The sequence below is a fragment of the Martinezella lusitana genome (genome assembly GCF_900094565.1).
In the GTDB taxonomy this organism is placed as follows: Bacteria; Pseudomonadota; Alphaproteobacteria; order Rhizobiales; family Rhizobiaceae; genus Rhizobium; species Rhizobium lusitanum.
This window is the reverse complement of record NZ_FMAF01000006.1, coordinates 1-112,386: the sequence shown is the minus strand read 5'-3', so window position 1 is coordinate 112,386 and position 112,386 is coordinate 1. Positions and strand designations below refer to the sequence as shown.

The window sequence follows — 112,386 nt, the reverse complement described above, 5'->3', positions numbered from 1 at the left end:
CTTGTTCGGTTGATGGAGATCGCAGCATGACCGAACCCTCCGAAATGATTGCTTGGCTTGATCGCCGCATAGCCAGCGCCATGACATGGCTAGACAACTTCGGTCGAGGTTCCAAGCGTCCTCGTCCTGAAACTGAAATCTCCTCCAAGGAATATGACGTTCGAATGTTTGAGGAGATCAGGGATGCATATGTGAAGGCGCTCGATCGGAAAGGACAAGCGGCATGACCGTCGTCGCTTCGAAATATGCCCGCAAAGAGAACGACCTATACCAGACAGAGCCATGGGCAACTGAGGCGGCTCTTCGCCATTTCGATCTATCCGGCCTTCGTGGTTGGGAACCTGCCGCCGGCAATCATCTGGTAGCTGATGTTATTCGCGAACATGGCGCTGAAGTCTACACCTCCGATATCGTCACCTATGATCGCCGCCATGACTTGATCTGCGATTTTCTAAAGCCGCACGACAGCGTCGAGCAGTTCGATTTCATCTTCACCAATCCACCTTACGGCCCACAGAACCGCGATGCTGCGCGCTTCGCTCGCCTAGCGCTTCAGCGCTGCGATGGTTGGGTATTCATCCTCTGCACCATGAAGTTCGATTCCGGGAAAACCCGGACGGATCTGTTCCGCGATAACCCGCGCTTCCACGCGAAGATCGTTCTTATCGATCGTATCAGTTGGGAGATGAACGGGAAATCCGGAACAGAAGACCACGCTTGGTACATTTGGCAGCCGACCGATGCGGCGGATCTCGGTTCAGCCCCGGCGCGGATCTTCTGGGAAGGGCGCGGGGCATGACCTTCTCCAGCGCCTTCACCCTTTTCGGTCCCGACACCATCGCCATCAGCGAAGCTCTAAACATTCCAGAGCATGAAGCAGATCACCTCATCAATACAGAAATGAACCGCCTATACGCAGAGAAGGCTGAAGAAGCTCGAGCCTATCAGCGGGAATACAATCTCCGCACCAGAGCTAGGCTTCGCGAGATCCGCGCCGGGAGGCAAGCATGACAGACACAGCAATATCTTCCCAACAAGACGCCAAGCCGGCGGCAAAGATCACATCGTCAGAAGTCAAGGCAGCGATCGGCAAGCTTTTCGAAGCGCCGGCATATCAGACGTTCTTCGAGGTATCGAACGCGACTGGCTACGGCATCAAGAGCTATGCCGATGCAGTTGCCATGGGCGTCTGGCCTTCGACCGGCCATGAGATCATTGGCTTTGAGGTAAAGGTCAGTCGATCGGATTTTCTGAACGAAATGAAGAATCCTGAGAAGGCCATGCCGATCATGCAGTATTGCCATCGGTGGTCGCTCGTTTGTCCGGCCAACATGGTAAAACCAGATGAGGTCCCTGCCACATGGGGAATTTACTGGTTTAAGGATGGCGCCATCCGCAAGGCCCGTCAAGCGCCGTTGCTTGAAGCGAAGCCCCTGACTGCAAGTTTCGTCGCTGCTCTCGTCCGTCGCGCTGGTCAGATCGACAAAGCTGAGATTGCGAAAGCCGTTAACGAAGCGCGTACCCAATGGGAGCGCTATAGGACGCAGGACATCGAGGCAGAGGTCTCCCGCCGCTCTGGCAGCCGAGATGCTGCTGTGAAGCTCTTACACGCGATGGAAGCCGCTTACGGTCACAATCTCGATACCTGGGATATCGAGGCCCTTTGCAAGGCTGTGGCGATCACTGCCAAGCTCGGCCTTCACGAGAGCTGGTCAAGCCCAATTTCAATGTTGGCGATGATCGAGGATTCCGGCAACAGAATTCGGAAAGTGCTTTCAGAAGCTGGCGTCGATCTTCCGAAGAGGAAGAGCGCATGATGCGCTTCCATCTTCCATATCCGCCCAGCGTTTGGGATCTCTATACTGGCTGGGGCAAAACCCGCCATCGCTCGAAATCCTACGAGAAGTGGCTTAGCGATGCCGGCTGGTTTATCAAGCCGATCCCGTCAAAGCCGATTGACGTTCCGTTCTCGCTTTCGATAGCGCTGCGCCGGCAGAACATCCGCCAGGACATCGACAATCGCGCCAAGGCCTGCTTGGACGCTCTCCAGCATTACGGCGTCATTAAGAACGACAGCCTTTGTGAGCGCCTTTCCATGCAGTGGGCGCAAGACCTGCCTGCGGAATGCGTCATCATCGTTCAGGCGGCAGAAGAGGCGATGGCAGCATGAGCCGGTGGGTCCGCGTCCAAGCCTCAATATTTGATCACGAGCTATTTGCTGCTGAACCTTTCAGCGAGCGTGAGGCATGGATCTGGATCATTACAAAGGCGGCTTGGAAAGAGACGTCACACCGCGTCGGCGCGTCCGTCCACAAGGTTCCTGTAGGAAGTATGTTCGTCACGGTTCGTGAGATGCAGGCGGCTTGGAGATGGACATCCACCCGTCGTGTTGCGCAGTTCCTCCAACTTCTCACATCTCAGAACATGATTGAAACATGCTCTGAAACAGGAAAGACGCTTCTAACTATATGTAATTACGCAAAATTCCAGAATGTTGAAACGCGTTCTGAAACGCCAGATCATATAGAAACGAAACAAAAACGAAACACTAAAGACACCAATATACCAAGCACAGATATATCATCCTCACTTCGTTCGGATGCTGGCCCGGAGCCGGAAAAATCCGCTCCGGCCTCGCAAACGGCAGTCGAGCTTCCGGCGACGAAAGACGAAATTGTCGCCATTTCCGAAGCCGATGTTGCCGAATGGTCGGAAGCTTATCCCGGCGTAGACATTCTCCAGCAGCTCAGATCGATGCGGCAATGGCTCCTCGCCAATTCCCGGAACCGCAAGACATCCTCTGGCATGCGCCGCTTCGTCGTGTCCTGGCTGGCTAGGGAGCAGGATCGTGGCGGCAATCGTTCGATGCAACAGCAAGCGCCACCGCGCCAAACAGCCTTCCAAGAACGCCACAACGCAGCAATCGCAGCCTTTGACAGGAAACTAGGGAAACCCAGCGATGACGAATTTACCGGCAGTACTCTCGACCTTGGATCGACAGATTGGCGAGCTAACGGACAAACTCGCTCCGGTCACTGAAGACCATGTTTCGAAAGCTATTCGATCATTGCTGGCGGCAGGCCTTGCACTTCCTAGCGGAATGGATCCGGAAAAGGCCCCTGATGTCTACGGGTTCGCGCTTTCAGGCGTCTCTGTCTGCGGTGTCCAGAAGGCTACAGCCAAGATTATCCGCGGCGAATATGAGATCAATCGAGCGTTTGTTCCGACGCCGCCAGAATTCGCTGCTCTTGCTCGGAAAGAGTCTTTGGTGGTCCGCAGTGATCTGAACCGGCTCCAATTATCGAAGGAATCCTTGATCGACGCCAAACCGCGCGAAAAGACGGATGAACAGCAAATGGCGAAGATCCGCGAGTTGACGCGCCGGTTCAAGCAGCAGAATCCATCCGCAGAACGACGGTATCTAGCGCCTATATCGGAGCCAATGACGCCGGAACAAGAAGAATATTGGGCGAAGATCGCGTCGCTTCCTCCAGCAGGCCAATCTTCGAATTAATCACGCACAAGGAGTGTGAGATGAACATCCACGTTGAAATCAACCGCTATCGGTCAGAAGCAGAAATTCATCTGGAAGCGAAAGCTCGACGGAAACGGTTTGAGATAGCTGGACGCCGAGCGCTGGTGATGAAGGCTGCAGCTCTACCAGCACCGGTTACCGAGAAGCCGTTTATCGCTCAGAAAGCCCCGATGTGGGAACTGCGTCCCGTTGAATTCGACGCCCACGTCAGGGAATGGAACTGGAGAGCGGCTAACCCGGCTCACGCCTATCTCAAGGACCGGTGCATCGAAATCGGCATGGCGTATTCGAAGGTTGTCGGCGGTCGAGTATTACACGAAATCGTCGCGGTTCGCCATCAACTCATCTGGGAGATTTACGACAAATTTCCGCTCAGTCTTCCGCAGATCGGCCGCATGTTCGGCGGTCGCGACCATACATCAATTTTATATGCCGTCCGCAAGGTCGAGGCAAAAATGAAGATCGAGGAAGAGGCAGTTGTCAAGATGGTGGCGGAGGCGCTCCGATGAATCGGCCTTACCCGCTTAAAACCGAAGACGATGAGTTCTGGAAAGCTATCAGGCGTCTTCCGCAGCCGGTCACCTGCTTCTCCAACGGAGCTTGCTGCCCGTGGTGCGGTGGGCTGAACAAGACCGTCACGTTCGGAATGAACAACTGCGAAGAATGCGGGAAGGCCTACGCCTTCGGATACCCAGACTGGCACGAAGGAAAAGACCCGGTGAGCTGGGTACCGTTTCCGTTTGCCGAGTTTACGGCATGTGGCAGCCGTGCGGATCTTATCCCAGAGTTTCATCCGAATAAACGGCTGCAGGAAATCTATTTCCAAAAATCTGAAGAGAATCTCGGCACCTACGCCGATATGTCCAAAGCAAACTGACGATTCCGATAATCCCGAGCGGCGGCTCGTACACGAGGGCAATGAAATGGCATCAAAGGCGGCAAGGCTTAAAGCGAAACGCAGTATCCGCGCAACATCAAGGGCAGGGCGCCCGCCAAAAGAGAATGTCGATCGCTATCCGAGCGGCAAGATCAAGCCAAGCGAAACAGAACGTGAGGTGAAGAGCGTTGTCATCGAGGCGCGCCGCCGGCTGCTAGGAGCAAACATGAACGTCGAAAGCCCATATGCTGGATATACCCTCGGCCGGATATTCCTTGACGGCGCGATCAGGGAAGAGCATCGGCAAGCGGGCGATGAGTATGCCGAAAGCATGGCTCGTTATTATCGCCTCGTCGGCGTGCCGTTCCCGAGCGCCCGGGCACAATCGCTCTTCAGCATCGGGGGGCATGCCGGAGAAACCACTATCGAGTTTGCAGCTCGTGCCCGCGCCGCTTCGAACAAGATGATGGAGCTTGAGCGAATCTTGCTTTGCTGCGTCGATGGCCCCCAGGTGAAACAAACTGTCTTCAACGTCTGCATCATGGACTACGATCACCTTCGCGGCATGCCTAAACAACAAATGTTGTGGCTTCGCAGGGGATTAATCGCCCTTATGGAACATAAGGGATTGCGCGATTCCAGCAAATCAGTTACTACCGAAATTGCATGATGGGTAATGCCCATTGAACTTGGCCCGAAGTGTGAAAACGCGTCGGGCTATTTTGATTCGAGATTTCTACACGCGGGTGTAGAACTTCCCCTTAACCGGGGTGCCAATAAACCAAGGATAGACGGTGTCGCCGCGGCCCTTGGAGCTAATTCGCCGAAAGGCAACGAGATCGAGGTGCCTTAGTCCTTGCTGGACCGCGACAGGTTAAACGTCATGAGACGGCCTCAAAAAGTTCGAGAATGCGGGGCTAAGTGCACGCGGCAAAGCATCATCCTTAACGTGCAATTGGATGGTGGCCCGGACCTGTAATCTCTTCAGGCCATTCTCGATACCCATTCGGAAAAGGTGGCTTGATAGCAAGTAGCCGAACATTCGAAAGCTATAGCGGCCGCATCCGAGCCGTGAGGGCCTAGAATGGCCAATTGAGGGTTCCAGCCCCGTAGGCGAATATGCAGGACTACCGAGGAAGAATTCTCAGTGCGCACGGGTTTTCTTCCTCTCCGATACCCATTCCTCCCAAGAGGGACATGACGGCGGCGCAAGCCGGGGCAAGACATTCCGCCCGAGACAAAGGGAATGCGGTGCCGGAAATTCCAATCGCCGGATAAGCCTTAGACGAATCCCGTCATGAATTATACCGACCCCGGAGAAATCCGCATATCGCAGCCCGACCAGCAGTTATGCCGATCGGGCTTTTCATTTGGAGAGTGAGTTGAAGTTCAGGACTTTCGGTATCGCAGTCGCCGCCGCTCTCTCGCTCTTCGGTACAACGCATGCGGCCGATCCTGGGTTTGCATACGATAGATTTTCTTCAGTCGTCATCCACGGCTTCGATAGCGACGTGCAGATGGAAGTTTCGCTTGGCGTTTCAGACGGCGGCAAGGAAACAGCCCTTACCATCACGTCGAGGAGCAGGCCCGTTGCCACGATAGACATGGACGGCACTATTCACAGTGACGGCGCTGATCCTAAGCTTCTGATGAAGGCGATCTATATGCTTTCTCGGAATATTCAGGGGTTCGGGCCGATTGATCTAGATCAGCACCTTTCGCAGAAAATGCCCGATCTGGACGACCTGAGATGAATCACACAGTCATCATAGACGAATCCCACCGCCGTCTAGAGATCGAGAACGCCGTCAACCGCTGCCACAGGCGATGCAGGATCGTGAATGTGCGGCGGAAGGCAGCCGAGCCGTTCGGATGGCCGTCTCTGTTCAATCTGTGGCCTGCTGGTGAGAGAAAATGCAGTTGTGCGCCTGGTATAGCTTGTGGAAACGTCGCGTGCCCGTATGCGCTTATAGCTACTTGTTGAGAAAATCCATATCGCGAAATGCTCAGGGCCTACCGGCTGACAGGAATAATATTCCATGACCGAGCGTGAGAAGCAAACAGAACTCTCCAACCTCATAGCCGTTCTAAAGCAAGAGGGCATGCCATACCCGATGACATTCGGGATTGACGTCGGTCCTCAGCTTAACGCGGTCCTCGGCGATTGCCGGCGGCTCGTCACTGTGGCTAGAAAGTCTAACGGATAACCGATGCCAGTCCTGAAGAATGCTCGGCATGAGAAGTTTGCACAAGGTCTCGCTGGTGGCAAGACAGCAGATGAAGCATATGAGCTTGCGGGTTTCAAACCCAACCGAGGTAATGCTTCTCGACTGAAATCAAATGAAAACATTTTGAAGCGAATTGAAGAAATCAAAGCCGCCGTCACTGAAAGAGCCATCGAGAAGCTAGCCGTCACCAAAGAGCGCATTGTTGAAGAGCTTGCCAAGATCGGCTTTTCCAACATGCTCGACTATATGCGGGCCGGTCCTGACGGCGATCCTTATCTGGATTTCTCTGGTTTGACGCGCGACCAGGCTGCGGCTCTCTCGGAGGTTACGGTCGAAGATTTCAAGGACGGCCGCGGTGAAGATGCCCGCGATGTCCGCCGGGTGAAGTTCAAGCTGCACGACAAGAAGGGCGCATTGGTCGATTTGGCCAAGCTGCTCGGGTATGTCGTCGATAAGCATGAAGTGACCGGCAAAAACGGTGGCGCGGTCCAAATCAAACATTCCGGCGCATTGGCAGATATGACGGCTGAAGAGCGGGCTTTCTTGCGCCAGATGGTCGAACGAAGAGCCACCGGTAATAATTCAGACGACGAATGAGCACGCTCGAAGAGGCAATCCAATTCTCGCTCGCCAATCCTCATTGGGCGCTGGACGAACTGGACAAAGCCGACGCAGAAGAAAGCCTATTGGCCTTCACGCGCCGGCATTGGAGCGTTCTGGAACCCAATACGGAGTTCGTCGAGGGATGGGCTCTTGAAGCCGTCTGCGAACATCTCGAAGCGGTGACATACGGAGATATCAATCGTCTCCTTATAAATGTGCCCCCTGGCTTCATGAAGTCGCTGCTGACCAACGTATTTTGGCCGGCATGGGAATGGGGACCGAAACGCCGCGCTGGTTTGCGGTATGTGACGTTCTCGTACGCCGCGTCTCTGACGAACAGAGATAACCGCCGGTTCAGAGATCTTCTCATCAGCGCTGACTATCAGCGGCTTTGGGGTGATCGATACGGGCTGCGCAAGATCGGCGAAGAGCTTGTTACCAACGATAAGACCGGCTGGAAGCTTGCTTCATCGGTCGGAGGTGTTGGAACGGGCGAAAGAGGCGATCGGGTTATCCTCGACGATCCTCATAACGTCAAGGAATCGGAATCCGACAGGGTTCGTCAGGAAACAGTTCGGTGGTTCCGCGAAGGCATGTCGAACCGCCTGAACGACATGGAGAAGTCAGCCATCGTCGTCATCATGCAGCGCGTGCATGAAAGCGACGTATCTGGAACCATTATCGAAAGCTCGCAAGATTACGATCATTTGATGATCCCGATGGAATGGGATGGCCGGCGTTATTCAACATCGATCGGCTGGACTGATCCACGAGATGAATTCGGCGAGCTAGCTTGGGAAGAGCGGTTCTCGCCAAAGGTCACGGCAGCGCTCAAAGACTTGCTAGGCCCTTATGGCTATGCAGGACAGTATCAGCAAGCTCCTACACCTCGCGGCGGCGGTATCTTCCAACGGGAATGGTGGCAGTTGTGGGGAAACCCAGACGATCCGGATGATCCGCAGTTCAAGAAGTTCCCGGCTTGCGATTACATCGTCGCATCGCTCGACACAGCCTATACCGAAAAGACCGAAAACGATTATTCGGCACTGACGATCTGGGGCTGTTTCAACGACCGATATGGAATGCCGAAGGCAATCATGATGAATGCCTGGCGTGATCGCCTCGCTCTTCATCAGCTTGTCGAGCGCACATCACTAACCTGTAGGCGCTTCAAGGTCGATCGCATTCTGATCGAAAACAAGGCGAGCGGTCCTTCGGTAGCACAAGAACTGAATAGGCTGCACGCCGCAGAAGGTTATGGTGTCCAGTTGCTCAATCCGAAGGGCGGCGACAAGGTTGCCAGAGCCTACGGCATTCAGCATTTGTTCTCGGCTGAAATGATCTATGCGCCTGATCGTGATTGGGCCGACATGGTCATGACGGAAATGGCTTCATTTCCTCGCGCTCCTCACGATGACCTTTGCCTAGCTGGCAATACCCTTATTGACACGAAGCGCGGGCCAATTCCGATCAGATCTATCCACGTCGGCGATGAAGTTCTGACGCCAGATGGCTGGAGAAGCGTTCTTTGGTCGGGCCAAACTGGCGTATCAGCCACCGTCAATCGATTTGGGATCAACGGTACATCAAACCACCCTGTATTCACTACGGATCTCGGTTACCAGCCTCTCGCAGATGCTCGTTGCCAGAAACGTCTCGTAAGGAATGACCTTTGCGGTTTTCTGAAGATAGCGCTCCTGAAGTCATTGAATTCGATGGCATCTCATACCGAAGGATGGGCGGAAAGCGTAGATACTATCTATCTCAATCAACTACCAATGAAGGCCGTAAATCCCCTAAGGGATTGCATATCGCTATTTGGGAACATCATTCGGGACAGACAATTCCTGCGGGCTTTGAAGTTCATCATCGTGACGGTGACACATTTAACTTCGAGCGCGAAAATCTGGAGTGCTTACCGGCTGCGACGCATCGAAGCCTTCCTAAGAACATCGATAGGGAGAAGGTCCGCGCCAATCTCGCCAACATTCGGCCAAAGGCAAATGCATGGCATTCTTCAGCGGCTGGCCGTGAATGGCATCGCAGCCACGTTTATGAAAGCATCCACAAACCTGGCGCCTTGCCATATATCCGGAATGTCATCGGAAGCGGGAAATGCCGGTGGTGTGGGGATGAATTCCAGAAGAAGAGCAAAAGACGCGTTTTCTGCGGGCCTAAATGTCAAGTGCAGGAATCTGGTTTCCGCAGAGGGAAATACACGTTCGTCCACCCAAATTATGCCTGTGTTCAATCTTGAGGTTGAAGGCGCGCACTGCTTCTTTGCGAATGGAATTCTAGTCCATAATTGCGACAGCGTCACACAGGCTCTGAAGCATCTTCGTGACGCCGGCTTGCTCATCCACGGCTCGGAAATGGCTGCTGAGATGGAGAGCGATCTGATGGGGCCGGTGAACAGCAAACCGCTATACCCAGTTTAATGCTGTGGTATATTGCGGCTCATGGAATGCGGCGGGGAATTTGCCCCCGTGTACGGAGCAGCCCGGCAGTGTGTGCATGGTGACGGGACAGCCGAAAGGCCGATAGTAGCCATAGAGGGGGTAGCGACCCTCCATTCCAAATCAACAAGCCAGTGAAATCCCGACACGGCGGGTAATCCGTGGTTATGGGGGCTTCTCTCAATTTGGTGGGAGGTTGAAGTGTAGCGGCCGATAATCCGCAGGCAGGTCCCAGCCCTTTCCGATACGGCGATTCCGCCGCCACCGATGCCTCCTCAGTTTGTTTTCCCGTTCAGTTCAGCCAAGGAATCTCCGATGACCATCTCCGAAAGCATCATCAAGGCAGCTCACGAGGGCATCGAAGCTCAGCCGTCTGTCTCAGATATCGAGAAGGCTGCTCGGGCTATCGCTGATCGGCTTGGGTTTAATCCTGACGTAATGGTGTGCGCTCGAGAGCCACAGCGCGTCAATCACTTGCTCTGGGTCGCTCCGAAGGCCGAGCATACTTTCCCGCTCTGGACCTATTTCACCCGCGAAGCCGAAGCGGCTTTGAGTGCAGTCACGAAATAATGCTCGTCCCTTTCGTCCGCCGCTTCACCTACCGCGAGATAGAACCTGGCAAGTGGGGCGCATTCGTCGGCTTCCAGCTCGTTGCTACAGCCGGCACGGAAGACGCCGTTCGCGCGCTCGTTTCAGAGAGACATCGATAATCCATGGCAACACGAAAGAAAGGGCGTTCTCCTTCACTTGAGGAGATGCCGGCTACTTCTATGCCCATGGGTTTGCTGGCACCGTCCGCCATGCGTGCGCCCGAGCCGGAAGTTCCGTCTCTGCTTGGTGACATTGATGTCGATTTATCGACTGACGGTCCTGTCGATGGCGTCACGATCGATCCCGCGACCGGTGCCGCTATCATCGAAATGGATGATGGCGGCGTTACGATCGATTTCTCTCCTGAAACTCCGGGAAGAGATAAGTCGGGCGCAAAGAAGCATGACGCCAATCTCGCGGATTATATCGATAGCAGCGAGCTAAACCATATCGCCGAGGATTTGCTGCTCGGCATTCAGCAGGACGATCAGTCGCGCACGGATTGGCTAGAGACAAGAGCGCAGGGTATCCGACTGCTCGGCCTCAAGATGGAAAATCCGAAGAGCGGCGTTGATGCATCCGTTGCCCTCGAAGGCATGTCCACGGTTCGCCATCCACTGTTGCTCGAGGCGGTTCTTCGCTTCCAAGCCAATGCCCGCGGTGAACTGCTTCCGTCTTCCGGCCCGATCAAGGTTGCCGACAAGATCAAGGCGAACGGCATCAATGATGATCTTGCTGAAGCGCTTGAAGGCGATCTCAATTATTATCTGACCACGACGGCCACGGAATATTACCCAGACACGGACAGGCTGCTGTTCTATGTAGGCTTCGGTGGCTGCGGCTTTAAGAAGGTTTACAACTGCCCGATCCGCAGGCGTCCGGTTTCTGAATCGGTCGATGCCAAGGATCTGATTGTTTCCGATGCTTCGACGGATCTGCGCAATTCGCGCCGTGTAACGCACCAGATCACGATGAAGCCGTCTACATTGAAGCGCATGCAGTTGGCCGGCGCCTATCGGGATATCTCGCTCGGGTTTGCCAATCCGTCGCTGCCCAATGCGGTTGATCAGGAGATTGCCAACACACAAGGCATTGATCCGCAGATCGCCATGCAAGAAGTGGATCGGGATCATACCATCTACGAATGCTATTGCGAGCTCGACATCAAAGGCTTTGAGGACAAGGACGGCAAAGGCCCGACAGGTCTTGCTCTTCCATATCGCGTCGTCATCGATCGCGACAGCCGGCAGGTTCTTGAAGTCCGCCGCAACTGGCGCGAGGACGACGAGACCAAGCTCGCCAAGATTATCTTCGTCAAATATTCCTTCGTGCCCGGGCTCGGCTTCTATGACATCGGCCTCGTGCATATCCTAGGGAATACGACGAATGCATTGACGGCAGCTTGGCGTGAAATGCTTGATGCCGGCATGTTTGCCAACTTCCCAGGCTTTATCTATGCGAAGCTGGCTGGACGGCAGAATACCAACGAGTTTCGTATTCCACCTGGCGGCGGCGTTGGGCTTGATACAAATGGAATGGCTATAAAAGATGCCATCATGCCGCTGCCTTACAAGGATATCAGCACGGCTTTCGCGCAGTTCACGCAGAATATCGCGGAAACCGGTCAGCGCGTCGGCGGCACCGCAGAACTGAGCATAGGCGAGGGCAAGCAGGACGCTCCGGTCGGCACGACGCTTGCTCTGCTGGAACAGGCCACCAAGATCGAAAGTGCTGTTCACAAGCGCCTTCATGCAGCCCAAGCCGAAGAGTTTCAACTCCTCAAGGAATGCTTCCGCGAGAACCCGGAATCCTTCGTGCGCTCTGTTAAGGGAACGCTGGACTGGAACGCGGACAAATTCATTGCCGCGCTTGAAGACGCATCGATCGTCCCGATGGCCGACCCTAATACGCCGTCTCACATGCACCGGCTCATGAAAGCACAAGCCCTCGTCCAGATCGACAAGGCTTATGAGGGCATGCTCAATAGCAAGGAAGTCGTGAACCGCGTCATTACAATGCTTGGCTATGACGACGCCGATGCATTGTTTGCCGCTCCACAGGCGCAGCCACCAAATCCGCTGGCATTGGCGAAGATGGCCGAACTTAAGCTGAAGCAGGGCGATCAGCAGATCAAGGCCGCCGGCCAGCAACAGGAATTGGCGCTCAAGGCCAAGATCGCAGATCAGGACGCCGCCAAGGACCAAGCGGAAATTCAGTCCAAGCAGGAATTGGTGCAGCAGCAATCAGCAGCAAGCGCCCAAGAGCTACAGGCCAAACAGCGCATTGCTGGTCTGAACTTCCTCGGCGATCTCGCCAAGCATGAGAGTGCCTTGAACGAAGTGAAGGACGCATCGAAATCCATGGGCGTTCTCGGCCCGCAATAATCAGGAGAATATCTATGGCCCATCAGATGCGAGGCGAGGCAGACAAGAGCCGCGCCGACAAGATGCGCAGCATGAAAATTACGACGGCAGACCTCGGCACGGATGAAGGCGTTGGTCACGTCCTTCCCGGTCCTGACGGTACGCAGGGTGAAGCATCCGGCGAATATGCCAAGGGCTACAAGCGCGGCGGTCGTGTCGATGGTTCGAAGGTCGACGGCAAGAGCGCCAAGGCGCGCATGGATCGGCCTGGTAAGTTCGCCAACGGCGGGAATGTCGGCAAAGCCAAGAAGGGCAGCGCGACGACGGTCAACGTCATCGTCGCCTCTCCCAAGCCTCAGGGGGGGCCAATGATGCCTCCGATGGGTGGTGGCGCACCAGTCCCGCCACCGATGCCTGCACAAGCCTCTCCTGGCGCTCCTATGCCTCCTTCGCCCGGCATGCCGATGCGCAAAGATGGTGGCCGAGTTCCGAAGATGACGGCCGGCGCCGGCAGTGGCGAAGGCCGGCTGGAGAAGATCAAGGAATACGGCAAGAACGCCAAAGCGAAATAATCCGCATATACGATGAGGGTTTTTCCAACTGGCCCAACTCGCGACTGGAACAAGCGCTTGCTCGTCCGTGAAGAACGGCGCCGTCCCATCGTGTGGCATTCTGCGGCGTAAGCAGCGAAGCGAGAATTCATGAGCGCGAGTGTTGCAGATATCCGCTTGCTCAATAAGGCTCGGGAAGAACTGTCCGAGATCATCGAATCCAAGATCGAAGCGATTGCAGGCAATATCGCAGCGGATTTTCCTGATTACAAATATCGGTGCGGAGAAGTGGCGGGGATCAGAACCGCCCTCGATGTGCTGTCCGAAATAGTTCGGAAGATGGGCGATCAACGCCTTTAACCAGAGGAAAACATGGCAGCCAACAAACCGCAAAGCACGAAAGAAGAAATCCTATCATCCATCGGTGACATCGATGGGCTGGAGATCATGCACAATCAGATCCTCGTCGGCATTTACATGCGCGGTGCGAAGATCGGCAACATCTTCATTCCGGAAAAGACCCAGGATGAGGACAAATGGCAGGGTAAGGTGGGACTGGTTCTGAAAAAGGGACCCCTTGCTTTCCGGAACGACAACTCGAACGATTTCGGGGGCCAAAGCGTCGAGGTCGGCGATTGGGTCATGTACCGCGTCTCGGATGGTTATTCCATCGATATCAGCGAGACCCACTGCCGGTTGCTCGAAGACGTTCACATCAAGGGTCGGATCTCCGATCCCTCCATGATCTACTGAGGAAAACCGTGATGGTTATTGATGAAGGCACAAAGCCGGATGACGATCTGGAAATCGTCGTTGAGAATGACCCGCTGGAAATTACCGATATCGAAGTCGATGCCGGGAAAAATGCTGAAGGCGTCGAGGACTGGAAAGTCCAGTTGGCGGCCGCTCAGAAGGAAGCCACCGATGCCAAGGCTAAAGCGGTCGAGGCAGAACGCCTAGCGCAGGAACGCGGCAGCGAGATCGAACGCTTCCAGCGCGAGAATGCCCAGGCTCGCAATACCGCAGTCAGCGCCGAAATGATGGCGCTCGACAACGCGATTGCCAATGTCGAGCACGAGCGCAGCGATGCCAAGCAGAAATATCGCATTGCGATGGAGCAGGGTGATTTCGAAGCCGCTGCCGAAGCGCAATCGGCTATGTCCGAGGTCGCCGTCAAAGCGCAGCGGATGAAGGAAGGCAAGGCAGCCCTTGAGCGCCGTGCCGAGGATGTCAAGCACGCCGTCGACCCGGTCGAACAGTTCGCCGCTTCGCTCTCCCCACAGTCTGGAAACTGGGTTCGCAGCCATCCGGATGCCATCCAAAACCGCTCTAAGCTGGAGAAGGCTCATTACGGCGCGCTCTTCCACGATATCAAGGTGGATAGTCCGGAGTATTTCAAGTTCCTCGATCAGGAGCTTGGATACACACAGCGACCCGCTGAGACTGTTGACACCGGCGTTGAGATCAGACGCGTCGCAGCAGCACCGGCCGCTCCGGTGAGCCGAGGCGGAGCCGCTGACGCTCCTCAGGCGCGCGGAACCAATACCGTTCGTCTGACAGCTGCCCAGCGTGAGATTGCCGCTCTGTCCGGTCTCACCGACGCCGAATATGCCAAGCAACTCCTCGCCATCCAGCGCGAGAATGGGACGACTCACTAAGGATCACTGACATGGAAGCCGATATTGAGAAGCGTGGCCCTGGTCGGCCGCGCAAGGAAGACGAAGTGCGCTCTGCGATCAGAACCGCTCCCATTCGGGAACGCAAGCGCAAAGGCGGCCAGATCGCCGACAAATATTATATCGACCCTAGGGCAATTCCCGAAGGCACGAGCTACGAATGGAAACGTCACACTGTTTATGGTGCGTCGGATCCTTCCTATGAAATCTTCATGCGCGAACAGGGTTGGGAGCCGGTCAGTTCCGAACGCCATCCCGATCTCGTCGCAGAGGGCCACAAGGGTCCGATCATCCGTGACGGTCTCATGCTGATGGAACGGCCGATCGAACTCACCCGCGAAGCACAGGCTGAAGATCGTGCTTCGGCTGAAGAAGTCGTTCGTGTCAAGAAGCAACAGCTTGGTGAAGCACCCGCCGGCACGCTGCCGCGCGAAGCTCCCAACCTGCAGAATTACAATCGCACCTCTTACGAAGCCATGGATATCGATCCGTAAGGCTTCCGTACCTCTATTGCCGCGGCGGGCCGCTTCGGCATCATCCGAGACATAACTACCGGGCCGGTGGGAATGCTCTTCCTTCCTGAATGGAGATCGCAATGGCTAACACCTTTGCTCCTTTCGGGTTCGCTCAGTCTAGCGGCCTTGGTTCTGCGCCAACCTACGAGATGAAAACTCGTCTGATCGCGCTCACCGCTTCCGCTATTTATCTGAACGATCCCGTCACCAGTCAGTCGGACGGCACTATCGCTCAGTCCGCTCCTGGCACGACACAGATCGCCGGCATCTTTGCAGGCTGCAGCTATATTTCGGCTGCCACCGGTCAGAGAACCTGGGCTAAAAACTGGCCTGGTTCTGGCTCTGCACTGGCAAACACCACCGTCAGTGGTCTGATCATCGATGATCCGAATGCACAGTTCATCGTTCAATCCGGTAATGCCGGTACGGCGGTCACTGAGGCCGATGTCGGTGCGAATATCAATTTCGCGATCGGCACTGGCAACACGCTGACTGGTCTTTCCGGTGCCTACGCGAACCAAGCAACAATTGCGGTCACTGCAACGTTGCCGTTCCGCATTAGAGGCCTTGTCACCAATCCCCCCGGCGCCAATGGCACCGATTCCGCTTCGAACGGCAACTGGATCGTCGTTGGCTTCAACAACGTCGACACCAAGTCGCTCACCGGCATCGTCTAAGAGGAGATTAGGATATGGCTATCAATCTCGCACAAATCCGCGATCTCCTCCTTCCCGGTCTCCGTGGCGTTACCGGCAAGTACGATCAGATCCCCGCCCGTTGGCCGAACGTGTTCACCAAGGGCAATTCCAAGATGGCGCTGGAACGCACTGCGTCCATGCGTTACCTCGGTCTCGCAAAGCTCAAGACCGAAGGCGGCCAGACTGCCTTCGACAACCAGGCCGGCGAACGCTATATCTACAATCAGGAGCACAACGAAATCGCTCTCGGTTACGCGATCACGCGTAAGGCCATCGACGACAACCTCTACAAGGCACAATTCCAGCCTTCCAACCTCGGCCTGATGCAGTCCTTTGCCCAGACCAAGGAAATCTACGGCTGGAACGTCTTCAACACGGCGAACGTCTACAATCCGGCAATCGGCGGTGACGGTGTTTCCCTCATCGCAAGCAACCATCCGATCGATGGCGGCACGATCGCCAACACGCCGGCTGTTCAGGTGGATTTGAACGAATCCGCTCTTCTGAACGCGATGACGACGATCCCGGTCACCTTCCTTGACAATGCCGGCCTCAAGACATTCTCACGCGCCCGCAAGCTCGTGGTTCCGAATGCTCTCGAGCCTGTCGCAATCCGCCTCACCAAGACGGAACTGCGCCCGGGCACCGCCGACAACGATGTCAACGCCATCCTGTCCACCTCTGGTGGTCTGCCGGACGGCTATACGGTATCGGAGTTCCTGACCAGCAACTTCGCATGGTTCCTCCTCACCAATATCGAAGGGCTTCTCTATCTCGATCGTATCTCGTTCGAGACGGATATGCAGGTCGATTTCACGACAGACAACCTTCTGGTGAAGGGCTACGCTCGTTACTCGTTTGGGTATTATGACTGGCGTGCAATTTGGGGTTCTTTGCCGACCGCTTAACCGCGGCCGGTCGAGAACTTTCCTCAAGGAAAGGATATCCCAATGACCACCACAGCCTTTACCGGCCCTCTCTCGACGTTCACGCAGAAGCTTGACGGCACTAGCTCTGGTTATTCCGACCAGGGCTATGCCCTCATGTCTCAGCGCGTTTCGTTGACGCAGAACAGCACGACCGCAGTGACCGGCCGTGTCGATCTCCCGCAGGGCAGTCAGATCACCGGTTTCAATATCGATGTGACGACTGCCTATGATTCTGCGACCTCGGCCACTCTCACGATCGGTACCGCTGCCGCTGGTACTCAATATGTCGGCGCAGTCGATGCCAAGACGGCAGGCCGCGCCGCTCCAACCCTTTCTGCAGCCCAGTTGACTGCGATGCAGAATATCACGACCAACCACGGCGTCTTCGTCACGGTAACGCCCGTTGGAGCAACGACAGCAGGCGCGGTCACAGTGACCGTGTTCTATGTTCAACAGCCCCAGGCAGGAGACACGCCATGAAGGGTAAGATGAAAAGTTGCCGGAAGGACGGCGGTGTCGTTCCGAAGGATGATTCTCCGAAGGATGTCTATGCCGGCGCTGAATCGAACGTCCGCAAGGAAGCCGACGAACGCAAGGACGGCGGCCGTGTGAAGAAGAAGGCAAAGGAAATGGGCGCTGTCGACGGCAAGAAGTCGAAGATGCGCCTTGATCGTCCGGGCCGCAAGGCCGGTGGCCGCGTAGGTGCCGATTCCAGCCCGCTTTCTTCGGCCGCCAAGACGACTGGTGCCTCCGACAAGGAGGGTGACTGATTACGCCTCGGGCGGATCGGTCAAGGAAAAGTGGATTGCCGGGGCGGTGAAACATCCCGGCGCTCTTCACAAAGAACTCGGCGTGAAACAGGACGAGAAAATCCCCGAAAAGAAGCTTGAGAAAGCTGCTCGTTCGGACAACCCCAAACTCGCCAAGCGAGCGCGTCTCGCCGAGACACTGAAATCCTTCCATCACTGATGGCAGGGGCTCCGGCCTCTGCCTTTTCCTTTTTTGTTGAGGATAGGCTAATGCCATCTCCGCTTTCCAGATTCGTTAGCATATCCGCTACAGGCACGTCTGTTGCCTTCAATCTCGATCCGTCGATTGCCCCGTTCAATGTCGCCATTCAGGTTTATGTCGCCGGTGGTGTCACCACGACATACAGTGTGGAATACACGCTCGACGAGCTGATGCTGCAGGACAACACGGCCAACCCGAATGTTCGCTGGACGACTGATCCGCAGTTCCCTGTCGGGTCGAGCGCGACCATCACGGGGAATTACCTGTTCCCGATCTCCGCTGTTCGCCTGAATGTCGCAACGCTGTCTGGCGGCAGCCTTGAGCTGAAGACACGTCAATCCTTCTCGATCAACTGAGGTCCACCCCATGACCGGCGTTATCTCAGCAAACGGTCTTTCCGGACCGGGTGGTATTTCTTTTGTGCCCGGTGCGACAATCCCCGCAAATGGTGCGGTGGTGACCGATGGCCAGTCTAAGGCGCTGACAGGACCAGATGGCACCGTCCAATTCGGGACGGTCACCTTGGGCGTGAGTGGCGGCAGTTTGCAATCAGCGAAGCTCCCGACAGGCAGCACCGTCATCACCAACCAGGCTGGCGCCGTTTCCGTTCAGGACGCTGACGGAACATCCGTTAGCTGCACGGCCACGATCGTTGGTGCAACAGGGCAACTTTCCTACGTAGGAGTGCCAGGAACAGCGGCGCTCGTCACCAATGGCATGTCGGTCAAAGTGGCCAATAACGGCGGCGGCGGTGCTCTCAATGGCAATGCTGCGATCGCAGGCGGCTTTATCAACTGGATCGCTCTTGCGGCCCAGACCGACACTCTGATTTCCAATGGCTTCACGACAAGTCTCGGTACTGTTTCAGTCAGTGCGTCTACCGACTTCGCGACGGTCAATGTCTCGTCCGGTGGCCTTCAAAGCGTAGGGGTGTCTTTGGCACCGACGAAAGCAGTCGTCACCAACAGCCAACAGCTTACCGTTCCCGTCACAGGCACCTACACGTCAAAGGCCACGCTCACGGTCTCCGGCGGCGCAGTTACAGCCATAGTTTTGAGCTGAACAGATGACCAGCAGCGGTTCTTCCTCCTTCAACCCTGCGATAGGAGAGTTTGTTCTCTATTGCTACGGATTGTGTGGCATTCGTCGCGCTGCGATCGCGCAAGAGCATTTGGTCGATGCCCGCATGGCGATGAACCTCATGCTTGCCGAGTGGAACAACGATACTCCAAATTTGTGGAAAGTCGATCTGGTCGAGGTACCGCTTGTCCAAGGACAGGCAGTCTATCCCGTCGATCCTTCCACGATCATGGTTCTCGATATCTATTGGCGTGTGAATGACGGCAATGGCAATCCAATCGATACGATCATCTGGCCATTGTCCCGCACCGAATACGCCTCAATGCCGAATAAGGACATGCAGGGACGCGTTACCAGTTTCTGGTTCGATAGGTTGCTCTCGCCGTCGATCACGCTCTGGCAAGTCCCTGACGGCAATGGGCCCTATCTGCTGCGCTACTATCGAGTGACGCAGATCTTCGACGCCAATCTACAGGGCGGCGAAACGCTTGACCTTCCGAACAGATGGTTCGGAGCCTTTGCATGGGGCCTCGCATCCCGTCTCGCCCACAGCTACGCACCAGAGCAAGTCATGCGGCTCGAAGCCAAGGCACAGCAGGCGCTTCAGAACGCCCAGGAAGAGGACACGGAGGATGTACCTCTTTTTCTGTCGCCCTCAATTAATTCCTATTATTCGAGGTAATATCCAGTGGCGTGGAGATTCCATAGTAGAGCGCGAGTTAGCTCGCGAAACCCTCAGGCATTTGCCGTCTGTGACGATTGCGGCCGCTGGTACAACCACGTCGATCTGCGCTGGCAGATGCAATGGAGTGGCAACCGACTTCAGAACCTTCGTCTTCTTGTCTGTGAGAGTTGTTGGGATGAACCGCAGCAACAGTTGCGAACCCGCATTCTCTCAGCCGACCCGCTTCCGATCCGCAACCCCCGGCCGGAATATTTCTTTATCGATGACAATACCTTCCTCATTACGAATGATGGCATCGACATCGTTACGAATGACGGTCTCAATCTGGTGACGAACTGATGGTCGATTACACCACCTACGTTGCCGATCTGGACAATATGATCGCAATGGACGCCACCGATACGACGTTCCAAGAAATCATTCCGGCGATCATAAATTATGCGGAAATGCGGATATATCGAGAATTGGATCTTATCTCGACAATATTCCGCGACACGAGCGTATCTTTGACGACGGCCAATCCAAACGCCACGTTGCCAAGTACCTTCGTCACCGTGCAAGGGATCAATGTTTTGACCCCCATCGCAACTGATCCCCGTACTGCGGTCAGAAATCCTCTAGTCCCGACTTCGAAAGAGGTGATTTACGCACTGTGGGGGAACCCTAATTCGACGGGACTTCCCACCATGTACGCGATGGTCGATCAATGGAAACTGATCCTTGGACCCTCCCCAGACAATTTTTACACTCTGGAGGCTTACGGGACGCAAAGGCCGGCGCCATTGTCGGCATCGAATACGACAACCTTCCTTACGACCTATCTCTATGACCTGTTTATCGCAGCGTCGATGGTATTCGTGTCGGGCTATATGAGAAATTTCTCCTCATCCGGCAGTGACCCGCAAATGCCGATCAATTGGGAACAGCAATACCAAGCCCTCAAGGGCTCCGCAGCTATCGAAGAGCTACGAAAGAAATCGTGGTCAGATTCGTGGACTGCATTTTCTCCTACGCCCTTAGCCCAACCTCCAAGAGGGTAAATTAGTGTTTGTTGAAGATCGCACTGATCTCGATGCTGAAAGGCTCCGAGAGCTGGTAAACTATGACCCATCGCCGGGTATTTTTACGAGAAAATCTGCCCCCAACAAGTACGCGCGTTATAAAGTCGGAGACGTGGCAGGTAGCCTTTCCGCGAAAGGGTACATCAGAATATGCGTCGATGGGAATGTATATCCAGCCCATCGTTTGGCATGGCTTTATATGATGGGCGAATGGCCTAGCGATCAGATCGACCATAAAGATCTGAATAAGTCGAACAACGCCTGGGATAACCTTCGGCTCGCGACGAATGGGCAGAACAAGGCAAATTCTCCCGTCTACAAAACGACAAAGAGCGGCCTAAAGGGCGCCTATTGGGAAGGCAACCGGAAGGGCACGAAAAATTGGTCCGCGAGAATTCGTCACGATGGGAGGCTTCGGCACATCGGATACTTCTACACCGCCGAAGAAGCCCATAAAGCCTATGGGGTGGCCGCTAAGGCGCTTCACGGCGAATTCTCGCGGGTCTAATCCATGCCCTTACAGACGATTACATTGGCGCCCGGTGTCAATACCGAGGCTACGCCGACGCAGAATATGGGTGTGATCCAGACATCACAGCTTATCCGCTTCAAGGCAGCCGGGAATATGGTCCTGGCTGAAAAGATGGGCGGATGGCAGAAGTTCTACCCGCAATCCGTTGGCTCGCCGATCCGCGCTCTTCATGCATGGGAGGGCATCAACGCAGATTCCCATCTTGGAATAGGAGCGGAAGAATCCCTTAGCGTCCTGAGCGGAAACTATTATCAGAATGTCACGCCTCACATCGCCGTCAGTAACATAGCGCCTGATTTCTCGACGGTCTCCGGTAGCGCTGTCGTAACGATTATCGATACCAATATCGTCCCTTCGAGCTTGGATTCGATCTATATCGAAACGCCAATTGCAATTGGCGGCCTTATCCTGCAGGGGCCATATGCGATCAACAGCGTTCCTTCGACAAATACGTATCTGATCACCGCGGCGTCCAACGCAACCAGCACCGTTTCCCACGCTGGCGCCCTCCCGACCTTTACTACTCTCATCGGTACACCGGGCATTACGATTTCGCTGGACAATCATGGATTCGTTGTCGGCTCGAGTTTCGCAATTTCGACACCAACGGTCGTGGGAGGCTTAACGTTAAGCGGCTCGTACATTGTTCAGTCTGTCCCCACCGCAGATACGTTCACGATCAACGCTTCAAATGCCGCAACATCGAGCGCGACAGTCCCGATGAATGGCGGCAATGCACAGATCATCTATTATATCGGCATTGCCTTTGCACCGCCCCCGGGTGGATATGGCGTCAATACGTACGGAACCGGAACATACGGAACGGGTGAAGCACCTTCGCCAAGTGAAGGTTCGCCGATCACGACAACTAATTGGACGTTGGACAATTGGGGTGAAATTCTGATCGCATGTCCTTCCAACGGGCCGATTTATACGTGGTCGCCAGATAGCGGTTATTCTGTTGCCACGAAGGTTATTCAGGCCCCTCTCATCAATGGGGGAATATTTGTTTCAGAGCCGTCACAAATACTCGTGGCATGGGCATCGTCAGTGAATGGTGTTCAAGATCCGCTGCTTATCAATTGGTCGGATTCAAGCGATTACACGAATTGGTCGGTAACGGCCCTCACACAGGCAGGTGGCTATCGCATTCCGACAGGTTCCAAAATCGTCGGCGGTCTGCAAGGGCCGCAGTTCGGGTTCATCTGGACCGACATCGATGTCTGGGCCATGCAATATATCCAGCCGCCCTTTGTCTTCGGGTTCAATAAGCTGGCCGAAGAATGCGGTCTTATCGCTAGACATGCAGCATGCGTCGTGAATTCTACCGTCTACTGGATGGGGAACAATCAATTTTACCTCTATGCCGGCGCTGGTGTTCAACCGATCGTGTGCTCTGTCTGGGATACTGTTTTCCAAGATCTCGATCTTCAGAACATCGACAAGATAACCGCCGCTTCCAATAATGGCTTTGGAGAGGTTGCCTGGCATTACCCCTCGATCTCGAACGGTACCGGAGAAGTTGACTCCTATGTGAAATACAATTTCATCCTCAACTGCTGGGATTATGGCAAGCTTGCCAGAACGGCTTGGATCGATCAGTCCGTCCTTGGGCAGCCGATTGGTGGCTCCCCGGATGGTTATGTCTACCAGCACGAGACTACGAATGATGCTGATGGCTCTCCGATGGGGGAGTATTTCGAAACGGGATATGTGCAGATCTCCCAAGGCGAGGAATTAATGTTCCTAGACTGGATGATCCCTGATTTCCGATATGGGAAATACAACTCCGCTCCGAACGCTACCCTCAATATCACCCTAAAATATACGGATTATCCCAGCGGTCAGGTAAAGACCAAGGGACCATATCAAGTCAACAGCGCCACCAGTTACAAAAATCCTCGGCTCAGAGGACGACAGGTTTCCATGCGCATAGAAGGCGCTGGATTGGGATCTTGGTGGCGCATGGGGGGCTTGCGATATAGAGCGGCCCCGGATGGAAAGCGATGAACATGGCGACAGGATCGGATAGCATCTGGAATATTCTGAACCAAGGCGTCCAGGCCATTAATAGTCTGCGCCAGGTTCTCTTGTCAGTATTCCCGCAAACGGGCGGAACGGCAACAACAGCAACAGGGGGCTCTGCCACATTGCCGGCAAATCCTGTTGGATTTATCGTCGTCACGCTCCCAGACGGAACGAGTGCCAAGGTTCCATACTATGTCTAAGCCCGCAGCACCCGGAAGCGGCGCAGACGATGTGGGAGCTGCTATGAGGCTCGCTGCGACACCATACACGCGTCCAGCGCCTACCATAGGCGCGCTGAAATCCCATGTCGCTGGTCGTACCGATCATCTCCCGATCGATGTCCCGGCCGAAAGCTTCGTGATCCCGGCCGATGTCGTCTCTGGTCTCGGGGAGGGGAATTCAGAGAATGGTCACAAGATCCTCGATCATCTTTTCAATCTCCCAGGCGGGGCGGCTCCCGCGGCGATCCATCGCAAGGATGGGGGCGCCGTGCCTATCATGGCAGCGGGCGGAGAATATGTGGTCCCTCCTGAAGTCATCGCAAAGCTTGGCGGCGGCGATTTGAAGAGAGGGCATAAAATCCTCGAGCATTTCGTTCTGCATACCCGCAAGCAGACGATCAAAACCCTGAAAAAACTCCCAACTCCCCACAAATAGAAAGCCGAATATGTCTGATGACGTTCGCCTCGCGGTTCCGGCCGACGAGGATAAAATCGTTGCCATGATCAGCCTTTTGCACGACGAGAATGGATTATTCCCGCTCTCTCCAGACCGCGTCAGGGCATATATGCAGCGGTATTTCCGAAGACAAGGTGCCTTGATTGGCGTTGTCGGCGAAATTGGCGATCCGGTCGGTAGCATCTATCTCGGCATTGAACAGCCCTATTATTCCGAGGCTTGGTATCTCAACGAAGCATGGAATTTCGTCCATCCTGATCACAGACGCTCCGACTATGCCAAGAAACTCCTCGGATGGGCCAAGGAAAAATCAGAAGAGATGAAAATACCGCTGATGGTGGGAATCGTCAGCAATCATCGAACCGAGGCAAAGGTTCGCCTTTACGAAAAGCAGTTGGAAAAGGCTGGCGCGTTCTTCGTCTGGAACCGCCATTTTGCAGGCCCATGCGCGTGGGACAAGTAAGGAACGATAATGGGCGGTAAAAGTTCAACTTCGACTACCAAGACCGAGCTGCCTCCGGAGATTATGAAGGCCTATCAGGGTCTCATTAATCAGGCAACGCCGATCTCCCAGACACCGTATCAGCCCTATACGGGTGGCGTAAACGGATCTGGTTTCGAACAGAACCAAGTCACCGGCTTCAATAACATCGCCAATCTTGCCGGTTCTTCGAACGGTGCGTTTAATTCCGCCTCGAATGCACTGGCCTCGACTGCTACACCGACTTCGGCCAGCGTCGGCCAGTATATGAGCCCATATTTGAACAGCGTCGTTCAGTCGACAATGGCAAATATGAACGAGCAGAATGCCGAACAGCAGCAGGGCGTTCTCGGCAATGCTGCGGCGCAAGGCGCACTCGGCGGCAACCGTGTTGGTGTTGCCCAATCCGAACTCGCTCGCCAGCAGAACCTTGCCAACCAACAGACTATTTCCGGCCTTTATAATCAGGGCTACAATACCGCCCTTGGTGCGGCGCAGTCAGATAAGAATGCCGCTCTGCAGGCAGGCTCGGAATATGCCAATCTTGGTCAGACCGCGATGCAGACCAACCTTGCCCAGGCGGCCGCCCAAGTCGGAGCTGGCACCCAGCAGCAGCAGTGGAATTACCAGCAGTATCAGAACGCAAAATCCTATCCGTTCGAGACGACATCCTGGCTTGCCAATATCGTCGAGGGGCTGGGGTCTGGAAGCGGCGGCACGACCACGTCCACTCAACCATCCGGCAATACCGGTAGCGCGGTTCTTGGTGGTGTTCTTGGCCTCGCATCCCTGTTCAATAAGGGTGGCGTCGTCGGTGAAGAGAACAGACCGCATCGTGCCCAGGGCGGCATTATCCCATATACCGGATCGTCTGGCATTGCTGCGAACAACAATAATCCTGCCGGCGCTAATGATAATTTCGGCACGAGCTATGTCCCTCAGGTTGCCACTGCTGGCATAACTCCGGGCCACTCCACTCTACCGCAGGCACCCCAAGGTGGGCAGCAGCAGGATCAGGGCCAGCAGATGCTTCAGCAGGGCATCAAGGCTGCTGAGACCAATCTGAAGCAGAAATATCCAAATGGGATCGTTGCGGGTCTGTCGCAGCCGGCCACGACTGGCCTCGGCACGTCAACCTCTGCACCGATAACTACCACGCCCGTGCCATCGAACCCAGGTGTTCTCTCCTCTCTCGGCAGCTTCTTTGGCTTTGCCGATGGCGGCGTGGCACGTCGCGGTTATGATGACGGTGGCTATGTCGACCCGCGTGTAGTGGCGGTTCCTGTTGTCCCGGATGCATCGACGGTCGATCCCGCGACGATTTCTCCGTCCCAGATGAAAGCCGTTCTAGATGCCGCCGGCCAGCAGGCTCCGGCTCCAGCGGCCCCTCAAAATGCTGGCGTCGTTCCTCAGCAGCAGAACGCACAGCCTGCAGCACCTCCATTGGCTCCTCCTACGACTGTTCGGGATATGCCAGTCGCTGGGGTTGTTCCACAGCACGATACGCCTTCGCAGGCCTCTTCTCCTCACCAGTATAATATCGGCAATGCTCCGCAGATGACGCCTAATTTCGACAAGATCAATAATAGCTATGGCTTGCCGGCGGGGTATCTTAACAGGACGGCCTATATCGAGAGTTCCTTCAATCCGAATGCCAATAATGGCATTTCGAAAGGAGAATTTCAGTTCACCAATGCGACGGCAGGTCAATATGGGCTTAAAAATCCATTCGACCCTATGGCATCGGCAGATGCAGCGGCGCGTCTTGCGGTCGATAACCAGAAATTTCTTGCCCACGGTCTTGGCCGTGAACCGACTGCGGGCGAACTCTATCTTGCTCACCAGCAGGGTGCGGCCGGTGCATTGAATCTTCTCAGCCATCCGGACGCGCCTGCAACCGACATTGTCGGTCGTCAGGCTGTTGTCGGAAATGGCGGGAGTGCCAACATGACCGCTCAGCAGTTTGCCAATCTTTGGACGAACAAGTTCAACGGCATGCCGGCAACGTCGGCTGGGTATCAGCCTACCGATTCAGGCGATACATCTTCTTCGTCCGGCGTAATGCCGTCTTTGCAAGGAGCTTCATCGGCCCCCGCTAGCAATAAGGGTGTTTCGTTTTCCAATGAAGCATCTTCACCTGGCTTCCTCAGTCGCTTGTTTGGTGGCCATGGACTTGGCCTGAGTGACGATCAGCGCATGGCGCTCCTTTCGGCAGGCCTCGGCATGATGGCAGGCACGAGCCCGAACTTTGCCACCAATGTCGGTACCGGCGGCATGAAGGGCGTTGACACCTACATGGCGAAGCAGCAGTTGAACCGTGAGAATGCGCTTGCTCAGTCTGAAATTTCCACGCGCTCCGGGCAGCTCGGATTGGAAGGAAAGCGCGTCGACATAGCAGGCCAACAACTCGCACTCGAGGCGAAGAAAGCCGCGTCTGAAATCGGGCTGCAAACCGCTCAAACCGGCAAGACCAATCTGGAAACACAGACGGGTCGTTGGCAGCAGACTGTGACGCCAGCTGGCATCATCGTTCGCGATATGACTGATCCGAATGCGCCTCCGAAGCTGACGACGTGGGATGACATTCAAAAGAATGGACCTCCGTCCACGGTCACCGGCAGCAATGAAGCTATTGGGGCATCTCTTGGATCAGGAACGCCTCAGGGGACTCCGGCAAGCGCACCCCAGCAGCCGAATAACGCACCGGTCAAAGCTGCTCCTACGACCCCTATCGGCGCGCCCGCTCAGGCTCAGCCATCACAGGCGCAAGGACAGCCTTCCCAAGCGCAATCGCAGCCCGTGTTCCGAACTGCGCCGCCACCCAATATCAAGATGGACCCTCGCGTCTTCTCGCCGACTGGTCAACAGATCGTTGCAGACGAAACGAAGGACGCATTAAAGGAAGCCCGTACCGAATATCAGGGTTCCGTCAACGCACAGACCCAACTCGGGGAAATGAAACACGATCTGGCGACTATTACCAATTCGGCATGGACCGCTCCGGGGACTGGCTTCCAAAGCCGTGTTCAATGGGCAAAGGCGGTCAATACTGCTTTTCAAGGGATGGGAGTGGAAGCTCCGATCGACGAAACTGCAGTCGCAGCCGGCGAGGATCTGAACAAGCTGACCACGCGTCTCGGATTTGATCTTGGCAAGACGCTCGGTTCTCGTGAAGCAGCGTCCATCATCGACCAGTCGGTATCCGCTGTTCCTGGCGGGGCAAATTCTCCCGAAGGTGCCCGCCGTATCATCTCCGGCATCGAGGCAGCTAATCAGAGGAAGATCGACTATTACAACTTCCTCCAGCAGTGGTCGGCAAAGGGATATGGCAGCATTCTCGGCGCCGATCAGGCGTTTAATCAGATGAACCCGCCAGAACTCTATGCCCTGGCGAGCTATGTCCCGGCAGGCGCTATCTCGGCTCTTCGCCAGAATCCGCAGTTGGCTCCTGACTTCGATGCAAAATACGGCATGGGACGCAGTGTCTCGCAGTATGTTCTTGGGGGCCAGTAAGTGGCAAACGCCTTTGATCAATTCGATAGCGCTGCACCGGCTATAGGTGGATCTCCGTCGACTGTAAACGCTGCTTCCCCGCCTGCCGGCGCAAATCCGTTCGATCAGTTCGATGATGCCCCAACAGCTTTTGGTGGGAAGGGCGCGTCGGCTGGCCCAGATCAAAGCAGCGCACCGTCGTCGCCGACTGTCGGCGATGTTGCCAAATCTGCCGGATGGGGATTGGTAACAGGTATCCCGCACGCCATCGCATCAACCGCTGATCTGATGGAGCAGGGGACTGCCAATGCGTTGACGTTCTCAGATCCGAACACGGGCGAGAACCAATTTCATCAGTTGGCGCGGAATCTCGGGATTATCAGCGGCGGAGAACCGACAACGTCGAATGCCTATGAGCCGACGACCGGAACCGATCTTAGGAATGTGGGGGCAGCCGTCCTTGATAAGACTGGTATCACCATTCCGGAACCTAAAAATGCTCCGGAACGGATTGCCCGAACTGCCGGTGAATTCGGATCGATGATGGTTGCGCCGGAACTGATGGGCGGCAAGATCGGATCCGCGGCAAAGGCTCTTGGTGTCGGTACCGTATCAGGTGCAGCATCGCAGACGGCTGCAGAGGCTGTTCCGGAGAAATATAAGCCGTTGGCCTCTCTGCTCGGCGGGGTCGGCGGCGGCATGGCTGGCGAAGCCGTTGCCTCGATTCCGAAGATTGTAGGGTCTGGCGCGCGCGCCGCTGTTGATTATGCTTCTCCGCTCACTGAAGGCGGTCAGCAACGCATGGCTGGAACCGCATTGCGTGAAGCAGCGTCCAATCCGGATGAGGCAATCAACGCGATCGATACCGCGCCGCGCAATATCGTTCCCGGCTCCAACCCGACCACGTTCCAGTTGACTGGTGATCCCGGTCTGGGAACGATGGAGCGTGCCGTTGCTACCAAGAATCCAGAACAGTTTCAGGGCCTGCGTGGTGAACAGAATGCCGCTCGCCTTGATGCGCTCTCGAATATTCAGTCTGAAGGCCATCCCGAGGCAGTTTCAGGGTTCTTTCGTGATCAGCTCCAGCAGATCGACAATGAAACGCAGCTCACGCACGACTTTGCCCAGAATTGGGCGCGGAATGAATTGGACGCCACGGGCGGCGGTCGTTCGCCTGAGGCATACGGCGAGGATATCAAGGGTCTCGTCAACCCGCAGATCGAATCTGCAACAAATACTGCTCGTACGGCGACCGAAGGGCTAGGAGGTGGTCGTCCAGAAGTTTTGGGGGAACAGGCGCGCACAGCTATCCAGAATCAGCTTGATGCCACGAAAGCACGCGAACGGCAACTTTGGAGCGCCGTGGATCCCGATGGAAAACTGATCACGGTCACTTCGCCGCTGAAGCAGGCCGCACAGCGCATCTATGGCGATATGGGTCCAGAAGCAGGCATTGGGATGGCTCCCGTGGAATCTGAGCTTTCGAAGGTCATCTCCAATTACGGCCAAACTCTGCCTTTCCAGCGCCTCGTCAATCTCCGTAGTGCCATTTCCCAAGCCATGCGCGATGCAAATTCACCATTATCGCCAAATCAGCCGGCTTATGGACGGCTCACACAGTTGCGAGGAGCCGTCGAGAACGCTATATCAGACAGCATTGCTCAGAAAGCCGCTCAGGAACAGCAGGCGGTTTCTACAGGAGCAATGAGTCCGCAGGAAACGACCATCCAGCGATGGGCTCGTGAAGTCCAAGGGAAAATGGATGCAAAACGCTCCGCTACAGCCAGATCTTCAGAATTTGCTCCAGATTTTGGAGAATCTTCCACTGGACGAGCAGAAGTACTTCCTGGCGAAATGGGAGCAGGAAGCCAAGCGGGAAGCCAAGCTGGCAGACCTTCGGGATCTACACCAAGTCAGGGATCTCTTGTCGATGAGGAATCAGCAGCGCGTCTGAAAAAGGCGACGGCTGCTACAACCGATCGCAAACAGACCTTCGGCGCCAAGCCTGTTTCTCAAATCCTCCAGCGCCCAGGCTCGACACAGCCATATATGATGCCGTCTGCAGGCGTGACATCATCGATCTGGAAGCCCGGTAACGCTGGTGCTGACACGGTTCGCTCTGCTCTCACTGCTGCAAAAGGCAGTCCTGAAGCCGTGGATGCAGTCAGAAACATGGCCGCAGCCTCTCTTCGTGAGCGTGCTCCGCAAGGCGTCATTACATCGAAAATCTTCAATCAGTGGCGCGCACAACATGCGCCGGCTCTTCAGGCCTTGGAACAGGCAGCGCCAGGGACGATCGCTCGGTTTGAAGGTGCGAGCCGCGCGGCCGAAGGTCTGCAGCGCTTCGAGAATTTCAATCCAGAAACCGCATCCGGCGTTCTTCCCGATCGCTATTTCTCGACCGGTGAAAAGGGTTTTGGCGCGGTCAACGACTTGCGCGAACTGGTCGGCAAAGACAAGGCCGATAAGCTTCTCTCAGATTATGCCGCAGATAGCCTCAGGAAGAGCGCGGCTCGTCCTGATGGTACGTTGGACCCCGCTAAGTTCGAGGCGTGGCAGAAGACGCACTCTGGCGCCCTGCGGGCAATTCCGGATCTACAGGCCAAGTTCATGACTGCTTCCAAGGCGGCAGATAATTTGGCTTCTGTAGCAGCGCAGCGCAAGGACGTTCTCGACGCCTACCAGAAGGGAGCTGTCGGCAAGCTTCTGAAGGTTGATGATCCGGCGGACGTGGTGCGCACGGTCGGTTCTATCTTCGGGCGCAATGACAGTGTCCAGCAGATGCGAGTGCTTGCTCAGGAAGCACAAAAGAATCCCGATGCTATCGCTGGTCTGCGAAAGTCGATTGTCGAGTATATGGAGAGCAAGCTCGTCTCCAATACAGAGGCAGCGACATCGGGGCGAAATCTCATAAAATCAGATGCTTTTCAGTCCTTCCTTGGAAAAAACTTCACGACGCTTCGTCAGGTTTTCAATGATGATGAGTTGAATACGATGCGTGCCGTGGCGCAGGATTTGAAGCGCGCCAATCGCTCTATCGCTTCATCGAAACTGCCAGGCGGCTCGAATACGGCTCAAGACTTAGCAGCTATAAATGCCCACGACATGAAAAGCTCATTGCTTGGAAAATTCGTGACGCATGCCGTTGGCAGTGGTGCTGGGTTTCTCAGTGGCGGTCCTCTTGGAACCGTAGCTGGTTTCATCGGTGGCCACGTTCTTGGCAGCATGCGTGAAGCGGGGATTAGAAACGTCAACGATCTCATCCGAGATGCGATGCTTAATCCTGATCTCGCCAAGACGCTGATGATGAAGGCCCCAAAACGGCTCGATACAGGATCGGAACTAACCCTGGCATCGAAACTGAAGCGCTTGGCAATGTTTTCGGGGATTAATAACGCCGACAACCAGAAAACTCACTGAATTATCTAATTATCTGTTATCGTTATACAAAAAGACGGCCGCGCAAGGTGCTACCAACACCAAGCGCGACCTAACCGAAACCGAACGCATGAGGTTCGATATGGCTAATTTACGTGTATGTTCGATACATGGTTGTGGCAATCGTTATTATGGCCGCAAGCTTTGCAACAAACATTGGCAACGGTTAAGAAAGCATGGAGATCCACTCGTTAGTGGCACAACGCCAAGGAATCCAATAAGATATATCCATGAAATTGTTCTCTCTTATGATGGTGACGAATGTCTCCTCTGGCCATTCGGCCGGATGTCTAATGGATATGGATTAGTAAGGGTCGACGGAAATTCGTGCTTAGCCAGTCGCGTGGTTTGCGAGCACGTTCACGGTGCTCCACCGACGCCAACTCATGAAGCAGCGCACTCATGCGGGAAAGGCCATCTCGGCTGCGTTACCAAACGTCATCTCTCTTGGAAGACGTCGACCGAGAATAAGGCAGATATGCTTATTCATGGGACTCGCCTTCGAGGCTCGGCGCATGGAGGCTCTAAGATAACCGAGAAAATCGCCCTTGAGATACGCTCGCTGAGAGGAAAAGTTCCTCAAGCCAATCTAGTGGCGAGATTTGGAATAAGCCAGACAACTATAAGCCGTATCCAGAATGGCGAGAGATGGGCATGGCTCGAATAAGCATCGTTATCTAGTTCTAGACATTCCAAGGCGCCTTTCAAGGCGCTTTTTCTTTGGGAGAATAGCCGTGCCATCAACGTTTACTCCGAATCTTCATCTTGAGCTTCAAGCAACAGGAGAAGACACCAATGTTTGGGGTCAGAATCTCAACAACAATGTCTTTTCGATTATCGATAACGCTCTCGGTGGAACGTTGTTGCTTCCCCTTACAAATATCAATGTGACGCTGACCACGACGCAAGCGCAGAACTCCATCATCGTTCTGTCCGGAACGCTTACTGCGAACGTCAGTATCATTTTCCCGAATATTGGCAGGACATATTTAATCGCGAATGTAACCAGCGGCGCATTTTCCGTCACCCTGTCAAACGGCGGTGCGGCTTCGATCGTAGTCCAGCAGGGAACTGGTGCCTATTATACCTGCAATACGACTGGCTTCTTCGGGACCCCCGATGTTCATGGTCCTGATGGGGCGCCAAATGGAAATCTTCCGATGTTCTCCGGGACGTCTGGAAAGGTTCTGGTTGATAGCGGGACTACCCCTCCTATCATAGCAACGCAGTCAGAAGCGGAGGCGGGGACAGACAATACAGTCTACAATACACCACTTCGGACAACTCAACAGACAACAGCACGCATCGCTTCTCAGCCCCAAGCGCAGGCTGGAACAGATAATAGCGCCATCATGACCCCGCTCCGGACATCGCAGGCCATCAATACGATCGGCACGGCTGCGCCCTCTCAATCTCAAGATGTCAACACGACAACTTTCCCCATTGGAACCGTTGTTATGGCGCAGGGGGCCGCAAATAGATGTGCTCTTGTTCCGGTGTTTTTGAGTGCCGTCGATAATCGGCGCTATACGCTGGCAGGAGGCGGGTCACAATTGGCGGGGAATTGGTTGGCTCGAGGCGAACTCGACGGATCTACGACCTTTACCATGGTTCAGAGGGCATCCTGATCATGGCAACGATCACAATCAATAATCTGCCGCCGGCCGTATCTCTCGATGGCACGGAATGGGTTCCTATCGCGAAAGACACGGGTTCTGGGTACGTTACGGAGAAGATATCTTCGACAGATCTGTCTAATTTCAATGCAACGTCTCCCTTCGTAGTGGCAGTGCCCACAACGCTACCGAATGCCCGTCTCTTGGAATCCGTCACCTCAGATGTAACGATCACGGATAACGGCGCCGGCGCCTCATTGGTCCTATCATTGCCGAACACTGCGGTTACGGCTGCGACCTATGGCGACAGCACTCATTTCCTTACGATAACGGTCGATGCCAAGGGAAGAATTACCAGCGCGACCAATCTGAGCGCCGTTGCATTCCTGACCTCCATCATCGCCAATCTTCCGACCGCTCCCATTGTCACGCCGACACTTTGGTTGAACGGCGGGATTCTTACCTACAGCTAATCCCTTAAAAGCTAGGACAACACATGAGATTTCTTCGCTATGCGATAGGGATTGCGCTTTCGCTCGCGCTCTCGTCTTCGGTTTTTGCACAGACGTATCCCAGCCCGAAGCTTGGATCTGCCATTTTCGTCGGCCCCACATCGGGTCAGACAGTTTTGCAGTCGAATTCGGTTGCCTCTGGAACGCTCACGCTTCCGTCTGCAACTGATACCTTGGTCGGCAAGAACACCACTGACACCCTCACAAATAAAACATTAACATCGCCGGCTATATCGGGGCCGACGTTTACCGGGATATTTACGGTTGGAGGCGTTGCGCAGACATTTCCCGGTTCCGGGATCATCGCTGGCACGACTGATATCCAAACGCTTACGAATAAAACTCTTACCGCTCCGACCATTTCCGGGCCTACAGTTACGGGGACCGGCACATATTCCGGTACGTCAAATTTCACCGGCCCATTCCAGATAAATGGCACAATTGAAACCTTTCCGGGGTCTGGCCTTCTAGTCGGCACAACCGATACCCAGACGCTGACAAACAAGACGCTTACAAGCCCAACTATTACCGGAGCAACCCTTGGGAATCCTTCTCTCACAAATCCGGTAGTAATTGGCAACGCAACATTCAATGGGTCCACTTCCGGAGCGACAACCCTCCAGGCTACGTCTGTAGCCTCGGGAGCGCTTACTCTGCCTGCTGCCACGGATACGCTCGTTGGAAAAGCAACGACTGACGCCTTTACCAATAAGACGTTTAATACGGCCGCCACGGGAAATATCCTCCAGATCAACGGAATCGGCATCACTGCGGTAACGGGATCTGGAAGCGTGGCTTTGGCCACATCCCCTGTGTTGGTTACGCCGAATCTTGGCACGCCTTCCGCTGCCACTTTGACGAATGCAACAGGACTACCTATCGCCTCGGGCGTAAGCGGGTTGGGGACGGGCGTTGCAACGTTTCTGGGGACGCCGAACAGCGCTAATCTTGCCGCCGCTATCACGGATGAAACGGGAACAGGATCTGCCGTTTTTGCGACATCGCCCACGTTTGTCACCCCGGTTCTTGGGGCCGCGTCTGGCACATCCCTCAATCTCTCAGGCCTGACCGCTTCGAGTGCAGTCGCAACAGATGCCAGCAAAAATCTGGTGAGTGTGACCAACACGGGGACGGGGAACAACGTTCTCGCCGTCTCTCCGGCTCTTACCGGCTCTCCGACCGCGCCGACACAGACGCAGGCCGATAATTCCACCAAGATTGCAACGACTGCATATGTCGATACTGGACTTGCAACGAAGCCGACGCTTGTCGGCGGTGTCATCCCTATCTCTCAAGGGGGGACGAACGCGGCGACTGCTTCCGCTGCTCGGACAAACTTAGGACTCGGCACTGCGGCAACTCAGAATACAGGTACGAGTGGAGCAAATCTGCCGTTCCTAAACGGCATAAATACATGGTCTGGAACCCAGACATTCTCTGGTAACAATGCTGTAATTGGAACTGATGCAGGACCAAATTTTGCTACTCTCAATACCGTTTATGACTCATGGCGCAACGCTGTTGGGACGACATGCCCTAACACGCTGGAATTCGGCGCAAATACGCTAGGTGTCGTAAATGCGATATCTGGTTGCGTCAATATACCTGCATCGACCACAACGAACACGAATTCCATAGGTGCGGGCGTTGCTGGTCATGCCATTACAGCGTCGACTACATTCAACGCTGTCGGCGCGTTCGGCCAGGCATTGACCAACAACTCGACTGGAACCGCTAATGCGTGGGGCGGCAACTTTGTTGGCAATAATTGTCCGCTGATGACATGCGCTACAAACACAGGCACGCACGCAAATGTACGCGGTATCGAAGTCGATGTGAACTATGCAGCAACTTCTGGGGGCGGGTCAGTTAACGGACTCATCAACGGGGCTCTCATTACCGGCGCGTTATGGGGAACTCCGAATACTGGCTACACTTCCCACGCACTGGAAATCGACGCCGCTGTTGGCAAGTGGCAATATGGGTTATGGATTAATACCGGCACGATTTCTGGGAATGCTATTCAGGTGAACGCAGTTGCGGCCGGCGCTAGTCAAGACAGCATGTCCATGCAATTTCAAGGCACGAATAGTGGCGGCGGTGGCGCAGGCGCAACGATCAACTGGGATCACACGTCCACCGCACTGAAAGTATCAAGTGATCTCGGCACCAGCGGTCACTTTGCTGGAAATCTAGGAACAATCCCAACTCTAAGCGGCTGCGGGAGCGCGACTATATCGGGAAGCGACAACGCCGGTACTGTTGTGCTATCAGCAACCGGAACATGTTCTGTTGTTTTTGCAAAAAGTTGGGCAACTTCTCCTCATTGTGTTTTGACTGCTCAAGGCACCACGACCCCAGGCAATCTGACGGTCACCGCGATTTCAACCACTTCGGTACAAATTAATTCGTCCTCAATCAATCAGGTCAATTATATCTGTATGCAGTAGAAATTATGGCGGAAGAATTCACGAATGGCTTCTTCCGCCTCATCTAAAATATAATCTTGCCGGGTATTTTAGATTTTCATATGTTCTCGTGCATTTAACGGGGGCAGCATGAAAACCATAGGGAAAATTCACTCATCCCAGATAGATCGATACGTCAAAGACGTTGACGATAGATTCGGAGGGGTGCACAAGCCGGGTTGGCTGGAATTTGTAAGTGATTTTGAACTCACCTACGAAACTGTTGTCGATATCACATTGGATCCATTTTCTGAGGAGTTTTTGCGTCAGCAACTTAACTTGCACATGGAGTTGACTGGGCGCGGTATAGACCAGCTAGAAAATGAGATTGTGCCGGTGGTGGTCCAGGATAATGCCGCCGGGGTCAATCCGTACAATTCAACCGATATAAGATCAGTAAGCCGCCATGCTGCAACATTGGCGATAGCGCTGCGTCTTGCGTCTCCTCCAGATGCAGCAAGAATCTTGGATCTTGGCGTTGGCGCGGGAATGTCTTCGGAATTGCTGGCATATTGCGGCGCTACCGTAACCTCCGTCGATATCACTCCCAGTTTTGTGGAGTTGATAAATTTAAGGGCAGCTCGGTTCGGCTACCCCATAAAGGCAGTGCAATCCAATTTTGATGATTATCAAGATGAATCCGGTTCCTATGATATGGCGATGTTTTTCGCATCTCTACATCACGGCATCAAACCATGGGAAATTCTTGAGAAAATATCGAAGCTTCTGAAATCTGATGGGAAAATAGCTTTGGCCGCTGAGCCCGTCCAAAAGCTTTGGTGGCCCTATTGGGGAATGAGGCTAGACCCAGAATCTGTGTATGTGGCCCGCAAATATGGGTGGTTCGAAAGCGGGTGGAGCGAAATATTCCTACGGAAGATGTTCCATAGGATTGGCTTTAAACTGGATATCACAACCGTTGATCCCAATCTCATCGAGGGTCAGGTAATTGCCATCGGGTCACGTTCACACGAACCATTGCCAGAAATGTCGATCGGCACTCCTCAAATAGAACGCCGGAAAAAGATATCCTTCGGCCCCGCAAGCGACGGGTTGCAGTATCTGACGCACGGATGGTCGTCTTCGTCTGATCCTTGGGGAATTTGGTCTAGCGGATCAAGATCTGGATTTCTCCTACATCTGCCGCCCGGCGATGAATGGACCGTTTCTGTTGAAGCTCATCCTATGGTGAGTGAGCAACATCGAACTCAAGTCATCAATATTGACGTGAACGGCGTTGAGTTGAAAACGTCACGCCTTGAAGCAAATAGAGACACGCTTACGATGCGGCGACCAGCCGTTTTCGATTTTACCTTTTCAAGAAAGAAAATAGGCTTATCGCTAGGCTCAAACCTCGTCGAGGTCGTATTCAACTATCCTGCGGCTACGAAAGCGCAAGACATCGGTAGGGGTAACGATCCCAGAACATTAGCGATTGGTCTTGTTTCTCTGGCAATAAGATAGCCAAGTAATTAATAGACATATCATCAAACAAGGGTCGCTTCGGCGGCCCTTTTCTATTGGAGCAAACAATGGACCGATCGAAATTTTTCGACGCGGTGCGATCCCCCGTATTCGGTGGAAAGATCTCGCAGACACAGGTCAATGGCATAGAAGCGATCCTCGACGCGGTGGATGCCAATGACGTCACGGATCTGCGCCAAGTCGCCTACATCCTCGCAACCCCGATGATCGAGACGGGAGGGAGCTTTGTTCCGATTGTCGAGAACCTGAACTACAGCGCCGATGGCCTGCGGGCGACCTTTCCCAAATACTTCACAGCCAGCCAGGCGGCGGCCTACGCGCGCCAGCCGCAGCGGATCGCCAACCATGCCTATGCAAACCGTATGGGCAATGGCAACGAGGCTAGCGGCGACGGGTGGCGCAATCGCGGACGTGGCTTTGTCCAGATTACAGGCCACGACAACTATGCCAAGTTCTCGAAAATCCTCGGCATCGACCTCGTCGGCAATCCCGATCTCGCTCTGAGCGATGACATCGCCGCCAAGATCATCGTGATCGGCATGCGTGATGGCATCTTCACCGGTCACAAGCTCTCCAACTATTTCGAACCGGGATCGGCCGATTGGGTCGGAGCTCGGTACATCGTCAATGGGCAAGACAAGGCCCAGCAGATCGCGAACTTCGGCCGCCAGTTCTATACGGGCCTGAAGTCCGCAGCATAAGCCCCCTCAACATCAAAGGACATCCCAATGCGTATCAAAAGCTTGGTGGCAGTAGCCGCCATGACGATCTTGCTTGGCTCGTGTGCGGCCCTGCAGACGCTCTCCAGCACCCAAGTCCCTATGTCGGCCATCATTGTGGCAGGCAACAGCGTGAACGCCGCTGAGACGGCCGCTACGGCCTACTTGCGCTATTGCACGCCGAACCCGTCGCCGGCCGGCTGCAATGACGATGCGATCAAGAACAAGATCGTTCCCGCCGTGAAATCGCTCCGGATCGCTCGCGATGCTGCTGAACAGTTCGCTGCGGATAATCCCAATGCCACGCTCGGCCCCTCAACGCTGATCGACGCTATCACCACTTCGGTTGCAGCGCTGCAGGCGATCCTCGTCCAGTACAACATCCCCACCAAGTCCTAAGAGGCTAGATCCCCATGAATCTCTCTATTCTCCTGACCGCGCTGAATGCCTTCCTGGCAGTCATCCCCAGCATCTCCAGCTCGACGGCGCTCAACAAGGTTGTCGCGGCGATCCTTTCTTTCGAGCCGATCATCACGCAGTTCTATGCCGAGGTCAAACCGGTGATCGAAAACATCATCGCCGCGGTATCGGCCAATCCCTCATCGACGGCGACGCAGCTCGCTGCCCTGAAGGCCCTCGATCTCACGACCGACAAAGCCTTCGATGACGCCTTCACGGCTTATGCGACCAATCATCCGACCGCCCCTTTGCCAGCAGCCGGTTAACGACCGGCGATCTATCCTCGAAAGGAGCCACAAAGATGGCTGATGTTCAACTTCAGATCAAAGCACAGATGGCCGAGGCAGTGACTTCGGTGGTCAAGCAGGATACCGTTCAGGCTGAACTTTCCGCAGTACCGGCGATCATCGACGCTTTGACGCCGGTCATCGATGCCATTCTTCATTCGACCAACAATGAGCCGTGGTATCAGTCTCGCGTCATCTGGGGCCAGATCATCACGGCTGGCGGTCTCGCGGCTGCTGGGTTCGGCGTCACGCTGAACGCATCGACACAAGAGCTTCTCGTTGCCCTGGCTGTCCCCGTCGCGGGCATTGTCGTGACGCTCTATGGGCGCCTGAAGGCAAAAAAGCCGATCGGCCAGTAATGCCATCCCGCATAGCGCTCGCGCTCTTCTTTCTCTGTGCCGGCACCTTTGTTTGCGCAATTGGTGCCGGCCTTCTCTCCATTCAGCATTGAAAGAATACCAATGACGCCAGCCGAAAACGATGTGCGCCTTCATCAGCAAATGGGTGAAGTTCTTGCCGAAATCCGAAATATTCGGGATACGCTGCGGCAATTTGAAATAAAAACAGATGCCAACCGCACAACTATGCATCAGCGCACTGATCAACTTGTCGACCGGCTAGGGAAGGTAGAGGGTAGCCTCGCCGTCGTCCAAGAGGACGTCAAAGAGATGAAGCCGACCATAGATGATGTAAAGGCATGGAGGCAGAGAGGTATTGGCGGCTTATTCATCGTCGGGATCGGAGCGTCGGCCCTGTCATTCCTCGTGACCACGTATTTTAGCAATATTATTGGCTGGATGACGAAGGCTGGGCCGTAACCTGCTAATCCGAAGCCCGCGACCAGCTCGCCTCTAGGCTTCGTCAACTAGATGCCCAAATAGCAATCTAGCCCTCTTCTCCCCACACTCGCATTTAAGCCGTTCCTCGATCTCTGTAATCAGAGAATGATGGAATCGTCCCGGTATCGCATCCCGGTCGAAATCCTTCTCTATGCCGCAAGCCTCGCACCTCACTCGGATATCGACGTGGCGCGGGCAGACATTGAGATAGCCCGTGGTAGAATTTCATTGTCGTGGCCTCCGTAGGTTTCCCCGGTGAAAGCCGCCCTGACGTTCTGATTATGTTCTACGAAGCCGATGAGTCAAGAACCTTGATCATCACCGCCAAAATCTCGCCGCAGCGATCCTTATAGTCTTTCGTCATAGCGACGCCGTGCTCATCTTCGCCAAGAGAATATGGATCGGCGCTCATGTCCGCAAACAATTGCGTTACGGCCACGCGAAGGGCCATGGCCTGGGCGTTGGAGAGTTCTACATCATTGATGAAGACTTTGGCTTCAGATCTCATCTCCGCACTTCCATCGCCCGCGCCAGCTTCTCAATCATCGACATTGATGCTATCCTTGGTTTGGAATCGTCCGCTAAGTTATTGATTCAGAGCGCGCGAAAACGTTCATGGTTTGGAGCTAAGTAGTGCTGATTTCATAGATTAAGCACAAGACTCTTAATCAGCGGGTCGTAGGTTCGAGCCCTACATCACCCACCATTATCTCCTTGAAAGCGCTGATTTATTCGCGGACGGAAGCCGGCATCGGTTTCCGATGCTTTGAATTCAGGTTCCCTTCCTTTTCATAGAAGCGGCGGCCGCGATCTCAACCTGGCGTTCCTCCAGCGGCTTCGTCGTGTGCTTACTATCGACGATGAGGCGCTGCACGTCTCGATGGCTACGCCGGCCTCGTCTGCGGCTGCGATGAAGGCATCGCGTGCGTCAGCCGGCTGTCCTATGCCGTGTTCGACATCCATGCAGATCTTGAGGGCAGAAAGAAACTTGTGGCCGTCTGCAACAGGCCACATATCGAGAAGCATCTTCCAAGCCTCCCGGGTCGTGCCGACCTTCAGAGTTTGATTGGTACGTGTGCAAATTACACACACAGGGAAAAGCCACGGTCTATCACTCATCGTCATTGTCCGGAGTTATGCGATGGGCATTTTAGAATCCCGGGACCACAGGCCCGCAATAAAGAATGACAAGTGTCGCGGCGATTTGTGGCGTGCAATTAACGATTTTCGTCCTTGCCGCGGGGATCGGGTGGGTGGAACGGTTCGATGCGCCTCTTCATGGCCCGATGAGCTGCAAGTCGATGACGCGTGAGAACGGCGCGGGGTTCCGCCGATATCGATCCTCATGCCGATGGTCGAGTTGAAGTCGAACCCGGCTATGCTCTCACAGGATATGATCGGAGTTGAGACTTCGAATGCGGCACCGCGCGGCGGTTATGGCGCAAAACAGTGCATGTCCTCAAACGAACTGAATGCCCATGCTGTTGATTTTTCGCCACCGCACCTGGCACGCCCACAGCCTGTTGTCCGAGAGCTGCAAATGGAAGGAGTTCGGTGCGGAAAGCGGGTTCTCGATTTGGATCATCGCACCGGTATCGGACAGGTTTCTGACAGTACAATCGAAGACCGAACGCCCGTCATTGAATATGATCTTGGCACCAAAAAACGTCCGCTTTCGCGTCGATGCTCTGCCTTCAGGTGAATCAGGCGAGACTGTCGTCATAGCATTGGCTCCCGTGCACCATGCTTCACTAATTTGGCATATTCTAGTGTCGGAAGCGTTAACGAAATTCTTGGAAACAAGCAGCTTACGCGAATCTCAATGGTCCATGGAAAGCTCAAGAGCAATACTGCGGGATTGAACTCCGCCTGCATTTATGTGGCGTTTCGGCCGCCTTTCTGCAGGTGGTGGCGTCAGCGGAAATGTAGCAGGAATATGGTTGGCGCGCTCAGAGACATCGTAAGGAGGAAAAAGGAAATTGCGTATTTCAGCTTCCGCATCCTGCGTGTTTTTATGCCGTCCCAATCGTATCCCATAAGTATATCCCCCGCTGATTCAAAAAAATCCGATGCAGGTGGAGTATCGCAGGAGTCGTTTGCGTGAAGCTTGCCGAAAACATCATGTCGGCTGGCGCCAAAACCGATCTTTGATGGGGGAAATTCTATTTTTTACAGCGTAATAATTTCAAGCGTAAGTAGAGCGACGCGCTGCTATTCAAGGCTGCATTGGAGAGAAGTGTTGAAATGAAACCGGGCGCTTGGCCGGTTTCAATGGCGGGAAATCGGGGAGTAATTGCGTCTAACAGGAAACCGGTGTCGGGCAGCACCCGAATTTGACAGCGGAACTGGAGTTCTTCCACTCGATGAATTTCATCATTCGGTCATATCGAACACGATCACCCGGATGCGCTTGCCGCGGGGCAAATCTCGCCGCCTTAATGGCGTGCGCTCAATGCTTTTTATGTCCACCTTCCATCAAGCTGAATACAAAGATGACGGCCAGGAGCAGCATCAACGTATAGTCGAAGGGGGTGAGCAGACGAAGTAGTTCCATGATATTTCTCCTCCCACAGAGAATACGAACCAGAACAACTATTAGTATGTTCTTTTATTTGGTGCATGCCAAGTTTTTTACATCTTGCGGTGCAAAAACAATGTTGTGCGAGGCACAAATAAGCGCTTGTTTGCAAAGGCTTATCTGCACCAATTCCACTGTCCGGGTTGCAAGGGGGAGCGTGCGCTCGTCTCGGGATCCTATTGTCAATAAAATTTATAGAGTATATTTTCACTCGTAACGGTAATTGCGATTGATCGGCAGGCGGCGAGTTCGCGCAGCGATCGATCCGGAAGGAGATGGCTATGACCATTAGCTCTGATCATCAGGCGCGTGATCTGCCAGTCGTCGCGATCATCGGCGGCGGGGTTTCCGGAACGGCAGTTGCCTTCCATCTGCTGCAACGCCGGTTGTTGCGGCCCGGCCAGCTTTTCATTTTCGAGCCACGTGACCGTCTGGGGGCGGGGCTTGCTTATGATACGCGCGATCCCGCTCACCGCATCAATGTGCCGGCGGCCAAGATGAGCCTCCTGCCTGACGACCTCGAGCATTTTCAACGCTGGCTGCAGGAGCAGGACGCGCTGGCAGGTGATGAGGCGGCGGTCGCGGCGAATGGCAGCCTGTTTCCTCGTCGTGCCGTTTTCGGAAACTATATTTCCAGCATGATACGTCCCTTCGTAGAGGAGGGGCGTCTCACCCATATCGCTCAAGGGGTCGAACGGATCTCACGGTCGGGTCGCCGCTGGGTGATTACAGGCGAGGCAGGACGGCGCGTGGATGCGGATATTCTCGTCATCGCCACCAGTCATCCCTCGCCCCTGCCGCCGCAATTGCTGCAGGATGCGCTTGCCGATCATCCGCGCTTTGTTCCCGATCCGACGCGGCCGGATGCGCTCGCGGCTGTCCGGGCTGATGATCGCGTGCTGGTGGTTGGCAATGGCCTGACCTCGGCCGATGTCATCGCCTCTCTCCATCTGCGCGGTCACAAGGGCCCCATTACCGCCATGTCCCGTCGCGGATTGCGTTCACGCGGCCATGCGCGGGTGAAACAGGACCTGTTCGGCGATTTCGTCAGTCACCCGTCGCGGACGGCGCTGGATCTCCTACGGCATGTGCGCGCGGCCATCCGGGAAGCGGAAGGCGAGGGGCGCAGCTGGCACGCGGTCATCGATCAGGTGCGGGCGCAGGGGCGGCATTTGTGGCGGGAGCTATCCGTCGAGGAGCGAAGGCGTGTCGTCAGGCATTTGCGGCCCTTCTGGGACGTGCATCGTTTTCGCGTCGCGCCGCAGGTGGAGGCTGTCAGCGAACAGGCGATTGATGCCGGCCGGCTTGAAGTGCTCGCGGCTTCGGTTGCTTCCATCGAGGTCGCAGACGGCGGCATCGATTGCAGGCTCCGCCTCAGCCGCTCCGACCGAGGTGTCGAAAGGCAATTCGATGCCGTCGTTGTTACCACCGGTCCCGGCCATCGCGGGATCCTGCAGTCGCAAGGCTGGATCGAGGGTCTTGCGACGGCCGGATATCTAGCGATGGACCCCACGGGGCTCGGACTTGCTTGCGACACCCAATCGCGGGCGCTTGACGCTAGCGAGGCGATCGTGCCGGCGTTGTTCATCTCGGGTCCATTGGCGCGCGGAACCTTCGGTGAGCTCATGGGTTTGCCTGAAGTGGTGGAGCATGCTGTCCTCGTTGCCGAGCAGGTGGCTTTGGCAATTGCCGAGCACGAACATGGGCATGGCGGAGCACATTTGGATAGTAGCGCCGCCTAAATCCAAGAAAAGCCGCAAAATCGTTGCTTCGGCGATACATTTGCCTAAATTTACTCATATAAACTATACAATTTGTGAGTTATTGTCTTGTTTGTCCGGGGTGGCGGGGTTACTTCCGCAATCTCTAATGACAAGATCGGCCGGCTGAGTCCCATCGAACCGAGCCGGGTTCCCAACAATCGACTTTGCAGTAAAGCGGATAGCGATGCTTACGAAAAAAGGAAAATATGGATTGAAGGCGCTGGTGGATCTGGCTCGTCTTGGGCCAGGCGAAACAGCGTTCATCAACGATATCGCGTTACGCAACAACATTCCGAAGAAGTTTCTCGATACCATCCTGCTCGAATTGCGCAATGCCGGTGTGCTTCGCTCGAAGAAGGGCCCCGGCGGCGGTTATTCGCTGTCGCGCTCGGCTTCGGAAATCCGCATCGGTCATGTCATTCGCACATTGGACGGTCCGCTTGCCCCGATCCGCTGCGCCAGCCGCACGGCCTATGAGGCTTGTGACGACTGTTCGGATCCGGAGCGCTGTCAGGTGCGTCGCTCGATGACGGAGGTCCGCGACGCGATTGCTGAGATTCTCGATAACATGACGTTGGAACAGTTCGTCGCTGGCGGCTCGCAAATCGAGATCCCGGAACGGGAAGACTACCGCGCTTCGAATATCGGCTGAACCCTTCGGCCGTTTCCTTTTTATTGGACCCAGCGCAGCCGACGTTCAGGGCGATGAGCTCTTTGGCGGCTTTATGCCGTTCAGATGATAGTTGCCGACGGCATTGTATGTCCGTCGTGCCGGATCATGGAGCGTATGAATGCGGGCATTGCGCCAGTGGCGGTCAAGATTGAGGCCGATGCGTGCCGAGGACGCGCCCGCGAGATCAAACAGCGTGTTGGACGCCTCCATGGCGATCTCCGCCGTCACGGTCTGTGCCGCCGCCACGGAGAGTGCGGCATCGATCACATGATCCTCGGTGAGATTGATCTGGGCGGCATCGATCTTGCTGCCGGCGCGCTCCACCATCGCCGTTGCTGCTTCAATGCGAACGGCAATCTCTCCCACTCTGGTGATAATAAGCGGATCATCCGCAGCATGCTTCAGGCTATTGTCCGTCGAGGGATGAGCGCGCATGAGCTCGATGGTCGTCGCAAGCGCCGATCGGGCTATGCCGAGATTGATGCCGGCATGGGTGAGCTGGCCGATGGAATCGATGACGGAAGGCTGCCCAAGCTTTTCATGATGCGAAAGTACCGCGTCGACGTTGAGATAGATGTTGTGCAGGATGGTTGTTCCGTTTCCGGAGGTCCGCTGGCCGAAACCATCCCAGTCGTCGATGATCTGGACGCCTTCGGTATTCCTCGGCACGACGGCCACGGCATCGGCGATGAACATGACGATCCAGTCGGAGAAGAGAACGCTGGCGGAATGGAAGCTCCGGCCGTTCAGGCGGTAGCCTAGCCCGTCATGTGTCAGTTGCAGATTACTTTGACCGGCTCCGCCTGTGCCGGCATCGGAAGAAACACTGCCGAAACGGTCACCGGCCATGACCCTGGCAAAAAGGGACGACTTCTGCTCCTCACTGCCGCAGGTACGCACCGCTTCCAGCACGTGGAAATGAGTCTGCAAAATCTGCGCGATGGAGGGATCGGCTCCTGCCAGGATGGCGATGATTTCGGCAAGGACGGAGTTGGAAATATCGATGCCACCATGTTCTGACGGCACGGAGATCCCGAACAGGCCTGACTGGGAGAGGGTCTCGATTTCGTCATAGGGCAGGACACGGTTGATATCGCGATCGCTGGCCTGCAGCGCGAAGCCGACGGCCAGCGATCGCGCGATTTCGAGCGCTTCCTCTTCACTTTGAATACGATGCGCGGGTGGCCTGACGCGTTCGTGCAACTGCAAAACAGTCCCCATCCATCACTCCATCAGCCAGCGCCAGATCGGTTCTTCAGGCAGGGCAAATCCGTAAGATCTTAATTTCTATGGATCTAGTATACAATGGATTTTCTTTGCTTATTCGGATCCTGCCTTTCGGCATAATAGGCGGCAAATGGAGAAATTGTAAGCACGCGGCCGGAAGACGTGGCCGCCTGCATCCAGGAGATCCCCCATGAGCGCCATCTTGATCCTTCCCGGCCTGAACGGTTCCGCCGAGGGCCATTGGCAACGTCATTGGACGCGTGATCATGCCTCCGCGACCATCGTGCGACAGGCTTCGTGGTCGAGGCCGGTATTGTCTCAGTGGCTGCAGGCACTCGAAAACGAGCTGGAGCGAGCGGGGCAGGCATGGCTCGTCACACACAGTCTCGGCTGCCTGCTTGCCGCCGATCTGGCCGATCGGCCGGCTGCCAGGCGAGTGAAGGGCGCCTTTCTGGTGGCGCCCTGTGATCTTGAGAGGACCGAGAGGCTTCATCCCGGCGCTATCGAATTCGGCGCGATGCCGACCAGGCCCTTGCCGTTCAGAAGTCTCGTTGTCGGCAGCCGTGACGATCGTTACATGGATTTCGCAACACTCCGGCGGTATGCTGCCTGCTGGGGAAGCGAGATTCACGATCTCGGAGACGCCGGTCATATCAATATCGAAAGCGGCTTCGGCCGTTGGCGGGAAGGTTATAAGCTATTCTCTTCCTTTGCCGAAACCGTAGAAGGTAGATCGCAAAAAGGCCTGCGATCGCAGGCCGCCACCCGCGTCATGGTATCATCGCTCTGATCCGTTCCCGGGCTCGGTAGGCAAGAAAGCGCTTGCTAACGGCGCATTTTCACGCTTTCATATACGACTAAATGAGTAGACAATGGGAACAATTCCGTTGCCTGACTATTTTGACGGGCAGCCGTGTGCGTAGCCAGTTGCAGGTGTCCGGTTCTTGAATCCGGGTTTGAGCCTGCGTGTCGCATCTTGCTTCGTGAGGGGAAGGTATTCCCGGCTGAAGGCGATGCGCTGAATTTTGAGAACCGATGCGGCTTTCATGCGTTTTATGAGCCGCAGCGCTGTGGCCGCCAAACATTATAATCAGAGTTTGTGTTTCGCAGGCCGTAAAGTGAGCAAGCCCGAGAAAGGCATGATCGACCACCTCTCGCCCCAGGAGTTGATATGACGGTTCAGGGATTTTTTTCCGCCAAGGCAAATGCGGCGGCCCAGGCTTACGCGATGCCCCGTATCGCCGTTATCGGCCGCGGCTTCTCGGGCATGATGATCGCGATCGCCCTGATGAAGACGGTGCGCAACCCGTTCCACCTGCAGCTTTTCGATCCGAATTCCAGCGTCAGCGGGGGGCAGGCCCTGGCGTCCGGCCACAGCAGCGAAATCCTCAACAGCCGCGTTCGCGACCTTTCCGTTTCAGCCGGAGATCCTGACGACTTCAATGAATGGCTGTGCGGCAATGCTCCCTTCCGCAGCGCCGTCCCGGCGGCCATACCGGGCTTTCAGCAGATCTTCGTTCCGAAGAGCATTTTCAGCGATTATGTCTATCAGCGCTTTTCCGAAGCCTTTGCATCTCGGCGAGACGTGACGGTTCAGGTCAGCGGCGAGATGGTCACAGGCCTTCGTCGCCTGCGCGGCAGCTGCTTTCTGGTGGAAAGCGAGGGTGCCGCCAACGCACCGTTCGATATGGTCGTACTGGCGACCGGCTATGGCATTGCCGACCAGGAATCGCAAAGCGGTGAATCGGTGAATATCCCAACGGCAGTCCGTGCTCGCCGCCTGGTGTCGCGGCCGCATACGGTGCTGCTCGGCAGCGGCTTGCGCGTCGTCGACACGTTGCTGCAGATGCGCGACGGCGGCTATGCGGGTCAGATCACCATTGTTTCCAGACGTGGATTCCTGCCGCAGAGCCATACGCGCAACAATGCCGAGCCCGTCTTTCCCGCCGACAGGATGCCCAATCAGCTGAGCGAAATCATCCGCTTCATCCGCAGGGCCTGCGAAGATGCAGAAGCGAACGGCCAGAGCTGGCAATCCGTCATGAACGGCCTGCGCAAGCACGCGCGCTCGCTCTGGCGAGCGTTGCCTGCCGGTCAGAAGCAGCGGTTCAACCGCCATCTGCGGGCACTCTATGACAGCCACCGCAACCGACTGCCCGAGGCATTACATGTTCGCCTGAAACAGGAACTGGCTGAGGGCAATACGTTGCTGCGGCGAGGTCACTTTATCCGGCGGACGCCGACCGGATTGACGCTGAGGCCCGCCGGACAGCAGGAAATCGAACAGCTCTATGCGGATGAGGTGATCGACTGTCGGTGCCAGGCGCCCGATCTCGATGCGCCGCTGCTGCGCAAACTGATCGATGCCGGCCTTGCCGTGCCGGACGAACTTGGCCTCGGCCTTGCCGTCGAAGCAACGGGCGCGCTTGCTGTCGATGGACGAACGACCGACGGAATTTTTGCGATAGGTCCGCTAGGGCTCGGCAGTCTTCCTGACATCGACCTCGTGCCTGAAATCGTCACACAGGCTTATGCGGCCGCGGAGACTATGGCGGAGCGCTTCCATCCGCAGTGCAAGGCGGTCTAGCCGACTTTTCAGATTTTTCACGAACAGATCGGCCGCTTCATCCTCCGGGAATAAACGTCGCTGTCGCAGGACACGCCGATCGGCACGGTTGCGGCTGTAGTCGGGACGCAGCCTTCATCCTTATTCCCGCGAAATGGTACGAGCAGGGCCGTCCCCATTGCCGGCTGCATTCTTCGGCCTATCTCCGGGCCTGTCTTTGGGTGTAGCCTTCGGAAAGTCAGAACGGCGATCTTCGGCCTTGGGTATGTCCGGCCCGATAAGGTGTGGAACGCCTTTGTGTCGCCTTTCTTTGTCTTACAAGGCGTACGCGTAGAGACTATGAAATCTGCAATCACAGTAGAGGACGAATCTGTCCTTCATGTCCATGGCGATTCTGGTTCAGTTTCCCATGACTTTATTTGCGACGAGGAGCTTTGCTTGCGCCCGCTGAAATTCCGTCTGCGTCTTCTGCCGCTTTTGCTGCTGGGATTGGGCCTTGCCACGGCCGCCGTGCCACTAGTGGGCAGGGATGCCTTTGCGCAGGATCAGCAGCCGTCGCAACCGCCCCAGCAAGCCGAGCAGCCGCCCCAGCTTGCCAACGGCTTACTGGATGCCGCCGTTGCCGATCTTAACAAGGCGAAGAAGGAATACGGCTCCATCCAAGACAGTGCCAAGCAGGCCGGAGCGGACGACGAAGCACTGGTGGCGCTTTCCGGCCAGGTAGACGTTCTCAACCGCTCTGTTGCGGCAATTTCGACAAGGTTGAAACCCCGTTCCGCCGAGATCGATGCGCGCCTGACCCAGCTCGGCGCCGCGCCTAAGGAGGGGCAGCCGCCGGAGGCTGTCATCGTCACGCAGGAGCGAGACCGCCTCAATGCCGAGCGCAAGCAGATCAGCGCCGTAAGTCTCGACGCCGACAATCTGACCGCGGAGACCAATCGACTTTCGATGCAGCTCATGGAGACGCGGCGCAGGCTGTTTACCGAGACATTGCTAAAGCGCACGGAGGTTTCCGCAGGGACATTCCAGGATGCCGCATCGGCGCTCGTCGACGAGGGCGTCGAATTCCGTGACGCGGTGACGAGCTGGATCGGCTTCGTCCTGAAGGCCAAGTTTGCCTCATTCCTGGCCGCCGTCTGCCTGTCGATCGGCGCGGCCTTGATTTTCCTCTTCGGCGGCTACCGGCTGTTCCGCCGCTATTATGTGCAGGACGAGGCTATCGAGAACCCGCCCTATATCAGCCGCCTTTCGGTTGCCTTCTGGTCGACTTTGATCCGAACGCTGTCATTGGTTGCGTTTCTTGTCACGTCCTTCTTCTTCCTCTCGAACTTCAATGTGCTGCGGCCGGATATCGCCCCGATACTGGGTGCATTCTTCGGCTTTATCGGCCTCGTCTATTTCGTCGGGCGGCTGACCAATGCCGTTTTTGCGCCGTTCAGGCCGCATTGGCGTCTCGTCAAATTGTCGAACAAGGGCGCGCGCTCATTGAGCTGGTGCCTGCAGGCCATGGCCGTGGTCAACGGTCTGGATTATGTCTTCGACCGCATCAGCGAGTCCATGGGATCGCCCGTCGTCGTAACTGTGGTGAAAAGTTTCTTTGCCGCGCTGCTGATCGGCCTCATCCTGATTGCAGCGTCCTTCGGCTCGCCGATGCTGGCCAAGAACGGCGATCCCGATGCGCCGGGCCGACGCTGGCCGCACGGCATGGCGATCATCCTTCGCGTTCTCGGCGCATTGGTGATCTTCATATCGTTCATCGGCTATGTCGGCCTCGCTCGCTTCATGGCAACGCAGATGATCGTGACAAGCGCCGTCATCGCGACCATGTATCTCGGCTTCCAGCTCGGCAAGGCGGTATCAAAGCAGGGTGTCTTTGCCGAGACGATCATCGGGCGCCTTCTGGAAAACCGTCTCAAGCTTGGCGATGTCGCGCTCGATCAGGGCGGCCTCATCGCCGGGCTTGCGACCTATGCCGTGGCACTCTTGACCGGCATCCCTTTGATCCTGCTCTCCTGGGGTTTCCATATCCAGGATCTTGAACTGATTGCCTACCGGCTGTTCACCGAGATCCGCATCGGCAACATATCGATATCGCTGCTTGGCATTTGCGCTGGCATCCTCTTGTTTGCCGGCGGCTATCTGATTACGCGCTGGTTCCAGCGGTGGCTCGACAGCAATGTCATGGCGCGCGGTCAGGTGGATCTGGGTGTCCGCAACTCCGTGAGGACCGGTATTGGCTATCTTGGCGTCGCCGTGGCTGCGATCATAGCCATTTCTGCCGCGGGCATCGACCTGTCCAGCCTGGCGCTCGTTGCCAGCGCGCTCTCGGTCGGCATCGGTTTCGGCCTGCAGAACATCGTGTCGAATTTCGTCTCCGGCCTGATCCTCCTGGTCGAGCGGCCCTTCAAGGTTGGCGACTGGATCGTGTCGGGCACATCCGAAGGCATCGTCAAGCGCATCTCGGTGCGTGCGACCGAGATCGAAACCTTCCGCAAACAGTCGATCATCGTGCCGAATTCGGAGCTCATCAATGCCTCGGTCGGCAACTGGACGCACCGCAACCGGTTGGCGCGCTCGGAAATTCCAGTATCCGTCAGCTTCGAGTCCGATCCGCAGAAGGTGATGGAAATCCTGCTGGATTTGGTGCGCGGCGTCCCGAAGGTGTTGAGAAATCCGGAGCCGCATGTGGAGTTCCTGCGCTTCGGCCCGTCCTCGCTTGATTTCGAGATGCGGTTCTATCTTTCGGATCTTTCCGACGGCATGGATATCCGCAACAGTCTACGCATCCAGATCCTGAAGCGTTTTCGCGAGGAGGGAATCTCCATTCCCTATCCGCATCAGGAATTGCACATCGTTCGCGATGGCAAGCGAAGCCGGCAGATGGATGCCGCCGGCAGTAAATTGACGGATTCCGCGGACGGGCCTGAAGAGGAACGCGAGGATATTGCAGAGCCTGTCGTTTCTCAGCGCGAGGAGCAGGTACAGGAGGCAAAGAGCGCCGCCCGCCGTCGCGGCCGGACGGCGGCCGAGTAAGGGGACGGGCCGGGCCGGCGGGTTCGCCTTGCCGGAGGCCATGCGAAGCGGCCCAGCTCGCCTGCGCCTCGTTCAGCGCAGTAGGGACCTGCCCCGGTCGAAGGCTTCAAAGCGTATTATTCTGCAATTCCAGTTTTTGAAAGCTGGGGTATCGCCTATCCGACCGGCGAAATGCTCGTCGATATCTGGCCGTTTCCTTCATTTCTGGGAAACCAGTCGACTTAACAAATATTCAAAAGCTTTGTTCTAGAAACAATAACAGAGGGGCCAATTTCAAAAGCAGGTTTTTATTATGCCATTTCTGGGTGTTTCGGGGATGCAATATTCCGGCGCGTCGCTTGCTGGATCGCGTATTCTTCTTGTTGAGGATTCCAATCTCTTTACTTCGATGATCCGGGCCAGGCTGAGAGAGCTTCTGGACATCGATGTCGAAATCTGCCGCAATTTCGAGGAGTTGCAGCTTGCTTATGACAAGTCGTCGGAGCCGATCCAGCTGGCGATTTCAAACATGAACCTGCCGGGAGCCGAGAAGGGCGAAGCGCTGGCTTATCTGCTTGATCTCTCCATTCCGACGATCGCTTTCACGGGCACCTTTCTGGAAGGCACGCGCGACGAGCTGATCGCCAAGAATGTCGTCGACTACATCCTCAAGGACAATATTTTTGCCGTGGATTTGCTGGCGGAATCGATCTGCCGCTTTCTCACCAACCAGCGCCATCATGTTCTGATCGTCGATGACAGTCCAACGGCGCGGGCCCTGTTGTCCAGCCGGCTGAAACGCTACAATTTTCGCGTCAGTATCGCGGAAGGCGGCGTCAAGGCGTTGGAGATTCTGAAGGCCAATCGCGACATCGGCCTGATGGTCACGGATTACAACATGCCCGACATGGATGGCTTCGAGCTGACGCGGCGTATTCGCGCAGCGACCGGTTCGCACCAGTTGCGCATCATCGGCGTCTCATCATCAACCAATCGGCTTCTTTCGGCACGCTTCCTCAAGGCTGGCGGCAATGATTTCATTCTGCGGCCGTTCATCGACGAGGAGTTTTACTGCCGCGTAAACCAGAATCTCGACACGTTACTTCAGATTCAATCAGCGCGGCGTGTCAGCGAAATAGCATGAAATACCACAAGGCCGGCGTAGCGGCGTCGACCTAATGTGAGGAAAATTCATTTTTATGCAAATGTCTGCAATCTGCGGTTCCAATTTTTCACGAATCCTGTTCAGGATAGGTGTATCGGCGGTTTTAGCAGATGCGAGACTGACTGAGTATTTCGTGTGCCGGATGGCACGGGAGGAATTGAAGGGAAATGGTGCTGCATGTGGGAGCCCTCAGCGATGGCAGCAGCTATCGCACTGGCAGCCAGAAGATACTTCTGGTCGAGGATTCGCGCATGTTTTCCGCCGTATTGTCGCATCGATTTGAAACCGAACTCGGTCTTGCCGTCACGCATTGTGCCTCGTTGAAAATGTTGAACGAAGCGCTGGCGGACGGTGGCCGCGGCTTTACCATGGCGGTGATCGATCTAAACCTGCCCGACGCTGCCTACGGCGAGGCGCTGGACGTCGCCGTCAAGCATCAGATACCAAGCATCGTCTTTACGGCGTCTTTCGATACGGCGACGCGCAATCGCATCATGGAGCGCAGTGTCGTTGACTATGTCTTGAAGGACAGCGAGTTCGCTCTCGACAATCTCGTCGCGGCCGTTCGGCGCGCCATCACCAATCGGACGACACGCGTACTGGTTGTCGATGATTTGCCATCGGCCAGGCAGATGCTCATAGACCTCCTGCAGGCACAACAATTCAGGGTTACCGAGGCCAGCACAGGCGTCGAGGCTCTGGCGGCGTTCGAAGAGTTTGACGATATCGAAATTGTCATCACCGATTACAACATGCCCGACATGAACGGCCATGAACTGACGCGCCGCATCCGCCATCGCTATGGATCGGATAGGATGCGGATCATCGGCATCTCTTCTTCAAACGACCGTTTGTTGTCGGCAAGCTTCCTCAAGGCCGGCGCCAGCGACTTCATCTACCGCCCTTTCGTTCCGGAAGAGCTGCAATGTCGCATTGCTTTGAATGTCGAGACGCTGACGCAGCTCAAGCAATTGCGGGCGGCGGCGGCGAGCGACTATCTGACGGGTCTTTACAACAGGCGGTATTTTTACGATCACGCCCCGCGGCTGGTGAATGAATGCCTGCGCCGACAGTGCCCCAGTTCCGTTGCCATTCTCGATATCGACCATTTCAAGAAGCTAAACGACACTTACGGTCACGAAATTGGCGATCTCGTGCTGAAGGCTGTCGCTCGTCGGCTCCATGCGCTGTTCGAAGGCACCACGAGCCTTTTGTCCCGCCTTGGCGGCGAAGAATTCGCCATTCTGTTCAATGAAATGGATTCGCGCGCGGCAACCATGCTTTGCGACGAGGTGCGTATCGATCTCGCCGGTTTGAAGGTCAGCGCGGATGATGAGGAATTATCCGTTACCGTATCGATCGGCGTCGCCGAGATCGCCGGCTACGAATCCTTCGACAACTATCTCAATGCGGCCGACCAGTTTCTCTACATGGCCAAGCATAACGGCCGCAATCAGGTCTATTCCGACTTCAGGATGACCGAAGAAGCGGCCGAATAGGCCGCTTGCATCGATAATCGCTGCTGATTGATGCTGTTTTCAGACGACGATGCCGGTGCGGTTCGTCGACATGGTCAGCTTGCGCTCGGCGCGCTCCTGCTGCGGCGAGCGGTTGTAGAGTTCGCGATAACACTTGGAAAAATGCGAGGCGGACACGAAGCCGCAGGCGACGGCCACTTCGACAACCGGCATGGAGGATTGCACGAGCAGGTGCCGGGCGCGATCCAGCCGGATTTCGAGATAGTAGCGGGCCGGCGAGCGACCCATCTCCTGCCGGAACAGGCGTTCGATCTGGCGGCGCGACAGGCCGGCATCATCGGCAATTTCCAGCAGCGACAACGGCTCGGCGAGGTTGCTTTCCATCAGCTCGATGATCGACAGTACCTTGGCATTCTGCACGCCCAGGCGCGCACGCAACGGCAGGCGCTGGCGGTCATGCGGGCTGCGGACGCGATCGGTCAATTGCTGCTCGCAGACGCGATTGACGAGGTTCTCGCCGAAGTCCTGGCCGATCAGGTTCAGCATCATGTCGAGCGAAGCTGTGCCGCCGGCACAGGTATAGATGTTGCTGTCGACCTCGTAGAGATCGGCATAGACTTCGGCCTGTGGGAAGGTCTCGGAGAAGCCGGGGAGGTTTTCCCAGTGGATGGCGCAGCGCTTGCCATTCAGCAGGCCCGCCTGGGCAAGCACATGTGCGCCCGTACAGAGACTGCCGACAGCCACGCCGCGATTATAGGTCTCGCGCAGCCAGGCGTTGACCGACTTGTTGTTGAACTCCTCGACATAGATGCCGGAACAGACCAGCACCATATTCGGGCGGTTTTCGCCGCCGAGATAGCGGCGTTCGTCGGCGAGCGCTGAGTTGACCTCGAGGCCGATGCCGCTGGAGGAATAGACCTTCTGGCCGTCGGTGGAGGCGAGACGCCATGTGTAGGCGGGGTAGCCCAGCATGCGGTTGGCGATGCGCAATGTCTCTACCGCGGCGGAAAACGGCAGCATGGTGAAATGCGGAACGAGGAAGAAAACCAGGGAACGCGTCTTAATCGGAGTCTTGCTCATATCGTGAAAATCCATGCTCCAGGACCATTGCGTATTCCTTGCGTCAAATACGTCGGCTCGATGGTCTATTAGCGACATTGGCATGGATAATCGCGGCCGCAAAGGAATATTTGCGTTTGCTACAAAAAATGCCGCGGTGAAGAAAGCAGATGAAGGAGTGCAAGCAATCTACTGAAACAACCAAATATATATGGGGCTGATTATCAAGATTAAGTGGGAATGCGCGTCCAGATGCACAAATGTTCGAAAGGCGACACTCGTTGGGGTTGAGTGTCGCCTTCAGATTTTACGATCATTCGCAATCATCGCATAGCCTTGGGAGTGTTGGTTTCGTTCGCGGCGGGCCAGCCCATGTCCTTGCGTACATCATCGGACAGTGACTCAAGCTCGCGTAGCGAACGCCATTGCTGCCAGCGATCCGCGATCTTGGAGAAAAAAGGCATGTGGCTGCCACCCGATGGAAACGGGCTCTGCACCCTGTCTGTATGTCTATAGGTGATCGTTGTCATTTCCAGGTTCCTTTCGGCTTTAGATGCTCAAAAGATCGCAATCCTCAAGCAACAATATGGATCCGACCTATTCATCAATCAAACGAATAGATCTTATATCTGTCATTAGTATTCTTGAACGATTGCGTCTTGCCGGGCTTTCGTTCGAGGGCGGACAGCGTCCGATCCGGGGGGAGGCCGCGCGCATTGACGTCGTCGATCAGGTGAGCGGGGAAGCGCGCTGCAATCTCGTCGAGCGTATGCTGCGCCATCCGTTGAATTTTTCGGATATGCAAAAGGGTGAAGATGCGAGAGGCTTCGCCGAGTGCCGTGCCAGCCATGGTGTTTGCTCCTTTGCAGCTGCCTGTATCAGTTTCATTAGGGCTAATATGCTGCTTCGTTGACAATCAGACAAATGAAATGATATGGTGCTTAGGATCAGAAAAATTGAAGGTTGCCGATATGACTGTACCGTTTCGCCGGCCCATACCGTTGCTTGACAATGAAGTTCTGCGCACCTTTGTAGCCATTGCCGAGACCGGCAATTTCTCCACCGCCGCCGATGCGGTCTTCCGCACGCCGTCCGCTGTTTCGATGCAAATCAAGAAGCTGGAAGAGCAGCTCGGCGTGACGCTGTTCCTGCGCGACGCGCGCTCTGTCAGCCTGACGCAGCATGGCGAGATGCTGCTCTCCTACGCGCGCAATATCCTGGCCTTGTCGAACGAAGCCGTATCGCGTTTCATCATGCCCGAGCTCAGCGGCGTGGTGCGGCTTGGCGCACCCGATGATATCGGCGAGCGCCTGCTGCCGACCATTCTGAAGAGCTTTTCGGAGAGCTATCCCGGCATCATGGTGGATGTCGTCGTGGATATGAGCCTCCAGCTGAAGAAGCGCATCGAGGAGCAGCGACTGGATCTGGCGCTGATCAATTGCGCGACGCGGCCTTTCCCGACGGAAGGCGAAGTGATCTATACGGAGCGTCTCGTCTGGGCGGGTGCCAAGTGCGGCACGGCCTATCGGCGCGACCCGCTGCCGATCTCCATCTGGGAAGACGGTTGCATCTGGCGGTCGGAAGCGTTGGCGCAACTGGAACGGCAGAAGCGGCCTTACCGCGTTTCCTATCTCAGCGCCCACACGATGGCGCAGCGCGCCGCTATTGTCTCCGACCTTGCGGTCGCGCCGTTCCCACGGTCCTACATTGGTGAGGATATGGAGATCCTCGGCCCGAACGAGGGGCTGCCGGAACTCACCTCCTTCGACATTCGCCTGCTGACGGCATCGCAGATGACGGGGCCGATGAAGGCCGTTGCCGATAGCATCCGGCAGGCATTCATAGAGATCGGGCGAAAAATGGCCGCGTGAGCCGCCGCCGGTTAAGCGTTACTCGCGGCTGCGCCGCCGTCTGCGGCCGCCGCCTTCGCCGCCGGCATCGTCGCCAAGCTGTTTGCGCTCCGGCAGTGTCACCACCTTCGCCAGTTCCGGAAAGGCATCGACCTTGTTCGGCAGCGCCATGGCGTAGACGAAATGCTCCTGAAACTTTGATTCAAGCGCCGTCTCTATCTTCTCGATTTTGCTGACAGTTTCCTCGATCTCGCGGCGATGGCCGCGATTGAGCAATGCCATGCGCGCGCCGGTGCCGGCCGCGTTGCCGACTGCCTTCACCTTGTCGAGGGTGCAATCCGGGATGAGACCGAGCACCATCGCGTATTTGGGGTCGATGAAGGTGCCGAAGGCGCCTGCAAGGCCGATGCGATCGACATGCTCGACACCTTGCTTGTCCATCAACAGCTTGACGCCGGCATAAAGGGCGGCCTTGGCAAGCTGGATGGCGCGGACGTCGTTCTGTGTCACGGTAATGCGTTGTTCGCCGTCGCGCAGCAGGTAGGAATAGGTGCGGCCGTTCTGCAGGATACGCGGAGAACGCGCAATCATGCCGCCGTCGACCACGCCGTCCTCGGAAATGATACCAGTCAGGAACATCTCGGCGACCACCTCGATGATTGCCGAGCCACAGATGCCTGTGACGCCAACGGTGGCGGCGGCTTCGTCAAAGCCGGGCTCGTCCGACCAGGGCTCGATGCCAATGACGCGATAGCGCGGTTCCAATGTGACGGGGTCGATGCGGACACGTTCGATGGCGCCTGGTGCTGCGCGCTGGCCGCTGGAAATCTCGGCGCCTTCGAAGGCAGGGCCCGTCGGCGAGGAGGCGGCGACGACGCGCTGACGATTGCCCAGCACGATTTCGGCATTCGTGCCGATATCAACCAGCAGCATCATCTCATCCTGGCGGTGCGGCCCTTCAGCGAGGGCGGCGGCGGCGGCGTCGGCTCCGACATGGCCGGCGATGCACGGCAGCATGTAGACGCGCGTGCCGGCATTCATCGGCAGGCCGATCTCGGCCGACCTCAGGTGTACCGCACCCGAGACGGCGAGCGCGAAGGGTGCGCCGCCAAGCTCGGTGGGGTCGATGCCGAGGAACAGGTGATGCATGATGGGGTTGCCGACGAAGACCGCATCGAGGATGTCCTGGCGCGACACGCCGCCGTCGGCGCAGACCTTGTCGATCAGCCCGTTCAGCGCTTCGCGCACGGCATTGGTCATCGCGACCCGGCCGTCCGGGTTCATCATGACGTAGGAGACGCGGCTCATCAGATCCTCGCCGAAGCGGATCTGCGGGTTGGAGGTGCCGGCAGATGCCACCGTCCGGCCCGACAGCAGCGAGGAGAGATGCATGGCGATGGTGGTCGAGCCGATATCGCAGGCGATGCCATAGGCCTCGTTCTTGAGGCCGGGGTAAAGCGCGATCAGGCGGGGATGGTCGTCGGCGTGGTCCTGATGGATCGCGGCGGTGACTTTCCATTCTCCCTTGCGCAGGATCGACTGCACTTGCGGGATGATGTGAAAATCCACGTCGAGATTGTCGTATTTCCAATCGGCAGCCAACGCGGCTTTCAACCGGTCGAGATCGCCCGAAGGCTTGTGCATGTCCGGCTCCTCGACCTCGACGTAGCACATATGCACGGCCGTATCGCGGATGATGACGCGCTCGTCGACGGCTTTGCGCACTACCTGCGCATTGATCACCGTGTCCTGCGGCACGTCGATGACGAGATCGCCCTGGATCAGGGCAGAACAGGAGAGGCGGCGTCCATCAGGCAGATCGCGCACCTCGGCGTAGCGTCTTTCCTTGGGGCCGATGGGCGAGAGATGGTCGTTGGCCGAGACGATCTTGTGCTTGGCGAAATTGCCCTCCTGCACCGAGACCTGGCAGCGCCCACAGGTGGCACGGCCGCCGCAGACGCTCTCCACATAGACGCCGAGCTGCCGCGCAGCCTCCAGCACCGGCGTTCCCACCGGAAAATGGCCGCGCTTACCGGAGGGCATGAAGAGGACGAGGGGATTCGCGCTGTCGCTGGCTTGGGCCACGGATCAGTCTTTCTGTTTGCTAAGGCGGCGTACGTTCGAGCGAACGCGCTTGCTATACGGCTTGACCATGGCCTGGGCGACGGCATCGACGGCGCGATGCGATAAGGCGTTGCCCCCCTTTGTCATTGCCGCAATATTCTGCTGGGTCATGGCGATATTGGTGGCAACGGCACTTTCGGCCGCGGCCATCATCTTTTCCGAGACCATCTGGTTGAATTCCGTCATGTTGACGCCGCCGCCGGTCATCGCTGTCATCCACATTTGCGACAGGCGCATTCCAATCACCATGGGCGCCTGGATCCACAATGTGGCGAGATCATCGGAAAGCTTCCGGCTCGGATACTTCATCTCTATTCCCTCGCCGCGCCGGCACCGGCTCGTGCCGCGCGCCCACCACGCCGGCCGCCGCTGCCAGCCGAGGGGGCCGCAGAAGCCGGAGCGCTCGCTCCGCCTTCGGCCGGCTTGTAGTCGCGGTAGGTCATGATCCAGTTGGTGCAATTGGCGTCGGTGCCGTTCAGCACGTTGGCGGCGCGCACCGCCTCCATTTCCTGCGGGCGGCAAGGGTTCATGATGGCCGAGGTCATGCCGGCGCCGATCACCATCGGGATGAAGCCGGCATTGATGCCGTGGCGGTGCGGCAGGCCGAAGGATATGTTGGAAAGGCCGCAGGTGGTATTCACCTTCAGCTCGTTGCGCAGGCGGTGCAGCAGCGCGAAGACCTGGCGACCGGCATCGCCGAGCGCGCCGATCGGCATGACGAGCGGATCGACCACGATGTCATGGGGCTTGATGCCGTAGTCCATGGCGCGCTCTACGATCTTCTTTGCGACGGCGAAACGCACGTCCGGATCCATGGAAATGCCGGTTTCGTCGTTGGAGATGGCAACGACCGGCACGTCGTATTTCTTGATGAGCGGCAGGATGGCTTCGAGCTTTTCCTCTTCGCCGGTCACGGAATTGACCAGCGGCCGGCCCTTGGCAACCTTCAGCGCAGCCTCGATGGCGGCCGTCACCGAGCTGTCGATCGAGAGCGGCACGTCGACCAGGCCCTGGACGATTTCCAGCGTCTGCACCAGCAGGCCAGGTTCCGTCTCGTTCGGGTTGACCGAGGTGACGCCAGCGTTGACGTCGAGCATGGTTGCGCCCGCGGCCACCTGTTCCAGCGCGTCCTTGATAACCGTATCGAAATTGCCCTCGATCATCTCAGCGGCCAGCTTCTTGCGCCCCGTTGGGTTGATGCGTTCGCCGATCACGCAAAAGGGCTGGTCGAAACCGATGATGATTTCGCGAGTGGCGGATGCAACGATGGTGCGCGTCATGTCTGATCCTCTGGTCAGTTGGCCCGATAGATCTGGTCTATCGTGCCGGGATGGGGGTTACAAGCCGTCCGGGCTCCTCCGCCCGCTGCTCGATTTCAGTGCGTCTTGTGTGGCGGATGATGAGCGGCGGCTTCGGCCATTTCCTGCTGGTTCTCTTCCTTGCCCCCACGGATGTGTTCCAGGCGCTCTGCGATGAGCGCGTCGGTTTGGTTGGCCTCGTGCTTCCATGGCTGGCGGCCCTTCAGCACGCCGGATTCATGCACCATCTCGGCGACATATTCTTCCTGGCGGTAGGCCATGACATGAACACCGGAAACGCCCTCGATCTCCTTCACCTCGTTGATGATGTCGATGCAGAGCTGCTTGCCTTCCTTCTTCTGGTCCTGTGCGCCTTCGATGCGTTTGATAACGGCATCGGGAATGTGCACGCCCGGCACGTTGGAGCGCATCCAGCGAGCGGTTTTCGCTGAGGCGAGGGGGCCGACGCCGACGAGAATGAAGCATTTCTCGTTCAGGCCGAGGTCGCGCACCTTCTTCATGTATTCCCGGAACATCGGCACGTCATAGCAATATTGGCTCTGCACGAATTGCGCACCGGCCTCGATCTTCTTCGCCAGCCGATAGGGCCGGAAGTCGTGGGGCGGCGCGAAGGGATTGATGGCCGCGCCGAGAAAGACCTTCGGTGGCGATGTCAGCTTGCGCCCCGACAGGAATTTCGCGTTGTCGCGCATGATGCGCACGGTTTCGAGCAGCGACATGCAATCGAGATCGAAGACCGGCTTGGCGCCCGGCTGGTCGCCGGCCTGCACGCCGTCGCCGGTCAGGCACATGATGTTGCACACGCCCATGGCAGCAGCACCCAGCACGTCGCCCTGAATGGCGATGCGGTTCTTGTCGCGGCAGGCGATCTGCATGATGGGCGCATAGCCCATGCGCGTCAGCAGCGCGCAGATGCCGACCGAGGACATGTGGCAATTGGCGCCCGAGGCATCGACCGCGTTGATGCCATCAACCCAGCCGGAGAAAATCGCGGCGCGCTCATAGACTTCTTCGGGGTTGGCGCTATCGGGTGGGTTCAATTCGGCGGTGACCGCGAATTCGCCGCGGCGCAGCACGCGCTCCAGCCGCCCGAGTGATGAATGGCCGGGTAGAGGATCGAGCGGCAGGTGGACGCCGAGCGGATTTTCGTCGATATGCGCCATCGATCACGCTTCCTTTTTCGCTGCTTCACGGGCAGCGGCGGCTTCCGCAGTGACGCGCAGCCAGGAGGAAGTTTCACGCAGCGATTGGTTCACCGGTTTCTGGACCTTCAGGATCGCATCGCCTTGGATCATGTTTCGCGAACCGTTCCAGGCCTGCACCCAGACACAGGGCATGTCCGGCTCGACCTCGCAATTGCCATTGGCGCGTACCCCGCCGCAAGGGCCGTTGCGCAGCTGCTTCGGACAGTTCATCGGGCAGGACATGCCGGTCGACGAGAGCGCGCACTGGCCGCACATGCGACAGTCGAACAGAAAGCCCTTCACATTGCGCTCGACGAAAGTGATCGGCCGTTCGACGCGGTCGTAGCCGATTTTCTTCCAGAGCGGATGAAGGAGGAGGAAAGCATCGGCGAAGCGATGATAGAACCATTCGAGGAAGCGCGAATGGCGCACGGCCCAGAGACGGACGGTGTATTTGCGGCGGGCGCGGCGGTTGGGCGAGACGCCGGCGGGCGTATAGGCGCCGCTTGCGGCCTTCGCTCCGGGCGCCGCGTTGCCCGGCTTCTGGATGGCGTCAGCCATTGTCGCGGCCTCCGGCCTTCACCAGAGCAATCAGACGCTCCCGGTCAAAGGCTGCTTCGAGTTCGCTTGCGGCCTTATCCGCCTCGGCTTCCAGATCGTCGGAGACAGGCACGGGATCGGCCTTGCGCCATTCGGCCAAGTAGTCGTCGGTCTCGGCCGCGCCGGTGCGCATCGCGCACATGTCGATCGCCTCGGTGAAGCGCAGCGAGAGCTCGCGCTTTGCCGTCTGCCGCCCCTTCTTGATGATCACTTGGGCCGGAATGTCCCGCCAATAGACGACAATGCGATCCGCCATGCAAAATTCTCCTCTTTAATCAAGAATGCACGTCCATCGACCCGGAGACTGCGCTCGCCACGACGCGGCCCATGCCAAAAAACGACGCGGCGCGGAAAGCACCTCCCGCAACCAGCGGCAAACTTCACCGTCATGCCGAACGCTCGAGTTTTCCACCGCGATTCAACGCCTTCGACGCGTTGCAACATGGCGGAGCCCGACGTTGGCAGCAAGCAATGATATGGGGTGGAATGTCGTAATCAGACGGTCAGCAATTCATGGGCAAGATCGCCATACGCGGTGAAGCGGTATTCGTAATCCAAACCGAGATAGGCAGCCGCTGCTTTTGCCTTTTCCTGCAGAGCCGGATCCTCCTCTTGCGAGAGATAGACGACCTTGCGGTAATTGCCAAAATACATGTCCCGCAGTTCCGGATGCCGGTCGAGGCCGAGCGGCACGACGACGAAGGACTCGAACTGCCGGGCGAGAAAGTCGGTGAGGAAAAACGAGGTGATGTCATCCTCGCGCGCTGCAAAGGCTTCGTTGCCGCTGAAGAAGGAATAGCAGTGCGGCCCCGAAAGGCGCTCGATGCCCTCACGCTCACAGATCTTGTCGATCATGCCGCCGGTTCCGCAATCGGCATAGCCGATGAAGATCCTCTCGAAACCCCGCGCGCGCGCATTCGCAATGGCTTCCTCCAATGCGGGCGCGATCTTCTGAGGGTAGGAGTGATAGATCGCGGGAAGACAGTGCAGATCGATGTGGTCGAGCTGATTTATTCTGGTGACCGCCAGTATCTCGCGCGCGATTGCGCCGCACGCGATCACATGAACTTTTCGCGTTGTCATGCGTTTATCACGCGGAGGATTTGTCTCCGCTTTTTGTTGATCGATATCCACTCAGAGAGGGTTCCAAATCATGACTGCACCGACATTCAGCAAAATCGCCGCCGCGCTTGCCGTCCTTATGGTACTTGCTTCATGCGCCAATACAATTCGCGGCGTCGGCAGGGATACGGCCAATGCCGTCAACGCGACGGAAGACGCCGGTCATACCGTCAAGAAGGCTGCCCAATAACCAATTTGGGATGCCAACGGGTCGGCGACAACCTTTCGGTTGTCGCCAGTTTGGAATCCGCTGCAATCAGGCTTGTGCAGCCAGGCTATTGTGCTTGCGCTTCATGAAGTCCTTGGCGGTTTCAACCGCCACGGCCGCATCGCGGCAATAGGCATCGGCGCCGACGGCCTTGCCGAACTCCTCGTTCAGCGGCGCGCCGCCGACGAGAACGACGTAGTCGTCGCGCATGCCCTTTTCCTTAAGCGTATCGATGACGACCTTCATGTAGGGCATGGTGGTCGTTAGCAGTGCCGACATGCCAAGAATATCAGGCTGTTCGCGCTCGATGGCATCGAGATAGTTCTCGACGGGGTTGTTGATGCCGAGGTCGATGACGTCGAAGCCCGCGCCCTCCATCATCATGCCGACGAGGTTCTTGCCGATGTCGTGAATGTCGCCCTTGACGGTGCCGATCACCATCTTGCCGAGCTTCGGCGCGCCGGTCTCGACCAGGAGCGGCCGCAGGATAAACATGCCGGCCTTCATCGCATTGGCTGATAGCAGCACTTCGGGCACGAAGAGAATGCCGTCGCGGAAATCGATGCCGACGATGCGCATGCCTTCGACCAGCGCTTGCGTGAGAATATCATAAGGCGTCCAGCCGCGTTCGAGGAGGATATTGGTCGCTTCCTCGATTTCCTCCTTCAACCCGTCATACAGGTCGTCATGCATCTGCTGCACGAGTTCCTCGTCCGAAAGTTCCGAGAGAATGATTTCGTCGTCAGACATGCGCTCCATCCCGTTTTCGTGCAAATGCATCAGAGGCTTGTATAAAATACTGCCTCAATAAGCGATAAACCTCAACGATGACAAAATTCTTTTTGAAAGCGACGTCGCGCGGATTAATCGCGACGGACGGAAATGAGGCGATATCGTCGCGGCCATGTCTGTCCTATGCTAATTGCTGGCGCATTAAGGAACGTCCGGCCGACGGAATCGGCTAGCATAGAGTGAGGATAGACGCATTCATGCGCAGGAGCGAGGAAACATCATGGACGATATGAACGAGCAACCGGCTGCGGGCGGCGATGGCGGCGGACGACGTTCGCGCGGTGAGGGCAGAGGTGCAGCGGCAAGGCGCGCGTCGCGCAGCGGCGGCGGGCCGGGCCCTTCGCTTCCTTATATCGTCCGGAAGATCGGCGTTTACGAGGTGCTTGACGAAGAGGGCCTGCAGCTCATCGAGCGCAATGCCGATAAGGTTCTGGAGGAAATCGGCATCGAGTTTCGCGACGATGCGGAAGCCCTGGCGCTCTGGAAAGAGGCCGGCGCTGACGTGCGCGGGCAGCGCGTGCATTTTCCGAAGGGTCTTTGCCGCGAACTCCTGAAAACGGCACCGAAGGAATTCACCTGGCATGCGCGCAACAGCGCCCGCAACGCCCATGTCGGCGGCAAGGCGACGATCTTCGCGCCGGTCTACGGGCCGCCCTTTGTCCGTGACCTCGAAGGCAACCGCCGTTATGCGACGATCGAGGATTTCCGTAATTTCGTGAAGCTCGCCTACATGGCGCCCTCGATGCACTCGTCCGGCGGCACGGTCTGCGAGCCGGTCGACATTCCGGTCAACAAGCGCCATCTCGATATGGTCTACAGCCATATCAAATATTCCGACAAGCCGTTCATGGGCTCGGTGACGGCGCCGGAGCGCGCCGAGGATACGGTGGCGATGGCGAAGATCGTCTTCGGCGACGATTTCGTCGAGAACAATTGCGTTACGCTCAACCTCATCAACGCCAATTCGCCGATGGTCTTCGACGAGACCATGCTCGGCGCGCTGAAGGTCTATGCGCGGCACAACCAGGCTTCGGTCGTTTCCCCCTTCATCCTTTCGGGCGCCATGAGCCCGGTGACGGTGGCGGGCACGCTGACGCAGATTCTCGCCGAGGTGCTTGCCGGCGCTTCATTCACGCAGTTGATCCGCAAGGGTTCGCCGGTGCTCTACGGCACCTTCGCCGCCTCGATCTCGATGCAATCGGGTGCGCCGACGTTCGGCACGCCGGAGCCGTCGCTGGTGTCCTATGGCTCCGCCCAGCTCGCGCGCCGTCTCGGCCTGCCGTTCCGTACCGGCGGCTCGCTCTGCGCTTCCAAGGTGCCGGATGCGCAGGCCGCGCATGAATCGGCCAATACCTTGAACATGACGCTGCTAGCCGGCACGAATTTCGTGCTGCATGCGGCCGGCTGGCTGGAAGGCGGTCTCGTGTCTTCCTACGAGAAGTTCATGATCGACCAGGACCAGCTCGGCATGATGCAGAAGATGGCCGAGGGTGTCGATCTCTCCGAAAACGGTCAGGCGCTGGATGCCATCCGCGAAGTCGGTCCCGGCAGCCATTATCTCGGCTGCGCCCACACGCAGGCGAACTTCCAGAGCGCTTTTTATCGTTCGGCTCTGGCCGACAATAATTCCTTCGAGCAATGGGAAATCGAGGGGCAGAAGCGCGTTGAGGAGCGCGCCAATGCGCTTTGCCGCTCCTGGCTCGACCAATATGAAGCGCCGCCGCTCGATCCGGCGATCGACGAGGCACTGCTGGCCTATATCCAGAAGCGCAAGGATTCGATGCCGGACGCCTTCACTTGAAGAGAGCCCGAGGCCGCCAGGGAGCAAGGCGGTGCGATACGCGTTGCTGATCTGATCCAGAAGGAAGTCTGGCGGCCGCACTATCCATATAAGGGGCCACGGTGAACCGCGGTCCCGCCACATTCGAACAGCTCCGTGCGGCGCTCGGCGTCCACGGAGTTTTCGTTCGCGGCAGCCTGTCTTTCGACGCAGGCGAGGGGCCGGTGCTGGCCGACGGAAGGGTAGCGCGTAGCGTCGTCCTGCTCGGCAATGTCGGCGGCTCCATCTGGCGGCCCTTCTCGCGTTGGCGGCAATTGCCTGAGAATATGCTGCGCCGCGATCCGCTCGACGACTGGTCGAAGGCGATCATCCGGCCGATCGCTGACGAGTTCGCAGCGACGGCATATTTTCCCTCGGATCCTCCATGGCAGCCTTTCCAGCAGTGGGCCATGCGGGCGGAGGGCCTGAAGGCCTCGCCGCTCGGCATCCTGATCCATCCGGAATACGGCCTCTGGCACGGCTATCGCGGCGCCCTGGGTTTTGCCGATATTCTAGTGGATGACGGCGCGCCGGCGCGCGGCGCGCATCCTTGCGATCATTGCCTGGATAAGCCTTGTCTCGATGCCTGTCCCGTAGATGCAGTGGCGCCCGCCGGGTTCGACGTTCAGCGCTGTCGAACGCATCTGCGGGCTGATGAAGGGCAACGGGGCTGCATGGCGGCGGGCTGTCTCGCGCGCAATGCCTGTCCGGTTGGTGCTAGCTATCGTTATCCTGCCGCGCAGCTTGCCTTTCACATGGCGGCCCTCCAGTTGTAAGTGCGGATATCCATCCGGAGTTGTCAGCTTGATTCGATTGATTATCATCCTCGCGGTTCTTGTCTGCGCCACCACGGCATCGGCCGGCGAGGCCTGCCGCAAGGTCGAGCATCTCGGTGATGGCTACACGGTTTGTACCTTCGATCCGGCGACCGACGATATCCAGCTTTTCCAGAATGATCGCAGCGGCAAGCCCTATGGTTCGTTCCGGGCTTTGGAAAACGATCTGCGTCAGGACCGCGTCTATGTCCGCTTCGCCATGAACGGCGGCATGTATCTCGACGACCAGTCTCCCGTCGGCCTCTTCGTCGAAAACGGTCGTGAGCTGAAGAGGATCAATACCAACAAGGGGTGGGGCAATTTCCACCTGCTGCCGAACGGCGTCTTTTATCTCCTGCCGGGCCGTGCCGGCGTGATGGAAAGCAAGGCTTTTGCCACCTCGGGCATCAAGCCGTTCTACGCGACCCAGTCCGGCCCGATGCTCGTCATCGACGGCAAGCTCCATCCGTCGTTTCTTGCCGACAGCACCAGCTTCAAGACGCGAAACGGCGTTGGTGTCACCGGGGACGGCAAGGTCGTTTTCGCGATTTCGGATGGTCCCGTCCGCTTTCATGACTTTGCGACGCTTTTCCGCGACGACCTCGGCTGCGCGAACGCGCTGTTTCTGGACGGCAGCATTTCCAGCCTCTACATTCCTGAATGGCAAAGGCGGGACGGCCTGTTTCCACTCGGCCCCATCATCGCGGTGACCGAGTTATTGCCCGGCTGAATGCACGCCTGGCGACCGAGCCAGGATTCGGACCGGACATTCGCAATGCGACACCGGCAGCGGATCCAGTTTCGGTCCCCGGCAGTGATCGTCAGGCAAACTGTTCGATGTAGGTCAGAATGTCGAACATGCCGTCCTTGGGCCCCGGATTGGCAGGAAAGTTTTCCGTAAAGCGCAAATATGCCCTTGGCTTCCTGTCATAGCCGCCGGCCTGCGGTTCTTCCCTGATGAGATGCTCCCGGATCGAGGGCGAGAGAAGATTGATTGTAGCGTCGTCTATGATCGGCTCAAGGATGACGGGCTCGCCATTGAATGCGATCGCCTCCGTTGCCGCTGTTGCGATGCCCGCCAGCTTGCGGATCTGGTCATAGGACTCCGCCGGCAGGGGTGTCGGATGATAGGCCGCCATGCGGTGGTACATGATGTAGGCTTCGACCCAGTTCTGTGCATTGACGTGCAAGCGCATCGCCACGGCCTGGCGCTGCAGCATGAAGTCGGTGATGCGCGGCATCAGCGAGCCGCGATACTCCGGCGGCAGCCGGTTGTCGCGAAGCGCCTGCGATGCAAGATATTCGAGGCCGCCTCGGTAGCTGTCCCACTGGAACATGCATTCCTTGTTGCCCTGTTGCAGACGGGGGTCATCGGAAACCGCAGTCACCCGAGCGAAGGGTTCCGGCATGAACAGCACATCGGCCTTGTCCAGCGCGCGGGTGGTGTAAAGAAAGGCCCAGAAAATAAAGGGGGTCGGGCTGGATATGGATCTCGCCAGGATGTCGCGCCGGATGATCATGAATTCTGGGAAGACATGCCGCTCCAGGATGAATTCCAGCATCGAATGGAAATCGCCCTTGGTATGCCGCGAGGGGTAGGACAGGTGATAGAAAGGCTGCATGTCTCCGCCGCCCGGCCGCCCGTCAACCAGAAGCCAAGGCGCCTGGATCATGCCGATACGCCTGTCGTCCACCATGATGTGGAGATATTCGACGACCTTTTCCGGGATCAGCAGATCGTCATCGCCGAGGAAAACCGCGAAGTGGCCGCGAGCCCGCTGCATGGCAAAGGCGTAGTTGCTGATGAAGCCGGAATTGCGTGCCCGGCGATAGGCGCTGATTTCCGGATGGTGCGAGATCGACTGGATATAGGCGGCGGTGTCGTCGGTCGAGCAATCGTCGACAATGACGATTTCAAAAGGAATATCGAGCTTACGAAAAGCGTCCAGGTGGAAATTTATGTTCCGTTCAAGCAAGAACTGACGATTAAAGGTTGGAACGCAAATCGAAAGGACAGGGATTTCAGCAGAAGACATCGATTTCTCCACGGCATCGGCGCGATTCTGGGCGCGGACTTTGTCTTTTTGCATAAGCCGGTTTGCTTTCGCGGGGCTGGATAGTTCGGTCCTCCGCCGATCGGGCAGGGCATCCACGCACCAGTTCAGTGCAAGTTCCGACCCCTATGCTTTGAGGAGCGGTCCCGCGAGTTTTGCTAGGTGGCGATCGCAATTTGCCGAGGTCGCGTTGCCGGAAGGACGGCTACGCAGCTTGAGGCGAATAGCATGGCCGATACCCCAGGTCCGGCGCCCATCTAGTATCAGGAGGCCTTGTGAGCAAAGTCAGTGTCATCATCCCCGCCTACAACGCGCAGGACTCCCTCGGCGACATAATTACGGCTGTTCTTGAAAATCGCGAGGTTTTGGAAGTGATCATCGTTGACGACACGTCGCGCGATGCCACCGCGCTGATCGTCGAACAGTATGCCCGACGCGATGAGCGTGTACGGTTGCTGCGCAATCCTGAAAATCGCGGTGCCGGATACAGCCGCAATGCCGGCATGGCGGCGGCACGCGGCGACTACTACTATTTTCTCGACGCCGATGACATGATCGCCCATCGCTCGATCGACGAGGTCATCTATCATATGGAAGCCAATGGCTGCGACGTGATGGTGTTTCGTTATCGCTATGTCACCGACAAGAACGACCGCCTGGGTCCGATGTTGCAGATCGATGACGAGGCCTGGCGCCAGCTGGTCGGTGATGCGGACATCCGCATATTCACGCTTCAACAGTGCGCAAGGCTGCTCTTTACCGTCAATTTCCCCTGGAACAAGATCGTCAGCGCCAAGCTTTGCCGGGAAACGGGCCTGCGTTTCTCAGAGACGCGCGTCCACAATGACATCTACGCCCACTGGCATATCTATATGCATGCACAGAGGATCGGCATGATGAATCGTTATCTCATCGGTCACCGCGTCTATGAGGAGCGGGCGCAGCTTACCAACGTGTTCACCGAAAAACGTTTCGAAATCTTCACGGCATTCGAGGAGGTGGAGGCGTTGTTCGCGCGTCTGCCTCTCATGAAACAGGCCTATTATCAGTGGTTCCTTTGCAGCAAGCTGGATCTGCTGCAATGGATCTATCCGCGTCTGCCGGTCAATCTCCGGGAGCGGTTTCTTACGCTGATCACACAGTCCTATGCGGGATATGATGAGTCTGAATACAACTACGTCCGTGCGCAGTCGCCCCAAATGGCCGAAGTATCGCTGAGGCTGAAGCGGGCGCCGCATCTCGTGCTTGGCAGATTGGCGAGTTAGCCGGGGATTCTAGTCGCCGTCGGCGAAAGACGGTGTAAAAAAGAGAGGCGCAACCGGCAGAGCCGTTGCGCCTCTCTTTTTGCATGCTCAATTCTATCGGATGTTATCGAGTTCGTTGAGCGCCGCCGGATCTTCGAACTCCTCGCGGCTGTAGATCGCAAAATCCGCCTCGGTCGATTCCTTGAACTTGTAGGGATTCTCGACGAGCTTCAGCAATGTCCATTGGGGGAACCTGCGGGCGATGTCGCTCGTGAACTTGCGATGCCGGACATGGGCGGCGCCACGGATGTCGGGGCCGTCGAAGTTGGAGGCATATATGACGACGTAGCGCCTGGAGAGGGAGAACAGCTGGTCGAGATAGTTGACATAGATCGCGTCATCGATGAGGTGGTAAAGCACATCGAGAGACAAGGCGCAGTCATAAGCGTCCTCTTGGGTTTCCCAATCAAGGGACTGGTCGCCTAGCCAGATGAACTGGTAATTCGGCTTATCCCTATACATCGCCTGCGTGCGCTCGATCACGGTCTTCGAGACGTCGAAGCCGGTATAGCGATCGAATGCGAAATATTTCAGCTGATTGCCATCGCCCGACCCCATTTCGGCAAAGGAGGAAAGCTCTTTCTTTCGGGCGAAGGCGTTGAGAAACAGCCCTTTGTAGTTGGCGAGGACATCGTAGGAGCCGGCTCCCGAATTGCCGCCGGTGCGGTAGCGGGTCTCCCAATAGCCGCTGGAATCAAAGCCAAGCGGGGCGTCCGGCGTCTTTGGCTGTTGCTGCGGAGGCGGCACGGGAGCGAGCCGCTGCGCCGGCGGCATGGCGATAGGCTGCGGCTGGGTCGGAATCGGCTGCTGCAACGGCGGCGCAAAAACCTCGCCGAGCGGAAGAGCCTCCCGAACCTGCTGCACCGAAATGGCCTGCGGTACGGTCGCGGGCTGCTGCGCCTGCAGCGAGGGAGCCGGCTGTTGTACCAGCCAAAGCGGAACAGGCCGCTTGAGGTGCGAACCGGCATATTGCTCGATCGGAGCTGCTGGCGGCGGCGCGACCTCGGCCACCCGGCCGTTCATGACCATGTCCACCTCATGCAATTGTTTGGCGAGAGGAAACTTTTCGCGCACATATTGCGACCACTGATGCATCTGTCCGGCAATGATCTTCTCGACAGCCTCGTCCACTGATGAGAAACGGATTTCGTCGGGCCAGAATTCCTCGGCGCCGGGATAATCGTGAATCACGGGCAGGGCGCCGACGGCCATCGCTTCGGCGATGTTGTATCCAAAGCTTTCATGGATGGAGGTCGACAGAATGACGCCCTTGTCGGCTAGAAAAGCAGGCATGTCCCGCTGCCAGCCGTGGAAGAAGACGTGGCGAGCGAGGCCGAGCTTCTCCGTCGTACGCTGCAGGTAAGGCGCCATGACGAACTCTTCCTGCTCGCCGGCGACATGCAGGGTGTAGGACGGGTCCCTCTTCACGAGGGCATGCATGATCTGCAGGAACATTGGCTGGTTCTTGCGCATGAACGGCTTGGCTGCCCAAACGATCTTCTTCTTGTCTAGTGACGGGATCGGCTTGAATTTTTCGAGATTGAGGCCGTTCCAGACGACGTGTGTGCGTGTCTTTTGCGAGAGCTGCGGCACCCTGTGCCTCAGGACCCGAAGCATGTCGTGAGATACGAGGATCAGGTCGTCGATGAAGCCGAAGTTGATGCGTGTGGGAAAACTCGATTCCACGATTTCGAAACGATGCCAGCGCGCTATGACGCGTTTGCCGAGCCGGCGGATGTTCTGATTGATCGCATGCGCGAAGAGCTCGTTACAGAATTCGAACCAGACGATGTCGGCCCATTCCACGGCCGTTTCGATCTCTTTGTAAGTCTTCGGCTGAATCGCCAGGACTTCGTAAGTTTTTGAAAGATGATGATAGATGTCGCCGATGAAACTATCGACTTCGATGAGTATGGCCAGCTTCTTCTTCTGATGCATCTTCTTCTACCGTAAAAAGAGACGAGTGGTTCTTTGTCCCGACTTGACGGACGACATGACCGACCTTCGTGTCCGCCGAGCGCCGACATTCTTGGCAATATTCCGAACGCGCGATTGCCCCGCGTAGAAATTCCGCTTTCGACACTATGCCGACCAACTTTCGCGAGGCTGGATTGATTGCGCCTGGCGATGAGGCGGCGGTCGATTCCGGCCGTAAGCTTCGCAAAAGGAATGAACGCCAAGGTGTCGATCAAACGAGTTCGATTGGGGGCGGACATTCCGGAGCTGTTCATGCAGCCGCCTTCCTCAGATCGCGCCGTTGCTTCGGTCCAGGAATAGGGGACAGTCCAACATGTCATCGGCAGCGAACAGCCTGCACACGTCCGAATATGCCGCGCGCCCGGCAAACCAGACGCGGTGGTCCGACGCGCCGCCTCTGACCCAGGACATGCTGAGCGGCACATTCTGGAGCTTCGGCGACGTGAACCGCGGGATGTTCTCATCCTTCCTGGTGCTGGCGCCGGATGGGCTGATCGGCAACTATTTTGAACCTGACGTGGATTTCTGGCATGTCATGGGCGGCCGGCTTTGCCTGATCGACCGAGATGGACTGCCGTCGGTCATTTTCGATTCCGCGCATATCGAAGGCGACAATCTCATGGCGCTTGCGGGGCGTGGCGTGATCGGAGGTGTCGACGCCACCTACCTGATGGTGCCGGTCGACCATCCTCCCCATCCGCTGTTTCCGACACCGGCGGATGTCGAACGCCGCGCGACGTTCCGCGCCCAGCCGCAGCAGGGGATACGGCGCCCCAATCTTGTCGTCGTGCCCGCCAATTCGAAGTCTCTGCACCCGCGCTGGTTCGAAAAGATAGACGAAGCGACCCGCAACTGGGATCTTTGCATCGGTTATTATGGTGCCGAGGAACCGGAGGTTTCCGGTAGTCCTTACGAATATCTGGCGCATTTGCCAAAGCGCAAGAAGTTCAAGCTTCTCTACGACCTCTTTTACGAGGGCAGCCCGCTTTGGAACTATGAGCGCATATGGTTGCCGGACGACGACCTGCTGTGCAACGGCGAAGACCTCAACAGAATGTTCCACCTGTCGCACAAACACGGCCTCGATCTCGCACAGCCATCGCTCAAGCAAGACCAGGGCTCCTACCCCAACCATCCTTTGACGATTCAGAGACCCGATAGCCTGGTGCGCTATGAGGGTTTCGTCGAAATCATGTGTCCGCTCTTCTCGCAGCGTGCGCTGCAGATCTGCATCGGCTCCATGAGGGATGTCGAATCAGGCTATGGCCTCGATCACCTCTGGCCATCGTTCCTCGGGCGCCCCACGGCCCGAATGGCGATCATCGATGCTGTCGCCGTTGCCCATACGCGCCCGCTCGGCGCGACATACAATGTCAAGGCGGCGATCGACGAGCAGGCGGCGCTGTTCAAGGCATACCAGTACACGCCTCTGAAATATGCCGGCGTGCGGTGAGCCACCTGGTCCGGACGGCACTGCCGCAGTTTCCTGATGTCGTCGGCGCAATCCCGTGCGCCGATGCCTTGTCAGTTTCCCCAATGATCATTTTCGCACTCCACTAAACCCATCGCCGATATTGCGGGCGCCGAAAGTTTGAAAGCATGATTGATTTTTCGAAGGTAGACCTATTGATCGTCGGCGCGGGCTTTTATGGCGCGACGCTTGCGGAGCGGGTGGCGAACGAGCTTCAGAAGAACGTGCTTCTGATCGATCGCCGCAGCCATATCGGCGGCAATGCCTATAGCGAGTTCGACGGCCAGACCGGCATCGAGGTTCATCGTTACGGCGCCCATCTCTTCCACACGCCGAACGAGGTGGTCTGGACCTATCTCAACAGGTTCACCGAATTTACCGATTACAAGCATCGTGTCTATTCGAGCTATCGCAATCAGGTCTACTCGATGCCGATCAACCTCGGCACCATCTCGCAGTTTTTCAATCGGCGCCTTTCGCCGGATGAAGCGCGAGCTCTGATCGCGGAGCAGGCGGCCGAAATGGCGGGGCGCCACCCGGCGAACCTGGAAGAGAAGGCAATTTCCCTGATCGGCCGTCCGCTGTATGAAGCCTTCATCCGCGGCTACACTGCCAAGCAATGGCAAACGGACCCGCGTGACCTGCCGGAGCATATCATCACGCGGCTGCCGGTCCGCTACACGTTCGACAATCGGTATTTCAACGATAAGTTTGAAGGTCTGCCGGTCGACGGCTACACGGCCATCTTCGAGAGGATGCTGAAGCATCCGAGGATCGATATTGCTCTTGGTGTCGATTTCTTTTCGCTGAAATCCGCTTTGCCGCCCGGTCTCCCCATCGTCTACACAGGACCCATCGATCGCTATTTTGATTATTCCGAAGGCGAATTGGGTTGGCGTACGATCGATTTCGAGAAAGAGACCCTGAACACGGGCGATTTCCAGGGTACGGCCGTCATGAACTATGCCGACGAAGCGGTCCCTTATACCCGCATTCTTGAGTTCCGCCACTTCAATCCCGAGCGCAGCTATCAGACTGAAAAGACTGTTGTGGTGCGGGAGTATTCACGTTCGGCCCAACGCGCGGACGAGCCCTATTATCCGATCGACACGCGGCAGGACAAGGCGGTCTTCCTGCGGTATCGTGAGCGTGCCGAGGCGGAAGCCAACGTCCATTTCGGCGGACGGCTTGGCACCTATCGCTACCTTGATATGCATCAGGCGATCGGCGCGGCCCTGAAGGCATTCGACAGCCGGGTCGTGCCGCATTTTACCGAGGGGCGCCCTCTCGGTGGCGAGAAGTAGTGCAACGCCACCGCCGTCTTGGTTGTTCGATTGTCATGATGGCCGCTTGCGTCAGGTTTCAAGGCCTGACGCGGCAAGTCGCCGTTTAGCTGCGGCGTCTGCGCTCACGCACAGGCGCCGTTCCGCCTTCGTTCGCCGTCTTGTTGCGCATCGGGCCGATCCGCTCGACGATCACTTCCAGAGTCGGGCGCGGGCCGGGCGTATAGTTGTCGAGAGCCTCGCGCATGGCAGCGAGATGGCCGCAGGACGTGCCGCAGCAGCCGCCGATGATCTTGGCGCCCGCGTCGCGCGCAAGGCGCGCGTAGTCGGCCATCAGCGGTGGCGTGCCGGAATAATGGATCTGGGCGCCGCGATATTCGGGGATGCCGCAGTTACCCTTGACGATCACGACCGCGGCCGGATCGGAATCGGTCATGTCGAGCAGGCTCGACAGGATATCCGATGCGCCGACGCCGCAATTGGCGCCGACGGCGAGCGGACCATCGCCGACGTCCTTGGCAATGCCATGAATATCCTTCGGATGCAGGCCCATCATGGTCTTTCCGGCGGTATCGAACGAACCCGTATAGGTATAGGGCAGGCCGACCTTGACGGCAGCTTCTGCTGCTGCGCGTATTTCCTCGGGCGAGGACATGGTCTCGATCCAGGCGACGTCGGCACCACCGGCCTGCAGGCCTTCGATCTGTTCGACGAAGGCGGAAACTGCGTCTTCATAGGTCAATGCGCCGAGCGGCACCAGCAGCTCGCCCGTCGGCCCAACGGAACCGGCGACGATGATCTTGCGGTCAGTCTTGTCGGCGACGGCACGGGCAATCTCGGCGGCCACCTTGTTCAGGCTGTGCACGCGATCCTGCGCGTGGTGCAGCTTCAAGCGATGACGCGTTCCGCCAAAGGTATTGGTCAGGATGATGTCGGCGCCGGCGTCAACGAAATCCTGATGCAGTTTTGCAATCCGCTCGGGGTGCTGCTCGTTCCACAGTTCCGGGGCTTCACCCGCTTCCAGGCCCATGGCAAAGAGATTGGTGCCCGTCGCGCCGTCGGCGAGCAGCACGCCTTTTTCAGCAAGAAGATCGGTCAAGGGATTGGTTGCGACGGTCATGGCGTCTTCTCCGGATATGCGGATGTTCGGTTATGAAATGCAGATATAAACATTTCTTTATATGAGTGCAACGAGCGAACAGCGATAAGCATATTCATCTTGCATAAAGAGGAAGAGAGCGCCCTGCGCAGGCGCTCTCCTTTGTTAGACAAGGAGGTCTTTAAGCCGCCGCCATCTGCGCCGCGTCATGGGTTGTCGGCGTCACCATGGCGGAGATGATGCTTTGCAGGTCTATCGCACCGATGGGCTTGCCACCGGCATCGGTGACGACGGCTCCGGTGTGTCCGGCGTCGGTTATCCGTTTGGCGGCGATTTCCAGCGTCATATCGCCGGGTACGCGGCTGCCGCCGGGGTCACCGGCGAGCGGCTTCATGATGGTCTGAGCCTGGATGATACGACCGCGGTTCACTTCCTTGACGAAGGCGGTGATGTAGTCGTCCGCGGGTTTCAGCACGATCTCTTGGCCGCTTCCCTGCTGCACGACCTTGCCGTCGCGCAGAATCGCGATCTTGTCGCCGAGGCGGAGTGCCTCGTCGAGATCGTGGGTGATGAAGACGACGGTCTTCTTCAGCTCTTTTTGCAGGTCGAGCAGCACGCTCTGCATGTCCACGCGGATGAGCGGATCGAGCGCCGAATAAGCTTCGTCCATCAGCAGGATATCGGCGTCATTGGTCAGGGCGCGGGCGAGCCCCACGCGCTGCTGCATGCCGCCGGAGAGCTGGTTCGGATAGTGCCTTTCGAAACCTTTGAGGCCGACGCGTTCGATCCAGTATTGTCCCTTCTTCTCGCCTTCAGCACGGGGCACGCACTGAATGTCCAGGCCGTAAATGGTGTTTTCGATGACCGTGCGATGCGGCAGCAAAGCGAATTTCTGAAACACCATCGCCGTCTTGTGACGGCGGAATTCACGCAGGGCGTTTTCGTTCATTTTGCAGACGTCGATGCCGTCATAGAGCACTTCGCCGGCGGTCGGCTCGATCAGCCTGTTGATATGACGGATCAGCGTCGATTTGCCGGAGCCGGAAAGGCCCATGACGACGGTGATGGCGCCGGCCGGCATGTCAATGTTGATGTCCTGCAGGCCGAGCACGTGACCATGAGTCTCGTTGAGTTCGGTCTTGCTGATGCCGTTCTTGACCATGTCGACAAAGTCGCGCCCGCGCGGACCGAAGATTTTGTAGAGGCTTTTGATCTGGATCGCGTGACTAGCCATGAATGACCTCCGAGTGCTTCTGGAGCCTTCTGCCGTAGGCCTGGCTCGTGCGGTCGAAAATGATGGCGATTGCGACCAGCGCGAAACCGTTGAGGAAGCCGACCGTGAAGAACTGGTTGTTGATCGCCTGCAGCGTGTTCTTGCCGAGACCGCCGACGCCGACCATCGATGCGACCACGACCATGGCAAGCGACATCATGATGGTCTGGTTGATGCCTGCCATGATGGTGGGCAACGCGAGCGGGATCTGCACGTTGAAAAGCTTCTGGCGATGCGACGAGCCAAAAGCATCGGCGGCTTCCAGCACCTCCTTGTCCACCAGGCGAATGCCGAGATTGGTCAACCGGATCATCGGCGGGACGGCATAGATGACGACAGCGATAAGGCCAGGAACCTTTCCAATGCCGAAAATCACCACAACGGGAATAAGATAGACGAAGCTCGGCATCGTCTGCATCACGTCGAGGATCGGATTGACGATCGACTGCATCCGGTCGGAGCGGGCCATCAGTATGCCGATCGGCAGGCCGATGACGATGGCGATGAGCGTACAGACGGTCACCATCGCAAGCGTTATCATGGTGTCGCCCCAGAGGCCGCAGACGCCGATGAGGGTCATCGATATCGCAGTGCCTATGACGATCTTGAGGTTGCGGCTGGCGGCGTAGACAACGAGCATCATGACGAGAAGCACGATGAACCACGGCGTGTTGGTGAAGAGCCATTCCAGATAGTTCAGAAACCATTGCAGCGGCTGAACTATGGCGTCGATGATATTGCCGTAGGCGCGCACGGATGCCCTGAACCCATCGTCGATATTCTTGCGTGCGAGGCGTATGAGCGATTCGTCTATTGCCGGAAAATTGCAAAGCACATCTGGCAGGATCGTACACTGAATAGCCATGTATTTCCCCTTCTTTGTCCGGCTCTGTCCCTGTCAGTGCATGTGGCCTTCATGTACGGACGGTGTTGCAGCGCTGCGACCGGTTCTTCAGGCTGCTTTTTAATTCTTACTACATTTGCCGCCGCCAATCTGCACTCGTTGCGACCTGTGGCCGCGTCGGTCTGTCGGTATGAGTGTCAGTCGCATCCGGCGAATATAAAATCGGCGACAGACGCAGGCCTGCCGCCGATTCATTCGTGCGGATTAGAGCGAAGCCTTGACCTTGGTGGCGACGTCTGGAGAAACCCACTTGGTCCACATATCGGGGTAGGTCTTCAGGAAGTACTTCGCACCGTCTTCGTTCGTGCCCTGATTGTCCGTCATCCAGGCCAGAACCTTGCCAACCGTGCCATTGTCCCATTTGCGGGTCTTGACGTAATCCATGGCAATGCCAGCCTTGGATGCGAAAGCCTTCGTTACGACCGTGTAGACGTCCGAAACCGGATAGGAATTCACCTTCGGATTGGCGCAATCCTGGATCGCCGTGCAGGCATCCCATTCCTTCTTGTCGTGCGGGACGCCGAAGCTCAGACGCACCATTTCGTACTTGCCGAGGATGGCTGTCGGTGCCCAATAGTAGCCGAACCAGCCGATCTTCTTTTCGAAAGCGTTGGCGATCGAGCCGTCAAGACCCGCGGCAGAGCCGGTATCGACCAACGTAAAGCCGAGCTTCTCTGCACCGAGCGCCTTGTAGAGATTGGCGGTCGAGATCTGGCAGTTCCAGCCTGCCGGGCAATTGTATACCGCGCCCTTGGAAGAATCCTCGGGGGCGGGGAAGAGTTCCGGATGCTTCAGCGCGTCCTGAACGGTCTTGATGTCGGGATGCGCGTCGGCGAGGAATTTCGGAATCCACCAGCCCTCGACGCCGCCATCGCTCAGGAGCGGCGCTGCCTCGATCAGACGACCTTCGGACACGGCCTTGTCGAGCGCGGTGCGTACTGCGTTGACCCAAAGCTCGGGCGCGACGTCGGGTTGGCCCTTTTCGTTCATGGAGGTGAAGGTCGGCTGCGTGTCGCCGGTTACCAGTGTGACGTTACAGCCATAGCCATTCTGAAGGATGATCTTGTCGACCTGAGCGGCAACGCCGGCAGAGGCCCAATTCATTTCGGCGATCGATACATCGCCGCATTCCGCGGCGTGCGCCGAGCCAGCCAAAGCGTAGGCGCCGAATGCGAAGATGGCGGAAGCGAGAAGCTTCTTCATTGATAATGTCTCCCAATTTCTCGTTACGTTACGGAAATCGACTCCAAGCGGATATGGTGTCTGTCGATCCCCGTCAGCGCGGTTCAACCACAACCGTTCATACGCCGCTGACGACGCCCGCACGGTCCCCTTTGCTGCTGTCGTGCATCTGGTCTTTTTGCGACCGCGGAACCCTGTCGCGGCCGAGCATTTTCTACATCGACAGCGAGCAGCGTAAGGATTTGAATGAAGAAATCAACAGTCTGTCGGCTGATTGAACTTATCGCGCCTGTTGGAGAAGCTTATATAAGCGCCTGAATTAGCCTATTTTCTACTATTCGCGGCTGCAAAATGGGCATTGCGAGGCTTCAACGAAGCTTTAAAGCATAGGCGAAGTTAAATACCGCTAAAATATCGCGTCCTTGAAAGACGTTTTCTATTCCATTTGCGTCGTTTGCGATTTCGCAACGAGAATGAGAAAATTTTCAAAAAATTTTCGGATTCATTCTTATTTAAGCAATTAATAACGCTCCGGTAACGATGTCGGTTTATCAATCGATGCGTGGCGGGGGACACCGCTGCTTCTTCGGCTTAGGTAGTGCGTACCGGAGAAAGCGAACCTTGCGGCGTTTGTGCAAGGGAGCCGGCGTTTTTGGCAAACCGCGTTGATCCTCGGATCGCGCGGTTTTCGCGTTTTATGGCCGCCGCGTTCCAGGGAGGCGACCGTGGGGTGGATAGCCGGCTTCCGGCCAATGCCGGATTTTATTTCCCCATATGGAATGAAAAAATAAAGCCGCCGATGCGGTCGCTTGGCGGCTTGTCGTGCGCAGGACCTGAGGCTTGACCGGCTATCAACCGACGTTATAGGTCCGGATGAAGCCGACTGTGCCGAAACGCGTATCAAGCTGCTGCAGGCGGGTATCAGGGCGGTTTGCCGGCAGTTTGCCATTCCAGGCGATCTGGATGGAATTCTGTCTGTTGAAGATGAAGAGCATCGGGGTATCCTCCAGGCCGAAACGGCCGGTTTTCGGTGTTTGTTTTCGCGGTGGAGATAATCCTCTTCAGTATAACTAACAATGGATGAAATCGTCATCCGATGTCGCAAATAGAGCATGGTGCGACGTGATGTATTTTTGTATCGTGCCGGTGGCTTCAGGCCGTTGGGGATCGCGGCGAAATCAAGGCAAAATTCCGTGTTTTCAGGGGCTGTAGCATCTCGGAGCGATGAAGAATGACGAAGGCGATCATGCTGCAGGGAACCGGCTCCGATGTCGGAAAAACGGTATTGGTCGCCGGGCTGTGCCGCCTGTTCGCCAACAGAGGTGTCAGGGTCCGTCCCTTCAAGCCGCAGAACATGTCCAACAATGCCGCCGTTGCCGAAGATGGCGGTGAGATCGGCCGCGCCCAGTGGCTGCAATCGCTGGCGGCGCGCGTTCCGTCATCCGTGCATATGAACCCGGTGCTGCTGAAGCCGCAATCGGAGACGGGCAGCCAGATCATCGTGCAGGGCAAGGTCTGGGGGCATGCGAAGGGCAGGGACTATCAGGCGCTCAAGCCGCAGCTGCTCGGCGCCGTCTTGGAAAGCTTCGCGGCCATGCGCGCTGGAACCGACCTTGTCATCGTCGAGGGCGCCGGTTCGCCTGCCGAAATCAATCTCAGGCGGGGCGATATCGCCAATATGGGCTTTGCCACCCGCGCCAACGTGCCTGTGGTGCTGGTCGGCGATATCGACCGCGGCGGCGTCATCGCGTCGCTGGTGGGTACCTATCATATCTTGCCGGAAGAGGATCGGCGCATGATCCGCGGCTACCTCATCAACAAGTTTCGCGGCGATGTCTCGCTGTTTGGAGAGGGCATAGACGCGATCGGCACGTTCACCGGCTGGCCGTGTCATGGCATCGTGCCGTGGCTGAAGGCGGCCGGCCGCCTTCCTGCCGAGGATTCCGTTGTGCTGGAACGGCTCACACGGGGCTCCTCCGGCGCCTTGAAAATTGCCGTGCCGGTGCTGTCACGCATTGCGAATTTCGACGACCTCGATCCGCTGCGAGCCGAACCCGACGTCGATCTCGTCTTCGTCCGGGCCGGTGAACGGCTGCCTGATGATGCGGGCCTTGTGGTTTTGCCGGGGTCGAAGTCGACAATCGGTGACCTGCTCGATCTGCGGGAACAGGGATGGGATGTTGATATTGCCGCCCATATGCGCCGCGGCGGCCGCGTCATCGGGATTTGCGGCGGTTATCAGATGCTCGGCCGCATGGTCTTTGATCCGCTCGGCATCGAAGGATCGGTGACGGAGACGCCCGGACTTGGCCTGCTGGATATCGAGACGGAAATGGCGCCTGAAAAGACCGTCCGCAACAGCCAGGCTTTCTCCAGGGAATACGACGTGCCGCTGTCCGGCTACGAAATCCATCTCGGCGTGACCAGCGGCCCGGATTGTGATCGCCCCTCGACCGTCATCGATGGCCGGCCGGACGGAGCGCTGTCGCCCGACGGCCGCGTCATGGGGACATACCTGCACGGGCTTTTCGGCAGCGATGCGTACCGGGCAAGACTGCTCGAAAGCTTCGGCCTTAACGGCGAGCGGACGGGCTACCGCGCGGGCGTCGACGCGGCGCTGGACGAGATCGCGACCGAACTGGAAGGCGTCCTCGATCCTGCCTGGCTCGACAGCCTTGTCAGCTAGGGCAATTCCAGGAAAAGTGCGCAACGGTTTTCCGTCCGGAAGTGCGTAAAAACAATAATCTAAAGCTGTTTAGCGATTCCATGAGCCGCTTAACGGCTCTAGAGCTCGCCGGAAACCTCGCGACGGCGGCGGTCGAGCTCTTCGCTGTAGCGACGCAATGTGTAACTCTCGGTCAGCAGCCCCACGACCTTGCGTTCAATGAGGTCGTTTATGACCACGAGCGCTTCGCTCTTCGTCTGGTCGAACATGGCTGCGGCCTGCTTGGCGTTCATCTGCGGCTGCAGGAATTCGTTGCGATGGCGGATGAAATCGGCAAGGCCATGTTCCTCGTCATCTTTCTCGACCGGGCTCGCATAAATATCCGGCACCAGCACCATGCCGGAATATTTCTCTTTGTCGTCGATCAGAATGACGCGCTGCGCCGAGCCGATCGGAAAGGCTTTGCGGAATTCCTCGATGCTCATGCCGACGCTTGCCGTATGCACATCCGGGCGCATCATGCGTGCCACAGTGAGGTTGCGGATCCACCCGACGTCGTGTGCGCTGCGGATGCTTTCTCCACGCAGATGGAAGCGCCATGTGGCGAAGGAATAGCCGAAGGTCGTGCGCACGACGAGAGACGAGGTGATGACAGCAGCCAAGACCAGCGCGGTAATCGGAAAGTCGCCGGTGATCTCCAGCGCCAGGAACGTCATCGTCAGCGGGCCGCCGATGATCGAAACGGCAAGCGCACTCATGCCGACCACCGCATAGACGGCTGGCGTCAGCGTGGCGTGATCGAAATAGGGTGCGCAATAGGCGAAAATCTTGCCGAGCAGCGCGCCCATGAACAGCGATGCGAAGAACAAGCCGCCCCTGAAGCCGGAGCCGATCGACACAGCCGAGGCGAGGGATTTCAAAACGAAAAGGCTGACCAGCGCCCACAAGGTTACATCGGTGGAGAGATTGAGATGGAGGGCTCCGTGGCCGGCCGATAGAACCTGGGGTGATATCAAAGCCAGCAAGCCGACGAACAGGCCGCCGAGCGCCGGGCGGAAAGGCGGCGCAATCGAGCTCTTGCGCGCCAGTTCCTCGACCCAGGCGACGCCCTGCATGATCAGGATGCCGATGCCGGCGCAAAAAGCGCCGAGCAAAACAGCCGGAAGGTAATCCGCCGGCACTATTGTGCCGAAATGGCCGATATCGATGGCGAAGTCGTCGCCGGCGAGCAGCCTTGCGATCATCGTCGATATCAGGGCCGAGACGACGACGGGCGTCAGGGTCAGGATGGAATAGGTGCCGATGATCAGCTCGAAGGCGTAAAAGGCGCCGGTCAGCGGTGCGTTAAACGCTGCGGCAATGGCGCCGGCAGCACCGCAGCCCACGAGCATGCGCAGATCCGCGCGGCGCATCTGCATCTTGTAGCCGAACTTCGAAGCGATGCCGGCGGCAAGCTGCGTGTAGCCCGCCTCAAGCCCGACGGAGGCGCCGAACCCATTCGAGATCAGGTTCTGCACGGCGACGATGATGCTGTCGGTCAAGGACATGCGTCCGCCATGCAGTGCATTCGCCTCGATCGGGTCGACCATCGGCTTCTTGCGGGTGCGTGAAAGAATATAGAGCAGAATACCAAGAATGATGCCGCCGGCTATCGGGGCTATCAGCACCACCGATTTGTCCGGGATCGCCACTGCCGCCGAGCTCAGGCGCTCGTAATCCGTGATCCCGTAGATGAGGCTGTGCAGCTTGCGCGAAACGAAACTCATGGCCGTAACGGCGCAGCCGGACGCGATGCCCACGAGCGCGCCGGCGAAAACGAGTCCTAGTTCGCCGCGGCGGAGCAGCGCTCTAAATCGACCAAGATCGAATAGGGCTGAGAAGACGCCCAGGCGACGGGGTTGGAATTTCTGCAACATTGGGGACGGACGATACGTTTCTACTCGAATATGAGGGCTTAGCCTCTATAAACTCCTAACATCAAAGAAATACGGCAAAAAAAGTGATGTGTTCTCGGGATTATGCGGCGATTTCGCGGCTGGGACAGCCGATGTCGCACCCATGTCCTTGATTGACTTGAACTAAGTGAAAGCCTAATCATTGCCGGCATAACGAATGGTTTCCGAGCGGCGATATGCCGCATGGGATGAAAAGGGAATGTGAAGGGGCGGACCCAATCCGGGCGTTCTCATCACAGCCGACCCCGCGACTGTAGAGCGGTCAGGGTCTTTCGTCCGGTTTGACAGCTATCCCGCCGATGGTTCGCATGGGGCGAACAGGCGGAGAAACTTCAAGCCGGAAAAGCCACTGGTGTGGCATCATGATCTACCAGGGCTGGACGCCTCCGATATCTACGAATCGTCCGTCTTTTCATGATGCATTGCCGGGAAGGCGAGAAAGATCCGCTGGTGCACGATCGGGGGCGACCGGTTTCGGTCTGCCCCCTCGTTGCGCCTTAACCGCGAGCCAGGAGACCTGCCATACGTGCCGGGCACAGCGCCCATCTTGGGACGCATGTCTCGCTGCCAGCACGGAGGTTGTCATGGCGCCAAACGAATTTCTCGCGCGTAAGCGCGCCCCTTTCGGTCTTAGCCGCGTTGCGCGGCTCCGTGCCCTCGTATGGGGGCGACAATAGCTCATGCCATCCTCACAATCCCGCGCTGTTTTCGTTCTCGGCGGCGCGCGCTCCGGCAAATCCCGATTCGCCGAATCGCTGATCTCGGATACCGGCCTTGACCGTCACTATGTGGCGACCGGACGAGCCTGGGACGACGAAATGCGCGAACGTATCGCGCAGCATCGAAACGAACGCGGCGATCTCTGGACGACGCACGAGGAGCCGCTCGACCTGACCGCCCGGCTGGCGGCGATCGACGGCGATGGCCGCGCTGTTCTCGTCGATTGCCTGACGCTGTGGGTCACCAATCTGATGATGGCCGAACGAAACGTCGCAGCTGAATTTGCTGTTCTTACCGAATTTTTGCCGAAGGCCAAGGCGCGGCTCGTGCTCGTCTCCAACGAGGTCGGGCTCGGCATCGTGCCGGAAAACCGCATGGCGCGCGAATTTCGCGATCATGCCGGCCGGCTGCACCAGATGATCGCGGCGACAAGCGCCGAAGTCTATTTTATCGCGGCGGGATTGCCGCTGAAAATGAAGGGTTGATCCACATGAACCAGGCAAAGATTCCCGCCACCGTCATCACCGGCTTTCTGGGAGCCGGCAAGACAACGATGATTCGCAACCTGTTGCAGAATGCCGGCGGCAGGAAGATCGCCCTCATCATCAACGAGTTCGGTGATCTGGGTGTCGACGGCGACGTGCTCAAGGGCTGCGGCGCGGAGAACTGCACCGAGGACGACATCATCGAGCTGACCAATGGCTGCATCTGCTGCACCGTCGCCGACGATTTCATCCCGACCATGACCAAGCTTTTGGAGCGTGACGCGCGTCCCGACCATATCATCATCGAGACCTCCGGTCTGGCGCTGCCGCAGCCGCTGGTCGCTGCCTTCAACTGGCCTGACATCCGCACGCATGTCACCGTCGATGGCGTCATCACCGTGGTCGACAGCGCCGCCGTCGCCGCAGGCCGCTTTGCCGACGATCATGATGCCGTCGAAGCCCGTCGTGTCGAGGACGATTCGCTCGATCACGAAAGCCCGATCGAGGAACTGTTCGAGGACCAGCTGACCTGCGCCGATCTGATCGTTCTCAACAAGACCGACCTGATCGACGTCGCCGGCCTTGGCCGCGTGCGTGCGGAAGTCGCGTCACGCACCGTCCGCAAGCCGACGATCATCGAGGCGAAGAACGGCGACGTGCCGGCAGCCATTCTGCTCGGCCTCGGCATCGGTACCGAAGGTGATATCGTCAACCGCAAATCGCACCATGAGTTGGAACACGAAGACGGCACACCACATGATCACGACGAATTCGACAGCTTCGTCGTCGAGCTTGGCCCCATTGCCGACCCGAACGCCTTCATCGAAGCGCTGAAGAGCGTCATTTCCGAACATGATATCCTGCGTCTCAAGGGTTTTGTCGATGTGCCCGGCAAGCCGATGCGCTTGCAGGTACAGGCCGTCGGCAGCCGCATCGACAACTATTTCGACCGTACCTGGGCGCCCGGCGAGGAGCGCGCGACGCGGCTGGTTGTCATCGGTCTGCACGAGATGGACGAAGGGATCGTGCGCAAGGCGATCGAAGCGCTGGTCTAAGGCAAAGTCATGCATCTCCTCCTAGCCCAGAAGGGAACGATCAGTGACGGCGACGAGGCGATCGATCTCGGCCAGTCGCCGGGCGATATCCTCTTCCTGTCGGCGGCCGATACCGAGCTTGCGGCGATAGCCGCGGCTCGCGGGCAAGGCGAGGGCAGCTGTTCTCTGCGGCTTGCGAGCCTGATGAGCCTCAAGCATCCGATGTCGGTCGATACCTATATCGAGCGCACCGCGCGGCATGCGAAGCTGATCGTCGTGCGAGCGCTCGGAGGTGCGAGCTATTTCCACTATGCACTGGAGGCGCTGCATGCTTGTGCTGCGCGTCAGGGTGCGGCGATCGCCGTGCTGCCGGGAGATTCGAAACCCGATCCAGGGCTGACGCCCTTTTCCAATGTCGCGCTCGATGATCTCAATGCGCTCTGGTCCTATTTGATCGAGGGCGGGGAGGCGAACTCCAGGGCGTTTCTCGCCTATGCCGAGGCGATGCTGTCAGGGGCGGAAAAGCCGATGCCGGCCGCACCCTTGATGAAGGCCGGGATCTGGTGGCCGGGCAGGGGTGCGATTGGGATCGAGGAGTGGAGGAGTGTTTCTACGTCGTGTGGAAGCACCCCCTCATCCGCCCTTCGGGCACCTTCTCCCCGGGGGGAGAAGGCGGAAGTCGAGGGTGCAGTATTACCCTCGCCCCAGCGGGGAGAGGGTGGCGCCCCTGAGTTTATCGAAGGAGCGCCGGGTGAGGGGGCGTTACAGGGAGCGGAGCAGTTGGCGGACCTCAAAGTTCCGACTGTCGCCATCTCCTTCTATCGCGCTCTCGTCCAGAGCGGCGAAACCAGGCCTGTCGAAGCCATGATGCAAGCACTCATCGCAGAGGGTATGCGGCCGTTGCCGGTGTTCGCCTATAGTTTGAAGGATGCGGTATCCGTCGGCATTCTGGAGAGCGTTTTTGCCGAGCTGAAGCCGGATGTCGTCGTCAACACGACAGGCTTTGCAGTTTCCGCGCCTGGCGCAGACCGTCAACCGACGGTTCTCGAAACAGGCGAGGCGATCGTCCTGCAGGCAATCCTTTCGGCTTCGTCCAAGGAAGCCTGGGAGGCATCGTCGCAGGGGCTTTCGGCGCGCGATCTCGGCATGAATGTCGCGCTGCCGGAAGTCGACGGGCGTGTGCTTGCCCGCGCCGTGTCGTTCAAGGCGGCGGCGCGTTACGACGAGCGTGTCGAGGCCAATATCGTCGCCAGCGAACCGCTTGGCGATCGTATGCGCTATACGGCGCGGCTGGCTGCAAACTGGGCACGGTTACGCAATACACAGCCGAGGGATCGTCGCGTCGCGCTTGTCATGGCGAATTACCCGAACCGCGATGGCCGTCTGGGCAATGGCGTCGGATTGGACACCCCCGCCGGTACGATCGAGGTTTTGAGAGCGATGCAGGCGGCAGGCTATCCTGTCGCTGGGGTGCCAGCCGATGGCGACGCGCTGATGCGACACTTGGCGGATGGTCCCACAAATTCCGGCCATGATGGTAGACTGGTTCGCGAGAGGCTTTCCTTTAGCGAATACAGGGATTTCTTCTCGTCTCTTCCTGAACGGATTCAGGATGAGATTACGACACGCTGGGGTGATCCCGAGGCGGATCCTTATGCGCGCGAGGGCGCCTTTGCCCTGCCGTTCACCCGTTTTGGTAATGTGCTTGTCGGCATCCAGCCGGCGCGCGGCTACAATATCGATCCGAAGGAGAGCTATCATTCTCCAGATCTCGTTCCGCCGCACGGCTATCTCGCCTTCTATGCCTTTCTGCGCGGATCCTTCGATGCGCATGCCGTCATCCACATGGGCAAGCATGGCAATCTCGAATGGCTGCCGGGTAAGGCGCTGGCATTGTCGGAAAACTGCTATCCCGAGGCGATCCTCGGGCCTACGCCCAACCTCTATCCGTTCATCGTCAACGATCCCGGCGAGGGCACGCAGGCCAAGCGCCGCACCAGCGCTGTGATCATCGACCACCTGACGCCGCCGCTGACGCGCGCCGAGAGCTACGGTCCGTTGAAGGATCTGGAAGCGCTCGTCGATGAATATTACGAGGCATCGGGCGGCGACCCGCGTCGTGTCCGTCTGCTGCGCAAGCAGATTCTCGATCTTGTCGCCGATATCGGTCTCGATCAGGACGCCGGCATCGCCAAGGGTGAGGGCGAGGATGAGGCGTTGCGCAAGCTCGACGCCTATCTCTGCGACCTCAAGGAAATGCAGATCCGTGATGGTTTGCATATTTTCGGCGTTTCGCCGTCTGGACGGCTGCTGACGGATTTGACTGTGGCACTGGCGCGGGTTCCCAGAGGTTTGGGTAAGGGCGGTGATCAGAGCCTGCAGCGGGCGATTGCGCTAGACGCGTTGGAGGAAGTGGAATTTGCGGATAGGGGGGGTATCCCGCCGCAAAAGCCATTCGATCCGTTGGATTGCGATATGGCCGCCGAATGGACTCGAGCGCGCCCCGATATTCTGGCCAACATGTTCGACGCTCCTTGGCGCACTCAGGGCGATACTGTCGAGCGCATCGAACTTCTGGCAGCGAAATTCGTTGCCGGCGAGATTGCATGTCCCGAGAGTTGGCCCCACACAAGCGTCGTTCTCGCTGAAATCGAAACCCGGCTTAAGCCATCGATCCTTGCCTGCGGCGATGCGGAGATCGCTGCCTTGATGAAGGGTCTCGACGGGCGTTTCGTTCCACCCGGCCCCTCAGGCGCACCGACGCGCGGCAGGCCGGATGTGTTGCCGACCGGGCGGAATTTCTATTCGATCGATAGTCGCGCGGTGCCGACGCCGGCCGCCTATGAACTTGGCAAGAAATCCGCTGAACTCTTGATCCGCCGCTATGTTCAGGACCATGGCGAATGGCCCGTTTCTTTCGGCCTCACCGCCTGGGGCACATCGAACATGCGCACGGGCGGCGACGATATCGCGCAGGCGTTGGCGCTGATCGGCGTCAAGCCGGTCTGGGATATGACTTCGCGGCGGGTTACCGGCTACGAGATCATCCCGCCTGCAATGCTCCGCCGGCCGCGCGTCGACGTCACCCTTCGCATCTCCGGCTTTTTCCGCGATGCCTTTCCAGAGCAGATCGCTTTGTTCGACAAGGCGATCCGGGCTGTCGGGGCGCTCGATGAGGATGCGACGGATAATCCGATCGCAGCGCGCATGCGGGGCGAGATCGCGCGGCTCGAAGCGGCCGGCCTGGACACAGCCTCGGCCAGCCGCCGCGCCGGCTACCGCATCTTCGGTTCGAAACCTGGCGCTTACGGTGCTGGCCTGCAGGCGCTCATCGACGAGAAGGGCTGGGAGCGACGCGCCGATCTGGCCGAAGCCTATCTCGTCTGGGGTAGCTATGCCTATGGCGCCGGCGAGGAAGGACGGGCTGAGCGGGGGGTGTTCGAGGAACGATTGCGGTCAATCCAGGCGGTCGTGCAGAACCAGGACAACCGCGAGCACGACCTGCTCGACAGCGACGACTACTATCAATTCGAGGGCGGCATGGCCGCCGCCGCCGAACAGTTGGCCGGTGCTCGTCCGTCGATCTATCACAACGACCATTCGCGGCCGGAAAAGCCGATCATCCGTTCGCTGGAAGAGGAGATCGGCCGGGTGGTGCGCGGGCGTGTCGTCAATCCGAAATGGATCGATGGCGTCATGCGCCATGGCTACAAGGGTGCCTTCGAGATCGCCGCGACCGTCGATTATCTCTTCGCGTTTGCGGCAACGACCGGAGCCGTCCGCAGCCATCATTTCGAGGCGGTCCACCAGGCCTTCGTCGTCGATCAGCGCGTGCGCGATTTCATGGCGGAGAAGAACCCGGCGGCACTGCGCGAGTTGAAGGAACGCCTGCTGGAGGCGATCGACCGCAATCTTTGGACGCCGAGGAGCAATTCGGCGCGCTTCGATCTGGAAAGCCTGAAACCGGGCAAGGAGGCTGCGGCGTGAGTGCGGTCGAGGACCTTCTGGCGGCCTTCCGCGACTATCTCTTGTCGCGTAGCGATCCGATGCTGAGGTATTTCATCGAGGGTTTCCAGTGGTCGATGAAAGAGCGGTCGCTTGCGCCGCGCGATCTGCCTGTGGTTGCCTATCTACGCGGGCTGCGCAGGCCGGGCGGTGAAGCGGAGGCGGCCTTGTTTGACAGTCTTCTCAACGCCGCCGGTATGCTGCATTGGGCTCAGACCTACAGCATCGCCGATTTCGGGGCGGATTTCCTCCAGAGATATGGTTGGGTCGAACTCTTCGGCACGCGCGGTCATTTCGCAAGCGACGACATGGCCGGCGGCTTCCTGCTGCTCGGGCCTCGGGTGCATTACCCCGATCATCATCATCAGGCCGAGGAAATCTATATCCCGCTGACGGACGGCGCGCTGTGGAGCAAGGATGCGCAGTCTTTCCTGCCGCGCTGGTCGGGCGAGGTCATCCACCACCCCTCGAATATCCGCCATGCCATGCGAACCGAAAGCCTGCCGCTGGTGGCGCTCTACCTCTGGCGAGGCGGGCCGCTGGCACAGAAATCGATCATATCAGGGAGAATGCCATGAGCGACGAATTGGCCGAAACGGCCCCCGACGCACCGAAAAACGACGATGCTCGCCACGCCGACAAGATGGCCAAGAAGAAGGCGGCGCGCGACAAGATCATGGCGACCAAGACGGACGAGAAGGGCTTGATCATCGTCCATACCGGCAAGGGCAAGGGAAAATCGTCAGCCGCTTTCGGCATGATCTTCCGCCATATCGCGCACGGAAAGCCCTGCGCCGTCGTTCAGTTCATCAAGGGCGCGATGTGGACCGGCGAGCGCGATCTGATCGAAAAGCATTTTTCCGATGTCTGCCAGTTTCATACCATGGGCGAAGGCTTCACTTGGGAGACGCAGGATCGCGCCCGCGACGTGGCGGCGGCGCGAGTGGCCTGGGAAAAGGCCAAGGATCTGATCCGCGACGAGCGTAACTCGATGGTGTTGCTGGACGAGATCAATATCGCGCTACGCTACGACTATCTCGATATCAACGAAGTGCTGGAATTCCTGAAGGCCGAAAAGCCCTACATGACGCATGTGGTCCTGACGGGCCGCAATGCCAAGGAAGAGCTGATCGAGATCGCCGATCTCGTCACAGAGATGGAGCTGATCAAGCATCCGTTCCGCTCCGGCATCAAGGGACAGCCGGGCGTCGAATTCTGACCGGCGGCGAGGCCGCTGCTAGCTGCTGGGGATCATCGTCTTCAGCAATTCGGCGGTCTCAGGGTCCGCGGGGAAGAAAGATTCGATTGCCAGCTCCGATAGAGTCACGTCGACTGGCGTTCCGAAGATAGTCGTTGTCGAGATGAAGGCGAGGCGGCCCGCTTCGGTGAGGAGTTCGAGCGGCACCGCGATGCCTGCAAAATCTCGGTCGGAGGAGCCTGATTTCTGTGCCGGCGGCGCGGGATAGGCGGAAAGCTCCTGCAGCAATTTTATGAGCACAGGATCGCCTGTCGCGGTGGTCTGTTGGCGCAAGCGCTCCAACAGATGGTTACGCCATTCGGGCAGATTGACGATCCGGGGCGCCAGTCCATCCGGATGCAGGCTGAGCCTCAGCACATTGACAGGTGGATTGGCGAGCGAGATATCGGCGATGCCGGCAAGAAGTGGCGCGACTGCGGCGTTGGCGGCGACCAGCGTCCAGTGACGGTCGACCGCCAGCGCCGGAAAGGGCTCGTGGCCTTTCAATAGCATATCGATCGCGCGCCATGCCGGTGCAAGTGCGGGGTCGTCCAGCTTGCGCTCGGGAAACACGGGCGCAAATCCTGCCGCCAGAAGCATCGGATTGCGTTCGCGCAGCGGCACGCCGAGCCGTTCGGCGAGATGCATCAGCATCTCGCGGCTGGGAAGCGAGCGCCCGCTCTCGATGAAGCTGAGATGTCGTTGTGAGATGTCGGCTTCGATGGCGAATTCCAGCTGGCTCAAACGGCGGCGTTGCCGCCATTCGCGCAGATGGTCGCCGATAGAGCGGGCCGTCGTCATCATGCGGCCACCGGCAGCTGATCGATGAAGCCGTGAACGGACTTCAGGCGGTCGCCCTCGAGAATGGCGAAATCAGTGCCCTTGATCAGCGGCTCGGCGTCAGCCGGGCCGAAGCCCCAGGAGAAGCGGAGATTGTCACCATGGCGGTCGCCGTCCGTGATCAATGTGAAGCGGAAGCCCGGGAAGCGCTCGTGCGCTGCCGTGACCAGCGCGTGGATCTGCTCGCGGTCGCCGGCGCGCATCAGCGGATCGATATAGCTGCAGCTTTCGGTCCATGCTTCGGCGATAAGGGCACGCCGGCGTTCGGAATCCGTCTCATTCCAGATGGCAATATAACGTTCGGCAATGGCGGTTGCATCGGTCATCGGTCAACTCCTTTGGATCGCCTGAACCGTTCAGGCAGGGCGATCATGGGCGAGCTCCAAACCACTATCAATTACATCGGAGGTAATCAAAGATGCCGATTGTTACAGCCCGAGCCAGATCCGCACGGGATGGGTCGGGTCTGCAAGAAGCTTGACCGCGAAGGCGATGCAGACGACGACGAGCAATGGCTTGATCAGCCTGGCGCCGATGCGCATGGCCAGCCGCGAACCCGCTTGCGCGCCGAGGAATTGGCCAAGCCCCATGATGAGGCCCACCTTCCACAGAATGACGCCGGAAAAGATGAAGACGATCATGCTGCCGAGATTCGAGCCGAAATTGAGCAGCTTCGTATGCGCCGTTGCCTTCAGCAGGCCAAAACCCGCGAGGGTCACGAAGGCCAGCATCAGGAATGAACCGGTGCCGGGCCCGAATGCGCCGTCATAGAAGCCGATCAGCGGTACGAGGGTTACGCCGAATAGCCCCGCGCTCATGCGGCGATGCTTCTCGACATCGCCGAGGCTGGGCTTGACGGCGAAGTAAAGTGCGATGGCGATCAAAAGGAAGGGCAGGGTGATGCGCAGCACGTCGCTTGGCATGATGGTCGCCAGCATCGCGCCGAGCATGCCGCCGATCACGGCCATCAGCGCCATCGGCAGCTGTTCGCGAAGCTGCACATGTCCCTGCCGGGCATAGGCGATGGTCGCCGAGGCCGCGCCGCAGATCGACTGCACCTTGTTGGTGCCGAGCGTCTGCAGCGGTGGAATGCCGGCCAGCAACATGGCGGGCACGGTGACCAGCCCACCGCCGCCGGCGATGGAATCGACGAAACCGGCGAAGAAGGCGGCGGCAAAGAGCAGGAGCAGCAGTTGAAATGTCATGTCTTGCAAGGCAGGGACTCTAGGGCATGAAATCAAGGCGCCTTCTTGCACTCCGGTCGCGCCAAGGCAATTGCCTGCGAGACACACCAGGTGAAATTGACGGGTCGGGGACGGGTGGGTAGATGTGTGATGTCGATTGCAGCCGCTGGAGGATTGAGTATGACGACATATGCCGGCTGCCCCCGCCGCTATGTTCTTGGTCTGGGCTGCGAGCGCGGCACGGACTGGAATGACGTGCGCATGCTTGCTGAACGAGCCTTGCACGAGGTTGGAATCGGAAGCGAGCAGTTGCTGGCGGTCGTCTCGATCGATACGCGCATTGATGAGCCTGCCATCCTCGAGGTCGCCACGCATTTTCGTCTGCCGGTGCGTTTTTTCAATGTGGCCGCGCTGGAGCGGGAGACGCCCCGCCTGAAGAACCCGTCCGAGCTGGTTTTTGCTCATGTCGGTTGTCATGGCGTTGCCGAGGCGGCGGCGTTGGCGGCTGCCGGCGCCGATGCTGAACTCGTGCTTCCCAAGATCAAGTCAGCGTTTGCCACGGCTGCGATCGTTAGGATCGGCTGAAGGCTAGCCGCTGCTCACAGCGTGCAAACGGTATGTGCGATATTGTGGCCGTATTTCACCCACTTCGGTTCTCGTGTATGCCGGTAACTCAAGCATGATCTCGGATGTAGCGGTATTGCTTAAAGATCAAGTTTTATCAGTATGTTATCAAGGAAAACTCATGCATAAGGTCATATACGATACGGATCCGGGCGTCGACGACGCCATGGCGCTTCTCTTCCTGCACCGTCACCCGGGTATCGACCTTCTCGGCGTCACGACGGTCTTCGGCAACGCCTCGGTTGATACGACAACCCGCAACGCGCTGTTCCTCAAGCGCGAGTGGAATATTCCATGCCCGGTCGCCCGCGGCGCCAGCATCACCTTCGATCCCTCGCGGCAGGAGCGGCCGTGGCCGACCATCGTTCATGGCCACAATGGTCTCGGTAATATCGCCGTACCCGAGACCATCGATCTGCCGACCGATCCGCGGCCGGCTTATCAGTTCATCATCGATACCGTTCGCGCCAATCCGGGCGAGGTGACGCTGGTTGCCGTCGGCCGTATGACCAATCTCGCTTTGGCCCTGAAACACGATCCGGAAATCGCCTCGCTCGTGAAGGGCGTCGTGATCATGGGCGGCAATTTCTATGTGCCGGGCAATGTGTCACCCGTGGCTGAGGCCAATATCCATGGCGATCCGGAAGCTGCCGATCTGATCATGACGGCATCCTGGAAAGTAGTCGTTGTAGGTCTCGATGTGACTGGTGCGACGACGATGGGCCGCAGCTATCTGGCCGACATGGCAAAGGCGGGCGGGCCGTCCGTGCAGCTGCTCTCCGACCTGTCGCAATCCTATATCGATTTCTACAGCCATTTGGTCGAAGACGGCATGATGGTCCACGACAGCTGCGCCTGCGTCTATGTCGTGGCTCCCGAATTGTTCGACACGATCGAGGGGTCGGTGCGCGTCGTCTGCGGCGGCATTGCCGATGGCCAAACGATTATCAAGCCGAACGGCCGTCACTTCCCGCCGGGCGATTGGGACAGTCTGCCGAGTCAGATCGTCTGCACGGGCATTCGGTCGCAGCAGGTTGTCGATCTGATCCGTGACGTGATCCTGGACGAGGGGAAACACTGAGCCTTACGCGAAGGGGCGATCGCGTGCCGCCTTCGCTATCCCTCTTTCCGTGGAACAGCCGTTCCATCAGCTTATCATATGGTTATTTGAGTTTCCGGACAGATTGAGTCCGGAAACCATGCCTTCGATCGAGGTGTTTTTTCCGTTTCCTGTCGCCGCTAGAAAAGCCCATAGCGCGCCGTCACCCATGCGGAGGGTTTCGGTCCCCTAGTATTAGCGATGGAAACGACGTCGGCGGTCGCCGTCTTATCCCGTTCTCAACATTGCAATTTCGGCGATCCGGGCATAGGACAAATGGGATGAACGATACCGCATTTTCGAATCTGCCGGCGCTTGAGCCGGGCTCCGTCTGGCTTGTCGGCGCTGGGCCGGGAGATGCAGGGCTGTTGACCCTGCTGGCGGCCAAGGGGCTGGCCGAGGCGGATATCATCGTGCATGACGCGCTCGTGAATGAAGACTGCCTGAAGCTTGCCCGCCCGGGGGCGGTGTTGGAATATGCAGGCAAGCGCGGCGGCAAACCGTCGGCCAAGCAGCGAGACATTTCGCTGCGTCTCGTGGAGCTGGCGCGCGCGGGCAAACGCGTTTTGCGCCTGAAGGGCGGCGATCCATTCGTTTTCGGGCGTGGCGGCGAGGAAGCGCTGATGCTTGTGGAACATGATATTCCCTTCCGTATCGTGCCCGGCATCACGGCAGGCATCGGTGGGCTTGCCTATGCGGGGATTCCCGTCACCCATCGCGACATCAACCACGCCGTTACCTTCCTGACCGGCCATGATTCTTCCGGCGTCGTGCCTGACGCCATCAACTGGGAGGCGATCGGCAAGGGATCGCCTGTTATCGTCATGTATATGGCGATGAAACATATTGCCCAGATCAGCGCCAATCTCATCGCGGCCGGCCGTTCGGTGGATGAGCCGGTTGCTTTCGTCTGCAATGCCGCCACCTCCTCCCAGCAGGTGTTGGAAACGACGCTCGGACGCGCGCCTGCCGATATCGAAGCCTCCGGTCTGGAACCTCCTGCGATCGTCGTCGTCGGCGACGTGGTGAGATTGCGGCCCTCGCTCGATTGGCTCGGCGCTCTCTCAGGACGCAAGCTCGTGCCTGTCACGGAGGTGCGGGCTGGAAACGGACATAAGGTGTCGGCATGAGCGGCCTCCTGATTGCCGCACCGGCATCCGGCTCCGGCAAGACCACATTCACGCTTGGCTTATTGAGAGCGTTGCGGCAAAGGGGTATCGCGGTCGCATCGGGCAAGGCCGGCCCCGACTACATCGATCCTGCCTTTCATGCTGCGGCAGCGGGTTCGCCTTGTCTCAATTTTGACCCCTGGGCCATGCGCGCCGAACTCATATCCGCCAATTCTGCACTTCACAGGGCCGGTGCGCGGATGCTCGTGATCGAAGGCATGATGGGTCTGTTCGATGGTGCCGCTGACGGCTCCGGCACGCCAGCCGATCTTGCGGCCTTCCTCGGTCTTTCTGTCGTGCTTGTTGTCGATGCCTCGCGCATGTCGCAATCGGTTGCGGCTCTTGTCAGCGGCTTTGCCAATTTCCGTGCCGATATCCGCATCGCCGGCGTCGTGCTCAATCGTGTTGCCAGCGAAAGGCATGAGTCGATGCTGCGCCGGGCGCTGGACGCGGTGCGGATGCCGGTTCTCGCCGTCATCGGCAACGAGGCGAGCCTCGCTCTGCCGGAAAGGCATCTCGGGCTGGTGCAGGCCGGGGAGCATGCCGCATTGGAGCATTTTATCGAGGCTGCGGCGGGCATCGTGTCCAAGGCATGCGATTTCGAGCTGTTGCTGCGCGCCGCGCAACAGAATGTCGTGCGTCCATCGACAGCCAACATCGCGCGACTGATGCCGTTCGGGCAGCGCATCGCGGTGGCACGCGATATCGCATTCGCCTTCTGCTACGAGCATATGCTGCTCGGTTGGCGGCGGCGCGGCGCGGAGATCTCCTTCTTCTCTCCCTTGGCGGACGAGGGGCCGGCGGCGGACGCTGACGCCGTCTATCTTCCCGGCGGCTATCCCGAACTGCATGCGGAAAAGCTTGCGAACTCCTATCATTTCCAGTCCGGCGTGAGGGATGCAGCGGCGCGCGGGGCGCGAATCTACGGCGAGTGCGGCGGCTACATGGTGCTTGGCGACGGATTGGTGGATGCGGCCGGGGCTCGCCACGAGATGCTCGGTCTCCTGCCCGTGGTGACCAGCTACGAAAAGCGACAGCGCCATCTGGGCTACCGGCGCGTAACGCCGCTTGCCGGCTCCTTCTTCGAAAAGCCGATGACGGCGCATGAGTTTCACTATTCGACCATCGTTTCGGAAGGCGAGGCGGATCGATTGTTTGCGGTCAGGGATGCGCTTGGCGCCGATTTAGGCGCGGCCGGTCTTCAGCGCGCCAATGTCGCGGGTTCCTACATGCACCTGATCGATCTTGCCGGGGACGCGGCATGACAAGCAGGATCGTCCACGGCGGCGGCATCACCGCGGCGGCTCGCCAGTATGGCGGACGCCCGGAAGACTGGCTTGACCTCTCGACCGGCATCAACCCCAACCCGGTCGCCCTGCCGGAGGTGCCCGTTTCGGCCTGGCACCGGCTGCCGGACCAGCATTTGCAGGAGCGTGCGCGGGAGGCGGCGAGGGGCTATTACCGCAGCGGCGATATCCTGCCCTTGCCCGTTCCCGGTACGCAATCGGTCATTCAGCTGCTTCCCAGGCTCGTGCCCAACGGCAGCGTTGCGATCCTGTCGCCGACCTATGGCGAATATGTCCGGGCGTTCACGCTCGCAGGCCTTCCTGTACGCCAGGTTTCGGGGATAGCTGATCTTACTGCTGAAGACAGGCTCGTCGTCGTCGTCAATCCCAACAATCCGGATGGGCGGAGGCTGTCAGTCGATCAGCTGCGCGATTTGCACGACAGACAACGCCGGCAGGATGGTATCCTGCTGGTCGACGAGGCCTTTGGCGATATCGAACCTGAGGCGAGCCTTGCGCCATATGCCGCCTCCATGCCCAGCCTCATCATCTTCCGGTCATTCGGGAAATTCTTCGGCCTGGCCGGTTTGCGGCTCGGTTTCGTGATTGCCGAAGCGTCGATTGCCGCACAGTTCGAGGATTGGCTGGGTCCCTGGGCCGTGTCCGGTCCGGCGCTGTCGATCGCTGCCTCGTTGATGGAGCGCGACACGAGCGCCGTGCGCGATCGTATTTTACAAAGGCGCCGTGCGCTGGAGACGGCTCTCCATAGGTTCCATCTGCATGTCGCCGGAGGCACGGCCTTGTTCGCGCTGGTTGCGGACGACCGCGCAGAAGGCATATATAAGCATCTCTGCCGCCACCATATTCTGGTCCGCAAGTTCGATTATGCGCGCAATTGGCTGCGCTTCGGCCTTGCTCCGGATGAGGAGGCAGATCACAGACTCGCCGGGGCACTAGAGGATTATTCGACATGACCGCCGACGAACATTTGCTCATTCTCGTGCTTGCATTGCTGCTGGATCGCATCGTCGGCGATCCCGATTGGCTTTGGCAGCGTGTGCCGCATCCGGTCGTGCTGTTCGGCAAGGCGATTTCGTCCTTCGACAGCCGGTTCAATGCAAAACATCTGCCCGGCGTGCTTCGCCGCCGCAACGGTATGATGTCGATCATCGCCTTGCTCATGGGAGCCGTTATCGTCGGCTGGGCGATCCACGGCTTGCTCGCCTTCTTCGGCTGGCTCGGCATATTGGTCGAAGCGGCGCTGGTCGCGGTGTTCCTGGCGCAGAAGAGCCTGGCCGATCATGTCGGCGAGGTCTCGCGGGCGTTGCGGAGCAACGGCCTGGAGGGCGGCCGTCTTGCGGTGTCGCGCATCGTCGGCCGCGACCCCGAGACCTTGGACGAGCCTGGCATCTGCCGGGCGGCGATCGAAAGCCTCGCCGAGAATTTCTCGGATGGCGTCGTGGCGCCGGCGCTCTGGTACGGCATTTTCGGCCTGCCGGGCCTGTTTTTCTACAAGATGCTCAACACAGCTGATTCGATGATTGGCCATAAATCGGAGACCTATGTCGACTTTGGACGGGCGGCTGCACGTTTGGACGATATCGCCAACTGGCCGGCCGCACGATTGTCGATCCTGCTGATCGCCGTCGGCGCCCTCGTCAAGCGCGGGATCTCGGCGCTCGGAAATGCGATCCGAGTCGCGGTCCGGGATGGCGGGCTGCATCGGTCGCCGAATTCCGGCAGGCCGGAAGCGGCGATGGCCGGCGCCCTGGACATTCAGCTTGCGGGTCCGCGGATCTACGGTGGTGAGGTCGTGCGTGAGCCGATGATCAATGGCGCGGGCCGTGACACGGCCACCGTCAGCGACATCGAAGCAGGAATCTCGATCTTCTATTCGGCATGCTCAATGCTGACGCTTTTAGCCTTTTTGGGCTTCCTGCTGCTGCTGTGAGCGACTATCTATATTAATGAATTGCTCACTATATGTATTAATATGGTATAATTGACGGCCTGTTAGGCTTTCCCATCGTCTGAATTGCTTCGGAAGGAAGCAAACGGTCGGAGGGGATAAGATGAAATATAGCGTTGTGGCTGCAGCCGTATGTCTATGTATGGAATTGCATGCTGGATCAGTGCAAGCGGGAACTGTTCTCGCGAAGGTCGATCTTCGGTCGCAAACAATGACCGTTTCGGAAGATGGTGTTTTCAAGTATCGCTGGAAAGTTTCGACGGCGCGTAGGGGCTATGTCACGCCGACAGGCTCCTATACGGCGAAATGGCTTTCGAAAGATCATCGCTCAAAGAAATACGACGACGCGCCGATGCCCTATGCTGTGTTTTTCAATGGCGGTTATGCTGTCCACGGCACCTATGAGGTGAGGCATCTCGGCCAGCCCGCTTCGCACGGCTGCGTGCGGCTGGAGACCCGTAATGCCGCAACCTTCTTTTCCATGACTGCGGATGTAGGCCTCAGCAATACGCGGATTGTCATCAGCGAGTGAGCGTCTCACACCGTGCGAATTTGTTCGCAAGGGCTGGTATAGCCGTAATGCTGCCGCATCTTGCACGCATGTCGGCCGCGATCCGGCCGATGGTGGCGCGAGGACTGCCTTTGCTGTTTGCGCAACAGTCATCCGCCAAATTGCCGGGGTTTCTATTGGAAAGCATTGGCTTTTGGACTGGATTTCCCTATGAGGGGGATTGAATTATTATTTCAAGAGGTATGGGCAGTGACTGCTACATTTGACAAAGTTGCCGACATCATCGCTGAGACCAGCGAAATCGACCGTGAGACGATCACTCCGGAAAGCCACACGATCGACGACCTCGGCATCGACAGCCTCGACTTCCTGGACATCGTGTTCGCCATCGACAAGGAATTCGGCATCAAGATCCCGCTCGAGCAGTGGACGCAGGAAGTCAATGAAGGCAAGGTTTCGACCGAAGAGTACTTCGTGCTGAAGAACCTTTGTGCCAAGATCGATGAATTGCGCGCCGCCAAGGGCTGAGCAACATTCTTGCATTTTTTGACGCCCAGCCGCCCCTGAATATGGCGGCCGGGCGGTTTCATTCTTAAATAGCGTATCCCGCCCGTAGCATCGTGCGCTGTCGGGTTGGAGCGGAGGCGTTGATGCTGCTGGAATATTTCCAGATGATCGACAGGGTCGTGTCCGTCGATCTGTCCAAGGGCCAGTTGAAGGCTCATTCTGTCGTTCCGGCGAAAAGCCCAGTTTTCGAAGGCCATTTCCCCGGCATGCCGCTTGTTCCGGGCGTTCTGCTGATCGAAACCATGGCGCAGGCTTCGGGCATGCTGGTGCTGGCGGTAACCAAGTTCGCCTATATGCCGTTTCTGATGTCGGTCGATGGCGCCAAGATGCGCACCTTTGTCGAGCCGGAAGCCGAGCTCGATATCGAGGCCGAGCTGGAGCACGATGGTTCCGGCTTCGCCGTGACCAAGGCGCGCATCACCATTGCGGGGAAGAAGATCTGCGATGCGCAGTTGAAGCTGCGCACCGTGCCGTTTAATGAGGTGCCGCTTGCCGACATCGTGCGTAGGCGGGCAGGCGAGGTCGGTCTCCTCGACGCCATCGCGGCCAACGGTTGATGCTGCCGGCTCGCATTGCGCCGCATTCTAAGAGGATTGATGAATGAGCAAGGCTCAGAATGATGTGGTGATCACGGGTATCGGCATCGTCACCTGTCAGGGTGTCGGCAAGGATGCGCATGTCGCCCTGCTGACATCGGACAAGACGCCCCCGACCATCGTGGAAACCGAGAAATTCAAGCCCTATCCGGTGCATCCGCTGCCTGAGATCGACTGGTCGCAGCAGATCCCGAAGCGCGGCGATCAGCGGCAGATGGAAAACTGGCAGCGTATCGGCGTCTTCACTGCCGGACTGGCTTTGGACGATGCAGGCTTCAAGGAAGATCTGGAAGCCTGCGGCAGCATGGACATGATCGTCGCGGCCGGCGGCGGCGAGCGCGACCTCAATGTCGATACGCTGATCGTCAACGAGGCCTTGAACCGCAACGATCGCGAAGTGCTCTTGAACGAGAAGCTGACGACCGAACTGCGGCCGACCCTGTTTCTTGCACAACTTTCCAATCTGCTCGCCGGCAATATCTCGATCGTCCACAAGGTCACCGGCTCGTCACGCACCTTCATGGGCGAGGAAGCCGCCGGCATTTCCGCCGTCGAGACCGCCTTCCATCGCATCAAGTCGGGTGAATCGAGCCATGCGCTGGTCGGCGGCGCCTTTTCGGCCGAGCGGCTCGACATGATCCTGTTGATCGAATCCATCAATGCACATGCCATCGGCGAATGGCATCCGCTGTGGTCGCGCACGCCGGACAATGGCGGCGGCATGATCATGGGGTCGCTCAGCGCGTTTCTCGTGCTCGAATCCCGCGCCCATGCCGAAGGCCGCGGCGCGCATATTTATGCGAGCATCGATTCGATCGAGGGGGATCGCGGCAGCCGTGACGGAGGCAGGTTCGAGGCACGATTGGAGCGTATGCTCACATCAGCCAAAGAGGGCCAGGGCGATACGACCGTCATCTTCTCCGGGACGACGGCAATTACCGATCTTGCCCAGCGCGAGAAAGCCGTGCTCGAGGCACAGCTTCCCGCCTCGGCCATTCGCGGCTACGGCGGAGTTTCCGGCCATGGGCTTGAAAGCCAGTTTCCGCTCGGGATTGCTTTCGCGGCGCTCTCCCTCGCCAATCAGGCCAAGGTGCCGCCATTTGATGCCGCTAATGAAAAGCCGATGACGGCCGGTGCGCGCAAGGCTGTGGTAACGACTGTCGGCCATGCGCGCGGCGAAGGCATCGCCGTACTTTCCGCCGAAGCGTGAGGAGCAAGATCATGACCGCATCCGCTTACAAGGATCATCTGGGGCGTCCCATCGTTGCCGTCACCGGCATGGGAATCATCACTTCGCTCGGTCAGGGCCTGCAAGACAATTGGAACGCGCTTTCGTCGGGCACCTCCGGCATCCATAATATCACGCGCTTCCCGACGGACGGGCTTTCGACGCGTATCGCCGGCACGGTGGATTTCATCGATATTCCGGCGCCGAATGCCGTTGAACGCTCCTATGCCTTTGCACGCGAGACAACCATTGAGGCTTTGGCCCAGGCCGGCATTTCCGGTGATTTCGATGCGCCGCTGTTCCTTGCCGCGCCTCCGATCGAGCCGGAATGGAGCGCCCGCTTCGAGCTTGCCGATCGTTCGCCGCCGGCGGATCATCAGGGCGACGCCTATGAGCGTTTCCTGGCCGCCATGCGCCAGCGCCCGGATGCTGTCTTCCACGAAGCGGCGCTCTTCGGGGCCATTTCCGAGCGCCTTGCCGACCGTTTCGGCACGCGCGGCCTGCCGATAACGCTATCGACGGCCTGTGCGTCTGGCGTGACCGCCATCCAGCTCGGCATCGAGGCGATCCGCCAGGGCCGGACGACGCGGGCTCTGACGGTTGCGACCGACGGGTCGCTCAGCGCCGAGGCGCTGATCCGCTTCTCGCTGCTGTCGGCACTTTCGACCCAGAACGATCCGCCGACCAAGGCATCCAAGCCGTTCAGCAAGGACCGTGACGGCTTCGTCATAGCGGAAGGTGCTGCGACGCTGGTGCTGGAATCGCTGGAGGCGGCGATTGCGCGCGGCGCCAAGATCCTCGGCATCATGAAGGGTGCGGGCGACAAGGCGGACTCCTTCCATCGCACGCGTTCGTCGCCCGACGGCGGCCCGGCGATCGCGACGATTCGCGCGGCGCTGGCCGATGCCGGCATGGATGAGAGCGATATCGGCTATATCAACGCCCACGGCACATCGACGCCGGAAAACGACAAGATGGAATATGGCGCCATGTCCGCTGTCTTCGGCGAGCGGCTCTCGGCCATTCCCGTTTCGTCGAACAAGTCGATGATCGGCCATACGCTGACGGCGGCAGGGGCGGTCGAGGCGGTGTTCTCGCTGCAGACCATGCTGACCGGCACGCTGCCGCCGACCATCAACTACAACAATCCGGATCCGTCGATCGTTCTCGACGTCGTGCCGAACAAGAAGCGTGAAAAACAGGTAAAGGCGATCCTTTCGAACTCCTTCGGGTTCGGCGGCCAGAATGCCAGCCTTGTCATGGCGCTTGAACCGGCTTAATCGGACCTTTGAAGAACAAGACACAGGAGCGAGACGACGTATCTTCAAATCGTCGCCGCGCTCCAGGACTATTGGATGTGGCATGATCTTGTCCGAAAGCCGCTTCGCACTTTTCGGGATCGTGCCTTAGGACGCCTAAAAGGCGAGGGATTTTGTCATGCGTGCTTTGCAACTGGTTGACGACCGCAAACTTGAGATCACCGATCTGCCAGAGCCAGACGCTCCAGGCGCGGGCGAGGTGACGCTGCGCGTCAAGGCCGTTGCCCTCAATCACATCGACGTCTGGGGCTGGCGGGGCATGGCCTTTGCCAAGCGCAAGATGCCGCTTGTCATCGGCGCGGAAGCCGCCGGCGTGGTCGAGGCGATCGGGCCGGGCGTGGCCAACGTGCTGCCGGGGCAGCTCGTCTCGATCTATGGTGCGCGCACCTGCGGCCTTTGCCGTCATTGCCGCGAAGGCCGCGACAATCTCTGTGAGAATGTCAGCGGTGTGCATGGCTTCCATCTCGACGGTTTCGCACAGGAGAAGGTCAATCTTCCGGCGCGCCTGCTGGTTCCGGCGCCTCCCGGCGTCGATGCGATCGGCGCGGCACTCGCCCCCGTCACCTTCGGTACCGTGGAGCATATGCTGTTCGACAATGCCAAGCTGGAGCCGGGCGAGACGATCCTCGTCCACGCCGGCGGCTCGGGCATCGGCACCGCGGCCATCCAGCTTGCCAAGAAGATCGGCTGCACCGTCATCACGACAGTCGGCTCCGACGACAAGATCGAGAAGGCCAAGGCGCTTGGTGCCGATCATGTCATCAATTACCGCACCGATCGCTTCGAGGGTGTGGTGCGCAAGCTGACGAAGAAAAAGGGCGTCGACGTCGTTTTCGAACATGTCGGCAAGGATACCTGGGCCGGCTCCATGCTTTGCATGAAGCGCGGCGGTCGTCTCGTGACCTGCGGCTCGACCTCGGGTGTGTCGACCGAAATGAACCTGATGATGCTGTTCCAGCAGCAGCTGAAGCTCTTCGGTTCCTTCGGCTGCCGCATGGAGAACATGGCGAACGCCATGCAGAAGATGGCGCGGGGCCTGGTGCATCCGGTGATCGACACCGAGGTAAGCTTCAGCGATATCGACCGGGCGCTGGAACGGATGGAATCGCGCCAGATCTTCGGCAAGATCATCCTGAAGATGGATTGAGCCGCGTGAAGCTCGTCATCACCCGGATCGTCCTCTCGCTCAGAAATTTCCGGCAATGGCTGGTGGCGCAGGTCATCTTCGGTTTCCTCAATTTTCTGAAGCTGTTTCCGGCGGATGGCGGCATCAGGTTTGCCGACTGGTTGACCCGCAAGATCGGTCCGCGCATGCGCCGGCACACGTTGATGCTGACCAACCTGCGCAACGCCTTTCCGGAAAAGAGCGAGGCGGAGATCGAGAAGATCGCGCTCGCGAGCTGGGGCAATATGGGGCGGCTCGCGGCGGAATATGTCTTTCTCGACCGGCTTTTCGATTTCGATCCCCATAGCGACAAGCCGGGCCGCGTCGAGGTTTCGGGTATTCCGATCTTTCTCGATCTCAGGGATAATCCGCGGCCATTCATCGTCTTTACCGGCCATACCGGCAATTTCGAGTTGCTGCCCGTCGCCGGTGCTGCCTTCGGCCTCAAGGTGACGGTGCTGTTTCGCCCGCCGAACAATCCCTATGTCGCCAAGAAGGTTTTTGACTTTCGCGCGAAACGCATGGGGAATCTCGTACCATCGCATGCGGGGTCATCATTCGCCCTTGCCAGGGAACTGGAAGCGGGCGGTGGCGTCGGCGTCCTGGTCGATCAGAAGTTCCGCAAGGGTTTGAAGACCTTGTTCTTCGGTCGGGAGGTGAAAACCAATCCGCTTCTGCCGAAGCTCGTGCGCCAGTTCAACTGCGAGGTCTATCCGGCTCGTTGCATCCGCCTGCCAGGCAACCGCTATAGGTTGGAAATCGAGCCGAAGCTGGAGATGCCGCGCAACGAGTTGGGCAATCTCGATTTGCCGGCGACGGCGCAGATGTTGAACGACAAAGTCGAGGGCTGGGTGAGGGAGAATCCCGAGCAATGGCTCTGGTATCATGATCGCTGGAACATCAAGAAAACTGTCTTCTAGGCTTCTGCCAAGCTCGTGCTAGAGCAGGTCTTATGTTTCTCCAGGTCCAGTCTTCATACAGTCATTCGGCCCAGTAAGCCTTTCATTTCAGAAAGTTCGCCTTTTCCGAGAACTTCCACTCATCTGGATTGAAAGTGAGGGTAAGTCGTGTTAATTCACATGATAGAAAGTCTGGTGAGAATGCGGACACCAGACTGATTATCCTTGGGCATGTCAGCGTCGGGAAACGAGGCCTCGGTGTTTGACTATGGTCAGGGACAGGAGGGCAATTTTGCTGGCACTCTTTCATGCCTTCTCCACGAAATGTAACCAGATTCAGCGTGCGATAAAACTTGGCGACGATGAGCTTGTAGCGTCACTTGATCGCGAATTGGAGCCGCTTATAGCGGCTATTTTGGCCTCTAGGGCCACAAGCCTGCTTGAAATGTACATGCAGCTCCAGTTCATGAACAATCTCATCCGGGAAGAATCGGACGATCGGTCGCGGGTTGTACGCAATTCAGCGTCGCTGTCCGTGCTGATCGATCGCTATTTCGGCGGCGCGAGCGATGCTGCGGCCGAGGTCTTGATAGCGTTTTCGTCCAAGAAAAAGGAACGCGACGATCTGTTTGGCTATGACGAAGGCAGCGTCCTGAACGATGTCATTCTCAACAGTCTGCCGGATCGCGTTGCCGTCATTACGCGGGATTATCGCTATCTCTACAGCAACGCTGCCAATTCGGAGTTTCTGAAATCGAAGCCGATCGAACTGGTCGGACGGCATATGTCCGAATTCATCGGTTCCGAATATTTCGAAAGCAGCGTCAGGACGAAGCTCGATTCCTGCTTCGCAGGCGAGGCGGTCGAGTGCCTCTATCCGGGCTATCATGCCGTAGAGCCCGGCAAGGTCCTTCACTGCAGCATGACACCGCTTCGCACCAAGGGCGAGGTGATCGGCGCATTGCTGGTCATGCATGAAGTGAGTGCGGTCCCCGCCCACATGATGGTAGCCTGAACCCGCGTTCAGGCCCCGATCAGCAATCTTTCGATCGAGTCCGCCGCGAGGCGGAGATCTGACCCGTTTTCCCTATTATATTCTTGATCCGGCGCTGTTCGATTGGTTTCGGAGCGCCGGCCTCGGGCTTGTCCTCATTGCTGCATTCCATGCAGTAGCAGCGGAACTTGATCACGTTCGGCTTCTTCATGCTGCTGGCCCGTTCCAACTGGCGAAAGGATCCGGCAGGTCTCGCCAGCGCTCCGGCGTAAATCGGTCCGCCTTGACCAGGCAGGCATTCAGCTCCGCGGTGATCTTCTGCCGGTCCATGGGATCGGCGCCGATGAAGACCAATTCCTGACGGCGGTCGCCCCAGACCGGATCGAGATAGGGAGCCAGAGCCTGCTTGAAAGACGGATCGCGGGGCCATTGCTCCTGTGGCACGGCGGCCCACCACAGGCCCATTTTGCTCGTGCGGACCAGCGCGCCGGCCTGGCTCATTTCGCCGACATGGTAAGGCCGGGTCGCGAGCCAGAAAAAGCCCTTGGCGCGGACGACACCCGGCCAGGAACGATTGAGAAAGGCTTGGAATCTCGCGGGATCGAACGGTTTCTTCGCCCGATAGACGAAGGAGCGTATGCCATATTCTTCCGTTTCGGGAACATGGTCCTTGAAGCCGTGCAACTCCTTATACCATAACGGATGCGTTTCGGCGCGATCGATGTCGAAGCGGCCGGTACCGAGAACTTCGGTCGGTTCGACCGCGCCGAAATCCGTTTCGATCAGACGTGCATCGGGATTGAGGCCGACAATGATCTTGCGTGCGGCGTCGCGTTGCTCGGCAGTGGCTGAACCGATCTTGTTGAGGATGACGACATCGGCAAATTCGATCTGCTCGACCAGGAGATCGACGATGGTCCTGTTGTCGCCGTCACCCGCTGTTTCGCCGCGATCGGCAAGGAAATCCGTCGAGCCGTAGTCCGCCAGAAGATTGGCTGCGTCGACGACCGTGACCATGGTGTCGAGCCGGGCGACGTCTGCGAGGCTGCTGCCATCCTCGTCGCGAAACTCGAAGGTTGTCGCAACGGGCAGGGGCTCGGCTATGCCAGTCGATTCGATCAGCAGATAGTCGAAACGGTCCTGCTCGGCGAGCTGACGCACCTCCTTCAGGAGATCGTCGCGCAGCGTGCAGCAGATGCAGCCGTTGGTCATCTCGACGAGTTGTTCCTCGGTGCGTGAGAGATTGGCGCCGCCGTCACGCACCAGCGCGGCATCGATATTCACCTCGCTCATGTCGTTGACGATCACGGCGACGCGCAGGCCCTGGCGGTTGTTGAGGATATGGTTGAGCAGCGTCGTCTTGCCGGCGCCGAGGAAACCGGAGAGGACGGTAACCGGGAGCTTCTTGTTCATGACAATCTCTTTGTAATGTAATATCATAACACTTGTTGGTGTGAAAAAAGCGAACAATGGGCTCGCTTCCTTCGGCGATATTCAGCCTGGCTCAGGAGAGGCAGGCTTTTAGGGAGTTTGCGATGCCGCGCATCAGGGTAAAGTAGAGATCCGGCCCCTGCGGCAGCGTTGCGGCTTCCGGGTCCAGGACACCAGATTTCGCGGATGTGCCTTCCAGCACGACATTGACCAGCTTTGGTTCGAATTGCGGTTCGGCGAAAACGCAGGTCGCGCCGAGATCGGCGACCTTGCTGTGAATTTCCGATACGCGCTGCGCACCGGGAATGGTTTCCGGGCTTACCGTGATGGAGCCGGAAACGCGCACGCCGTAGCGATGCTCGAAGTACTGATAGGCATCGTGGAAGACGATGAAGGGCTTGTTCTTCACCGGCGCGAGTGTCGAGGCAATTTCGGTGTCGAGGGCATCGAGCTTGTCGTTCAATGCCTTCTGATTTGCTTCATAGATCAGCGCGTTGGCGGGGTTGGCGGCGACCAGCGACGTGGTGATTTCGGCCACCATCGCCTTCGCATTGTGCGGATCGAGCCAGAGATGCGTGTCGAATTCTTCGTGATCGTGTGCGTGGTCTTCGCCGGCGACCGGCTCGTCGCCGTCGTCATGCGGCTCGAAGGCGCCGCCCTCGCGGAACTTGAGCTTGGTGATGCCAGGCGCCTGATCGAGCTCGACGACGGTGGCATTGGAGCCGAGAGAGGCGAGCGGCTTCTGCAAGAAGGCTTCCATGCCCGGACCGACCCAGAAAACCACCTGCGCCTGCTGGAGGCTGCGGGCATTCGAGGGCTTGAGCGCATAGGTATGTGGTGAGGCAGCACCATCGACGATGAGATCCGGCGTGCCGACCCCTTGCATGACGGCAGCGACAAGCGAATGAACCGGCTTGATGGAGACGACGACCTTTGGGGCATCGGCTGCAGTTGCGGTGGTGCCGACAAGCAGGGCTGAAAGCAGGAGAGAGGCGGCGAGGGGAAAGAAAGCTTTTGCGGCGTTCATGCGATAAGTGCCCTTGAATGGGTCTGTTATGTTATTACATCAATTGCGTTATGCTATAACGTGTGCGATAGCATGGCGCAATAGCGCAATTGGAAATTTCATGCTCTCTTCCATCGACAGCAAGAGCCGGCCCCTGGTGTCGCTCCATGATGTCGGCGTCCGCCGCGACGGTCGCTGGCTGGTGCGCGGCGTCGATTTTTCCGTGAGCCGAGGTGAGATCGTCACCCTCATCGGCCCGAATGGTTCCGGCAAATCCACCAGCGCCAAGGTGGCGATCGGCGTGCTGAAGCCGGACGAGGGGCGTGTCGATCGCATCGCCGGCCTGAAGGTCGGCTATGTTCCGCAAAAGCTTGCGATCGACTGGACCCTGCCGCTCAGCGTGCAGCGGCTGATGACCTTGACGGGGCCTTTGCCGGACAGCGAACTGCGCGCGGCGCTGGAGGCGGTCGGCATAGCGCATCTTGCCAAGGCCGAGGTGCAGCATTTGTCCGGCGGTGAATTCCAGCGGGCGCTGCTCGCGCGTGCCATCGCCCGCAAGCCCGATCTTCTGGTGCTCGACGAGCCGGTGCAGGGGGTTGATTTCAACGGCGAGATCGCGCTTTACGACCTCATCAAGTCGATCCGCAATTCCGAAGGCTGCGGCATCCTGCTGATTTCGCACGATCTGCATGTCGTCATGGCCGCGACCGATACCGTCGTCTGCCTGAACGGCCATGTCTGCTGCCGCGGTACGCCGCAGACGGTCGGCCAGAGCCCCGAATATGTGAAACTCCTCGGCACGCGCGCGGCGCAATCTCTGGCAATCTACAGCCACCATCACGACCACACGCATCTGCCCGACGGTCGCGTGCAGCATGCCGATGGTTCGATCACCGATCATTGCCATGCCGGCGACGGCCATCACCCTGATGACCACGGCGATCATGACCACGATCACGGCGATCATCAGCACCATCATGACCATGATCATGCCGAGGGAGAGCGCCATGTTTGACGATTTCTTCCTGCGCGCCATTTTCGCCGGCGTCGGGCTGGCGCTGACCACGGGGCCGCTCGGCTGCTTCATTATCTGGCGGCGCATGGCCTATTTCGGCGATACGATCTCGCATTCGGCGCTGCTCGGCGTGGCGTTGTCGCTGCTCTTCCAGCTCAATCTGACGCTTTCCGTCTTCGCGGTCGCGGCACTCGTCTCGATCCTGCTGCTCTTCCTGCAGCGGCGGCAGGCGCTGTCGGCGGATGCGCTGCTCGGCATCCTCTCGCATGCGACCCTGGCGATCGGCCTGGTCATCGTCGCCTTCATGAGCTGGGTCAGGATCGATCTCATCGCCTTCCTTTTCGGCGATATCCTTGCCGTCAGCCAGTCCGACATCCTGGTGATCTGGGGCGGCGGCATCCTTGTGCTGGTGGCGATTGTTTGGCTGTGGCGGCCGTTGCTGGCATCCACCGTCAATCCCGAGCTGGCCGAGGCCGAAGGGTTGCGGCCGGAGCGCGCGAAGTTGTTCTTCATGCTGCTGATGGCCGTGGTGATCGCGATTGCCATGAAGATTGTCGGCATCCTGCTGATTACCGCACTTCTGATCATTCCAGCGGCCACAGCGCGCCGCTTCGCTTCGACGCCGGAGACGATGGCGATTTTTGCCTCGCTCCTCGGTGCCGTCGCCGTCGTCGGCGGGCTGTTCGGATCGCTACGCTATGACACGCCTTCCGGCCCGTCCATCGTGGTCGCGGCGCTCATTCTGTTTATCATCAGTCTGCTGCCCCTCGTTCGCAGGGGCGCCGCGCCGGCGGCGGAACAGAGAGGACAGTCATCATGACCACTCCGATGCTCACCAAGAACCAGACCCTGGTTTTCGATGTCCTGACCAAGGCGGAATCGCCGCTCAGCGCCTACACCATTCTCGACAAGCTGCGCGATCAGGGATTTCGCGCGCCGCTGCAGGTCTACCGCGCGCTGGATAAGCTGCTGGAATATGGCGTCGTGCACCGGCTCGAAAGCATAAACTCCTTCGTCGCCTGCGCCCATCCGGATGAAAACTGCCACAGTCACGGCCTCGTTGCCTTCGCCATTTGCGAAAGCTGCGGCCAGGTGATCGAATTCCACGATCATGAGGTCGATCACCGGCTGATGGATTGGCTGAAGTCGCAGAAATTCAAAGCCGAGAAGTCGACCATCGAAATCCGCGGTCACTGCGCGAAGTGCGCGGCATAGAGCGGTTACGCGTTTCACGGAATCGCCCAACCGCTCTATGCTATTGTTTTTGCGCAATCCCGGACGGAAAACCGCTTCGCACTTTTTCTGGAATTGCTCTAGGTGACCGACTCATAAGATCGGAGCCAAATTCGAATTGAGGCTAGCTGGACGGATGCGAGGAAGTTGTCGTCGCGTTTGTCGTATCGGGTTGCGACTGCTCTGAAGTGTTTGAGTTTGTTGAAGAACCGCTCGACCGCGTTGCGCTGTTTGTAGAGCCATGGACTGAAGACGGGAATATTGACCCTGTTTGGCATAGGGCGAATACATCCCCATGCGCCACGGGTTTTGAGGTTTTGGCGCAACGCGTCGCTGTCGTAGGCACGATCAGCCAG

116 protein-coding genes and 1 pseudogene (1 of these 117 only partly in view) are annotated in these 112,386 nt (G+C 57.9%); 87 read left to right on the top strand and 30 right to left on the bottom strand.

What is annotated here, in order from left to right:
- The 42 genes and pseudogenes from GA0061101_RS40090 to GA0061101_RS15320 all read left to right on the top strand — a co-directional run.
- Positions 1-13, top strand: the end of a protein-coding gene (locus tag GA0061101_RS40090; RefSeq protein WP_245297485.1) for a hypothetical protein. Its footprint begins 557 nt before the window's first position; the window shows 13 of its 570 coding nt (coding positions 558-570); its start codon lies off the left edge, out of view; it ends in the stop codon at positions 11-13.
- A 13-nt stretch (positions 14-26) separates the two neighbouring features.
- Complete coding sequence (locus tag GA0061101_RS15500) at positions 27-227, top strand: hypothetical protein (RefSeq protein ID WP_092574018.1); 201 nt, start codon at positions 27-29, stop codon at positions 225-227.
- The gene (locus GA0061101_RS15495; protein WP_092574017.1) at positions 224-799 is read left to right on the top strand and encodes a hypothetical protein; all 576 of its coding nucleotides are present in this window, start codon (positions 224-226) and stop codon (positions 797-799) included. Before GA0061101_RS15500 ends, GA0061101_RS15495 begins: the two co-directional genes overlap by 4 nt.
- On the top strand, positions 796-1,011 hold the full coding sequence (locus GA0061101_RS15490) for a hypothetical protein (protein ID WP_092574015.1): 216 nt from the start codon (positions 796-798) through the stop codon (positions 1,009-1,011). The genes GA0061101_RS15495 and GA0061101_RS15490 overlap by 4 nt, the downstream gene beginning before the upstream one ends.
- A complete protein-coding gene (locus tag GA0061101_RS15485) occupies positions 1,008-1,817 on the top strand; it encodes a hypothetical protein (protein WP_092574013.1) in 810 nt (269 codons plus the stop codon). The genes GA0061101_RS15490 and GA0061101_RS15485 overlap by 4 nt, the downstream gene beginning before the upstream one ends.
- Positions 1,814-2,170 carry a RusA family crossover junction endodeoxyribonuclease gene (locus tag GA0061101_RS15480; protein ID WP_092574011.1) on the top strand — a complete coding sequence of 119 codons (357 nt, stop codon included), beginning with the start codon at positions 1,814-1,816 and terminating at the stop codon, positions 2,168-2,170. The genes GA0061101_RS15485 and GA0061101_RS15480 overlap by 4 nt, the downstream gene beginning before the upstream one ends.
- On the top strand, positions 2,167-3,039 hold the full coding sequence (locus GA0061101_RS15475) for a hypothetical protein (protein ID WP_092574009.1): 873 nt from the start codon (positions 2,167-2,169) through the stop codon (positions 3,037-3,039). Before GA0061101_RS15480 ends, GA0061101_RS15475 begins: the two co-directional genes overlap by 4 nt.
- Positions 2,960-3,514: a hypothetical protein gene (locus GA0061101_RS15470; protein WP_141694075.1), complete on the top strand. Its 555-nt coding sequence runs from the start codon at positions 2,960-2,962 to the stop codon at positions 3,512-3,514. The genes GA0061101_RS15475 and GA0061101_RS15470 overlap by 80 nt, the downstream gene beginning before the upstream one ends.
- A gap of 20 nt (positions 3,515-3,534) precedes the next feature.
- The gene (locus GA0061101_RS40890) at positions 3,535-4,044 is read left to right on the top strand and encodes a helix-turn-helix domain-containing protein (protein WP_092574005.1); all 510 of its coding nucleotides are present in this window, start codon (positions 3,535-3,537) and stop codon (positions 4,042-4,044) included.
- Positions 4,041-4,412, top strand: coding sequence for a hypothetical protein (locus GA0061101_RS40080; RefSeq protein ID WP_245297484.1), 372 nt, complete (start codon positions 4,041-4,043; stop codon positions 4,410-4,412). The genes GA0061101_RS40890 and GA0061101_RS40080 overlap by 4 nt, the downstream gene beginning before the upstream one ends.
- A gap of 46 nt (positions 4,413-4,458) precedes the next feature.
- Positions 4,459-5,082, top strand: coding sequence for a hypothetical protein (locus GA0061101_RS15455; protein WP_092574004.1), 624 nt, complete (start codon positions 4,459-4,461; stop codon positions 5,080-5,082).
- Between the two features lie 712 nt (positions 5,083-5,794).
- A complete protein-coding gene (locus GA0061101_RS15450) occupies positions 5,795-6,166 on the top strand; it encodes a hypothetical protein (protein ID WP_092574003.1) in 372 nt (123 codons plus the stop codon).
- A gap of 456 nt (positions 6,167-6,622) precedes the next feature.
- Positions 6,623-7,237, top strand: a complete 615-nt coding sequence (locus tag GA0061101_RS15445) for a terminase small subunit (RefSeq protein WP_167669556.1) — start codon at positions 6,623-6,625, stop codon at positions 7,235-7,237.
- Positions 7,234-8,787 (top strand): annotated as a pseudogene (locus GA0061101_RS41060) (phage terminase large subunit family protein); the annotation flags it as partial. The gene GA0061101_RS15445 and the pseudogene GA0061101_RS41060, both read left to right, overlap by 4 nt.
- A 191-nt stretch (positions 8,788-8,978) precedes the next feature.
- Entirely contained in the window at positions 8,979-9,500 is a 522-nt protein-coding gene (locus tag GA0061101_RS41055; protein WP_425349999.1) for an HNH endonuclease signature motif containing protein, read from the top strand.
- On the top strand, positions 9,481-9,681 hold the full coding sequence (locus GA0061101_RS41050; protein WP_425349998.1) for a hypothetical protein: 201 nt from the start codon (positions 9,481-9,483) through the stop codon (positions 9,679-9,681). Before GA0061101_RS41055 ends, GA0061101_RS41050 begins: the two co-directional genes overlap by 20 nt.
- Before the next feature lie 333 nt (positions 9,682-10,014).
- The gene (locus tag GA0061101_RS15435; RefSeq protein WP_092574000.1) at positions 10,015-10,269 is read left to right on the top strand and encodes a hypothetical protein; all 255 of its coding nucleotides are present in this window, start codon (positions 10,015-10,017) and stop codon (positions 10,267-10,269) included.
- A 200-nt stretch (positions 10,270-10,469) separates the two neighbouring features.
- Entirely contained in the window at positions 10,470-12,674 is a 2,205-nt protein-coding gene (locus tag GA0061101_RS15430) for a portal protein (protein WP_141694074.1), read from the top strand.
- 14 nt (positions 12,675-12,688) lie between these two features.
- Positions 12,689-13,225, top strand: coding sequence for a hypothetical protein (locus tag GA0061101_RS15425; protein ID WP_092573996.1), 537 nt, complete (start codon positions 12,689-12,691; stop codon positions 13,223-13,225).
- Between the two features lie 129 nt (positions 13,226-13,354).
- The gene (locus GA0061101_RS15420) at positions 13,355-13,564 is read left to right on the top strand and encodes a hypothetical protein (RefSeq protein WP_092573994.1); all 210 of its coding nucleotides are present in this window, start codon (positions 13,355-13,357) and stop codon (positions 13,562-13,564) included.
- A gap of 12 nt (positions 13,565-13,576) precedes the next feature.
- Positions 13,577-13,957 carry a hypothetical protein gene (locus GA0061101_RS15415; protein WP_092573992.1) on the top strand — a complete coding sequence of 127 codons (381 nt, stop codon included), beginning with the start codon at positions 13,577-13,579 and terminating at the stop codon, positions 13,955-13,957.
- A gap of 11 nt (positions 13,958-13,968) precedes the next feature.
- The gene (locus tag GA0061101_RS15410) at positions 13,969-14,862 is read left to right on the top strand and encodes a hypothetical protein (RefSeq protein WP_092573990.1); all 894 of its coding nucleotides are present in this window, start codon (positions 13,969-13,971) and stop codon (positions 14,860-14,862) included.
- 11 nt (positions 14,863-14,873) lie between these two features.
- The gene (locus GA0061101_RS15405) at positions 14,874-15,374 is read left to right on the top strand and encodes a hypothetical protein (protein ID WP_092573988.1); all 501 of its coding nucleotides are present in this window, start codon (positions 14,874-14,876) and stop codon (positions 15,372-15,374) included.
- 89 nt (positions 15,375-15,463) lie between these two features.
- Positions 15,464-16,072 carry a hypothetical protein gene (locus GA0061101_RS15400; RefSeq protein WP_167669555.1) on the top strand — a complete coding sequence of 203 codons (609 nt, stop codon included), beginning with the start codon at positions 15,464-15,466 and terminating at the stop codon, positions 16,070-16,072.
- Positions 16,073-16,086: 14 nt separating this feature from the next.
- On the top strand, positions 16,087-17,001 hold the full coding sequence (locus tag GA0061101_RS15395; RefSeq protein ID WP_092573985.1) for a hypothetical protein: 915 nt from the start codon (positions 16,087-16,089) through the stop codon (positions 16,999-17,001).
- 42 nt (positions 17,002-17,043) lie between these two features.
- Entirely contained in the window at positions 17,044-17,502 is a 459-nt protein-coding gene (locus tag GA0061101_RS15390; RefSeq protein ID WP_092573983.1) for a hypothetical protein, read from the top strand.
- Positions 17,499-17,792, top strand: a complete 294-nt coding sequence (locus tag GA0061101_RS15385) for a hypothetical protein (protein WP_092573981.1) — start codon at positions 17,499-17,501, stop codon at positions 17,790-17,792. Before GA0061101_RS15390 ends, GA0061101_RS15385 begins: the two co-directional genes overlap by 4 nt.
- Positions 17,785-17,991, top strand: coding sequence for a hypothetical protein (locus GA0061101_RS15380; protein ID WP_092573979.1), 207 nt, complete (start codon positions 17,785-17,787; stop codon positions 17,989-17,991). Before GA0061101_RS15385 ends, GA0061101_RS15380 begins: the two co-directional genes overlap by 8 nt.
- Before the next feature lie 50 nt (positions 17,992-18,041).
- Positions 18,042-18,389, top strand: coding sequence for a hypothetical protein (locus GA0061101_RS15375; RefSeq protein WP_092573966.1), 348 nt, complete (start codon positions 18,042-18,044; stop codon positions 18,387-18,389).
- A gap of 10 nt (positions 18,390-18,399) precedes the next feature.
- Positions 18,400-19,095, top strand: coding sequence for a hypothetical protein (locus tag GA0061101_RS15370; RefSeq protein WP_092573965.1), 696 nt, complete (start codon positions 18,400-18,402; stop codon positions 19,093-19,095).
- 4 nt (positions 19,096-19,099) lie between these two features.
- Positions 19,100-19,795: a phage adaptor protein gene (locus GA0061101_RS15365; protein WP_141694073.1), complete on the top strand. Its 696-nt coding sequence runs from the start codon at positions 19,100-19,102 to the stop codon at positions 19,793-19,795.
- 195 nt (positions 19,796-19,990) lie between these two features.
- Entirely contained in the window at positions 19,991-20,137 is a 147-nt protein-coding gene (locus GA0061101_RS39385) for a hypothetical protein (RefSeq protein WP_167669554.1), read from the top strand.
- Positions 20,137-20,838, top strand: a complete 702-nt coding sequence (locus GA0061101_RS15360; RefSeq protein WP_092573962.1) for a phage adaptor protein — start codon at positions 20,137-20,139, stop codon at positions 20,836-20,838. The genes GA0061101_RS39385 and GA0061101_RS15360 overlap by 1 nt, the downstream gene beginning before the upstream one ends.
- Positions 20,839-20,842: 4 nt before the next feature.
- A complete protein-coding gene (locus tag GA0061101_RS38640) occupies positions 20,843-21,367 on the top strand; it encodes an HNH endonuclease (protein WP_141694072.1) in 525 nt (174 codons plus the stop codon).
- A 3-nt stretch (positions 21,368-21,370) separates the two neighbouring features.
- Positions 21,371-23,401: a hypothetical protein gene (locus GA0061101_RS15350; RefSeq protein WP_092573958.1), complete on the top strand. Its 2,031-nt coding sequence runs from the start codon at positions 21,371-21,373 to the stop codon at positions 23,399-23,401.
- Positions 23,398-23,619 (top strand): hypothetical protein, encoded by a 222-nt coding sequence (locus GA0061101_RS38635; protein WP_141694071.1) that lies wholly within the window; start codon positions 23,398-23,400, stop codon positions 23,617-23,619. The genes GA0061101_RS15350 and GA0061101_RS38635 overlap by 4 nt, the downstream gene beginning before the upstream one ends.
- 43 nt (positions 23,620-23,662) lie before the next feature.
- Complete coding sequence (locus GA0061101_RS15345) at positions 23,663-24,076, top strand: hypothetical protein (RefSeq protein ID WP_092573956.1); 414 nt, start codon at positions 23,663-23,665, stop codon at positions 24,074-24,076.
- Between the two features lie 64 nt (positions 24,077-24,140).
- Complete coding sequence (locus GA0061101_RS15340; protein ID WP_167669553.1) at positions 24,141-24,560, top strand: GNAT family N-acetyltransferase; 420 nt, start codon at positions 24,141-24,143, stop codon at positions 24,558-24,560.
- Between the two features lie 9 nt (positions 24,561-24,569).
- Positions 24,570-28,091 (top strand): hypothetical protein, encoded by a 3,522-nt coding sequence (locus tag GA0061101_RS15335; protein WP_141694070.1) that lies wholly within the window; start codon positions 24,570-24,572, stop codon positions 28,089-28,091.
- Positions 28,092-31,490, top strand: coding sequence for a hypothetical protein (locus GA0061101_RS15330; RefSeq protein ID WP_141694069.1), 3,399 nt, complete (start codon positions 28,092-28,094; stop codon positions 31,488-31,490).
- A gap of 752 nt (positions 31,491-32,242) precedes the next feature.
- The gene (locus GA0061101_RS15325; protein WP_092573951.1) at positions 32,243-33,136 is read left to right on the top strand and encodes a hypothetical protein; all 894 of its coding nucleotides are present in this window, start codon (positions 32,243-32,245) and stop codon (positions 33,134-33,136) included.
- Between the two features lie 2 nt (positions 33,137-33,138).
- Positions 33,139-33,597, top strand: a complete 459-nt coding sequence (locus tag GA0061101_RS15320) for a hypothetical protein (RefSeq protein WP_092573950.1) — start codon at positions 33,139-33,141, stop codon at positions 33,595-33,597.
- Between the two features lie 145 nt (positions 33,598-33,742).
- Here the strand turns inward: GA0061101_RS15320 and GA0061101_RS38630 are convergent, their stop codons facing one another.
- Complete coding sequence (locus tag GA0061101_RS38630; protein ID WP_141694068.1) at positions 33,743-34,645, bottom strand: hypothetical protein; 903 nt, start codon at positions 34,643-34,645, stop codon at positions 33,743-33,745.
- Positions 34,646-34,745: 100 nt separating this feature from the next.
- Here GA0061101_RS38630 and GA0061101_RS38625 point away from each other — a divergent pair, with 100 nt between their 5' ends.
- From GA0061101_RS38625 to GA0061101_RS15290, 7 genes are all read left to right on the top strand, one after another.
- Positions 34,746-36,086 carry a hypothetical protein gene (locus GA0061101_RS38625; RefSeq protein WP_141694067.1) on the top strand — a complete coding sequence of 447 codons (1,341 nt, stop codon included), beginning with the start codon at positions 34,746-34,748 and terminating at the stop codon, positions 36,084-36,086.
- A gap of 108 nt (positions 36,087-36,194) precedes the next feature.
- The gene (locus GA0061101_RS15315; RefSeq protein ID WP_092573949.1) at positions 36,195-37,568 is read left to right on the top strand and encodes a class I SAM-dependent methyltransferase; all 1,374 of its coding nucleotides are present in this window, start codon (positions 36,195-36,197) and stop codon (positions 37,566-37,568) included.
- Between the two features lie 68 nt (positions 37,569-37,636).
- Positions 37,637-38,290: a glycoside hydrolase family 19 protein gene (locus tag GA0061101_RS15310; RefSeq protein WP_092573947.1), complete on the top strand. Its 654-nt coding sequence runs from the start codon at positions 37,637-37,639 to the stop codon at positions 38,288-38,290.
- Between the two features lie 27 nt (positions 38,291-38,317).
- The gene (locus tag GA0061101_RS15305) at positions 38,318-38,707 is read left to right on the top strand and encodes a hypothetical protein (protein ID WP_092573944.1); all 390 of its coding nucleotides are present in this window, start codon (positions 38,318-38,320) and stop codon (positions 38,705-38,707) included.
- 14 nt (positions 38,708-38,721) lie between these two features.
- Entirely contained in the window at positions 38,722-39,033 is a 312-nt protein-coding gene (locus tag GA0061101_RS15300) for a hypothetical protein (RefSeq protein ID WP_092573942.1), read from the top strand.
- Between the two features lie 35 nt (positions 39,034-39,068).
- Complete coding sequence (locus GA0061101_RS15295; protein ID WP_092573940.1) at positions 39,069-39,413, top strand: hypothetical protein; 345 nt, start codon at positions 39,069-39,071, stop codon at positions 39,411-39,413.
- Between the two features lie 102 nt (positions 39,414-39,515).
- Positions 39,516-39,872: a DUF1515 family protein gene (locus GA0061101_RS15290; RefSeq protein ID WP_092573938.1), complete on the top strand. Its 357-nt coding sequence runs from the start codon at positions 39,516-39,518 to the stop codon at positions 39,870-39,872.
- 307 nt (positions 39,873-40,179) lie between these two features.
- On the opposite strand, the gene GA0061101_RS15285 is transcribed toward GA0061101_RS15290, so the two are convergent.
- The 3 genes from GA0061101_RS15285 to GA0061101_RS15275 all read right to left on the bottom strand — a co-directional run bounded on the left by GA0061101_RS15285 (position 40,180) and on the right by GA0061101_RS15275 (position 41,616).
- Positions 40,180-40,401 (bottom strand): hypothetical protein, encoded by a 222-nt coding sequence (locus GA0061101_RS15285; RefSeq protein ID WP_092573936.1) that lies wholly within the window; start codon positions 40,399-40,401, stop codon positions 40,180-40,182.
- A gap of 281 nt (positions 40,402-40,682) precedes the next feature.
- On the bottom strand, positions 40,683-41,012 hold the full coding sequence (locus tag GA0061101_RS15280) for a DUF982 domain-containing protein (protein WP_092574190.1): 330 nt from the start codon (positions 41,010-41,012) through the stop codon (positions 40,683-40,685).
- Between the two features lie 340 nt (positions 41,013-41,352).
- A complete protein-coding gene (locus tag GA0061101_RS15275) occupies positions 41,353-41,616 on the bottom strand; it encodes a PilZ domain-containing protein (RefSeq protein WP_092573934.1) in 264 nt (87 codons plus the stop codon).
- 1,136 nt (positions 41,617-42,752) lie between these two features.
- Here GA0061101_RS15275 and GA0061101_RS15270 point away from each other — a divergent pair.
- Together GA0061101_RS15270 and GA0061101_RS15265 are read left to right on the top strand one after the other, a co-directional pair.
- Complete coding sequence (locus GA0061101_RS15270; protein WP_092573932.1) at positions 42,753-44,213, top strand: FAD/NAD(P)-binding protein; 1,461 nt, start codon at positions 42,753-42,755, stop codon at positions 44,211-44,213.
- A 205-nt stretch (positions 44,214-44,418) separates the two neighbouring features.
- Positions 44,419-44,886 (top strand): RrF2 family transcriptional regulator, encoded by a 468-nt coding sequence (locus GA0061101_RS15265; RefSeq protein ID WP_047557963.1) that lies wholly within the window; start codon positions 44,419-44,421, stop codon positions 44,884-44,886.
- Between the two features lie 45 nt (positions 44,887-44,931).
- On the opposite strand, the gene GA0061101_RS15260 is transcribed toward GA0061101_RS15265, so the two are convergent.
- Positions 44,932-46,128 (bottom strand): SfnB family sulfur acquisition oxidoreductase, encoded by a 1,197-nt coding sequence (locus tag GA0061101_RS15260; RefSeq protein WP_092573930.1) that lies wholly within the window; start codon positions 46,126-46,128, stop codon positions 44,932-44,934.
- 196 nt (positions 46,129-46,324) lie between these two features.
- On the opposite strand from GA0061101_RS15260, the gene GA0061101_RS15255 reads away from it, so the two are divergent.
- From GA0061101_RS15255 to GA0061101_RS15235, 5 genes are all read left to right on the top strand, one after another.
- Positions 46,325-46,924 carry an RBBP9/YdeN family alpha/beta hydrolase gene (locus tag GA0061101_RS15255; RefSeq protein WP_037202614.1) on the top strand — a complete coding sequence of 200 codons (600 nt, stop codon included), beginning with the start codon at positions 46,325-46,327 and terminating at the stop codon, positions 46,922-46,924.
- A gap of 381 nt (positions 46,925-47,305) precedes the next feature.
- On the top strand, positions 47,306-48,721 hold the full coding sequence (locus tag GA0061101_RS15250) for an FAD/NAD(P)-binding protein (protein WP_092573928.1): 1,416 nt from the start codon (positions 47,306-47,308) through the stop codon (positions 48,719-48,721).
- A 417-nt stretch (positions 48,722-49,138) separates the two neighbouring features.
- Positions 49,139-51,733 carry a mechanosensitive ion channel family protein gene (locus GA0061101_RS15245; RefSeq protein WP_092573926.1) on the top strand — a complete coding sequence of 865 codons (2,595 nt, stop codon included), beginning with the start codon at positions 49,139-49,141 and terminating at the stop codon, positions 51,731-51,733.
- Positions 51,734-52,025: 292 nt separating this feature from the next.
- Positions 52,026-52,856: a response regulator gene (locus GA0061101_RS15240; protein ID WP_037202609.1), complete on the top strand. Its 831-nt coding sequence runs from the start codon at positions 52,026-52,028 to the stop codon at positions 52,854-52,856.
- A 188-nt stretch (positions 52,857-53,044) separates the two neighbouring features.
- Positions 53,045-54,376: a diguanylate cyclase gene (locus tag GA0061101_RS15235; RefSeq protein ID WP_037202608.1), complete on the top strand. Its 1,332-nt coding sequence runs from the start codon at positions 53,045-53,047 to the stop codon at positions 54,374-54,376.
- Positions 54,377-54,415: 39 nt separating this feature from the next.
- On the opposite strand, the gene GA0061101_RS15230 is transcribed toward GA0061101_RS15235, so the two are convergent.
- From GA0061101_RS15230 to GA0061101_RS15220, 3 genes are all read right to left on the bottom strand, one after another.
- The gene (locus GA0061101_RS15230; protein ID WP_348644881.1) at positions 54,416-55,435 is read right to left on the bottom strand and encodes a GlxA family transcriptional regulator; all 1,020 of its coding nucleotides are present in this window, start codon (positions 55,433-55,435) and stop codon (positions 54,416-54,418) included.
- A gap of 302 nt (positions 55,436-55,737) precedes the next feature.
- Positions 55,738-55,944 carry a hypothetical protein gene (locus GA0061101_RS15225; RefSeq protein WP_037202606.1) on the bottom strand — a complete coding sequence of 69 codons (207 nt, stop codon included), beginning with the start codon at positions 55,942-55,944 and terminating at the stop codon, positions 55,738-55,740.
- Between the two features lie 74 nt (positions 55,945-56,018).
- Positions 56,019-56,264, bottom strand: coding sequence for a hypothetical protein (locus tag GA0061101_RS15220; protein WP_047557957.1), 246 nt, complete (start codon positions 56,262-56,264; stop codon positions 56,019-56,021).
- A gap of 79 nt (positions 56,265-56,343) precedes the next feature.
- Here GA0061101_RS15220 and GA0061101_RS15215 point away from each other — a divergent pair, with 79 nt between their 5' ends.
- On the top strand, positions 56,344-57,285 hold the full coding sequence (locus GA0061101_RS15215; RefSeq protein ID WP_173410923.1) for a LysR family transcriptional regulator: 942 nt from the start codon (positions 56,344-56,346) through the stop codon (positions 57,283-57,285).
- An 18-nt stretch (positions 57,286-57,303) separates the two neighbouring features.
- Here GA0061101_RS15215 and GA0061101_RS15210 read toward each other — a convergent pair whose 3' ends face one another.
- From GA0061101_RS15210 to GA0061101_RS15180, 7 genes are all read right to left on the bottom strand, one after another.
- Complete coding sequence (locus GA0061101_RS15210; RefSeq protein ID WP_167669564.1) at positions 57,304-59,307, bottom strand: ASKHA domain-containing protein; 2,004 nt, start codon at positions 59,305-59,307, stop codon at positions 57,304-57,306.
- A 45-nt stretch (positions 59,308-59,352) separates the two neighbouring features.
- Positions 59,353-59,697 (bottom strand): hypothetical protein, encoded by a 345-nt coding sequence (locus GA0061101_RS15205; protein WP_037202600.1) that lies wholly within the window; start codon positions 59,695-59,697, stop codon positions 59,353-59,355.
- Between the two features lie 2 nt (positions 59,698-59,699).
- Complete coding sequence (locus GA0061101_RS15200; protein ID WP_037202598.1) at positions 59,700-60,668, bottom strand: methyltetrahydrofolate cobalamin methyltransferase; 969 nt, start codon at positions 60,666-60,668, stop codon at positions 59,700-59,702.
- 95 nt (positions 60,669-60,763) lie between these two features.
- Positions 60,764-61,870, bottom strand: a complete 1,107-nt coding sequence (locus GA0061101_RS15195; protein ID WP_037202596.1) for a methylenetetrahydrofolate reductase — start codon at positions 61,868-61,870, stop codon at positions 60,764-60,766.
- Between the two features lie 3 nt (positions 61,871-61,873).
- Positions 61,874-62,452 carry a methylenetetrahydrofolate reductase C-terminal domain-containing protein gene (locus tag GA0061101_RS15190; protein ID WP_092573922.1) on the bottom strand — a complete coding sequence of 193 codons (579 nt, stop codon included), beginning with the start codon at positions 62,450-62,452 and terminating at the stop codon, positions 61,874-61,876.
- On the bottom strand, positions 62,445-62,747 hold the full coding sequence (locus GA0061101_RS15185; protein WP_037202594.1) for a virulence factor: 303 nt from the start codon (positions 62,745-62,747) through the stop codon (positions 62,445-62,447). Before GA0061101_RS15185 ends, GA0061101_RS15190 begins: the two co-directional genes overlap by 8 nt.
- A 239-nt stretch (positions 62,748-62,986) precedes the next feature.
- Positions 62,987-63,574, bottom strand: coding sequence for a DUF1638 domain-containing protein (locus GA0061101_RS15180; RefSeq protein WP_047557953.1), 588 nt, complete (start codon positions 63,572-63,574; stop codon positions 62,987-62,989).
- 70 nt (positions 63,575-63,644) lie between these two features.
- On the opposite strand from GA0061101_RS15180, the gene GA0061101_RS15175 reads away from it, so the two are divergent.
- Entirely contained in the window at positions 63,645-63,803 is a 159-nt protein-coding gene (locus GA0061101_RS15175) for an entericidin domain-containing protein (protein WP_037202590.1), read from the top strand.
- Positions 63,804-63,869: 66 nt separating this feature from the next.
- Here the strand turns inward: GA0061101_RS15175 and GA0061101_RS15170 are convergent, their stop codons facing one another.
- The gene (locus tag GA0061101_RS15170; protein ID WP_037202864.1) at positions 63,870-64,571 is read right to left on the bottom strand and encodes a corrinoid protein; all 702 of its coding nucleotides are present in this window, start codon (positions 64,569-64,571) and stop codon (positions 63,870-63,872) included.
- A 262-nt stretch (positions 64,572-64,833) separates the two neighbouring features.
- Here GA0061101_RS15170 and GA0061101_RS15165 point away from each other — a divergent pair, with 262 nt between their 5' ends.
- The 3 genes from GA0061101_RS15165 (at position 64,834) to GA0061101_RS15155 (ending at position 67,977) form a co-directional block, all read left to right on the top strand.
- A complete protein-coding gene (locus GA0061101_RS15165; protein WP_047557951.1) occupies positions 64,834-66,414 on the top strand; it encodes a trimethylamine methyltransferase family protein in 1,581 nt (526 codons plus the stop codon).
- Between the two features lie 101 nt (positions 66,415-66,515).
- Complete coding sequence (locus GA0061101_RS15160; RefSeq protein ID WP_092573920.1) at positions 66,516-67,208, top strand: 4Fe-4S dicluster domain-containing protein; 693 nt, start codon at positions 66,516-66,518, stop codon at positions 67,206-67,208.
- Positions 67,209-67,236: 28 nt separating this feature from the next.
- Positions 67,237-67,977 (top strand): phosphodiester glycosidase family protein, encoded by a 741-nt coding sequence (locus GA0061101_RS15155; RefSeq protein ID WP_092573918.1) that lies wholly within the window; start codon positions 67,237-67,239, stop codon positions 67,975-67,977.
- Between the two features lie 91 nt (positions 67,978-68,068).
- Here GA0061101_RS15155 and GA0061101_RS15150 read toward each other — a convergent pair whose 3' ends face one another.
- A complete protein-coding gene (locus GA0061101_RS15150; protein WP_113119317.1) occupies positions 68,069-69,283 on the bottom strand; it encodes a glycosyltransferase family 2 protein in 1,215 nt (404 codons plus the stop codon).
- Positions 69,284-69,576: 293 nt separating this feature from the next.
- Here GA0061101_RS15150 and GA0061101_RS15145 point away from each other — a divergent pair, with 293 nt between their 5' ends.
- Entirely contained in the window at positions 69,577-70,566 is a 990-nt protein-coding gene (locus tag GA0061101_RS15145) for a glycosyltransferase family 2 protein (RefSeq protein ID WP_092573916.1), read from the top strand.
- A 93-nt stretch (positions 70,567-70,659) separates the two neighbouring features.
- Here GA0061101_RS15145 and GA0061101_RS15140 read toward each other — a convergent pair whose 3' ends face one another.
- Positions 70,660-72,543 carry a glycosyltransferase gene (locus GA0061101_RS15140; protein WP_052224315.1) on the bottom strand — a complete coding sequence of 628 codons (1,884 nt, stop codon included), beginning with the start codon at positions 72,541-72,543 and terminating at the stop codon, positions 70,660-70,662.
- Positions 72,544-72,895: 352 nt separating this feature from the next.
- On the opposite strand from GA0061101_RS15140, the gene GA0061101_RS15135 reads away from it, so the two are divergent.
- Both GA0061101_RS15135 and glf read left to right on the top strand, forming a co-directional pair.
- Positions 72,896-74,035 carry a DUF707 domain-containing protein gene (locus GA0061101_RS15135; RefSeq protein ID WP_092573914.1) on the top strand — a complete coding sequence of 380 codons (1,140 nt, stop codon included), beginning with the start codon at positions 72,896-72,898 and terminating at the stop codon, positions 74,033-74,035.
- 146 nt (positions 74,036-74,181) lie between these two features.
- Positions 74,182-75,357 (top strand): UDP-galactopyranose mutase, encoded by a 1,176-nt coding sequence (gene glf / locus GA0061101_RS15130; RefSeq protein WP_173410917.1) that lies wholly within the window; start codon positions 74,182-74,184, stop codon positions 75,355-75,357.
- Positions 75,358-75,442: 85 nt separating this feature from the next.
- On the opposite strand, the gene bmt is transcribed toward glf, so the two are convergent.
- The 5 genes from bmt to GA0061101_RS39375 all read right to left on the bottom strand — a co-directional run bounded on the left by bmt (position 75,443) and on the right by GA0061101_RS39375 (position 80,789).
- Positions 75,443-76,456: a betaine--homocysteine S-methyltransferase gene (bmt, locus tag GA0061101_RS15125; RefSeq protein WP_092573912.1), complete on the bottom strand. Its 1,014-nt coding sequence runs from the start codon at positions 76,454-76,456 to the stop codon at positions 75,443-75,445.
- Positions 76,457-76,616: 160 nt separating this feature from the next.
- Positions 76,617-77,669, bottom strand: coding sequence for a quaternary amine ABC transporter ATP-binding protein (locus GA0061101_RS15120; RefSeq protein ID WP_092573910.1), 1,053 nt, complete (start codon positions 77,667-77,669; stop codon positions 76,617-76,619).
- Positions 77,662-78,573, bottom strand: coding sequence for an ABC transporter permease (locus GA0061101_RS15115; RefSeq protein WP_037202577.1), 912 nt, complete (start codon positions 78,571-78,573; stop codon positions 77,662-77,664). The genes GA0061101_RS15120 and GA0061101_RS15115 overlap by 8 nt, the downstream gene beginning before the upstream one ends.
- 243 nt (positions 78,574-78,816) lie before the next feature.
- Complete coding sequence (locus GA0061101_RS15110) at positions 78,817-79,815, bottom strand: ABC transporter substrate-binding protein (protein WP_037202576.1); 999 nt, start codon at positions 79,813-79,815, stop codon at positions 78,817-78,819.
- 830 nt (positions 79,816-80,645) lie between these two features.
- Positions 80,646-80,789 (bottom strand): hypothetical protein, encoded by a 144-nt coding sequence (locus GA0061101_RS39375; RefSeq protein WP_092573908.1) that lies wholly within the window; start codon positions 80,787-80,789, stop codon positions 80,646-80,648.
- A gap of 236 nt (positions 80,790-81,025) precedes the next feature.
- Here GA0061101_RS39375 and GA0061101_RS15095 point away from each other — a divergent pair, with 236 nt between their 5' ends.
- Positions 81,026-82,480, top strand: a complete 1,455-nt coding sequence (locus tag GA0061101_RS15095; protein ID WP_037202574.1) for a cobyric acid synthase — start codon at positions 81,026-81,028, stop codon at positions 82,478-82,480.
- 98 nt (positions 82,481-82,578) lie between these two features.
- Here the strand turns inward: GA0061101_RS15095 and GA0061101_RS15090 are convergent, their stop codons facing one another.
- Entirely contained in the window at positions 82,579-84,375 is a 1,797-nt protein-coding gene (locus tag GA0061101_RS15090; RefSeq protein ID WP_037202573.1) for a chloride channel protein, read from the bottom strand.
- 719 nt (positions 84,376-85,094) lie between these two features.
- On the opposite strand from GA0061101_RS15090, the gene cobU reads away from it, so the two are divergent.
- Genes cobU through cobO form a run of 5 tightly spaced genes read left to right on the top strand, consistent with a single transcriptional unit; the run spans position 85,095 to position 91,877 of the window.
- Complete coding sequence (cobU, locus tag GA0061101_RS15085) at positions 85,095-85,619, top strand: bifunctional adenosylcobinamide kinase/adenosylcobinamide-phosphate guanylyltransferase (protein WP_047639827.1); 525 nt, start codon at positions 85,095-85,097, stop codon at positions 85,617-85,619.
- Between the two features lie 5 nt (positions 85,620-85,624).
- Entirely contained in the window at positions 85,625-86,674 is a 1,050-nt protein-coding gene (cobW, locus tag GA0061101_RS15080; RefSeq protein ID WP_092573906.1) for a cobalamin biosynthesis protein CobW, read from the top strand.
- A gap of 9 nt (positions 86,675-86,683) precedes the next feature.
- Positions 86,684-90,640 (top strand): cobaltochelatase subunit CobN, encoded by a 3,957-nt coding sequence (gene cobN, locus GA0061101_RS15075; protein ID WP_092573904.1) that lies wholly within the window; start codon positions 86,684-86,686, stop codon positions 90,638-90,640.
- Positions 90,637-91,236, top strand: a complete 600-nt coding sequence (locus GA0061101_RS15070; protein ID WP_092573902.1) for a dimethylsulfonioproprionate lyase family protein — start codon at positions 90,637-90,639, stop codon at positions 91,234-91,236. The genes cobN and GA0061101_RS15070 overlap by 4 nt, the downstream gene beginning before the upstream one ends.
- On the top strand, positions 91,233-91,877 hold the full coding sequence (cobO, locus tag GA0061101_RS15065) for a cob(I)yrinic acid a,c-diamide adenosyltransferase (RefSeq protein ID WP_047556456.1): 645 nt from the start codon (positions 91,233-91,235) through the stop codon (positions 91,875-91,877). Before GA0061101_RS15070 ends, cobO begins: the two co-directional genes overlap by 4 nt.
- Before the next feature lie 18 nt (positions 91,878-91,895).
- Here the strand turns inward: cobO and GA0061101_RS15060 are convergent, their stop codons facing one another.
- The 3 genes from GA0061101_RS15060 to GA0061101_RS15050 form a co-directional block, all read right to left on the bottom strand.
- On the bottom strand, positions 91,896-92,699 hold the full coding sequence (locus GA0061101_RS15060; RefSeq protein WP_092573900.1) for a helix-turn-helix domain-containing protein: 804 nt from the start codon (positions 92,697-92,699) through the stop codon (positions 91,896-91,898).
- Positions 92,696-93,061, bottom strand: coding sequence for a nuclear transport factor 2 family protein (locus GA0061101_RS15055; protein ID WP_092573898.1), 366 nt, complete (start codon positions 93,059-93,061; stop codon positions 92,696-92,698). The genes GA0061101_RS15060 and GA0061101_RS15055 overlap by 4 nt, the downstream gene beginning before the upstream one ends.
- A gap of 102 nt (positions 93,062-93,163) precedes the next feature.
- Positions 93,164-93,940, bottom strand: a complete 777-nt coding sequence (locus GA0061101_RS15050) for a TSUP family transporter (protein WP_092573896.1) — start codon at positions 93,938-93,940, stop codon at positions 93,164-93,166.
- Positions 93,941-94,099: 159 nt separating this feature from the next.
- On the opposite strand from GA0061101_RS15050, the gene GA0061101_RS15045 reads away from it, so the two are divergent.
- The 14 genes from GA0061101_RS15045 (at position 94,100) to GA0061101_RS14980 (ending at position 107,366) form a co-directional block, all read left to right on the top strand.
- A complete protein-coding gene (locus GA0061101_RS15045; RefSeq protein WP_092573894.1) occupies positions 94,100-94,504 on the top strand; it encodes a cobalamin biosynthesis protein in 405 nt (134 codons plus the stop codon).
- A gap of 160 nt (positions 94,505-94,664) precedes the next feature.
- Positions 94,665-95,624 carry a nucleoside hydrolase gene (locus GA0061101_RS15040; RefSeq protein WP_047556462.1) on the top strand — a complete coding sequence of 320 codons (960 nt, stop codon included), beginning with the start codon at positions 94,665-94,667 and terminating at the stop codon, positions 95,622-95,624.
- Between the two features lie 299 nt (positions 95,625-95,923).
- Positions 95,924-96,772 carry a uroporphyrinogen-III C-methyltransferase gene (gene cobA, locus GA0061101_RS15035; RefSeq protein ID WP_092573892.1) on the top strand — a complete coding sequence of 283 codons (849 nt, stop codon included), beginning with the start codon at positions 95,924-95,926 and terminating at the stop codon, positions 96,770-96,772.
- Positions 96,769-98,076, top strand: a complete 1,308-nt coding sequence (locus tag GA0061101_RS15030; protein ID WP_092573890.1) for a cobyrinic acid a,c-diamide synthase CobB — start codon at positions 96,769-96,771, stop codon at positions 98,074-98,076. Before cobA ends, GA0061101_RS15030 begins: the two co-directional genes overlap by 4 nt.
- Positions 98,073-99,071: a threonine-phosphate decarboxylase CobD gene (gene cobD / locus GA0061101_RS15025; RefSeq protein ID WP_092573889.1), complete on the top strand. Its 999-nt coding sequence runs from the start codon at positions 98,073-98,075 to the stop codon at positions 99,069-99,071. The genes GA0061101_RS15030 and cobD overlap by 4 nt, the downstream gene beginning before the upstream one ends.
- Positions 99,068-100,048 (top strand): adenosylcobinamide-phosphate synthase CbiB, encoded by a 981-nt coding sequence (cbiB, locus tag GA0061101_RS15020; RefSeq protein WP_037202546.1) that lies wholly within the window; start codon positions 99,068-99,070, stop codon positions 100,046-100,048. Before cobD ends, cbiB begins: the two co-directional genes overlap by 4 nt.
- Positions 100,049-100,169: 121 nt before the next feature.
- Positions 100,170-100,598, top strand: a complete 429-nt coding sequence (locus GA0061101_RS15015) for a L,D-transpeptidase (RefSeq protein WP_037202544.1) — start codon at positions 100,170-100,172, stop codon at positions 100,596-100,598.
- A 228-nt stretch (positions 100,599-100,826) separates the two neighbouring features.
- Positions 100,827-101,105 (top strand): acyl carrier protein, encoded by a 279-nt coding sequence (locus GA0061101_RS15010; RefSeq protein ID WP_003502893.1) that lies wholly within the window; start codon positions 100,827-100,829, stop codon positions 101,103-101,105.
- A 122-nt stretch (positions 101,106-101,227) separates the two neighbouring features.
- The gene (locus tag GA0061101_RS15005; RefSeq protein WP_037202542.1) at positions 101,228-101,701 is read left to right on the top strand and encodes a 3-hydroxyacyl-ACP dehydratase FabZ family protein; all 474 of its coding nucleotides are present in this window, start codon (positions 101,228-101,230) and stop codon (positions 101,699-101,701) included.
- 43 nt (positions 101,702-101,744) lie between these two features.
- Positions 101,745-102,950, top strand: a complete 1,206-nt coding sequence (locus GA0061101_RS15000) for a beta-ketoacyl-ACP synthase (protein WP_047638298.1) — start codon at positions 101,745-101,747, stop codon at positions 102,948-102,950.
- Between the two features lie 11 nt (positions 102,951-102,961).
- A complete protein-coding gene (locus tag GA0061101_RS14995; RefSeq protein WP_047556477.1) occupies positions 102,962-104,248 on the top strand; it encodes a beta-ketoacyl-ACP synthase in 1,287 nt (428 codons plus the stop codon).
- A gap of 157 nt (positions 104,249-104,405) precedes the next feature.
- On the top strand, positions 104,406-105,434 hold the full coding sequence (locus GA0061101_RS14990; RefSeq protein ID WP_037202538.1) for a zinc-binding dehydrogenase: 1,029 nt from the start codon (positions 104,406-104,408) through the stop codon (positions 105,432-105,434).
- 5 nt (positions 105,435-105,439) lie between these two features.
- On the top strand, positions 105,440-106,372 hold the full coding sequence (locus GA0061101_RS14985; RefSeq protein ID WP_037202857.1) for a lipid A biosynthesis lauroyl acyltransferase: 933 nt from the start codon (positions 105,440-105,442) through the stop codon (positions 106,370-106,372).
- Between the two features lie 271 nt (positions 106,373-106,643).
- Positions 106,644-107,366, top strand: a complete 723-nt coding sequence (locus tag GA0061101_RS14980) for a PAS domain-containing protein (RefSeq protein ID WP_047556479.1) — start codon at positions 106,644-106,646, stop codon at positions 107,364-107,366.
- A 186-nt stretch (positions 107,367-107,552) separates the two neighbouring features.
- Here GA0061101_RS14980 and zigA read toward each other — a convergent pair whose 3' ends face one another.
- Positions 107,553-108,758 (bottom strand): zinc metallochaperone GTPase ZigA, encoded by a 1,206-nt coding sequence (gene zigA / locus GA0061101_RS14975; RefSeq protein ID WP_092573885.1) that lies wholly within the window; start codon positions 108,756-108,758, stop codon positions 107,553-107,555.
- 91 nt (positions 108,759-108,849) lie between these two features.
- Positions 108,850-109,803 (bottom strand): zinc ABC transporter substrate-binding protein ZnuA, encoded by a 954-nt coding sequence (locus tag GA0061101_RS14970; RefSeq protein WP_092573883.1) that lies wholly within the window; start codon positions 109,801-109,803, stop codon positions 108,850-108,852.
- Positions 109,804-109,903: 100 nt separating this feature from the next.
- Between GA0061101_RS14970 and GA0061101_RS14965 the strand changes: the two genes are divergently transcribed.
- Genes GA0061101_RS14965 through GA0061101_RS14955 form a run of 3 tightly spaced genes read left to right on the top strand, consistent with a single transcriptional unit; the run spans position 109,904 to position 112,012 of the window.
- Positions 109,904-110,797: an ATP-binding cassette domain-containing protein gene (locus tag GA0061101_RS14965; RefSeq protein WP_167669552.1), complete on the top strand. Its 894-nt coding sequence runs from the start codon at positions 109,904-109,906 to the stop codon at positions 110,795-110,797.
- Complete coding sequence (gene znuB, locus GA0061101_RS14960) at positions 110,790-111,617, top strand: zinc ABC transporter permease subunit ZnuB (RefSeq protein WP_092573879.1); 828 nt, start codon at positions 110,790-110,792, stop codon at positions 111,615-111,617. Before GA0061101_RS14965 ends, znuB begins: the two co-directional genes overlap by 8 nt.
- The gene (locus tag GA0061101_RS14955; protein WP_037202531.1) at positions 111,614-112,012 is read left to right on the top strand and encodes a Fur family transcriptional regulator; all 399 of its coding nucleotides are present in this window, start codon (positions 111,614-111,616) and stop codon (positions 112,010-112,012) included. Before znuB ends, GA0061101_RS14955 begins: the two co-directional genes overlap by 4 nt.
- A gap of 98 nt (positions 112,013-112,110) precedes the next feature.
- Here GA0061101_RS14955 and GA0061101_RS14950 read toward each other — a convergent pair.
- Positions 112,111-112,386: transposase (locus GA0061101_RS14950; protein WP_167669551.1), on the bottom strand; the 276-nt coding region annotated here is incomplete at its 5' end.

What these genes read in the sequence shown, in the direction of transcription:
- GA0061101_RS15225 (WP_037202606.1), bottom strand. Translation starts at nt 55,944, where the DNA reads ATGACAACGATCACCTATAGACATACAGACAGGGTGCAGAGCCCGTTT.
- GA0061101_RS15500 (WP_092574018.1), top strand. Translation starts at nt 27, where the DNA reads ATGACCGAACCCTCCGAAATGATTGCTTGGCTTGATCGCCGCATAGCC.
- GA0061101_RS15190 (WP_092573922.1), bottom strand. Translation starts at nt 62,452, where the DNA reads ATGGCTGACGCCATCCAGAAGCCGGGCAACGCGGCGCCCGGAGCGAAG.
- GA0061101_RS15365 (WP_141694073.1), top strand. Translation starts at nt 19,100, where the DNA reads ATGACCAGCAGCGGTTCTTCCTCCTTCAACCCTGCGATAGGAGAGTTT.
- GA0061101_RS14965 (WP_167669552.1), top strand. Translation starts at nt 109,904, where the DNA reads ATGCTCTCTTCCATCGACAGCAAGAGCCGGCCCCTGGTGTCGCTCCAT.
- GA0061101_RS15350 (WP_092573958.1), top strand. Translation starts at nt 21,371, where the DNA reads ATGCCCTTACAGACGATTACATTGGCGCCCGGTGTCAATACCGAGGCT.
- GA0061101_RS15385 (WP_092573981.1), top strand. Translation starts at nt 17,499, where the DNA reads ATGAAGGGTAAGATGAAAAGTTGCCGGAAGGACGGCGGTGTCGTTCCG.
- GA0061101_RS15055 (WP_092573898.1), bottom strand. Translation starts at nt 93,061, where the DNA reads ATGACCGATGCAACCGCCATTGCCGAACGTTATATTGCCATCTGGAAT.
- GA0061101_RS15120 (WP_092573910.1), bottom strand. Translation starts at nt 77,669, where the DNA reads ATGGCTAGTCACGCGATCCAGATCAAAAGCCTCTACAAAATCTTCGGT.
- GA0061101_RS15395 (WP_092573985.1), top strand. Translation starts at nt 16,087, where the DNA reads ATGGCTATCAATCTCGCACAAATCCGCGATCTCCTCCTTCCCGGTCTC.
- cobN (WP_092573904.1), top strand. Translation starts at nt 86,684, where the DNA reads ATGCATCTCCTCCTAGCCCAGAAGGGAACGATCAGTGACGGCGACGAG.
- GA0061101_RS15445 (WP_167669556.1), top strand. Translation starts at nt 6,623, where the DNA reads ATGCCAGTCCTGAAGAATGCTCGGCATGAGAAGTTTGCACAAGGTCTC.
- GA0061101_RS15285 (WP_092573936.1), bottom strand. Translation starts at nt 40,401, where the DNA reads ATGAGATCTGAAGCCAAAGTCTTCATCAATGATGTAGAACTCTCCAAC.
- GA0061101_RS15360 (WP_092573962.1), top strand. Translation starts at nt 20,137, where the DNA reads ATGGTCGATTACACCACCTACGTTGCCGATCTGGACAATATGATCGCA.
- GA0061101_RS15215 (WP_173410923.1), top strand. Translation starts at nt 56,344, where the DNA reads ATGATATGGTGCTTAGGATCAGAAAAATTGAAGGTTGCCGATATGACT.
- cobO (WP_047556456.1), top strand. Translation starts at nt 91,233, where the DNA reads ATGAGCGACGAATTGGCCGAAACGGCCCCCGACGCACCGAAAAACGAC.
- znuB (WP_092573879.1), top strand. Translation starts at nt 110,790, where the DNA reads ATGTTTGACGATTTCTTCCTGCGCGCCATTTTCGCCGGCGTCGGGCTG.
- GA0061101_RS41055 (WP_425349999.1), top strand. Translation starts at nt 8,979, where the DNA reads ATGGGCGGAAAGCGTAGATACTATCTATCTCAATCAACTACCAATGAA.
- GA0061101_RS15320 (WP_092573950.1), top strand. Translation starts at nt 33,139, where the DNA reads ATGGCAACGATCACAATCAATAATCTGCCGCCGGCCGTATCTCTCGAT.
- GA0061101_RS15115 (WP_037202577.1), bottom strand. Translation starts at nt 78,573, where the DNA reads ATGGCTATTCAGTGTACGATCCTGCCAGATGTGCTTTGCAATTTTCCG.
- cobA (WP_092573892.1), top strand. Translation starts at nt 95,924, where the DNA reads ATGAACGATACCGCATTTTCGAATCTGCCGGCGCTTGAGCCGGGCTCC.
- GA0061101_RS15275 (WP_092573934.1), bottom strand. Translation starts at nt 41,616, where the DNA reads ATGACGACAGTCTCGCCTGATTCACCTGAAGGCAGAGCATCGACGCGA.
- GA0061101_RS38635 (WP_141694071.1), top strand. Translation starts at nt 23,398, where the DNA reads ATGAACATGGCGACAGGATCGGATAGCATCTGGAATATTCTGAACCAA.
- GA0061101_RS15235 (WP_037202608.1), top strand. Translation starts at nt 53,045, where the DNA reads ATGGTGCTGCATGTGGGAGCCCTCAGCGATGGCAGCAGCTATCGCACT.
- GA0061101_RS15290 (WP_092573938.1), top strand. Translation starts at nt 39,516, where the DNA reads ATGACGCCAGCCGAAAACGATGTGCGCCTTCATCAGCAAATGGGTGAA.
- GA0061101_RS15175 (WP_037202590.1), top strand. Translation starts at nt 63,645, where the DNA reads ATGACTGCACCGACATTCAGCAAAATCGCCGCCGCGCTTGCCGTCCTT.
- GA0061101_RS39375 (WP_092573908.1), bottom strand. Translation starts at nt 80,789, where the DNA reads ATGCTCTTCATCTTCAACAGACAGAATTCCATCCAGATCGCCTGGAAT.
- GA0061101_RS15205 (WP_037202600.1), bottom strand. Translation starts at nt 59,697, where the DNA reads ATGAAGTATCCGAGCCGGAAGCTTTCCGATGATCTCGCCACATTGTGG.
- GA0061101_RS15200 (WP_037202598.1), bottom strand. Translation starts at nt 60,668, where the DNA reads ATGACGCGCACCATCGTTGCATCCGCCACTCGCGAAATCATCATCGGT.
- GA0061101_RS15305 (WP_092573944.1), top strand. Translation starts at nt 38,318, where the DNA reads ATGCGTATCAAAAGCTTGGTGGCAGTAGCCGCCATGACGATCTTGCTT.
- GA0061101_RS14970 (WP_092573883.1), bottom strand. Translation starts at nt 109,803, where the DNA reads ATGAACGCCGCAAAAGCTTTCTTTCCCCTCGCCGCCTCTCTCCTGCTT.
- GA0061101_RS15315 (WP_092573949.1), top strand. Translation starts at nt 36,195, where the DNA reads ATGAAAACCATAGGGAAAATTCACTCATCCCAGATAGATCGATACGTC.
- GA0061101_RS15480 (WP_092574011.1), top strand. Translation starts at nt 1,814, where the DNA reads ATGATGCGCTTCCATCTTCCATATCCGCCCAGCGTTTGGGATCTCTAT.
- GA0061101_RS14995 (WP_047556477.1), top strand. Translation starts at nt 102,962, where the DNA reads ATGACCGCATCCGCTTACAAGGATCATCTGGGGCGTCCCATCGTTGCC.
- GA0061101_RS15490 (WP_092574015.1), top strand. Translation starts at nt 796, where the DNA reads ATGACCTTCTCCAGCGCCTTCACCCTTTTCGGTCCCGACACCATCGCC.
- GA0061101_RS15060 (WP_092573900.1), bottom strand. Translation starts at nt 92,699, where the DNA reads ATGATGACGACGGCCCGCTCTATCGGCGACCATCTGCGCGAATGGCGG.
- GA0061101_RS15165 (WP_047557951.1), top strand. Translation starts at nt 64,834, where the DNA reads ATGGACGATATGAACGAGCAACCGGCTGCGGGCGGCGATGGCGGCGGA.
- GA0061101_RS15015 (WP_037202544.1), top strand. Translation starts at nt 100,170, where the DNA reads ATGAAATATAGCGTTGTGGCTGCAGCCGTATGTCTATGTATGGAATTG.
- GA0061101_RS15220 (WP_047557957.1), bottom strand. Translation starts at nt 56,264, where the DNA reads ATGGCTGGCACGGCACTCGGCGAAGCCTCTCGCATCTTCACCCTTTTG.
- GA0061101_RS15260 (WP_092573930.1), bottom strand. Translation starts at nt 46,128, where the DNA reads ATGGGGACTGTTTTGCAGTTGCACGAACGCGTCAGGCCACCCGCGCAT.
- GA0061101_RS15345 (WP_092573956.1), top strand. Translation starts at nt 23,663, where the DNA reads ATGAGGCTCGCTGCGACACCATACACGCGTCCAGCGCCTACCATAGGC.
- zigA (WP_092573885.1), bottom strand. Translation starts at nt 108,758, where the DNA reads ATGAACAAGAAGCTCCCGGTTACCGTCCTCTCCGGTTTCCTCGGCGCC.
- GA0061101_RS40080 (WP_245297484.1), top strand. Translation starts at nt 4,041, where the DNA reads ATGAATCGGCCTTACCCGCTTAAAACCGAAGACGATGAGTTCTGGAAA.
- GA0061101_RS15375 (WP_092573966.1), top strand. Translation starts at nt 18,042, where the DNA reads ATGCCATCTCCGCTTTCCAGATTCGTTAGCATATCCGCTACAGGCACG.
- GA0061101_RS15140 (WP_052224315.1), bottom strand. Translation starts at nt 72,543, where the DNA reads ATGCATCAGAAGAAGAAGCTGGCCATACTCATCGAAGTCGATAGTTTC.
- GA0061101_RS15370 (WP_092573965.1), top strand. Translation starts at nt 18,400, where the DNA reads ATGACCGGCGTTATCTCAGCAAACGGTCTTTCCGGACCGGGTGGTATT.
- GA0061101_RS15455 (WP_092574004.1), top strand. Translation starts at nt 4,459, where the DNA reads ATGGCATCAAAGGCGGCAAGGCTTAAAGCGAAACGCAGTATCCGCGCA.
- GA0061101_RS15470 (WP_141694075.1), top strand. Translation starts at nt 2,960, where the DNA reads ATGACGAATTTACCGGCAGTACTCTCGACCTTGGATCGACAGATTGGC.
- glf (WP_173410917.1), top strand. Translation starts at nt 74,182, where the DNA reads ATGATTGATTTTTCGAAGGTAGACCTATTGATCGTCGGCGCGGGCTTT.
- GA0061101_RS15475 (WP_092574009.1), top strand. Translation starts at nt 2,167, where the DNA reads ATGAGCCGGTGGGTCCGCGTCCAAGCCTCAATATTTGATCACGAGCTA.
- cobD (WP_092573889.1), top strand. Translation starts at nt 98,073, where the DNA reads ATGACAAGCAGGATCGTCCACGGCGGCGGCATCACCGCGGCGGCTCGC.
- GA0061101_RS14955 (WP_037202531.1), top strand. Translation starts at nt 111,614, where the DNA reads ATGACCACTCCGATGCTCACCAAGAACCAGACCCTGGTTTTCGATGTC.
- GA0061101_RS15180 (WP_047557953.1), bottom strand. Translation starts at nt 63,574, where the DNA reads ATGACAACGCGAAAAGTTCATGTGATCGCGTGCGGCGCAATCGCGCGC.
- GA0061101_RS15090 (WP_037202573.1), bottom strand. Translation starts at nt 84,375, where the DNA reads ATGTTGCAGAAATTCCAACCCCGTCGCCTGGGCGTCTTCTCAGCCCTA.
- GA0061101_RS15310 (WP_092573947.1), top strand. Translation starts at nt 37,637, where the DNA reads ATGGACCGATCGAAATTTTTCGACGCGGTGCGATCCCCCGTATTCGGT.
- GA0061101_RS15185 (WP_037202594.1), bottom strand. Translation starts at nt 62,747, where the DNA reads ATGGCGGATCGCATTGTCGTCTATTGGCGGGACATTCCGGCCCAAGTG.
- GA0061101_RS15420 (WP_092573994.1), top strand. Translation starts at nt 13,355, where the DNA reads ATGAGCGCGAGTGTTGCAGATATCCGCTTGCTCAATAAGGCTCGGGAA.
- GA0061101_RS15000 (WP_047638298.1), top strand. Translation starts at nt 101,745, where the DNA reads ATGAGCAAGGCTCAGAATGATGTGGTGATCACGGGTATCGGCATCGTC.
- GA0061101_RS14990 (WP_037202538.1), top strand. Translation starts at nt 104,406, where the DNA reads ATGCGTGCTTTGCAACTGGTTGACGACCGCAAACTTGAGATCACCGAT.
- cbiB (WP_037202546.1), top strand. Translation starts at nt 99,068, where the DNA reads ATGACCGCCGACGAACATTTGCTCATTCTCGTGCTTGCATTGCTGCTG.
- GA0061101_RS15340 (WP_167669553.1), top strand. Translation starts at nt 24,141, where the DNA reads ATGATCAGCCTTTTGCACGACGAGAATGGATTATTCCCGCTCTCTCCA.
- GA0061101_RS15255 (WP_037202614.1), top strand. Translation starts at nt 46,325, where the DNA reads ATGAGCGCCATCTTGATCCTTCCCGGCCTGAACGGTTCCGCCGAGGGC.
- GA0061101_RS15110 (WP_037202576.1), bottom strand. Translation starts at nt 79,815, where the DNA reads ATGAAGAAGCTTCTCGCTTCCGCCATCTTCGCATTCGGCGCCTACGCT.
- GA0061101_RS15415 (WP_092573992.1), top strand. Translation starts at nt 13,577, where the DNA reads ATGGCAGCCAACAAACCGCAAAGCACGAAAGAAGAAATCCTATCATCC.
- GA0061101_RS15295 (WP_092573940.1), top strand. Translation starts at nt 39,069, where the DNA reads ATGGCTGATGTTCAACTTCAGATCAAAGCACAGATGGCCGAGGCAGTG.
- GA0061101_RS15150 (WP_113119317.1), bottom strand. Translation starts at nt 69,283, where the DNA reads ATGTCTTCTGCTGAAATCCCTGTCCTTTCGATTTGCGTTCCAACCTTT.
- GA0061101_RS15435 (WP_092574000.1), top strand. Translation starts at nt 10,015, where the DNA reads ATGACCATCTCCGAAAGCATCATCAAGGCAGCTCACGAGGGCATCGAA.
- GA0061101_RS15485 (WP_092574013.1), top strand. Translation starts at nt 1,008, where the DNA reads ATGACAGACACAGCAATATCTTCCCAACAAGACGCCAAGCCGGCGGCA.
- GA0061101_RS15265 (WP_047557963.1), top strand. Translation starts at nt 44,419, where the DNA reads ATGCTTACGAAAAAAGGAAAATATGGATTGAAGGCGCTGGTGGATCTG.
- cobU (WP_047639827.1), top strand. Translation starts at nt 85,095, where the DNA reads ATGCCATCCTCACAATCCCGCGCTGTTTTCGTTCTCGGCGGCGCGCGC.
- GA0061101_RS15430 (WP_141694074.1), top strand. Translation starts at nt 10,470, where the DNA reads ATGCCCATGGGTTTGCTGGCACCGTCCGCCATGCGTGCGCCCGAGCCG.
- GA0061101_RS15170 (WP_037202864.1), bottom strand. Translation starts at nt 64,571, where the DNA reads ATGTCTGACGACGAAATCATTCTCTCGGAACTTTCGGACGAGGAACTC.
- GA0061101_RS15405 (WP_092573988.1), top strand. Translation starts at nt 14,874, where the DNA reads ATGGAAGCCGATATTGAGAAGCGTGGCCCTGGTCGGCCGCGCAAGGAA.
- GA0061101_RS41050 (WP_425349998.1), top strand. Translation starts at nt 9,481, where the DNA reads ATGCCTGTGTTCAATCTTGAGGTTGAAGGCGCGCACTGCTTCTTTGCG.
- GA0061101_RS15230 (WP_348644881.1), bottom strand. Translation starts at nt 55,435, where the DNA reads ATGAGCAAGACTCCGATTAAGACGCGTTCCCTGGTTTTCTTCCTCGTT.
- GA0061101_RS40890 (WP_092574005.1), top strand. Translation starts at nt 3,535, where the DNA reads ATGAACATCCACGTTGAAATCAACCGCTATCGGTCAGAAGCAGAAATT.
- GA0061101_RS15135 (WP_092573914.1), top strand. Translation starts at nt 72,896, where the DNA reads ATGTCATCGGCAGCGAACAGCCTGCACACGTCCGAATATGCCGCGCGC.
- GA0061101_RS15335 (WP_141694070.1), top strand. Translation starts at nt 24,570, where the DNA reads ATGGGCGGTAAAAGTTCAACTTCGACTACCAAGACCGAGCTGCCTCCG.
- cobW (WP_092573906.1), top strand. Translation starts at nt 85,625, where the DNA reads ATGAACCAGGCAAAGATTCCCGCCACCGTCATCACCGGCTTTCTGGGA.
- GA0061101_RS15045 (WP_092573894.1), top strand. Translation starts at nt 94,100, where the DNA reads ATGACGACATATGCCGGCTGCCCCCGCCGCTATGTTCTTGGTCTGGGC.
- GA0061101_RS15050 (WP_092573896.1), bottom strand. Translation starts at nt 93,940, where the DNA reads ATGACATTTCAACTGCTGCTCCTGCTCTTTGCCGCCGCCTTCTTCGCC.
- GA0061101_RS15390 (WP_092573983.1), top strand. Translation starts at nt 17,044, where the DNA reads ATGACCACCACAGCCTTTACCGGCCCTCTCTCGACGTTCACGCAGAAG.
- GA0061101_RS15095 (WP_037202574.1), top strand. Translation starts at nt 81,026, where the DNA reads ATGACGAAGGCGATCATGCTGCAGGGAACCGGCTCCGATGTCGGAAAA.
- GA0061101_RS15280 (WP_092574190.1), bottom strand. Translation starts at nt 41,012, where the DNA reads ATGAGTGATAGACCGTGGCTTTTCCCTGTGTGTGTAATTTGCACACGT.
- GA0061101_RS15210 (WP_167669564.1), bottom strand. Translation starts at nt 59,307, where the DNA reads ATGCCCTCCGGTAAGCGCGGCCATTTTCCGGTGGGAACGCCGGTGCTG.
- GA0061101_RS15400 (WP_167669555.1), top strand. Translation starts at nt 15,464, where the DNA reads ATGGAGATCGCAATGGCTAACACCTTTGCTCCTTTCGGGTTCGCTCAG.
- GA0061101_RS15005 (WP_037202542.1), top strand. Translation starts at nt 101,228, where the DNA reads ATGCTGCTGGAATATTTCCAGATGATCGACAGGGTCGTGTCCGTCGAT.
- GA0061101_RS15300 (WP_092573942.1), top strand. Translation starts at nt 38,722, where the DNA reads ATGAATCTCTCTATTCTCCTGACCGCGCTGAATGCCTTCCTGGCAGTC.
- GA0061101_RS15495 (WP_092574017.1), top strand. Translation starts at nt 224, where the DNA reads ATGACCGTCGTCGCTTCGAAATATGCCCGCAAAGAGAACGACCTATAC.
- bmt (WP_092573912.1), bottom strand. Translation starts at nt 76,456, where the DNA reads ATGACCGTCGCAACCAATCCCTTGACCGATCTTCTTGCTGAAAAAGGC.
- GA0061101_RS15250 (WP_092573928.1), top strand. Translation starts at nt 47,306, where the DNA reads ATGACGGTTCAGGGATTTTTTTCCGCCAAGGCAAATGCGGCGGCCCAG.
- GA0061101_RS15410 (WP_092573990.1), top strand. Translation starts at nt 13,969, where the DNA reads ATGGTTATTGATGAAGGCACAAAGCCGGATGACGATCTGGAAATCGTC.
- GA0061101_RS15425 (WP_092573996.1), top strand. Translation starts at nt 12,689, where the DNA reads ATGGCCCATCAGATGCGAGGCGAGGCAGACAAGAGCCGCGCCGACAAG.
- GA0061101_RS15030 (WP_092573890.1), top strand. Translation starts at nt 96,769, where the DNA reads ATGAGCGGCCTCCTGATTGCCGCACCGGCATCCGGCTCCGGCAAGACC.
- GA0061101_RS15040 (WP_047556462.1), top strand. Translation starts at nt 94,665, where the DNA reads ATGCATAAGGTCATATACGATACGGATCCGGGCGTCGACGACGCCATG.
- GA0061101_RS15240 (WP_037202609.1), top strand. Translation starts at nt 52,026, where the DNA reads ATGCCATTTCTGGGTGTTTCGGGGATGCAATATTCCGGCGCGTCGCTT.
- GA0061101_RS15195 (WP_037202596.1), bottom strand. Translation starts at nt 61,870, where the DNA reads ATGGCGCATATCGACGAAAATCCGCTCGGCGTCCACCTGCCGCTCGAT.
- GA0061101_RS15270 (WP_092573932.1), top strand. Translation starts at nt 42,753, where the DNA reads ATGACCATTAGCTCTGATCATCAGGCGCGTGATCTGCCAGTCGTCGCG.